This is a genomic window from Streptomyces sulphureus DSM 40104 (assembly GCF_000381025.1).
In the GTDB taxonomy this organism is placed as follows: domain Bacteria; phylum Actinomycetota; class Actinomycetes; order Streptomycetales; family Streptomycetaceae; genus Streptomyces; species Streptomyces sulphureus.
The window spans coordinates 115343-229092 of the sequence record NZ_KB905818.1 but is presented as its reverse complement, the minus strand read 5'-3'; the positions used below and the strand labels follow the sequence as shown (position 1 = coordinate 229092).

Sequence of the window (113750 nt, the reverse complement as noted above, 5' to 3'; positions counted from 1 at the left end):
TCACGCACCCCGCGCCACCCTGGAGTTGACGCCCTCGGCCGGCCCGAACCGGAAACGCCCAGGAAGCGCCGCCGAGGGAACGTTTCCCGAGTACCGGAATCGGTCACTCTATGGAGTGAGGGAACTGTCCACACGGGGCGGTTTATCCAGTGATTTCCCAAACTCCCTGGCGAACAAGGCCGATTGTGGTCACGCTGGGTGACAACCAGCGGAGGGGATGGCAGATGGACGCCCTACGGCTCATCGCCGCCACCCGGCAAGCACTGTCCCAAAGCAGCGCCGTACACGACATCGTGGCCGAGGCATGGCAGGCACAGGCCCTTGCCGAGGCGATCGGAACGCAGCTCGCACACGGCGGCCCGCCCGAACTCCGGGCCGAGGCGCAGGCGTTGAAAGAGGCCGCGACCCGCCCCACCGGTGTCACCGAGCGCCCGCAGCCGCAAGAGGCGTGCGGCCCGAGAGCCGTGGCGCTCACGCTCGTCGAGGACCCGCAGTGCGCCCTGCGCGGTCTCGGGGAGCTCCTCGGCGAGGTCGGCGCCGCGCTCGTCGCGGTCGCCGTGACCGCGGACGACGAGGCGCTCTACTGGCAGTGCATCGAGGCGATCGACACCGCCGACGAGTCGGGCGACCGCGTCGTCGGCATGCTCCGCAAGCTCGCGCTGCGCGAGCACGGCGTCCACTGACCTGCGCCCCGCCCGTCACCCCCCGTGCTCGCGGGCGACAATGGTGGCCATGGACCTCCGCGTATTCACCGAGCCCCAGCAGGGCGCCACCTACCAGGAGCTGCTCAAGGTCGCGCAGGCGGCCGAGGATCTCGACTTCGACGCCTTCTACCGCTCCGACCACTACCTCGCCATGGGGGACTCCGAAGGACTGCCGGGCCCGACGGACGCCTGGATCACCCTCGCCGGCCTCGCCAGGGAGACCAGGCGCATCCGCCTCGGCACCCTGATGACGGCGGCGACCTTCCGGCTCCCCGGACCGCTCGCCATCCAGGTCGCGCAGGTCGACGCGATGTCCGGCGGCCGCGTCGAGTTCGGCTTGGGGACGGGCTGGTACGCCGAGGAGCACACCGCCTACGGCATCCCCTTCCCCGCTCGCCGGTTCGGGCTGCTGGAGGAGCAGTTGGAGATCGTCACCGGTCTCTGGGAGACGCCGCTCGGCGAGCGTTTCGACTACGAGGGCGAGCACTACCGGCTCAAGGACTCGCCCGCTCTCCCGAAGCCGGCCCAGCGCCATGTGCCCGTCCTCATCGGCGGCAAGGGCGCCGAGCGCACACCCGCGCTCGCCGCCCGGTTCGCCGACGAGTTCAACCTCCCCTTCGGCACGCTCGCCGAGACCGAGCAGCAGTTCGCGCGCGTCCGCGAGGCGGCGGCCGAGCGGGGCAGGGCGCCTGAGGAGCTCGTCTACTCCAACGCACTCGTCGCCTGCGTGGGGGAGGACGACGCGCAGGTCGCCCGCCGAGCCGCCGCCATCGGCCGCGACGTCGACGAGCTCAGGGAGAACGGGCTCGCCGGTACTCCGGGCGAGGTGGTCGAGAAGATCGGCAGGTATGCCGAGCTCGGCGCGACCCGCATCTACCTCCAGATCCTCGACCTCAGCGACCTCGGCCACTTGGAGCTCATCTCCGGCCAGGTCCGGCGTCAGTTGACATGACGGGCTTCGCGGCGGCCCTCGACGAGGGCCCGCTCGTCCTCGACGGCGGGCTCTCCAACGAGTTGGAGGCGCTCGGCGCCGACCTCGGCGACGCACTGTGGTCGGCGCGCCTCCTCGCGGACGACCCGGCGCTGGTGCGCGCCGCGCACGCCGCCTATCTCCGGGCGGGGGCGCAGGTGTTGATCACCGCCAGCTATCAGGCGTCCTTCGAGGGCTTCGCCCGTCGCGGCGCCACCCGCGCCGAGGCGAGACGGCTGCTGCGGCGCAGCGTCGGCCTCGCGCGCGAGGCGGCCGAGGAGGCCGGTGGCGAGCGCGTCTTCGTCGCCGGCTCGGTCGGCCCGTACGGCGCGGTCCTCGCGGACGGCAGCGAGTACACCGGCCGATACGGCCTGAGCACACGGGAGTTGGCCGACTTTCACCGCCCCCGAGTCGAAGCGCTCGCGGAGGCGGGCCCCGACGTCCTCGCGCTGGAGACGGTGCCGTCGGCCGCCGAAGCGGAGGCGCTGCTCGTGGCCTCGGAGGGATGCGGCCTGCCCGTCTGGCTGAGCTTCACCGCCTCGGGCGGACGGACGCGGACGGGCGAGCCGCTCGGCGAGGCGCTGGCGCTCGCGGCAGGCGTCGAGCAGGTGGCGGCGGTCGGCGTCAACTGCTGCACCGTGCAGGAGGCGACGCGGGCACTGCCGCTCGCCGCCGAGCACGCGGGCAAGCCGGGCGTCGTCTATCCCAACAGCGGTGAGGGATGGGACGCGGACCGCCGGGCGTGGAGCGGCGAGCCGAGCTACGACCCGGCCGCGCCGGGCCTCGTCGACGGCTGGGTATCGGCGGGCGCGCGGCTCGTCGGCGGGTGCTGCCGGGTCGGCCCGGAGCGGATCGCGGCGGTGCGCCGCGCGCTGAGCTGACCAGGCCCTCCGTCCGCGGACGGTCGGGGTCCGCGTCATGAGGGTCCGGGGGCGCCGCACTCCTCCGCCAACTGCCGGACGGACGGCGGACACGAGGTCCGGCCTGGCGAGGTGCGTCCGGATCGACTCGGCGCCCCCGGAGACAGGTATTTCCTGGGCTCGCGCTCTGCCCACGCCCTGCTGAGCGCGCTCATGAGGCTGCCCGCACCCCTGCCGCGACGACCGACGGCGATCGGCGACGGCCACCGACGTACGGGTGGAAGCGCGGCCTCCCGCGATGCACGGGGTCGAGCAGCCGTGAGGCCAAACCCTGCCGCCCCGACCGGAAGTGGGGCTTCGAGCCCAGGCCGAGGGCAGCGGGCTCGCGGACCGCACTCCGCGCCTGGGCCGTTTCGTTCGGCTCACGGAGTGCGACGGCATCGAGATGCCGCGCCACCGGTCGCGGCCAGGTCACACGGTCCGGCACGTGCGTGGCTCACCGGGATGATCCAGAGGGCCGGAGCTGTCGAGAAGAGTGGCGACGACCGATGAGTTCCTCCCTGCTCCACAGTCATAGGTCATGAGCGGTGCACCGCAGTCACGAGGGCCGTCGAAGCGTGCACCGGCACCCGTTGAGATCCGCACACGAGACACCGAGGAACCGAGATGCGCACCCTGATCAGCTCGGCGTTCATATCGCTCGACGGCGTCGTGGAGGGCCCGGGCGGCGAGCCCGGGTACCGGAACTCCGGCTGGACCTTCAAAGACGTCGAGTTCCTCCCCCGGGCCTTCGAGATCAAGGGCCGGGAGCAGAAGGAAGCCACCGCGATCCTGATGGGCCGGACCAGCTACGAGGCGTTCAGCCCGGTGTGGCCCGACATGGAGGACTTCGCCGGCTACAAGGAGATGCCGAAGTACGTGGTGTCCACCACGCTCACCGAGGACGACCTGGTGTCGAACTGGGGCGGCACGACGATCCTGCGTTCGCTCGACGAGGTGGCCGCGCTGAAGGAGACCGAGGGCGGCCCGATCATCGTCCACGGCAGCGCCGCCCTGAACGGGACGCTCTCCGACGCCGGCCTCATCGACCGCTACCACCTGCTCGTCTTCCCGCTGCTGCTCGGTGCGGGCAAGCGGCTCTTCAGCGCCACCGACAAGGAGGCACAGAAGCTGAAGCTCGTCGAGCACGAGGCATACTCCAACGGGTTGCAGTTGAACGTCTTCGACGTCGTCCGCTGACAGGGCACCCGCACTCGCCCCCCGTCACGGCACTCGTCCCGGTCGGAGCCGGTCAGGTACATGACCGCGGTTTTTTCGTAGCGGGTAACAACGCCGCCATCGCTCCCGGCGATTGATGCACCGCTCGACCGTGTTGTGCTGTTCGTATGCCTCACGTCCACGGTGGGCGGCCTGCCACCGCGGCGACCTCGACGCAGACGGTGGCCCCTCTGACCCGCGGGGACAGGGAGCACCGCGCGGATACCGCGCTTACGCAGGTGCTTTCGGACGGCTCGCGATGAGTACGGCGCACGATGGTGGAGTCCACCGAGACGACCCAGAACAGCGTCGGCATCGGCCATCAGCGCGGCGAACACTCGCTCCCGGGCGCCGTCCGTAGCCCACGTCCGCCGCCGCGTCGGGCGGCCGGAGACGAGGACGCGTTCGAGCACCGGAACGTGACCGCCACCCGCGCCGGAGCCGGGCCACAAGTGCCCTGCCGCGTACGGGGCTTGCCGCCAGGAGCACCCCGCCGATTCGGCGCATCGCACCGTGGCGGCATTGACATGCGCACGACGGCACAGGAGGCTGACCCGCCGAAGCGTCGGGTCAAGGCACCCATCCGACGACATCGTCACGACCGGGCGATGTCTTCCGTCGGCATCGGGCGGAGGCAGCGCCGGCCGCCGTGTCCATGGGTGCACGCGACGGCGAGCCCCCCTCGCCCCTTACAGCCACCTGGAGGTTCGATGAGACGCCCCATCCCCTGGCGCGGCCGCGCCCTGTGGGCCGCGGTCGTAGCGCTGCTCGTCGGGATCGTGCTCGTCCCCGCGGCACAAGCGGGCACGCCGTCCGACAAGGGCGCGGGCACAGTCGACTCGACCGCGGTGAGCGGCAGTTCGGCCGCGGGTCCGACGGCCGATCAACTCCGCGCGGCGATGGAATCCTGCGGCACGCAGCTCTCCGACGGCGAGTACGCCGAGGACGAGGGCGGCACCCCCTCCATCCCCGTCTGCGGAAAGAACGACGCGGTGTTCTGGCAGGCCGACCTCGACGTGGACTGCGACGGCCAGCCCGGCGACGAGTGCAACGAGAACACGGACCCGGCCTTCCAACCGGAGACCGCCTGCGTGCAGTCCGACGGCGAACCGCTGAACTCCGCGACGTTGCCGCACGTCGTCGTCCCGCTGCCGAGCGACGTCTGGGACCACGCCGCGTCCGACGTCAACTGCGGCACCGTGGGCGCCGTTGTCTACGAGGACAAGGTCGTCTACGGCGTGATCGGGGACAAGGGCCCCGATTCGATCATCGGCGAGGCGTCGTACGCGATGGCCGACGAGCTGGGTATCGACCCCGATCCCGCCACCGGCGGCGTCTCCGGCAAGGTCGTCGGCTACGTGACGTTCCCCGGCACCGAGGTGTCGAAGAACGAGGACCACGCGGAGGCGACCGAGCTCGGCGAGGCCGCGGCCACGGAGTTCGCGGGAGACGGCGCCCGCTGAGGCTCCTGGTCGACTCCCGCGGCATGCACCGCTGTTGACCCCGAAGGCAGGTCACCGCCCGTGCCGGGCCCGCCACCGCAGGCCCGGCACGGGCGTGTGCGGGAGCGCTCGGCCTGTCTCCGGAGCGTGAGACCAGTGCCGTTGCAGCAGCCGCGTGCTCGAACCGCTCGCGGCGCCGCAGGAGCCGAGCCGCCTCGTCGACGCATCGCCCCGAGGCGCCCGCGGCGGGCCAGTCGACGCGAAACCGGAACCATATGCGCAGTTCGGCGTGGACCGATGCGACATCGGACGGCGGGGCGAAACGGCCACGCAAGGACGAGCAGCGCCGCACCGCCGCCTGGATCAGCTTCTCCAGGAGGGGCTTCGAGGACGGGGCCGGGCTTGAGGCGACCCATCGCCCGCATCGCCGCCATGGTGGAGAAGAGCGGCGGCTGCGAGTCGCCTGCCGGCCGAGGCGGTTGCCAACTCTCGTCGGTTTCGGCGGTGTTCGTCATGACTGCTGAGCGCCTGGGGCCCCCGGAGCGGCAGCCCCTCGTCAGCGCCGGATCTCCGTTGTACGCCCGGCACCGACACCGCCTCGGACCCGGCACCCGGGACGGCGCCGCGCGCCTCGTCGCACCGCGCGTCGCCGCCCGCCGAGCCCCTCGCACCGCTCACGCTCCCGCGAGCACCACCTCGGGAACCTCCGCCACGCTCGCCAGAATCCGCGTGTGCGGCTCCTTTTCGAGGACCTCGCGGGGTACACCGCCGGTGAGTACACCGATCACCTCGCCGGCACCCGCGTTGGTGCCGGCGAGGAGGTCAACGGCGGTGTCGCCCGCGACCAGCACCTTCCGCACGTCGAGGACGCCGGTGCGCTCCATCGCGCGGTGGATCATGTACGGCGCCGGCCGGCCGCGCGGCACCGCGTCCGAGGTGACGACGGCGTCGAGGCTGCCGCCCGGCTCCGCCGACCAGCCGAGCGAGGCGAGCAGCGGCTCGGCCACGTCGTCGCTGAAGCCGGTGGTGAGCGCGACCCGCACGCCGCCGGCGCGCAGCGCGGCGAGCGCCGCCGCGACGCCGGGGAGCGGGATCGGCGGCGTCTCCGCGTAGAGCGCGCGGAGTCGGGCGCTGAACACCTCGTAGGACTCCTCCACCAGTTCGGGTGTCGGGCTGCCGCCACCGAGGCGGATCAGGGCGTGCATCGCCTCCCGCTTGTCGGTGCCCATCCACGTCTGCAGGTCCTCGGCGTCGACGGGCACTCCGTGGTGCTCGACGGAGTGGCGCAGCGCGGCGTAGACCGCGCCGTGCTCCTCGATGGTGGTGCCGGCCATGTCGAAGACGGCGAGTTCAGTCATGGGTCTGCTCCTCGTTCGTGCGGTACCGCCCGACGACGGTGCGTCCCTCGGCGGTGTTCTCGACGGTGAAGGTGGCCATCGCGGGCAGGTAGCGGTCGTCGGCGCTCTCCAGCGGCTCGCCTTCGGCGGAGAACGTCTGCCGCCGCACCCGCAGCAGCGGATCGCCGCTCGCGACGCCGAGCAGCTCCGCGTCGTCGTCGCCCGCGGCGACGGCGTCGATGGTGTGCCGCGCATGGTGCAGGTCGACGCCGAAGGCGCAGAGTGCCTCGTAGATCGAGCCGGTGTCCGGGTCGAACTCGAAGAGGTGGCGGCCCACTTCGAACCGGAAGGTGGCGCGCTCGACCATCGCCGGGACGCCGTCGAGCAGCCGCAGCCGCACCAACTCCACGACGGGGTCGCCTTCTTCGATCTGCAGTCGGTCCGCCGCCTCCGCCGTGGCACGTCGCCGCGCCACCTCGACGGTGAGCTGGCCCGGCTCGCGGTCGATCGACCTCGCCCACTGGGTGAACGAGATCAGCGAGGCGAACGGCTGCGACGGCGTCGTCTTCCGGGCGATCGGCGGCTTGCCGCGCCCGCCGACGAGGTTGCCGTCTCGACGCAGCAGCGCGAGCGCCTGCCGGACCGGTCCGCGAGAGGTACCGAACTCGCGGCAGAGCTGGGCCTCGCTGGGGACCGGCTGTCCCTCGGGCCACTCGCCGGACTCGATGCGCCGCAGGAACTCCGTGCGGAGCCGTCGGTGGAGCGGCCCCTCGTCACTTGTCTTCACAAGACGACTATGGCACCAAGTCCGGCCGCTTCCAAGACCATCGGGGTTACGCGGAGACTAACGCCCGGAGTCCGCGGAGGCGTTGAGGTAAACACTCCGGAACTTGTAGCTACAACTCTTGTCAGCCTTCCGCAGCCGCCGCATCCTCGGACTCATGGATACCGCAACCCCCTCAAGAGAGCGCGGAGTTGACGACCTCGGCCGCGAGCCCCCGAACGGCAGCAGCGACGTGCTGATCGTGGGCGCCGGCATCGTCGGACTCGCGCACGCCTACGAGGCCGTGCGACGCGGCCAGTCCGTCACCGTCGTCGAGCGCGACCACGAGCCGGTCGGCGCCTCCGTCCGCAACTTCGGCCACTGCTGCGTCACCGCGCAGCACGGCGACCTGCTGGAGACCGCCTACGCCTCGCGCGCCGGCTGGCTGCACGCCGCCGAGGCGACGGGCATGTGGGCGCGCGAGGCGGGCGCCTACGTCGTCGCCCGCTCCCCCGTCGAGCTCGCCGTACTCGAGGAGCTGCGCGCCGAACGCGGCGGTGACAGCGTCCGGTTGTGCACGGCGGCGCAGCTCGCCGAGGCGCTCGGCGGTCCGGACCCGGACGGCCGGCGGCCGGCCGTGGGCGGCGCCTTCCTCCCGGACGACCTCCGGGTGAACCCGCGGACCGCGGCACCGGCGCTCGCCGAGTGGCTGTCGGGACAACCGGGCGTGCAACTCCACTGGGGCACCGCGGTCACCGGCGCGGAATCGGGCACCGTGCACACCACCCGCGGAACGTTCACCGCCGCGCGTGTCCTGCTCTGCGTCGGCCACGACCTGGACCGGCTCTTCCCCCAGGCGGCCGAGGACCACGGCGTCGAGCGCTGCCGGCTCACCATGGCGCGCGTGACGGCGCCCGAGAGCCTGCGCACCGAGGCCGCGGTGCTCACCGGCACCTCCATGCTCCGCTACGACGGTTTCACGGCGCAGCCCTCCGCGACCGCGCTGCGCACCGAAACCACCGAGCACAGCCCTGAGTTGCTCGACATCGGCGCGAACGTCATGTGCACCGCACTGCCCGACGGCACCCTCCTCGTCGGCGACTCGCACTCCTACGCACCGACGGCCAGCCCCTTCGTCGACGAGGGTGCCGCGCAGCTCCTCCTCGACGCCACCGCCGAACTCCTGGGCGTCGACACGCTCCGGGTGCGCGAGCGGTGGCAGGGCGTCTACGCGAGCAGCGCGCGCGGTCCGCTGCTCGTGCGCGACCTCGCTCCGGGCGTCCGCGCCCTCGCCGTGACCTCCGGCATCGGCATGACCCTCTCCTTCGGCCTCGCCGCGGCCACCTTCGACGGCGCTCTCCAACCCACGCACTGAGCCGCCCCGACCGCGGGGCGCTCCACGCGAGCGCCCCGCATCGGCTCCCCTCACTCCTCCTCTCCCCGCCCCCGGGGCACGCCGAGGGTCCATCCGGCCTGCCGCGGGGCGAGTTCGGCATGCCTCCATACCCGGTCACCCCGGTACCCCCTGCCCAGAAACGGATTTCGCGATGAGTGGAACCACGCAATCCGGCGCCGCCGGCTCCCCTCCCGAACCCCCACCGGCCTCGGCCGCCTCCGACGAGCCGGCGGGCACGACACCGCGCCCGCACCGTCCCACCCGCCGTTCCCTGCGCTGGAGTTGGCAGATCTTCGCGGTGACATGGCTCGCCTACGCCGGGTACTACGTCGTCCGGCAGGCGTTCTCCGTCGCCAAGCTCGGCATCCTCGACGATCCCTCGGTGAACGGCGTGTTGACCGAGCACGCGCTCGGTGTGATCGACGCCGTCTACCTCGCCGCGTACGCCGTCGGCCAGTTCCTCTGGGGTACGTGGGCGGACCGCTTCGGGCCGCGCGTCGTCGTCATCGGCGGCATGATCGGCGCCGTCGCCGCCGCGGTGCTGCTCGGTGTGAGCAGCGCGGTGCTCGTCTTCGGCGGCGCGATGGTGCTGATGGGGCTGGCGCAGTCGACGGGCTGGGCGGCGCTGTGCAAGAACGTCGTCGCCTTCTTCCCGCTCCACGAGCGTGGCCGGGTGCTCGGACTCTGGTGCTCCAGCTACGCCTTCGGCGGGCTCGTCGCACCGCCGTTCCTCGGCTGGTGCGCGTACTCGCTCTTCGACGACTGGCGGGTGGCGTTCTTCGCCTCCGCGGCGACGCTCTCCGTCGTACTGCTCCTCTTCGTCGTCTTCCAGCGCAACCGCCCGGAGGACGTCGGACTGCCGCCCCTCGCCGGGGAGTCCGAGCCCGCCGACGCGCACACCGACGGGGAGCAGGCGCCGAGGCCCAGCACCCTGACCCTCTACCGCGAAGCGCTGCGCGACCGGATGGTGCTCACCCTCGGGCTCGCGTACTTCCTGCTCAAGCCCGCGCGGTACGCGCTGCTGCTGTGGGGTCCGGTGCTCGTCAGTCGCCAACTGCCGGACGCCTCGCACCTGGAGGCGACGCTGATACCGGTCGCCTTCGGCATCGCCGGCCTGCTGGCGCCGCCCGCCGTCGGGTGGCTCTCCGACCGCGTCTTCGGCGCCCGCCGGATGCCGCCGTGCGTCCTTGCGCTCGGAGTGCTGGTGGTGATGCTCGCGCTCTTCAGCCCGCTCACCGCTACCGGCAGCGTCCCGGTGATGGTCGCCGTCCTCACCGTCATCGGTTTCGCGGCCTACGCCGCCGACGCGCTCATCGCCGGCGTCGCCGCCGTCGACTTCGGCAGCTCCTCGGGAGCCGGCACCGTGACCGGACTCGTCAACGGCTGCGGGTCGATCGGGGCGATCCTCGGCGGTCTGCTGCCGGGCTTCCTCAGCGGCGAGGCGCTCTTCCACGGCTTCGCTGCCGCGGCGCTCGTGGCCTGCCTGGTGATGCTCCCGCACTGGAACCGGATGCCCCGCTCGGAGTGAGACCCGCGCCGACTGCGGCGCGTCCCAGCGGCGGTGGGTACAGCCGCCGAGAACGTCGACCTGCACGCGAAGGCGCCCCGGGCACGGCGAACTCCGCGCCCGGGGCGCCTCCGCCGCCCGGCTTCCGGGCCGCAGCATGCACAACTGCCCCCACGGAAAGGCGAGTCGCCGACGATGTGACCCGCCCCGCCGAAGCCCCGGAGGTACGGAAGCACGCCGCGGCGGCGAGCGCGGTCGTCCGGCGCCGGGGAGAACAGCGGCGCCGTCTTCCTCCCCGATCCACCGAGTGCACCGAGATCATGTGCGACGTCGGCAGAGCGCACCCGGCCCGGCGTCCGCGAGCCCGGGTCACGCACCGGGCGAGCCGAGAAGGAGTGCGACTCTCCGGCATCCCGACGGTGAGCGCTTCCCTCTCGGTCATGTCCGGCGCGGACAGCAGCGCGCCCGACGCACCGGAGAGGACTTCGGCGATCTCCGCCATCGACAGGTGTGGCAGGCGTGGAGATCCCCGGTGACGGGTTCGAGCGCCCTCCGCTCTCCCCGCCGGTGTCGTGGACGGGAGCCGGGCCATGTGGACGTGGCGCTCCGCGAGGACGACGAACGAACCGGCCGAACCCGACGTTTCTGCCCGAGACGGCGGGCCCGGCGCTCAACATCACGGAGAGGAGAAGCCCTTCCCTACGCTTCCTCACGCACGCGGCGCCGTACTCGGCGAGGATGGGCCCATGGGATTCCACGTCGACTCCGAGACAGGCAGGCTCCGCCGCGTCATCCTCCACCGGCCGGGCCTGGAGCTGAAACGCCTCACCCCGACCAACAAGGACGACCTCCTCTTCGACGACGTCCTCTGGGTACGCCGCGCCCGCGAGGAGCACGACGCACTCGCCACGGCGCTGCGTACGCGGGGCGTCGAGGTCCACCTCTTCGGCGAACTCCTCGCCGAGACCCTGGAGATCCCCGAGGCGAGGGCCCTCGTCCTCGACCGCGTCTTCCAGGAGTCCGAGTACGGCCCGCTGGCGACGGACACACTGCGGGCAGCCTTCGACTCGCTCCCCACGTCGCAGCTCACCGAGGCGCTCATCGGCGGTATGACGAAGCGCGAGTTCCTGGAGGGCCACCTCGAGCCGGCCTCCGTCGGCTTCCACGTCCTCGACCCCGACGAGTTCCTCCTCGCACCGCTCCCCAACCACCTCTTCACGCGGGACTCTTCGGCCTGGGTCTACGACGGCGTCTGCATCAACGCGATGCGCTGGCCGGCGAGACGCCGCGAGACCGTCCACTTCGAGGCCGTCTACCGCCACCATCCGCTCTTCGCCGGCGACCTCGCCGGTGAGTACCACACGTGGTCGGAGGGGAGCAGGGGGCCGCACCCGTCGACGATCGAGGGCGGCGACGTCCTGGTGATCGGCAACGGTGCCGTGCTCGTCGGCATGAGCGAGCGGACGACGCCGCAGGCGGTCGAACTCCTCGCCGAGCGGCTCTTCGAGGCGGGCTCGGCACGCACCATCGTGGCGCTGGACATGCCGAAGCGCCGGGCCTTCATGCACCTGGACACCGTGATGACGATGGTCGACGGGGACGCCTTCACCCAGTACGCGGGCCTCGGCATGCTCCGCTCGTACACCATCGAGCCCGGGGGCTCGCCGAAGGACCTGAAGGTCACCGACCATCCGCCCGAGCACATGCACCGCGCCATCGCTTCGGCGCTCGGCCTCGACGCCATCCGGGTCCTCGCCCCGACGCAGGACGTCCGCTCTGCCGAGCGCGAGCAGTGGGACGACGGCTGCAACGTCCTCGCCGTCGAGCCGGGGGTCGTCCTCGCCTACGAACGGAACGTCACCAGCAACGCACACCTGCGGCACAAGGGGATCGAAGTGGTGGAGATCCCCGGTAGCGAGCTCGGCCGGGGGCGGGGCGGGCCGCGGTGCATGAGCTGCCCGGTCGAGCGCGACGGGGTGTGAGGGCGACCCGCGTCGCATAGGGATGCTGGTGCGCGTATAGTATTCCGACTTCCGCTACTGCCCCACGAACAGCAGCGCGCCCCGACGCCGGGACGCGCACCGAGGAGTCCGCCATGGCGATAGACCTCACCGGCCGCCACCTCCTGAAGGAGGCCGACCTCACCGCCGAGGAGTTCCGCCATCTCGTGGATCTCGCCTCGGAGTTGAAAGCCGCGAAGCGGGCGGGGACCGAGCAGCGGCGCCTCGAAGGGAAGAACATCGCGCTCGTCTTCGAGAAGGCGTCGACGCGGACCCGCTCCTCCTTCGAGGTCGCGGCGGCCGACCAGGGCGCGCACACCACCTACCTCGACCCGACCGGTTCGCACGTCGGCGTCAAGGAGTCGGCCGCCGACACCGCGCGCGTCCTCGGGCGGATCTACGACGCGATCCAGTACCGGGGCAGCGGCCAGGCGGTCGTCGAGGAGCTCGCCGCACACGCCGGTGTCCCCGTCTACAACGGGCTCACCGACGAGTGGCACCCCACCCAGATGCTCGCCGACGTGCTGACGATGTCGGAGCACGCGCCGGGGAAGCCGTGGGAGCAGCTCGCCTTCGCCTACCTCGGCGACGCGCGGAACAACATGGGCAACTCCTACCTGGTGACAGGCGCGTTGCTCGGGATGGACGTCCGTATCGCCGCGCCGTCCTCGCTGTGGCCGGAGGAACAGGTCGTCGCACGCGCCCGCGCGCTCGCAGCGGAGTCCGGCGCCCGGATCACGCTCACCGAGGACGTCACCGAGGGCGTGCGCGGGGCCGACTACGTCGCGACCGACGTCTGGGTCTCGATGGGCGAGCCCAAGGAGGTCTGGGCCGAGCGGATCGAGATGCTCAGTCCCTACGCGGTGACGATGGACGTGCTGCGCGCCAGTGGCAACCCCGCAGTGAAGTTCCTCCACTGCCTGCCGGCCTTCCACGACCTCGGGACCTCCGTCGCCCGCGAGATCCACGAGGAGTACGGGCTGGATTCGCTGGAGGTCACCGACGAGGTCTTCGAGTCGGAGCACTCCGTCGTCTTCGACGAGGCGGAGAACCGCATGCACACCATCAAGGCCGTCCTGGTGGCGACGCTCGCGGGGAGCTGAAGGGGTCAACCGCCGTCCGTCCCGCCGTCCGAGCGCCGCCTGCGCCACCAGCCGCGCAGGCCACGGCTGTGCGGACGCCCCGCGCGCACCAGGAACCAGGCGGCCTTGCCCTGCGGCGTCGCCCAGCTTCCGCACGCGTCGCTGAGCTCCCGCACCAGCAGCAGGCCACGGCCGTCCTCGGGGAGGATGTCGACCTCCGAGACCCGGGAGAGTACGTTCTCGGCGGGGGCGTCCTGGAGGAGTCCCTCGACGAGCTCGCCCCCGTGGTCGCGGACCTCGACGAGGACGCCTCCGTCGTCGGGAAGGACCGCGACGGCCAGGGCCACCGTGTCGCCCTGGCTCTCGTGCTCGACGGCGTTGCTGACCAGTTCCGTGGTGAGCAGCTCGACGAGCCGCACGTCGAGCGTGCCGGCGGCCCCCGCCTCCTCCAGCACCCGGCGCACGAACTCCCGGCCCTCTCGCGCCGCGGCTGCGGTGCGGGGCAGATCGGTCCGGTGTGCCGTGCGGGTGGCGGGGTCCATGGTGCGCGTCCTGTCGCCGGAGGCCGGTGACCGTACGTGGTCGGCGGGCGGTCCGAGTGTGCTCGCTCCGCTCCCGTGCTCGGAGTCTGTCATTCCGCTTTCTCTTCCACGGTACGCAGTGGCGACGGGGGTAGGCACGGGGTGGAGGTCCCACGGGTGCAGGACGCCGCACCCGCGCCGGGTGCGCGCGGCACGGCGCGGGGCTACCGTCGCCTCCGCACGAAGGGGGCGGGCGTCAGGTAGGTGCCAGCCGTTCCCCTGATGACGGGACGGGCGAGGACCCGCGGCTCGGCGACGTTCCGCTGCCCGACCGCTTCGGGGAGCCTTCCGCCCACTCGCCCTGCACATGGACGGATTGCGCGACTGCGCGAGCTGATGGCAGGCAGCAGCGCTTTTCACCGTCCCAGGAACCGGCACCTGTACAGCGCGGGCCTCCCCGGGCGCGCGGGCCTGCCGGCCGGGGCGCCCCGCGACTCCGTCTCGGCGCGGACGGGCGGCGACAGGGGCCGCGACGGCTGGCCGTGCCGCTGCCGCGGACGACCGGCGGGCCGTCGTTCGGGACGCCCCAACCGCCGGTTGGGGCGCGGACCGGCGCCGCCTTGGAGCTCCACCGCTCGACAGTGCGACTGCGCCGACGCTCCTCGGCAACAGCCTCTGCACCCGTTCGCTGAGGGCCAGTTGACCTCCGCCAGGGGCGCACCTGGAGTGCGTGGTGAGCCTCTCGGCCGGCGCGACGCCACCTCCGAGAGGCAACTGCCCCCTCATCAACGGTCCGTTGAGAATGCGGCCCGCGGGAAACCGCCGTCCGGTACGCACGGAACGGGGCGCTGGGCGAAGGCGCGACATGTCGCCTACCGTCGCAGTGGCCACCGTCCCCGCCCCAGGAGTGCCGCCCGTGCCGTACGCCACCGCCCCCGACGGGACCCGGATCGCCTACCGGACCACGGGCGACGGTCCGCCACTGGTGCTGCTCGCGGGGCAGGCCGCCTCGCACCGCTGGTGGGACGGCGTGCGCGCCGACTTCGAAACCGCACACACCGTCCTCACCCCGGACCACCGCGGCACCGGCGCCAGCGACAGCCCTCAAGGCCCGTACAGCACACACCAGTTCGCACAGGACGTCGTCGCCGTGCTCGACCACGCACGGCTCGACAGCGCGGACGTCTACGGCACCTCGATGGGCGGGCGCACGGCGCAGTGGCTTGCGGCGCTCCATCCGCACCGCGTCCGCCGGCTGGTCCTCGGCTGCACCTCACCCGGCGGTCCGCACGCCGCCCGTCGCGACGAGGCAGCCCGACGCGCTCTCACCGGCGGCTCGGCACAGGCGCAGCTCGAACTCCTCTACAACCCCGAGTGGTTGGCCACCCACCCGGCGCCCGAGCACACCCTCGGCGACCCGCAGATGTCCCCGTCCGCGCGACGCGCCCACTTCCGCGCGAGCGAGGAGCACGACGCCTGGGAGGTGCTCCCCCGCATCACGGCGCCCACGCTCGTCGTCCACGGCACCGAGGACCTCCTCAACCCGACGGCCAACGCCCACCACCTCGCCGCCCGCATCCCGCACGCCCGCCTGGAGTTGCTCGCGGGCGCCCGGCACGGCTACTTCGAGGAGTTCCGCGAGACGGCGTCACCGCTCGTCCTCGACTTCCTCGCCGAGGGGCGCTGAGCACGGGCGCTGCGTCACCTCCGGCGTCCGCCGCGGCGCATCCTCGGGGTGCGCTGGCGCGGCAGCCGGCCCCGAGCACAGCCGCGCGTGAACGGGCCCTCGGGCGACGGGACGACGGCTCGGCGCTCGCCCTCGGTACGGAGCTCGTGGTGCGCCTCGTGCGCGGTGACGCGGAACGCCTCGTCGTGCGCCGCGAGGGCCGCCGTGATCGCCGTACCCGCGAGCCCCCGACGCCTGACGAAGGACGCCAGCAGCGCGAGCGCGGCCAGGGTCACGGCGAGGCAGCAGGCGAAGACCAGGAACGGCAGCACCCCATCCATGGCACGAGCCTATGCCCGGCACGGCGCCACGGCCTCCCCGCGGCTTCCGCGGCTGCACGTCGTCGGCCCGGCTACTCCTCGGCGGTCACCACGAGCTTGCCCACCATCCCGTGGCCCTCGACCGCGCGGTGCGCCTCGCGCAGCACGGACGGACTCAGCGGTCCCGTGCAGCGGGAGAGGGTGGTGCGCAGGACTCCGCTGTCGAAGAGCCCCGCGGCCTGCTCCAGCACGTCGTGGTGGGCCGTCGACTCCTCGTCGTGGAGCGGGCTGGTGAACACGAACTCCCAGAGCCAGCCCTGGCTCTTCTCTTTGAGCGGCAGGAGGTCGAGCCCCTCCGGCTCGTCGATCGCCACGACGTCGCCGTGGACGCGCAGCAACTCCGCACACAGGGGGACCATGCCGGCCGAGAAGGGCGAGAAGAGGTGGTCCACGGCGTCGGGGCCGACCTCCTCGCGCAGGCGGTGGCGGTCGACCGTGCGGTGCGCGCCGAGATCGAGGCTCCACTCCGCGGACTCGGGGCGGGAGGCGGCCGCCACCACCTCCACGTCGGTGAGCCGGCGTGCGAGCTGGACCACCATGGAGCCGACGCCGCCGGCCGCGCCCATCACCAGGAGGGTGCCGGTGCTACGCGACCCGAGGCGGAAGCGTTCGAAGAGCGCCTCCCAGGCGGTGAGGAGCGTGAGCGGCACGGCTGCCGCCTCGGCGAAGTCGAGCGCGGAGGGCTTGTGGCCCACGAGGCGCTCGTCGACGAGCTGGTGGTCCGTGTTGGAACCGCTGCGGGAGAGCGACCCTGCGTAGTAGACGTCGTCGCCGACCTCGAAGAAGGAGACCCCGTCGCCGACCGCGACGACGGTGCCCGCCGCGTCGTACCCGAGCACGCGGGCGCCGTCGGAACCGTCGTAGGAGGCGCGCTGCTTGAGATCGACGGGGTTGACGGAGACGGCGCGCACCCGCACGAGCAGATCGCGCGGTCCCACCTCGCCGATCGGCCGTTCCACGCTGACGAAGGTGCCCGCGGCGTCCACGGGACCGCCGGCTGTCATCGCGACGGTGCGGGCGAGGTTCGGTGCGTTCATAAGGCGAACGTAGGCGCGCTCGCGGGCGGGCACCACCCGAGGAGGACCCGTTGCGCGGGCTGTCGGACGCGGGTGACCACAGCCCGTGTTCGCACGCCGGGGCTCCGGATGGCAGGGTGTCCCCTCGGTGGAGCTGTGCGCGCCACCGAGCACCAGGTAGAGGCAGAGAGGAGACCGCCATGTCGTCGAAGCGTCGCCGCAAGAAGAAGGCCCGCCGCAACAACGCGGCCAACCACGGCCGCCGGCCCCAGTCCTGAGGCCGACAGGCCCCGAAGCCCGACCCCCGCTCCCGCAGGCGCAGCCCCGCGGAGGCGGGGGTCGTCGCGTGTGCGAGGGCCTCGGCCGGGTCGTCATCTCCTCGTCACCGAGGGTCAGTTGCCGGTGGCGGTGTGCTTACGAGCGGTGCCCCGGGGACATCGACGGGAGGTTCTGGGGTGGGCTCCCTCATAGGAGCCAGCTCACGTTCGAAGCTGCTTCGTAGGAAGTACCGGTGTCCGGCTCCGCAGGGGGCGCCCGTGCGCACAGGCGCTCGACCGGCCCTTGTAAGCCGCTTCGTAGGTCACATCTTTGCGCCTGGGCCGAGCCTGCTCTAACAATTGCGGACATTGCACGCCATAGCGGACGAACCTCCGCGAGGCACGCACGCAACCGGAAAGGGCACTCACCCTCATGCTCAACGCCACCTTCCTGAACCGCCCCTCGAAGCTCCGCACCTACTCCGTCGCCGGTGTGACAGCCGCCGGTGCCGCAGCGGCGCTCGTGATGGCGGGCACGCCGGCCGCGGCTTCGGACGCGCCGAGCGACCAGGGGGCGCAGAAGACCGCCACCGCGCAGCCGGCCAAGACCGCCGACGTCAAGGACGGCAAGGTCCTCGACGTCCCCGGGCAGCGCGGCCACGAGGGCGACCTGACCAACGCCAAGGCCCAGGGCAGCATCCTCGACAAGGACGCGCAGGCCGGCGAGAACAAGAAGGCCAAGAGCGGCGACGAGAAGAGCGGCAAGGCCGAGAAGGCCGACGACCGCGCCAAGAGCGACGCCGCCTCGCGCTCCGCCGAGCGGAGCGAGCCGAAGAAGTACAGCAACAACCTCGACGGCTGGATCAAGGAAGCCCGCGATGTCATGAAGAAGAACGACATCCCCGGCTCCTACGACGGCATCAAGCGGAACGTCATGCGCGAGTCCGCGGGTGACCCCAACGCCGTCAACAACTGGGACGTCAACGCCCAGAAGGGCACCCCTTCCAAGGGTCTGCTCCAGGTGATCCAGCCCACCTTTGACGCCTACCACGTCAAGGGCACGGAGAAGGACCTGACCGACCCGGTCGCCAACATCGCCGCGGCGAGTAACTACGCCGCCGACAAGTACGGCTCCATGGACAACGTCGACTCCGCGTACTAAGGGAGCCGGGACCCACAGGGCCCGACCCCTCGCAGCGGGCCGGGAGCAGGGCGCACAGCCCCGCTCCCGGCCCGCTTTCGTATGTCGGGGTGGCGGGAGCTGCTCGCGGACGGCCCCCGCGTCGGCTGCGGTGCTTAGGGTCGAGCACCTGGGAGCGCGGGGCAGCGCGCCCGTCCGTCGTGGTGCTTCGCACCGCGCGCCCGGTGTTCGTCCTGGTCGCCGGGCGGCCAGCGTTCGGTCGGGTCCGATGTGCGTCCCGTACCCAACCCTTGCCGCCCCGCTCCACGCGAGCTGAGCGGGGCGCTCATCGTGTGGCGAGCGACGGGCGGCCGTCGGCTCATAGGCGGAGGGCACCTTCCCGGGTGCGCCGCTGCTGCGATGCCACGCCTTGGGCCGTGGGGCGTGGGTGTTCGTTCACCCTGCGTAAGCCGAGGATTCGCCGGCGTGGTCGTTCGCGCGGCGCCGCGGTTCGGCACCGGTCCGATGCGCCCGGAGGCGTCGTTTCTGCCCCGCCCAGCGACGCCCCCATGCGGCAAGAACGGCTGAGGGCGCCGCACGATCCCTGGGATGACTGCGGCTGCCGTAGGGGCTGCCGGCCAGGTTTCCGCTCCTGTGACACGCGCGTATACGCCCAAGCCTCGGCGGAGGGGATGCATCGGCATCCAGCGGCTCGCGCCGGTCCCCTCGCTCAACTCCCGTTCGCCGGCAGTCGGTTACGTACCGTCGCGGCCGGACCGATGCGGGGTGCGCTCGCTCATAGGGCCCACGTCACTCCCGAAGGACCGTAGTCGCGGCGGCGTCGCGCCGGCCCTTGTGCGCGACGGGCCCCGCGGGCGCAAGCGCCTTCGGCGAGCGTGCGGCAACGAAGCAGCGTCGTAGGTCACATCTTTGCCCCGGGGCTCAGCCTGCTTTAACAATTGCGGACATTGCTCGCCGATGTGGACAAGATCCTCATCGGACCCGCAAACGAAAGGGCACCCACCCGCATGCTCAACGCCACCACCTTCCTGAACCGTCCCTCCAAGCTCCGCACCTACTCCGCCGCCGGTGTGGTCACCGCAGGCACCACCGCGGCTCTCGTGATGGCGGCGGCGCCTGCCGCCTCGGCACAGGGCGCGCCGAGCGACCAGGGGCCGAAGAAGGTCGTGTCGCAGCAGGACGGCAGCGTCGCCAAGGTCGCAGACGTGGACAGCGACAAGGCCCTGGCCATACCCGGCCAGCGCGCCCACGGCGGTGACCTGGCCAACGCCGACGCGCAGGGCAGCCTCCTCACCTCCGCCGGCCAGGCCGACAGCACGAAGACCGACGACAAGGACGCCAAGGGCAAGGACGCCAGGGCCGCGCAGAAGGCAGACGACCGCGCCGAGGGCGACGCCGCCTCGCGCTCCGCCGAGCGGGGCCAGCCGAAGAAGTACAGCAACAACCTCGACGGCTGGATCAAGGAAGCCCGCGACGTCATGAAGAAGAACGACATCCCGGGCTCCTACGACGGCATCAAGCGGAACGTCATCCGCGAGTCCGCCGGTGACCCGAAGGCGATCAACGACTGGGACGTCAACGCGAAGAAGGGTGTCCCGTCGAAGGGTCTCCTCCAGGTGATCCAGCCCACCTTCGACGCCTACCACGTGAAGGGGACCGAGAAGGACCTCTACGACCCGGTCGCCAACATCGTCGCCGCCTGCAACTACGCGGCTGACAAGTACGGCTCGATGGACAACGTCGACTCCGCGTACTGATGGCGCGGGCATAGGGGCCCGCCCCCTCGAAGCGGGCCGGGAGCAGGGCGCACAGCCCCGCTCCCGGCCCGCTTTCGTGTGCCGGGAAACGTCATGGGCGACGGATGCCCGAGGCAACGTCCTGGTGCACGAACTGACCACGCAACGTGGCCCGCACCCCGGGGTCGTGCCCTGCGGACCGTCCGCCTCCCCGGAGGCCCGATGCCCGCTTGCTCGGCGACCGCCCTCGCCGAGCCGCGCGAGCAGCAGTCCTGCGAGGGTGTCGGTGGCCACATGCTCCTCCCGCGGTTCAGACGGTGGAGCGCCCCTGGCGCCACGCCTCGCCCCGCGGCCCGACCGGATCGACGAGGACGCAGTGGGTGCCCGTGTAGTTGGTCGGCATGCACTTGTTGCAGTGGATGCAGAGGGAGCGGACGCGCTCGTCCTCGGCGATCCGGTGGACGAGGTCGGGCTCCCGCAGCAACGCCCGCCCCATGGCGACGAACTCGAACCCCTCCGCCATCGCCGTGTCCATCACCTCCTTCGAGGTGACGCCGCCGAGGAGGATCATCGGCAGCTTGACGGCGGCGCGGATCTGCCGCGCGTCGTCGAGGAGGTAGGCGTCCTTGTAGGGGTAGGCGCGGAGGATGCGCTTGCCGAGGAGCTTCACGCCGAGCTTGATCGGCTGGGGCATGACGGCCGCGAAGTCGTCGAGCGGTGCGTCGCCCTTGAAGAGGTACATCGGGTTGTCGAGGGAGCTGCCCGACGTCATCTCCAGCGCGTCGACCGAACCGTCCTCCTCGAGCCACTCGGCCACCCGGATCGCCTCGTCGAGCCAGAAGCCGCCGGGGACGCCGTCGTCCATGTTGAGCTTGGCGATGATCGCGATGCGGTCGCCCACCGCGTCCCGCACCGCGCGCGCCGTCTCCCTGGCGAGTCGGGCGCGGTTCTCCAGGCTGCCGCCGTAGGCGTCGTCGCGGCGGTTGAGCTTGGGGCTGAGGAAGGAGCTGGCGAGATAGTTGTGGCCGAGGTGCACCTCGACGGCGTCGAAGCCGACCTCGACGGCCATCCTCGCCGCGTCTCCGTGCGCGCGGACGACCCGCCGGATGTCCGAGAGCGTCGCGGCCTTGGTGAGGCTCAACGTCGTCTTGTGGAAGATCCGCCCGGGGCCGAGGCTCGGCGCCTTGTTGCCCTTCGGATCGGCGACGGGGCCCGCGTGGCCCAACTGTGCGGAGATCGCGGCGCCTTCGGCGTGCACCGCGTCGGTGAGCTTGCGCAGACCCGCGGCGGCCTCGGGGCGCCAGAGGATCTGGTGGCGGTCGGTGCGGCCGTCCGGGGCGACGGCGCAGTAGGCGACCGTGGTCATGCCGACGCCGCCGGCCGCGGGACGGCGGTGGAAGTCGATGAGCTCCTCGGTGACGAGTCCGTGGCGGCTTAGCCCCTCGTAGGTCGCCGCCTTGATGGTGCGGTTGCGCAGTTCGAGGGGGCCGAGGCGGGCGGGTGCCAACGGGTCGGGCGCTGCGGCGGGTTGCGTGGGGCGCGGGTTCACGAGGGCCTCCTCGGTGGGGCGTGGTCGTCACCACGGCGACGCGTCGGCCGTCGCAGGGTGCGTGGTGCGGACGCTAGCGACGGGCAGGACCGGGCGGCTTCGACCGTCCCGCTCACCGGGAGACGGCACAGGCTGCCGCAACACGGCGTGAGACGTTCCCTCCCCGCGGACCGCCGAGAGGGGACCGCCATGCGCACAGGGAGCACGTCTGTCCGGACGAGGTGGAGTACTGCCTGGAGGAGCACCCGGGTGTCGCCGAATGCGCGGTGCTCGGCTCGCCGCACGAGGGCCAGGAGGTGGCCGCCGTCGTGGTGGTCAGGGCCGAACACGAGCCGAAGCAGGCCGAGTTGCACGCCTTCGCCCGCGAGCGCCTCGCCTGCTTCAAGGTGCCGAGCAAGTGGCGCCTCACCCGGGAGCGGCTGCCGCGCAACGCGACGGGCAAGGTGCTGCGACGCGCACCGGACTGCTGAGGGCGGGGCGGCGGAAGCCTCCCGAGCATGCCCGCGAGGCCGGAGGCGCCCGAGCACTTGAACGCCCTTGCCGCGTACCGAGTCGCGACCCGGTCGTCGGCGAGCGCAGCAGGCTTCGGCGCGCTGGCCGAGCCCTCGTTCAGCGACAAGGCCGAGGACGCCAGGTCCACGAGGCAGGCGCTCCTTCCGCAACGCCGTCGGCACGGTGAGCACGTGGTCGGGCGCACCGTCGACGGCTGCGTCGTCAACACCCCGTCCGAGGCGCTCCTCTTCGGCTCGGCAGGGCAGCCCGACTACGCGGCGGCGAAGGCCGGCATCACGGCGCTGACCCTCGCCACCTCGCAGGGCCTCGCGCGCTACGGAGTGCGGGCCAACGCCATCCGCCCACGGGCGCGCACCGCCATGACCGAAGCGACCTTCGGTGCCGACCCCTCGGACGGCGGGACCGACGTCGTGGCGCCCGAACGCGTCGCCGAGTGCGTCCGCTACCTCGCCTCGCCCGCCGCGGCCGGAATCTCGGGCCGGGTCTTCGTCGTCCACGGCGGGATGGTCGCGCTCCTCGCCCCGCCCAGCGTCGAGGAGCAGTTCACCGCGGACGAGAACGCCTTCAGCGCCGAGGAGTGCGCAGCGAAAGTGACGCCGTACTTCGCCGGACGCGACCCGCGGCGCACCTTCGCCGCTCACGCGCTGGCGGTGCTCGACACGACGGGGTCTCGGCCCGATCGGGCGGCCCGCGCCGACCGCTCAGCGCAGCCCCTCCCCGCGCAGGGCCACCTCCGCGCCCCCGTCGACGAAGAGCAACTGGCCCGTCACGTGCGTGTTCTCCGGGCTCGTGAGCCAGGCGAGGGCCGCGGCCACCGTCTCGGGCCCGGCGTAGCCGTTGAGCGGCATCGGGACCGCCTCGTCCATGGCCGCTTTCCTCGCCGGGTCGGAGAAGAGGCCGTCCGTCATCGGTGTGCGGACGACCCCGGGACCGACCGCGTTGAGCGGGATGCCCGCGTCCGCCCATCCGGGGGCGAGGCAGGTGCGCCGCACCCAGCGGGCGAGCGCGGCCTTGGAGGACGGGTAGATCTCGTACGGCGCCGCCTCGGCCGCGCAGGCGACGGCGCGCTCCTCGTCGCCGTCGAGGCATGCCGCCACGGTCGCCTCGTCGAGCGCGGAGGTCGCGGTGATCGAGGCGACGAGCGCGGCCCGCGGGTCCGTGCCGCGTGCGAGGAGCGGCCGGAGCCCGGCCAACAGGGCGGTGGTGCCGAAGTAGTTGACCGCGACGGTGGCGGGCTCCTGGGCCGCGATCCCGGCGCAGGCGACGACGGAGTCGACGCCGTCGGGGAGCGCGGCGGCGAGCGACTCCACCGCGTCCCGGCGTCCGGCAGGGGTGCCGAGGTCCGCGCGGACCTCGGCGTCACGCAGGTCGACGCCGATCACCTGCTCGCCCCTGGCCCGCAGCAGGTCGGCGGTGGCCCGCCCGATCCCGGAGGCCGAACCGGTCACGATCGTACGGCGTGCCATCGCGAAGCTCCTGACATGTGGGGGCCGACTCCCCGCAGACGATAGGCGGTTGGCCCAGCCTGCACGTGGTGTCGTCCCGCTCGCCGGGACGCCGCCTCAACCCGCCTGCGGCGTCTGCGTGTTGGAGAGCCCCGCCAGGAGCAGCCGGCAGGCGAGGCGGAGATCGGCCTCGGCGTCCGGCATGGAGACGCGGCCGTTTAGCCCCGACTGGAGGACGCCGTACCAGAGTTGGAGGAGCAGCCGGATGAGTGTGACGTCGTGCGCCGTCGGCTGCTCCAGACCGATCGCGTCGAGGAGGAGCTGCCGGAAGCCGCGGTCGATCCGGCCGACGTCCGTGACGGTCGCCGCGTTCGCCGCGTTCGACGAAGTGAGCATCGCCATCGCGAGGTTGGGTCGCCGCAGCAGCGCCCTGCTCGACTCCTGGAGTACCGTGAACGCGGCTTCGTGGGGCGGCACGCCTTTCGGCTGGCCGACGCGCCTGCCCATGCGCTCGACCTGGTCCGCCATGACGCCGACGAAGAGGTGCGTCTTGGACGGGAAGTAGCGGTAGAGAGTCCCGATGGCGACGCCGGCTCCCTTGGCCACCTCGTGCATCTGCACGCGCTCCAGGCCGAGTTCGGAGCCCAGCCGGGCGGCGACCCGGAGTATCCGCAGGTACCTGGCGCGCTGCTCGGCAGAGCTGGGTTCGGCTGCCGCACGGCCCGAGGCGACTCTGGGCAACGGAATCCTCACTCCCTCGGTTCGGCTCACCTCGACCATACCCGCCCGTAGCTTCCGCAGGATCAGAGGCGGGAAGCCACGTCAATCCCCGCGTCGCACGTCCGCTGAGTGGGACTGCGCTCGCCGCAGCGCCGAGCCCTGCGGTTTCGTCGTCGGCACCCGGAGACGGGCGGCGGACCGGACGAGGAGGCGCGGTGGGAACGACGGTTGAAGGCGGGCGGCAGGGGCTGCGCGAGTGCGACGTACTGGTGGTCGGGTCCGGCGCGGGCGCGCTCACCGGCGCCTACACCGCCGCCTCCGCCGGCCTCGACGTGCTGGTGGTCGAGCGTACGCCGCTGCTCGGCGGCACCTCGGCGTACTCGGGTGCCGCCTGCTGGCTCCCCGGGAGCGAGGTGCAGCGCAGGTCGGACGCCGGCGACTCCACCGAGTCAGCGCGCAGCTATCTCCACGCGCTCCTCGGCGACTTCGAGCAGGAGCGCAGGGAGGCGTTCCTCCGCCATGCGCCCGAGGTCGTCGCGACGCTGGAGGCGAACGAGCACGTCGCGTTCGCCTGGCGAGCGTTCCCCGACTACTTCGAGGCCCCCGGCAGCCTTCCTCTCGGCCGCTCGGTCATGCCGGCGGACCTGCCCCTCGCCGAGCTCGGCGCAGACGCCGCCCTCGTCCGCCCCGCCGTCGACAGGGACCGCGGCGCACGCGGGCACGACGGGATGCTCGACGGCGGCAGGGCGCTCATCGGACGCCTGCTCCTCGCGGTGCGCAGCACCGGCCGCGCGGAGGTGCGCACCCGCACCGCGATGACCGAACTCACCGCCGAGGAGGGCCGGGTGACAGGCGCCGTCGTCACGGCGGAGGACGGCACCCGGAGCACGGTGCGGGCCCGCCGCGGGGTGCTCCTGGCGGCCGGCGGTTTCGAGCGGAACGCGCAGCGGCGCACCGCCGAGGGCGTCCCCGGCGGCCCGGCGACGTCGATGGCACCCGCGGGCAGCAACGACGGCGGTCCGATGGACGCGGCGACCGCGCTCGGCGCCGCCACCGGACTGCTCGACGAGGCGTGGTGGTGCCCCGTCTCGCCCCAACCCGACGGTGCCCCCTCCTTCGTCCTCGGTCTCCGCGGCGGCTTTCTGATCGACGCCGAGGGTCGCCGCTTCGCCAACGAGTCGCTCCCCTACGACCGCATGGGGCGCGAACTCGCCGCGGACGCCGCCCTCCGCGACCCCGCCCACCTCGTCTTCGACTCGCGCGAGGGCGGACGGATGCCGCTCATCGCCGTCCCCGACATCGACCCGGAGGCGAGCCTGGCAGCCGGCACCTGGCACCGCGCCGACACGCTGGAGGAACTCGCCCGCAGCATCGGCGTGCCCGAGGCGCGACTCCGGGCCACCGCCGAGGAGTTCAACGCGGCGGCGGCAACGGGCGAGGACGCGTCCTTCGGGCGCGGCACGTCGGCGTACGACAGGTTCTTCGCCGACCCGGCCGCGGCCGAGGAGCACCCGAACCCGTGCCTCGTCCCGCTCACCGAGCCGCCCTACTACGCGGCCCCCGTCCGCCTCGGCGACCTCGGCACCAAGGGCGGCCTCCGCACCGACGCCGCGGCCCGCGTGCTGCGCACCGACGGCACCGTGCTCCCCGGGCTCTACGCGGCGGGCAACACGGCCGCCTCGCTCAGCGGGCGGTGCTACCCGGGGCCGGGGATACCGCTCGGGACGGCCATGACGTTCGGCTACCTCGCCGCGCGCGGGATGGCGTCGGGCGCCTGACGCCAACCGCCGTGCATGCGGGTCGCGTTACACCAGGTTGTCCTCGACGGAGAGGCCGAAGGCGCCCTGCCCGTACATCGCCAGCGCACGCTCCGGGTCGTTGGCGACGTGGACGCTGCCCGCGTGCGCGTCGCGCCAGGCGCGCTCGATCGGGTGGCCGCGGTGCAGGGACATCCCGCCGGCCGTGCGGAAGAGCTCGTCGACGGCGTACGTGGCGCGTTCGGTGGCGCGGACCTGGTCCCGCCGCGTACGCAGGCGCAGTTCGAGCGGGATCTCCCGGCCCGACGCCGCGCACTCCCCCAACTCCCGCAGGTTGCGCTCGATTTGGAGGACACCGGCATCGAACTCGCTCGCGGCCCTCGCCAACGAGACCTGCGCGTACGGGTCCTCGGCGAACCGGTCGCCGCCGAGGCTGAGCCGGGTGCGCTCGCGCATCGTCTCGACGTACCGCTCCCAGCAGCCGGAGACGATGCCGAGCAGCGGGGAGGCGATGGCGTGGGTGAAGACCGCGGCGAACGGCAGGCGGTACAGCGGTCCGGTGTTCACCTGCTGTCCCGGGCCGCAGAGTTGGGCCTGGCGGTAGTTGCTCAGCACGCGGTGCGCGGGCACCACGGCCTCGTCCACGACCAGGTCGTTGCTGGCCGTGCCCCGCAGCCCGACGACGTCCCAGACATCGACGATGCGGATCTCGGAGCGCGGCACCAGCACGGTGAGGAAGTCGACGGGATGCCCCTCCGAGCCGACGACGAGGGCGCCGAGCAACGCCCAACTCGCGTGCGCGCAGCCGGAGGAGAACCGCCAGCGCCCGGAGAGACGGTAACCGCCCCCGCCGTCGGGCGTGAGACGGCCGGTCGGCGCGTACGCGGAGCAGACGAGCGTATCGGCGTCCTCGCCCCAGACCTCGGCCTGCGCACGGTCGTCGAAGAGGCCCAACTGCCAGGGGTGGACGCCGAGTACGGAGACCACCCATCCCGTCGAGCCGCAGACGGCGGAGAGTTCGCGGACGAGCCGGAAGAACTCGACGGGGTCGCCCTCCTCCCCTCCGTAACGCCGCGGTTGCAGCGTCCTGAAGACGCCCGCCGCCGCGAGGTCCCGCACGGTTTCCGAGGCGACGGCCCGCCCGTCGTCCGTCTCCTGCGCCCGCTCGCCGATCGCCGGCAGCAGGTCGCGCACCGCCTTCCGCACGCTCTCACCCGTCACCACGAACCGCCTTTCGCGCGCCTGCGCCGGTGCACGCACGTCTCGGCTGCGCCGCCCGGCCGGGATGCACGCTAGGCGCGTTCGGACGCGGCCCCGCGCTCCGTCCCGGCCAGCGGGACTCGCCGGTGTCCGCGGGCGTGCGCCGCCCTAGCTTGAGGTCATTCACCGAAGGGAGGGACGACTGTGAGCAGCGCTGTCAGCACCACCCAGTCCCCGGACGAGGTACGCACCATCGACACCGGTGCGGTACCCACGAGGTTCGCGCGCGGCTGGCACTGCCTGGGCGTGTCCGAGTCGTTCAAGGACGGCGGGCCGCACTCGGTCCAGGCGTTCGGCCAGAAGCTGGTCGTCTTCGCCGACAGCAACGGCGCACTGCACGTACTCGACGCCTACTGCCGGCACATGGGCGGCGACCTGTCGCAGGGCACCGTCAAGGGCGACGCGGTCGCCTGCCCGTTCCACGACTGGCGGTGGGGCGGCAACGGCCGCTGCGCCGGCATCCCGTACGGGCGCCGCGTCCCGCCGCGCGCCCGCACCCGCTCGTGGCCCACGCTCGACCAGGACGGGCTCTTCTTCGTCTGGAACGACCCGGAGGGCAACCCGCCCCTGGAGGAGCAGGCGATCCCGCGGATCGAGGGCGGGCTGAGCGACGAGTGGAGCGACTGGGTCTGGTACTCGGTCGAGGTCGACACCAACTGCCGCGAAGTCGTCGACAACGTGGTGGACATGGCGCACTTCTTCTACGTGCACCACGCGTTCCCGACGAAGTTCCGGAACGTCTTCGAGGGCCACGTCGCGACGCAGTACATGGAGGGCCTCTCGCGTGAGGACGTCGCAAAGCCTGCGCTGGAGGGCGAGCCGACGATGCTCGGGAACACCTCTCTCGCCTCGTACTTCGGCCCCTCGTTCATGATCGACGAGCTGGTCTACCAGTTCGACACCGGAGACATCGAGTCGATCCTCATCAACTGCCACTACCCGGTGACGGCGAACAAGTTCGTCCTGATGTACGGGATCATCGTCAAGAAGCCCGCGGGGCTCCCCGACGAGACCGCGCTCCACCAGGCCCGCGGCATGGGCGACTTCATCAAGCTGGGCTTCGAGCAGGACATCGAGATCTGGAAGTCGAAGACCCGGATCGACAACCCGCTCCTCTGCGAGGAGGACGGCCCTGTGTACCAACTCCGGCGCTGGTACGAGCAGTTCTACGTGGACGTCGCCGACGTACGCGCGGAGATGACCGACCGGTTCGAGTTCGAGCTCGACACGAGCAGGCCCGTCGAGGCGTGGCGCAGGGAGATGGAGGAGAACCTCGCACGCCGCGCCGAGGCCGGCGCCGAGCAGGCGGGCGCTGCCGCGGGCGCCGCCGGCTGATGCGGCCGCCGAGCGACGGCGGGCGGCAGCCGGCTTGGGAGCGCGAGGAGCGCCGCAGCCTGGTGCCGCTCGCGTGCCGGGCCTGCGGGAGCCACGTGCAGGTGCAGAAGTTCAGTTGGCAGCACACGAGCGTGCAGTGGACCTCCGAAGTCCGCGCCGGCTGCCCCGAGTTGCGCGACGAGGCGCAAGCCGTCGGGGTCTGCGGTGCGCTGCGCGACACCGTGGAGCAGGCCGCGCTCGACGGCGTCGTGCCCGTCTTCGACCCCGCAGCGGATCGCACCACCCGGGAGGCACGGTGATCGACGCGGAACGGTAGCCCTTGGGCCGTGGTGGCGGGCGGCTCCGAGGGGTGGACGCGGCATTCGCGCGGCAGCTCGCGGAGGCCGGCGTCAACCTCGTGCTCCTCGCACGCCGCGAGGAGCCGCTGCGGGAGGCGGCCGCCGAGGCGGGGAAGCACGGCGTGGAGGTGCGGACGCTCGCCCTCTTCGACCCGCGACCCCGGTAGCCGTCGCCCGCGAGACGGCGGGGCTCGACGTCGGCCTGCCCGTCTTCAACGCGGGCGCCAACACGCACGGCGGGGAGTTCGTCGAGTCCCGGATGGCGTCGATGCAGCAGGTCCTCAACCTGCACATCACCGCCCAACTCGCCCTGCCGCACCACTTCGGCGCGCGGCTGAAGGCGCGCGGACGGGGCGGACTGCTGCTCAGCGGCTCGCTCGCGGGGTTCCTCGGGCACGAGGAGGTCAGCATCTACTCCGCGGCGAAGGCGTTCGGCCGGATCTTCGCCGAGGGGCTGTGGCTGGAGTTCGCCCCGCACGGCGTCGACGTGTTGGAGCTGATCCTCGGCGTCACGCGGACCCCCGCGATGGAGCGCGCGGGGCTCCACCTCGACCTGCCGGGGCTCGACGTCGCCGAGCCCGAGGACGTCGCCGGGGAGGGCCTGGAGCGGCTGCCGTACGGACCCGTCCACGTGGCCGGCGGCAACCAGCAGGCGGCCGAGGCGCAGTCTGGCTTCCCGCGGGAGCGGATCGTGCGGAGAGCGGCCGAGGCGTCGAGGGATCTGCTGCCCGACCGGTGAGCAGTCCGTGCGGCCCAACGGCGGTGGTGAGTCGACGAGTTCGGCCGGCCACCGCCGCGCCGTCCGCGGGACGCCACCGTGGCGCCCCGTGGGTGCTGCGGCCCTCACCGTCATCCTCGTCTCCACCGGCTACGCGGGGTCGGACCTCTACAACCTGAGACTCGCCCGGCGTCAGGAGCGCCTGGCGCGCGTCAACCGCCAACTCGCCGCGCTCCACGGCGCGTTCCTCGCCCTCACCGAGGCCGACAGCCGGCTCTTCGCCGCCTCCACCGAGCGGCACCCGCGCGCCGACGGCCGCTCGCCTCGGCGATGCGCGCGCGAGCGCTTCGACGCGCTCAAGCGCGGGCGGACCCGCCTCCTCTGACGGCGCCGGCGGCCCTGACCTGCGCCCGCACCCGGAGTGCGCACCGGCGCAGCCGCGCTTACGGTGAGACGCACGCCGTCCGGGCGCGCCCGGACGGACGTCGCCGAGCCGGAGGTGAGCCGTGGAGCACGACCAGTGGCCCGTGCCGAGCGAGGGCATCGTCCTCACCCACTTCCTCACCGTGCGCGACGTCCCGACCTCGCGGAAGTTCTACACCGAGGTCCTCGGCGGGGAGATCGTCCTGGAGGAGAACCCCTGCATCGTCGCCGTCGCCAACGGTTGGCTCATCATGAACCCCGGCGGCGGCCCGACCCCCGACAAGCCGGGCGTGACGCTGCGGCCTCCGCAACCCGGCGACCCGGTCTCCTCGTTCCTCAACGTGCGCGTCGCGGACGTCGCCGCCTTCTACGAGCACGCGCGCGGCAAGGGAGCCGAGTTCCTCACCGAGCCGCTCGACCGCAAGGCGGAGATCCGCTGCTACCTGCGCGACCCCGACGGCTACCTCGTCGAGGTGGGCCAGGCCACCGGCATGCTCCAGGGCCGCTTCGCCGACAAGCAGCAGTAATCCCCGAACTCCCCGTCCAGCGGCCGCCGTTCACCCCCGCGCGGCTGCCGCCTTCCCCGCGCGGCGCCCGAAGAAGGTGCCGTCGCCGAGCGAGGTGCCGGAGATGTAACCCTCGCCGTGCATCCCCGAGGCGGCGCGTCCGGCCGCGTAGAGGCCGGGGATCGGGTGCCCGTCGAGGTCGAGGACCTCGCTCTGCGTGCTGGTGTGGAGGCCGCCGAGGGTGAACCCGGACGCCCCCGTGCCCGCCTCGCTCCCGCCGTCCGAACCGAACCCGACGCGGCTGTCGATCGCCGCGTACGGCGGGCGGAGCGGACGCAGCCACTTCGGGTCCTTGTGGAAGTACGGGTCCTCTCCCCGCTCCGCGTGCGCGTTGTACGCGGCGACCGTGGACTGGAGGCTGCCGTCCGGCATACCCGTCCCGGCCTCCAGCTCGGCGAGGGTGGCGGCGACGAACTGCGGCCTGATGCCCCAGCGTTCGCGCTCCTCGAGGGACTCGTACCCCTCCTCGTCGACGATCGTCCACGCCGGCCCCGGCTGGTCGTAGACGGCCGCGACGCTGACGAGCCCGGGGTAGGTGTCCTCGTTGACGAACCGCTGACCGAGCGCGTTGACGAGCATCCCCCGCGCGATGAGCCCCGGCACCACGGAGAGCGCGGTCTCCACGCACGACATGCGGCGCGTCGCCGCGCCCAGGCGCATCGCCATCCGGATGCCGCTGCCGTCGTCGAGCCCGTCGCTCACCTTTCCGTGCGCCCGCAGTTGCGGGGCGTGGTGCTCCAGCATCTCGTCGTTGTCGGCGAATCCGCCCGTCGTGACGACGACGGCCCGCCGTGCCCGGTAGACGAGGTCCTCGCCGTACCGCCGTGCGGTGACGCCGCGGACCCGTCCCTCGGTGTCGGTGAGGAGCCCGGTGGCGCGTGTGTCGTTGTGGGTGACGGCGCCCGCCTCCGCGGCGGCTGCCGAGAGCTTCTCCATCAGCAGCCAGCCGCCGAACGAGGAGGTGCCGGGGCGGTGCCCGCGCGGCGCCGGCTTCGCCAACTCGTTGTAGGGCCAACTGTTCTCGCCGAGCCACATCAGTCCGTCCTCGGTGAGCGGCATCCACGTCGGCGCCGACCAGAGCGAGTGGTGGAAGCCGACGCCTCGGTCGACGAGCCACTCGTAGTGCTCCAGGCTCCCGTCGCAGTAGTCGCGGATCTTCGCCTCGTCCGCGTGCGGTCCGAGCGCCGCCGTGAGGAACGCCTCCATCTCGGCCGGACTGTCGTCGAAGCCGCACGCGCGCTGCACCTCGGTGCCGCCGCCGAGATAGATCTCCCCGCCGGAGAGCGCCGAGGAACCGCCGGGTCCGCCGGCCCGCTCCAGCACCAGCACCTCGGCGCCGGCCGCCGCCGCTTCGTACGCCGCCGCTGCCCCGGCGCAGCCGAAGCCGAGCACGAGGACGTCCGCCTCGTGGTCGGGCTGCGCGGCCCGCTGCTTGCGGTCCATCTCGTCTCCTTGCTGGTGGGTTGGCGGGGAACGGGAGCGGGCCGGCCCCGGTGGTTCCGGAACCGGCCCGCGGACGTGGTCAGTCGGTCGGGGTGAGGGCGGCGAGCGGCTCGGAGCCCGACCAGTCGTGGCCCCAGTAGCTGTCCGCTGTGATCTCCTCGGCCGTGTACGTCGTCTCGTCGACGAGCATCCCCTCCGTGCCGTACTCGATGTCCCAACCGCCGGGCGCGCGCACGTAGAAGGAGACCATCTTGTCGTTGGTGTGCCGGCCGAGCGTCGAGGAGATCGAGAAGCCGAGCTTCTGCACCCGGTCGAGCGCGATGCCGACCGCGTCGAGCGAGTCGACCTCCACCATGAGGTGGACGAGTCCCGGCACGTCGGTGGGCGGCGCCGGGCAGACGGCGAGGCTGTGGTGGCGCTGGTTGACGCCCATGAACCTGATCCGCGGCACCGGCTCGTCCTCCGGCGGCCCCACCTTCATCGCACCGCGCGGCAGGAAGCCGAGGACCTCGGTGTAGAAGGCGACGGTCGCGTCGGCGTGCGCCGTCGGCAGCACGACGTGGCCCAAGCCGAGACCGTCGGTGAGGAAGCGCTGCCCGAAGCCGGTCACGAGCGGCGAGTGGTCGAGCACGGGTCCGTGGAAGACCTCCACCTGCACGCCCGCCGGGTCGTGGAAGGCGACGCCCGCCTCCACGTCCCGCTGCCGGGCCTCGGTCGGCGTCAGCTCCTTCACCGCGGTGCCGGCGTCCTCCACCTGCCGGCGCACTGCGTCGAGGGCGGCGCCGTCGCGCACCTCCCAACCGACGGAGAGCACCTTGTCGACGTCGCCCGGGAGCAGCGCGAGGCGCGCCCTGCGCTCGTCGATGCGCAGGTAGAGCGCCCCCTCCTCGGGTCCGGAGCCGGGCGCCATGCCCAGCCCGTCGATGGCGAGTTCGCGCCACCTGTCGTGGTGGGCCGTCTGCACCCTGAGGTAGCCCAGTCCCCTGATGTGGGTCATTTCTCTACTCCTCGCTTCAGATCATCATGCGCATCGGGCCGGCCGGCGGGTCGACGCCGAGCTGGCTGAGGGCGGCTCCCTGGAAGACGCCGCCAGGCGTGTGGATCGCGTGCACAAGGCCGTTGTTGGCGTCGCGCCAGAAGCGCTGCATGGGGTTGTCCATGCGCAGCCCGTTGCCGCCGGAGCGGGCGAAGATCTCGTTGAAGGCGCGGACCGCGCGCCAGGCGGCCTGCACCTGCGTGCGGCGGCCCGCCGCGCGTTCGGCGAAGGTCGCCTTGCGGCCGGAGGCGGCGAGGTCGTACATGCGGCAGGCGTTGTCGAGGAGCGCCGCCCTGGACGCGGCGATCTCGGCGGCGGCCTCGCTGAGCGCGTACATCGCGTGCGGGTCGTTCTTCACCTCGTCGCCGATGACGGTGACGCGCTTCGACTGGTAGGCGGCGTGGAGCGCGAGCCCGCCCTCGCAGATGCCGATCACCGAAGCGGTGATGCCGAGCGGGAACGCGGCCGAGAACGGCATGTGGTACGTCGGGTTGGTGACCCCCGCCTCGCGCGCGGCCTCGCCCGACTCGACCTTGGAGACCGGCAGCGTCCGGTACTCGGGCACGAACGCGTCCCGGACGACGACGTCCTTGCTGCCGGTCCCGCGGAGCCCGACCACGTCCCAACTGCCGTCGACGATCTCGTAGTCGGAGCGCGGGAGGATCAGGTGGAGCGACTCGCCCGTCGGGTTGCCTTCCGCGTCGCCGAGCAGACCGCCGAGGAAGATCCAGCGGCAGTGGTCGGTACCGGAGGAGAACTGCCAGCGGCCGTTGAAGACGTACCCGCCGTCCACCGGCCGCGCCACACCCATCGGCGCATAGGGGGACGCCACCCAGGTGTCCTGGTCCTCCCCCCATATCTCGTCGCGCACCTTCGCATCGGCGAAAGCGAGCTCCCACGGGTGGACGCCGACCACGCCGGCGACCCAGCCCGTCGCCCCGTCGAGCGCGGCGATCCGCATCACGGTGTCGGCGAACTCCCGGGGGTGCACCTCGAGCCCGCCGTGCGACTTCGGCTGGAGCATCCGGATCGCCTGCGCGCTGCGCAGGGCGCTCGCCGTCTCCTCGGTGAGCTTGCCGGCGCGCTCGTTGAGCGGGCCCTGCTCGCGGAAGGTCTCGGCTGCCGCTTCGATCCTGTCGAGAACGGTATCGGCCATAGTGCGACGTCTCCTCGTCTGCGGCGTTCGCGGGAGCCGGTGCGGCGGCCCGCTCGCCGCTCGTTCACCGGTCTTGTGCGCGTTGCCCGTCGCCCGCCGCCTCTGCTGCGAGTCCGACGGCGATCTCGATGAGCTGGTCCTCCTGGCCGCCGACGAGCCGTCGGCGGCCCGCCTCGACGAGGATGTCGGCGCCGGCGACCCCGTAGCGGCGGGCCTGCCGGTCGGCGTGGGTGAGGAAGGAGGAGTAGACGCCCGCGTAGCCCATCGTCAGCGAGAGCCGGTCGAGTTGGCACTCGCGGTCCATGACGGGGCGTACGACGTCCTCGGCGGCGTCGATGATCTTCGCGGTGTCGATCCCGGTGCGGAGGCCGAGCCGTTCGGCGACGGCGGCGAACGCCTCCACCGGGGTGTTCCCCGCACCGGCGCCGAACCGCCGGGTCGAGCCGTCGATCTGGACAGCTCCGGCGCGCGCCGCGAGCACCGAGTTGGCGACGCCGAGCCCGAGGTTCTCGTGCCCGTGGAAGCCGACCTGCGCGTCCGTCCCCAACTCGGCGACGAGCGCCGCCACTCGCGCCGAGGTGTCCTCCAGCACCAGCGCGCCCGCCGAGTCGACGACGTAGACGCACTGGCACCCGGCGTCCGCCATGATCCGTGCCTGCTTGGCGAGCGCCTCGGGCGGCGAACTGTGCGCCATCATCAGGAACCCGACGGTCTCCAGGCCGAGTTCGCGCGCAAGGCCGAAGTGCTGGACGGAGATGTCGGCCTCGGTGCAGTGGGTGGCTATCCGGCAGACGGCGGCGCCGTTCCCCGCGGCCTCCCTGATGTCGTCCTGGACGCCGAGCCCGGGGAGCATCAGGAAGGCGATCCTCGCGTGCCGCGCGGTCTCCACGGCCGTCCGGACGAGCTCCTGTTCGGGGGTGTGGCTGAAGCCGTAGTTGAAGGACGAGCCGCCGAGGCCGTCGCCGTGCGCGACCTCGATCACCGGCACCCCCGCCCCGTCGAGTGCGGCGACGACGGAGCGGACGTGCTCGGCGGTGAACTGGTGCTGCTTGGCGTGCGATCCGTCCCGCAGCGAGGAGTCAGTGACCCGGACGTCCAGGTCGGCGCTGTAGGGCATGGCAGGGGTCTCCCTGGTCGGAGTGGCTGGGTGGGGTGTCGACGGGCTGCGCCGTCAGCCGCCGTTGCGGCGGGCGAAGCCCTCTCCCACCCGGGTCGCGGCGGCCGTCATGATGTCGAGGTTTCCTGAGTAGGGAGGGAGGAAGTCGCCCGCGCCCTCCACCTCGAGGAAGACGGCGACGCGTGCGAGGCCGCCGCTCACCGTCGTCGGGTCGTCGAACTGCGGCTCGGCGCGCAGCCGGTAGCCGGGGACGTACGCGGCGACCTCCGCGACGGTGCGGTGGACCGAGTCGGCGACGGCGGCGCGGTCGGCGTCGGCGGGGATCGCGCAGAAGACGGTGTCCTGCATGAGCATCGGCGGCTCCGCAGGGTTGAGGATGATGATCGCCTTGCCGCGCTCCGCGCCGCCGATCGTCTCGATGCCGCGGCTCGTGGCGTGCGTGAACTCGTCGATGTTGGCGCGCGTTCCGGGACCCGCCGAGGGCGAGGCGACGCTCGCGACGATCTCCGCGTACGCGACGGGGACCACGCGCGAGACGGCGTGCACGATCGGGATCGTCGCCTGCCCGCCGCACGTGATCAACGAGACGTTCGGCGTCTCCAGATGCTCGCCGAGGTTCACCGCGGGCACCACGGCGGGGCCGAGCGCGGCCGGGGTCAAGTCGACGGTCTGGATGCCGAGTTCGGCGTAGCGAGGAGCGTTGGCCCGGTGGACGGCCGCCGAGGTCGCCTCGAAGACGAGGTCGGGGCGGTCCTCCCGGTCGAGGAGCCGGTCGACGCCCTCGGCGCTCGCGTCGAGCCCCTCGCCCGCGGCGCGCTTGAGCCCCGGGCTCTCCGGGTCGACGCCGACCATCCACTTCGGCTCGATCGCTTCCGAGCGCAGGAGCTTGTACATCAGGTCGGTCCCGATGTTCCCGGGGCCGACGATGGCCGCGGTCGCCTGTGCCGGTGCTGCCTTGGTCATTCTCGCCTCACCTGAATCGGACGGAAACGGAGCCGAGCCCGTCGAACTCGGCGCGGACGTCGTCGCCTGGCCGCACGTCCCAGGCGCGGGTGCAGGAGCCGGGGAGCACGAGGTGCCCGGCCTCCAGCCGGACGCCGAAGCCGGCGACCTTCCGGGCGAGCCAGGCGACCGCCGTCGTCGGATCGCCCAGCACCGCACTGGTGTTGCCGCGCGCCACCTCCTCGCCGCCGCGGTGGAGCACCGCGTCGACGTCCGCGACATCGAGCGCCGAGAGCGGGGCGCGGGCCTCGCCCAGGACGACGCCGGCGGAGGAGGCGTTGTCGGCGACGGTGTCGGCGAGGCCGATCCGCCAGTCCTCGATCCGGCTGTCGATCAGCTCGATCGCGGGGACGACGTACGCGGTCGCCGCGCGCACGTCGTCCTCGGTGCAGCCCTCGCCCGGCAGCGCGGCTCCGAGGACGAAGCCGACCTCCACCTCGACGCGCGGCTGGAGGTAGCGGGAGGTGTCCACGGGCTCGCCGGCGTCGAGCACCATGTCGCTCAGCAGGTGGCCGTAGTCGGGCTCGTCGACGCCCATCATCTGCTGCATCGCGGCCGAGGAGAGCCCGACCTTGTGCCCGTGGACGCGTGCGCCCTGCGCCGTTCGGCGGCGGATGTTGGCGAGTTGGATCTCGTACGCGTCGACGACGTCGATACCGGGGTGGCTCTCGCGCAGCGGCTCGACGGGGGTCCGCTCCCGTTCGGCTGTCCACAGCGCCTCCGCGGCTGCGGTGCGCTGGGCGGGGTCCAGCATGGGGTCTCCGTGGGTCGTGGGTCGTGGGTCGTGGATCGGCCTGGCGATGCCTACTCGTCGTAGGTGACGGCGACTTCAGGGGTGCGCGCGGTGGACTGGCAGCCGAGGACGTAGCCCTCCTCCAGGTCCTCGCGCTCCAGCACCTCGTTGTGTGCCATCTCCACCTCGCCCTCCAGCACGCGGCAGGCGCATGCGCTGCACGCGCCCTCGCGGCAGGAGAACGGGGCGTCGAGCCCGGCGGCGAGGAGCACGTCGAGGAGGCGGGCGCCCGCCGGCCAGCGGACGGTGCGGGTCTCGCCGTCGAGGGTGACGTGCACCGTCGCAGCGTCCTGCCCGTCGTCCGACTCGTCCGGGTCGGGGGGCTCGGGCGCGGCGAACGGGTCGCCCGTCAGCGAGGTGTAGCGCTCGACGTGGACGCGCTCGGGCGGCACCCGCAGGCTCCGCAGCGCCGCGCCCACCGTCTCCATGAAGGGTTCGGGACCGCACACGAACGCCCGACGCGCGGCGAACTCCCCGGCGAGCGCCCGCAGTACGGGCTCCGACGGCAGCCCCTGGAGCGACTCCAGCAGGTGGACGACGTGCAACCGGTCCGGGTGGTCCCGCGCCAGCTCCCGCAGCTCGTCGCCGAAGATCACCGACCGCTCGTCCCTGTTGGCGTAGACGAGCGCCACCCGCCCCGTGCCCGCGCGGAGCGCGGACTTGAGGATCGACATCACCGGCGTGACGCCGCTGCCCGCCGCGAAGAGGACGAGGTCCTCGTCGAGCGAGGGCGGTGTGAAAGTGCCGCCGGGGCGCAGGACGTCGAGGCGGGTGCCGGGGCTCACCTCGTCGCAGATCCAGTTGGAGCCGAGGCCCCCCGCCGTGCGCTTGACCGTCACCTTCAGCGGCTCCCCGGTGTCGGGGGAGCTCGCCAGCGAGTAGCAGCGCGCCGTCCAGCCGCCGTCCGGCGTCGGGACGCGGAGCGTGAGGAACTGGCCGGGACGGTAGGCGAAGCGGTGCACGTCGGCGGGCTCCGGCTGCAGGACGAGCGAGCAGGCGTCCTCGGTCTCGGCCACCACCTCGGCGACCGTGACGCGCAACGCGTGGGCGGGCGGCGGCTGTTCGCCGGGCTGCGAAGGGGCGCGCGTCGTCACGGCGGAGGTCACGCCTCCTCCCGTGCTGCCGCGTGCCGCGCCGCGAGGTGCCCGAAGACCATGGCCGGGCCGATCGTCGCGCCGGCGCCCGCGTACTCGTGGCCCATCACCGACGCCGAGGTGTTCCCCGTCGCGTACAGGCCCGGGACGTGGGTGCCGTCGGGGCGCAGCACCCTGCTGTGCTCGTCGCAGACGAGCCCGCCCTTGGTGCCGAGGTCGCCCGCCTCGATGCGGACCGCGTAGTACGGGGGCTTCGTCAGCTCGTCGAGGTTCGGGTTGGGCAGCGTCGGGTCGCCGTAGTAGCGGTCGTAGGCGCTGTCGCCGCGGCCGAAGTCCTCGTCGCGGCCCGTGCGGGCGAAGCCGTTGAACCGGCGGACCGTCTCCGCGAGCGCCGCCGCGGGAACGCCGATCGACCCGGCGAGCGCGGTGAGCGTCTCGGCACGGTGGACCGTGCCCGCTTCGTAGTACGCCTTGGGGAAGGGCGCACCCGGGAGCACCTGCGCGAAGGGGTAGCGCGCGCGTGCCTTGGCGTCCATCACGAACCAGGCCGGCACATGGCCGCCCTCGAGCTGGTCGTGGACGAAGTTGACGTACGGCGCCGACTCGTTGGTGAACCGCCGCCCCTCCGCCGAGACGATCACCGAGGGCGGGATGCACCGCTCCGAGACGAGCGGCACGATCGCCCCCGAAGGGTGCCGGACCGACGGCATCCACCAGGCGTCGTCCATGAACTCCAGGGCCGCGCCCGCCTCCTGGCCCGCGAGGATGCCGTCGCCCGTGTTCTCGGCCGCGCCCGCGCTGACGTCGTCCCGGCCGCCGTCCGGGAGGTACTTCTCGCGGAGCTCGCGGTTGTGGTCGAAGCCGCCGGTCGCGAGGAGGACCCCGCGGCGGGCGCGGACGCGCAGCCCCGCAGCGACGACGGCGCCGCGCACCGAGCCGTCCTCGTCGCGCACGAGTTGACGCAGCGGGGACTCCAGACGAAGCGGTATCCCCGCCTCCCCGAGGGCCATCCGCAGCCGCGCGGCGAGCGCGCGGCCGCCCGTCGCCATGTGGCGGCGGCGCACCACGTTCGACGAGACCCGCCAGGCGGCAGTGAGCGAGGCGCGGCGCCCGCGCCAGGTGCGCTTGACCATCGCGAGGTCGTGGTAGTCCTTCGAGGTCACCCAGAGGCCGAGGGGGCCCTTCATGCCGTTGGGCTTCTGTGCGCCCTCTTCCGCGCCCAACTTGCGGGTGTCGAACGGCAGGGGCTCGACCGTCCGGCCGAGTGCCCGGCCGCCCTCCTCCTCGGGGTGGTAGTCGGCGTACCCCTTGACCCAGAAGAACCGCAGGTGCCGGCTGCTGCTCTCCAGCAGCTCCATGAGTGCGGGACCGTGCTCGACGTACGCGGTCAAGCGCGCGTCGGGGACGTCGCCCGCGGTGATGGCGCGCAGGTAGCGCACGACCGAGTCCGGGTCGTCGGAGGCTCGCTTGCGGCGCAGGGTCGGGTTGTTGGGTATCCAGATGCCGCCGCCGGAGAGCGCCGTCGAGCCTCCGAAAGTGGCTGCCTTCTCCACGACGAGCACCTTCAGACCCGCCCGCGCCGCCGAGAGCGCGGCGGCCATCCCACCGGCGCCGCTGCCGACGACGAGGAAGTCGACGGTCTCGTCCCACGCCGTGCCGTCCACCGCCGCCACCGTCAACGACCGCCTTCGACCGGGCGGTTGAGGAAGGAGAGCACGGCGCTCTCGAACGCCTCCTTCTGCTCGATCATCACCCAGTGCCCGCAGTCGGGGAAGACGTGGAGCTCCCCCCTGGGCAGCGTCCGCATCGGCAGCACCGCCATGTCGACGGGGCTGACGCGGTCGTCGCGCCCCCAGGTGACGAGCGTCGGCGCCTGCACCTTGTGCAGTTGCGCCCAGAGCGGTGTCGCGTCGGCCTTCGCGGCGGCCGCCGCCTGCGCGGCGAACGCCGCCCTGCCGTACATCCGCCGCGCGCTCGCCAGCGTCGCCGGTTCGGTCGCCTGCTCCCAGCGCTCCTCGACCAACTCCTCGGTGACCAGCGCCGGGTCGTAGACCATGGAGTGGAGCCAGGCGACGAGCTTCTCCCTCGTCGGGTCCTCCGTGAACTCCATGAGCAGGTTGATCCCCTCCGCGGGCGCGGGCCCGAAGAGGCTCCTGCCGACGCCGCCGATCGTCACCAGGCGCTCCACCCGCTCGGGGTGCGCGACGGCGAGCTGGGTGGCGACGATGCCGCCCATCGAGTTTCCGATCACCCGCACCCGGTCGAGCCCGAGCCCGTCGAGGAAGCGCACGGCCGCGTCCTGGGCGAGCGCCATCGGGTGGCCGCCTTCCACCGGGTCGCTCACGCCGAACCCGGGGAACTCCAGGACGAGGCAGCGGAAGTGCTCGGCGAGGACGGGCAGGTTGCCGCGGAAGTTCCGCCAGCCGGTGACGCCGGGGCCCGACCCGTGCAGCAGGAGCAGCGGCGGGCCTTCCCCTGCCTCGTGGTAACGGAGCACGCCGCGGTCGGTCTTGAGCTCGCGGAGGGTCGACTTGTGGCTCAGCTCTTTCGTCATCATCCGCCTCGTTCGGGGGAGTTCGGGAACTCGGGGAGGGTGGTGGTCGCCGGTGGTGCGTTGCGCCGGTGCGACACGGCGGGCGGGACCAAGGCTGCGTTCGCCTTCCGTCCCGTATCGATTTCGCGACGCTAACCGGGGTGTACGGGACGCCCGTCGGCTCGTCCCGTTCAGCGGGACCGCACCGCTCGGCGTGCTCCCGAACGTCCTCTCACCGGCCGGTTCCACTCACCGGGACCGCGGTGCTGCGCTGCTCGACGGCGCCCCTACCGTCGGGGCCGCGCCGCCCGCGACCGCGAGCGGCCGGGATCGGAGGTGTACCCGTATGTCGACGGAGGCGGTCACGCCGGAGTCCCCCGCAGACGCGCACGCCGAGCGTGCACGGCCCGCGTGCGGCGCCGCCGTCCCCTCTCCCGCCGAACTCCGTGCGGTACTGGGCCGATTCGCCTCCGGCGTCACCGTCGTGACGGGCGCCGACGCGGCGGGCCCCGTCGGCTTCGCCTGCCAGTCCTTCGCCTCGGTCTCCCTCGACCCTCCGCTCGTGCTCTTCTGCGCCGACCACGGCGGCCGGGCCTGGCCCCGCATCCGCACTTCGGGCACGTTCACCGTCAACGTCCTCGCCGAGGACCAGACGGAGCTGTGCACCCGCTTCGGCTCCCGCCACGGCCGCAAGTTCGAAGCCCTGGAGTGGGACCCCTCCCCCCACGGCACCCCTTCACTCCGCGGCGTCCTCGCACGCATCCACGCCACCGTGCAGACGGTCCACACCGCCGGCGACCACGACATCGCCATCGGCCTCGTCCACACCCTCGAACCGTGCCGCGAGGGGCGGCCGATGGTGTTCTACCGGGGGCGGTTCGGGGTCGAGGGGACGCCGGACACCGCGTCGGGAAGCGCGGGGTGGGGGCTGGGGTGGGATGCGCTGTGAGGGGTCGGTACGGGCGGGCCGGTCCGGCGGGGACTCGTGCCCACCGACGGCCTGAACGCTCGCCGGAGGTTCTGGCGGCCTCCTTGCTCAGCCGAGCGGTGGGCTTCTGCGGGCTGTCCCAGTCCTCGCCGTTTCAGTGAACGGCCTCCTGAGCCGCGAGAGCGGCAACTCTTCCGCGGCTTGGGAACGTTGCCCGGCACGTGATCCGGCCGGTTCCCGGATGCACGACTCCGCGCCCTCGTCACCCGACATCCACTTGTCACGTGTCCAAGCGGTACTCGTCCTCGTGCAGAGCATGGCTCTGCTCCTCATGAACAACGTGCTTGGCGCGCTCGCTGACGTCGCAGGCCCTACCGTCGTCGTTGCCGCCTGCGCCGTCATGCTGATCGGTGTCGGGCTCGCGGGTCTGACCTCCGGTCCGCTGCGAAACGACCGAACGGGACTCGGGCGAGGCTGATCGCGACCGTCCCCGGAAGCTGCTACCGCAACGCTCCCGAACGCCGGCCGCATCGGACGCCGCCGCCTGAGCAATCGGCGGGATGAGTCCCGGCGTCGAGACTGCGCACAACTTCGGGTGTACCAAAACAGGTTGATGCAGGCGTTGGCGCAGGACGACCCACGGAGTGTCGGACCGTTCCGCATCCTGCGGGTGCTCGGCGCGGGCGGGATGGGGCGGGTCTGCCTGGGCCGAGCCCCGGCGGGCGGACGGCGGCGGTGAAGGCCCCGCATCGCGAACTGGCCGACGACGGGCGCTTGCGGAAGCGCTCACCCGCGAAGTGGCCGCGGCACAGCGGGTGGGCGGCCCGTTCGTCGCTGAGTGGTCGACGTCCCTCCGACGTCGATGTGCCGTGGGAGGCGACCGAGTACGTTCCGGCCTCTCGCTGAGCAGGCGTCGACCTCGACGGAACGTGGCCGCACCGGCCCTCCCCGCACGGCGCCTCGCTGCTCGGCGTTCCCGTTCGCCGGTCGGACACTGAGCGCAGACGCGGCTCACCGCCGGCGGGTTGGTCCCTCCTCAGATCCACCCGTCCGCACGGCTCTCCGAGACGAGGCGCAGCATGGTCTCCCTCGACCAAGTCGGTTGTGTGGTCGCGCAGTTGCGGCGCGGGGCGCGAGTGGCGCCCGTCTCGGGGAAGAGCGCCCTGGAGATCTCGCGTGCCGAGTCGACGACGAGCGGGGCCACGCGCTCCAGCGGCGCGGTGCGCACCTCGCCGCAGAGGGAGAGCGCCGCGACGGGGCCTTCGGGGCCACGGAGCGCCGCGGCCACGCAGCCCGCGCCGAGGGCCGCCTCGCCGCGCTCGAAGGCGAGGCCGTGGCGGCCGCGTATACGGGTCAACTCCTGGCGGAGCGTGCCCATGTCACCGATGGTGCGGTCGGTGGCCCGCGGGAGCCGGACGGGGAGGAGTGCGTCGACCTGCTCCGGCTGGAGCCACGCGAGGATCGCCTTGCCGACACCGGTGGCGTGAGCGGGCGCGCGGCCGCCCACGCGCGACGGCAGCCCCCGCGCGAAGCGTCCGCCGACCTTGTCGAGGTAGAGCACCTCCGGCCCTTCGAGGACCGCCAGGTGCACCACCAGGTGTGTGCGCAGGTGGAGTTCGTGGAGGAGGGGGGCCGCCGCGGCGCGGATCTCGCCGTGCAGGACGTCCTGTCCGCCCGGGCCGAGGAGACGGGGGCCGAGGCCGTAGCCGTAGGCGGAGTGGTCGAGCCAGTTGCAGCGGACGAGTTGGTCGAGGATGCGGTGCGCGGTGGACCGCGGCAGCCCGGTGCGGGAGGCCACCTCCTCCAGGGTCAGTCTCGCGGGGCGGGTTCCGAAGGCGTCCATGATCAGTGTCATCCGCTCGACCATGGAGAGCGGCGGTCCGCACGGGGCGGCCTCTGCGGTTTCGGTACGGGCAGCATCGATGGCGGCCATCGCGACCTCCGGTTCATCTCCAGCTCGGCGGCTCATCCAAAACTGAAATGAATTCTCGTCAGAACGTAGCAGCCGCTTGGTTGGCGAGGAAGAGGCGCGGCCAAGCCGATCAGCGGGCTCGCTACGGAAGCACACCCCGACTTGCCGAACCCGCCCTCACCGGCGGGGAGTTGGCGCCACACGCGCCCATCGACAGCGGCGGAATCCACCCCCGGCGGACGCGGCCGCCGGGCACTCGGCGCCCCCGCGGCGCCGACCCCGCAGTCGAGTAAGTTTGACCGAGTCAAAACTACTCGCTAATCTTCCGGGCATACCCCTCGAAAGATCGACACGTGCGCGCCGACCCCGTCCCGCGCCGCGCACACCCGCGCCCAGGAGAACGACATGAAGTGCTACGACTGCGCGGCCCACGAGGCCGACACCCCCTCGGTCGCGATCTGCACCCGCTGCGGCGTCGGCGCCTGCCCCGCACACACGCACCTCACCACCGAGCCGATCCGCCGCAACACCGGAGTCGGCGCACGCACCGGCAGCACCCTCGCGCGTCGCGCACTGTGCCTCTCCTGCCACGCGGCGGAATCACCCGCCGGCTGACCCACCAGCGCCGCGACCGGCACGGCTCGCACCCGCCATCCCACCGGTACGCTCGGCGAGCGGACCCGAAGGGCGTGATCACCATGGAAACGGCAGCCGACACCGCGACCGACCTGCTGCGGAGCCGCGGCCTGCGCAGCACAGCGCAGCGCCGCGCCGTCCTCTCCGCACTCGGCGAAGCGCCCCACGCGACCGCCCCCGACCTGGAGTCGCTCCTCGGCCCCGGCACCGCACACGGCCTCTCACGCCAGGGCCTCTACAACGTCCTCGACGACCTGGCCCGCTCCGGCCTCGTCCGCTGCATCGAGCCCGCCGGCTCGCCCGCCAGGTACGAACTCCGCGTCGGCGACAACCACCACCACCTCGTCTGCCGCACCTGCGGCCGCGTCCAGGACGTCGACTGCGCCGTCGGCGCCGCTCCCTGCCTCACCCCGCCGGAGACCCACGGGTTCGCCCTCGCCGAGGCGGAGGTCACGTGGTGGGGCACGTGCGGCAGTTGCCAGGAGGCCGACGCCTGAGCACGCCGTGCGGCAGCCGGGCGGGGCGCCGGCTCCCGAGATCGCCAACGTCCCCCGCTTCAGGGATACTTGGCCCCCGCCGTGCACACACGCGGCCCGCCTCCCCGACACGCCTGGAGCCCCGATGACCACCGGAAGCCGCGACCTCGACACCGGCAGACCCCACTCTGCCCGGATGTACGACTACTACCTCGGCGGCAAGGACTGGTTCGAGGCCGACCGCCAGGCGGCCGAGTACGTCGTCGAACACCACCCCTCGGTGCGCACCATGGCGCGCGCCAACCGCGCCTTCATGCACCGCGCGACGCGCACCCTCGCCCGCGAGCACGGCGTGCGCGACTTCCTCGACCTGGGGACCGGCATCCCCACCGAGCCGAACCTCCATCAGGTCGCGCAGGCCGAGGAGCCGACGGCGAGGGTCGTGTACGTCGACAACGACCCCTTGGTCGTCGAGTACACCGACGTCCTGATGCGCGGCACCGACGAGGGACGCACCGCCTACCTGGAGGCGGACGTCCGCACTGACGAGATCCTCGAACATCCGCGGGTGCGCGCCACGTTGGAGTGGGGCGGCCCCGTCGCGCTTTCGCTCGTCGCGCTCCTCCACTTCGTTCCGGACGGCGCGTACGACCTCGTGCGGCGCCTGCTGGAGCCGCTCCCCTCCGGGAGCTTCCTCGTCCTCTCGCACAGCACGCGCGAATTCCTCACCGAGGAGGAGACGCGCATCGGGGAGGAGTTCTACCGCGGCAAGGGCACCGACGTGCGCCTGCGCTCCCGGGCCGAGATCGCCGCCTTCTTCGACGGGCTGGACCTCCTCGCCCCGGGCGTCGTCGCCGCGCACCGCTGGCGTCCCGATGCCGAACCGGCCCACGACGACGCGGAGGTGGGCCTCTTCGCAGGCGTCGCCCGCAAACCCTGAGACGGGACGCGGCACAGGGCACGCCGGCACAAACGGGCACAAGGGGCGATTAGGGCAGAATCTCCACCGCATCGCCGACGCAACGAGAGTGAGAGCCCGTGAGCACGCCAGCCCCCGCCCCGACCGTCCCGCTCCTCTTCGTCATCTTCGGCGCCACGGGAGACCTGGCGGCGAGGAAACTCTTCCCCGCGCTCTACCGGCTCTTCGCCACGGGGATGCTCCCGGGCGCCTTCCGGATCATCGGCACGGGGCGCCACTCCCCCGGCTCGGACGACGACTTCAGGGGACAACTGCGGGACGCGGTCAGGGAGCACTCCGAAGGCGGGCTCGACGGTGCGGCGTGGGAGCGCTTCGCTGAACACGTCGGCTTCGTCGCCTCCTCCGCCGAGGACGGCACCGCGCTCGCGGAGACCGCCGGGCGCCTACGCGCCGAACTCGGCGAGGACGCCCGCACGCTCCTCTACCTCTCCGTACCGCCCGGCGCTGCGGAGCCGATGATCGGCATGCTCGGCGAGACCGGCCTCGCCGACGGCGCCGCGATGATCCTGGAGAAGCCGTTCGGTTGGGACCTCGCGTCGTCGCGCTCGCTCGACGCGGCGGTCGAGCGGATCGTCCCCGAGGAGCGCGTCTTCCGCATCGACCACTTCCTCGGCAAGGAGGCGGTGCAGAACCTCCTCGTGATGAGGTTCGCCAACGGCCTCTTCGAACCCGTCTGGAACCGCGACCACATCGCGTACGTGCAGATCGACGTCCCCGAGGAGATCGGCATCGAGGGGAGGTCCTCCTTCGTGGAGTCGACGGGCACCTTCCGCGACATGGTCCCCACCCACCTCTGCCAGATCCTCGGCTTCGTCGCACTGGAACCGCCGGTGCGGATCGCGGCGCCCGAGCTCCGGGCCGAGAAGCTGAAGGTGTACCGCTCCATGCGGCAGCTCGCACCCGACGACGTCGTTCTCGGGCAGTACGAGGGCTACCGCGAGGAGGAGGGCGTCGCCGACGACTCCGAGGTGGAGACCTTCGCCGCCCTCCGGGTGTGGATCGACAACTGGCGGTGGCAGGGCGTCCCCTTCTTCCTGCGGACGGGCAAGCGCCTCGCGGCCACCCGCCGCACGGTCACGGTCGGCTTCAAGAAGCCCCCGCTCTCCCTCTTCGGCAACGCGGCCGGTCAGACCGTCCGGCCCGACGAGGCCGCCTTCGAGCTCACCGACGCGCCCTGCGTCACCCTCCGGCTCCGTGCAAAGGAGCCGGGACCCCAACTGAGCGTCGGCGACGCGGCGTTGCGCCTCACCCTCGACGACGGACCGGCCGGAACCCCGCTGGAGGCCTACGAGAAACTCCTCCTCGACGCGATCAACGGCGATCAGACGCTCTTCACCGACGCGCCCGAGATCGAACGCATCTGGGCGACCGTCGACCCCTTCCTCGCCGACCGACCCCAGCCGCTCCCGTACGCGCCGGGGTCGTGGGGTCCTGCCCCGGCGCTGGAGCTGCCGGGGAGGCGGGGCTGGGCCGTGCAGGACGGGTGAGGCGGAGGCTACTCCGGCGCGGGTTTCGGCCAAGCGGCACGACGTCCCCGGCCCTGCTCGACCGGCCCCTTGCGCTGACCGCCCACCTGACGTGTAAGAGCTGTCGGAGCGCGGTCGTGGTGCGCGCCCGTGCTCATCCGGTACCTCCCGCATCAGCCGCGTCACGGGCGCGGTTCGCCGCATACCGTCGCAGCGGAGCCGTACCGAGTGCACCCCCGGAATGCCTCGTGCTCCCCATCCCGCGCCGTCACCGCCCCGTTCCTCGCGCACCACGGCTCCGCACTCCCAACCCCGGCCGCAGCGCAACCGGCAGGCGTCCGCGCGGAGGCACCGTACGGTGACGAGCCGCGCGTCGGCCAGGTGGTCCACGACGTGCTGTGCGAGCGCGTCGGCGTCGTCATGGGACACGCGGGTTCTCAGGCGCAAGTGCACCCGCTCGCCGGGGCCGCGAAGGGGACGCCGTCCCGGAGCAGCTCCGCGCCCTGACGACGCCGGAGATACTCGGCGCGCGGCTTACGGAGGTCAACCGCCGCAGCCGTGGCGGCCGTCGAGGCGTGACCCGGCAGCGGCCCACGGCGATCGGCACGGACGACGAGGCCCCGCGGGAAACCGCGAGGGCTACTTCGCCCCCCTCCACCGCCCACCCCGCGCCGCCGCCACGAGCTCAGGCACCGTAGCCAGCTTCACCCGCGGCCGCCCGTCGCGGAGGCCGCGGGCGGCCTCGGTGCGTTCGATCGCGGCGAGGCCGCGGGCGTCGACGATCCTGCGGTTGCGGGATCTGGCGAGGCGCTGGAACGCCCTGGCGGAGGCGGAGGGTTCGGGGAGCGAGCCGGCCACCGCGTCGGCGAGGAGGGTGCTCACGGTCTCCTCCGCGCAGGTGCGGTTGGCGCCGATGCCGCCGGAGGGGCCGCGCTTGATCCAGCCGACGACGTAGGTGCCGGGACGTCCTGTGACGCGGCCCGCCTCGTGCGGGACGGTACCGGTCGTCTCGTCGAACGGCAGCCCGTCGAGCGGGAGTCCGCGGTAGCCGATGGAGCGGAGCAGCATGCCCGCGGAGATCTCCTGCTCGCCCGCGGCACCGGAGGTGCACACCGAGGAGACGCTGCGTCCCCCGAGCACCTCGCGGGGCTCGCTGTGGAAGCGGAAGACGATGCGTCGGCCGGGCCGGGGGTCGCTCTCCCACGCGACGGGCGCGCGGGGGACGCCCTGGAGGACGGCCGCCTTCTCCTTCGCGCCGGCCCCGTCGATCGCTGCGGCGATCCGCTCGTCGTGGTCGTCGACGAGGAGGTCGACGCCTGGCAGGTGCTTGAGGGCGAGCAACTCCGTTTTGGTGCAGGCCGCGTGCTCAGGGCCGCGACGGGCGAGCAGCACGACCTCGCGGACGTTGGCCGCGCGCAGCGCTTCCAGCGCATGGTCGGCTATGTCGGTGCGGGCGAGCGCCTCCGGGTCGGCGAGGAGGATGCGGGCGGCGTCGAGTGCGACGTTGCCGTTGCCGACGACCACGACGCGCTCTGCCGAGAGGTCCACCGCGTCGGGCGGGACGTCGGGGTGCGCGTTGTACCAGGCGACGAATCTCGTGGCGGAGATGCTGCCGGGCAACTCCTCGCCCGCGATGCCGAGTTGGCGGTCGGCGGAGGCGCCGACCGCGTAGACCACCGCGTCGTGGTGGGCGGCGAGCTCCTCCGCCGTGACGTCCGTGCCGATCGAGAGGCCGAGGTGCATCCGCACCCTGGGGTGGTCGTGGAAGCGTGCGAAGGTCTCGGCCGCCTTCTTGGTGTCGGGGTGGTCGGGCGCGACGCCGTACCGCATGAGGCCGCCCGCCACCGGGAGCCGGTCGACGAGGGTCACCTCGGAGTTGGTGTGGAGCAGCAGGTCCTGTGCCGCGTACATCCCGGCCGGACCCGTGCCGACGACGGCGACCCGCAGCGGGCCGAAGTCGGAGGGCAGGCTCCGCGGGAACGAAGGGGCGTTCCACGTATGGAAGTTGGGCCCCTCGGGGGCGGGCGCGGGGTTCTCCTCGTAGTACTCGGCGTTGAGCGCCGCGTACTCGCGCAGGCCCGCGGAGAGGCTCTCCACCGGGAAGATCGCGTCGACGGGGCAGGCGTCCGCACAGGCGCCGCAGTCGATGCAGGTCTTCGGGTCGATGTGGAGCATCTCCGTGCTGCCGAACTGCCGCTCCTCCGGCGTCGGATGGATGCAGTTGACGGGGCAGACCGACACGCAGGTCGCGTCGTTGCAGCAGGTCTGGGTGATGGCGTAGCTCATGTGGTCAGCTCTGTTCGGCTAGGGGGTGTCGTCGAATCCGCGTCGTCGCACCGCAGGCGGGGATTGACGACACCCCCTAGGCCCTGCGCGGTCGGTACTGGTCGCTCAGATGAGGTTGGCGCGCTTGTAGAACGCGAGGGCGGGCCTGGTGAGCAGCCGCGAGGAGGAGAGGAACTCCATCAGGCCCGAACAGCTCGAGCGCACCATCGACTTGTAGTGCTGGTTCGCCTTCGCCTCGCGCAGCGCCCGCTTCACGTCGAGCCCCGCGTTGGCGTAGACGTCCTTGTTGACCATGCTGGTGACGATGAAGTACGAGGCGACGGCGACGACGAACGCCTGGAGGTGCCGGCGCGTCGGCCCGGCCTTCCGGAGCCGCCGGCGCGTCTGCTCCCGCGCGAACTTCATGTGCCGGGACTCCTCGACCACGTGGATGTTGTTGATCGTCCGCACGAACGGGACGACCCGCTCGTCGCGCATCCAGTCGCGCTGCATGACGTCGAGGACCTCTTCGGCGACGAGGATCGCCGCGTAGGCGGCCTCACCGAAGGCGATCGTCTTGAAGGCGCGGCCGAGTTCGAGGACGGCGCGCGGCGGCTTGTACGGCGGGGCGCCGAGCTTCGCCGCACCGCGCGCGAACATGATGGAGTGGCGGCACTCGTCGGCGATCTCGGTGAGGGCGAACTGGAAGTCGCTGCTCGTCGGGTCCTTGGCGTAGATGTCGCGCAGCAGCATCTGCTGGAGGATCATCTCGAACCAGATGCCGGTCGAGGCGACGGAGGCGGCCTCCTGCCGCGTCAGCTCCTTGCGCTGCTCCTCGGTCATCTCCTTCCAGTAGCGCGTGCCGTAGAGGGAGCTCCACTCGGGGCTCGCGCCGTGGAAGTCCTTGTCGAGCGGGGTCTCCCAGTCGACCTCGGTGGCCGGGTCGTAGGCGAGCGTCGCCGCGGAGTCGAGCAGCTTCTGCGAGACGTCGTCCTCGACGGCCTCGTGGTGCGACGTCGTCGTCACGGTGGTGTTGGCCATGGTGCGGCTCCTCGGTCCAACTGAGGGATTTTCCCTGCCTGTTGCTGCTGTCTGCGAGCACTGGTGCTTACGGGCGCGGCGGGCGGCCGCCCTGTGGCCGCCCGCTGAGGTCGGAGGCCGCTGCCCTCCTTGTTAGACGGACCGTATAACAAGCCGATGCGCGGGGCCTACCCCTCAGTACGGAATTTCCGCGCACACCTTCCCGGCCGACCGCGCGCACCCGTCGGACGACAACTCCGGCCAGGAACACCCGAGTTGGAAACGGGCAGGTCCCACTGCCCACCGCAGTTTTAAGTCAGTTGTTTGACTTACGGGACGGTGCTCCGGTTGACTTCGGCAGAGCACGCGCCGCACGGCCGGAGGAGAGACCCGCTGCATGGACGCCCACGTCCGCCACCGACGGCCCGCCGCTCCCGGGTCCGCCCGGACGCAGGGACGCCGCCTCGCACGCATGCGCGCGGTGCTGGCCACGGGCCCGGGCCGCGCTCGGTCCGGCCGCGAGCACCGCGCCTGAACCGCGCGTTCCGAAACCCTCCGTAGACGCCCGGAGTCCCGGCCGCCCCGACTCCGCGAGCGCCCCGCAGGGCCCTCGCGCTCCGCCGTGCACACCGTCCACGCAGCAACGCCCACCGAGAGAAAGAGGACGTCGATGTCCGCATCCACTCCCCCCGCCGAACCCCCCGTCAGCGAGGAAGAGTTGTCGGTGCTGCGCGCCCGCTACCGCGCCGAGCGGGACCGCCGGGTCCGCCCGGAGGGAAACCAGCAGTACCAGCGCGCCGAGGGAGAGTTCGGCTACTACGCCGCCGACCCCTACGCGGACCCGGAGTTCACCCGCGAGCCGTTGGAGGACCGCGTCGAGGCCGCCATCGTCGGCGGCGGGTTCGGCGGGCTGCTCGCGGGGGCGCGGCTGCGTCAGGCCGGGGTCGAGTCGATCCGCGTGCTGGAGGAGGGCGGCGACTTCGGCGGCACCTGGTACTGGAACCGGTACCCCGGCATCCACTGCGACATCGAGTCCTACATCTACATGCCGCTCCTCGAAGAGGTCGGCTACGTCCCGCAGTGGAAGTACGCGCCGGGCGAGGAGATCAGGCAGCACGCGCAGGCGATCGGGCGCACCTTCGACCTCTACCGCGACGCCTGCTTCCAGACCCGCGTCACCGAACTCCGCTGGGACGACGCCGAGTCGGAGTGGATCGTCACCACCGACCGCGGCGACCGGATGCGCGCGCGGTACGTCGTCACGGCGAGCGGCACCCTCAGCCAGGCGAAGCTCCCCGGCATCCCCGGCATCGAGACGTTCAAGGGCCACACCTTCCACACCAGTCGCTGGGACTACGCGTACACGGGCGGCGACGCCGACGGGAACCTGCACAAGCTCGCCGACAAGCGCGTCGCGCTCATCGGCACCGGCGCGACGGCGATCCAGGTCGTCCCCCATCTCGGCGCCGACGCCGCCGAGTTGTTCGTCTTCCAGCGCACGCCCTCCACCGTGGACGTACGCGCCAACCGGCCCACCGATCCCGCGTGGGCGTCTTCGCTCGCCCCCGGCTGGCAGCGGGAGCGCAGGGAGAACTTCCTCACCCTCGTCGCCGGCGGTGCTGTCGAGGAGGACCTCGTCGCCGACAGTTGGACGAGCAGCGCCCGCCTCCACCAGAGTCTCCTGCCGAGCGACGGCTACCGGGACGTCGCCCCGGAGGAGCGCGAACGCGCCCTGGAGGTCGCCGACTTCCACAAGATGAACGAGATCCGCAGCCGCGTCGACGCACTCGTCGCGGACCCGGAGACGGCCGAGCTCCTCAAGCCCTGGTACCGCTACATGTGCAAGCGGCCGACCTTCAGCGACCACTACCTCCAGACGTTCAACCGCCCCAACGTCACCCTCGTCGACACCGCGGACACGCACGGCGTCGAGCGCCTCACTGAGACCGGCGTCGTGGTGGGCGGGAGGGAGTACGAGGTCGACTGCATCATCTTCAGCACCGGGTTCGAGGTCGGCGTCTCGGGGATCACCTCGGGCCGCCTCCCCGTCCACGGCAGGAACGGTCTGCCCCTGGGCGAGGCGTGGCGGGAGGGGCCGCGCACCCTGCACGGCTTCTACTCGCACGGCTTCCCCAACCTCTTCCAGCTCGGCCCGCTCCAGAACGCCAGCTCCGTCAACTTCGTGCACGTCCTCGACGAGCAGGCGTCCCACGTCGCCGAGGTCGTCGCGGCGGCACGGCGGAGCGGGGCACTGCGCGTGGAGCCCTCGCGCGAGGCCGAGGCGGAGTGGCTCGCGACGATCCGCGAGAAGGCCGCCGACCTGTACAAGTTCCACGCCGAGTGCACCCCCGGCTACTACAACAACGAGGGAAGGCCGAGGCAGCGCAGCGAGTCCTTCGGCGACGGTCCCGTCGCCTTCCACGCGCTGCTGCGGCAGTGGCGCACCTGGGGCGGTCTCGACGAGGTACTCGTCGAGGCGGCCGACGGGCGCGGCTGGAAGGAGAGCGCCGATGCCCAGTGAGTACGCCGCGAACGGCTCCTCCCCGCAAGGAGGTTGGGAGGCGAGCAGGCTCAATCCGCCGACCCCGCTGTGGGGTTCCAACGGCGTGGCCTTCGGCCCCGACGGCAGGCTGTACGTCGCGCAGTTCCTCTCCGGCCGGATCAGCGCACTCGACACGGGCAGCGGCGACGTCGAGGTCGTCGTGGGCCCGGGCGACCCCGTCCAGTCGCCCGACGACCTCGCCTTCGGCGCCGACGGTTCGATGTACATCGCCGACCTCGTCCCCGGACGCGTGTGGCGCCGCTCCCCGCAGGGCGCGTACACCCTCGTCTCGGACCGGGTGAAGGTGCCCAACGGCATCACCTGCGTGGGCAACCGACTCTTCGTCAACGAGATGAAGATGGACGGCCGGCTGCTGGAACTCTTCACCGACGGCCGCGAACCCGTGGTGGTCACCGAGGGGCTGGCGATGGGCAACGCGATGCAGATCGGCCCGGACGGCTGCCTCTACTACCCGCACATGATGACGGGCGAGGTCTGGCGTGTCCCGGCGGACGGCGGGCCCTCCGAGGTCGTCGCACGCGGCGTCCACGAGCCCGTCGCCGTCCGCTTCGACCAAGGCGGCGTCCTGCTCGTCCTCTCCCGGGGCGAGTCGGGCCTCGTCACCCGCATCGACCTGCACGGCACGGGCTCGCGTTCCCTCATCAGCAGCGGGCTCGTCGGCCTCGACAACGCTGCCTTCGACGCGGAGAACCGCATGTTCGTCTCCAGCTTCGCCAGCGGAGGCGTCACCGAGATGCACCCCGACGGGCGCACCCGGGAGGTGCTGCCCCGCGGCCTCAGCGGCCCCTACGGCGTCACGATCGACCTGCGGGGCACGGTGTACGCGGCGGACCACTACCGCCTCGCGGAGCCCGCCGACCGCGCGGCCCCCGGCACGACCGACGTGGTCACCCGCCGCCTGAAGCCGTTCGCGCACGGCATCGTCGCCGACGGCGAGCTGCTCCACCTCACCTCGCAGTACGGCAGCGTCGAGACGTACGACCCCAGGGACGGGACCACCCGCGTCCGCGCGAGCGGGCTGCGGCAGCCGACGGGCGTCGCCGTCGCGCCGGACGGCGCACTCGTGGTGGCCGAGAGCGGCGCGGGCCGCGTCGTCTCCCTCGGCGAGGACGACGCGGTCTCGGTCCTCGCCGAAGACCTGCGGCACCCCGTCGACGTGGCCTTCGACGCGGAAGGACGCTGCTACGTCAGCGACGACGTGCTCGGCGCCGTGCTGCGACTCGACGAGGAGGGCGCTCACCCCCTCGCCGAGGGGCTCGAAGGCCCGCAGGGGCTCACCGTCCTCGGCGCGCGCGTGTTCACCGTGGAGGCGGAGGCGCGCCGACTGCTCGGCATCTCCCTGGAGACGGGTGAACGACGCGTCGAGAGCGAGGAGTTGGCGCTCGGCACCGCGCCTGCGGAGCAGCCCGCACTCTTCGCCCACGGCATGCCCGGCATCCCCCGCCTCTTCGCGGGTCTCACCGCGGCGCCCGACGGCTCCCTGCTCCTCTCGGCGAACGGGGAAGGCACGGTGGTACGGCTCTCGCCCACGAACGGCGGCGCCACGGAGGGATGACGGCGGCCGGGGGCTGCGCGTGCGCCCCCGGTCCCCGACCGGGGGCGCCGCAGCGTCCGGCTCGTGTACCCGACGTCGACGTGGAGCACGGTCACGTACCGCGCGAGCCACAGGTTGACCTGTGCCTGCCCGGACCGGCCGGGCAGGCACAGCCGGGGCGCTTGTTCCTTTTCGTGAAGGTGCCGAGCCCACCGCCGGAATCCACCTGCGGTGGCGCTCGCACCGTGCCTGTCTCGGCTGCCGTGCCGTGCGGTTGCCGAACCTCGAGGCGAGGCCGCCGTTCCCGGCCGGGGCGCGCGTCGTCACGTCGCCGAAGGCCCCACCCGTCGGCGCCCGGCACCGTCCCGGAACCCGCGAGCGGCATCGTGCTAGACATGCACCGGCCCGTACCGCGTCCGACGGGGCCGAGAGCAGAGAGGTGAGCCGTGCCCGAGCAGGACCCGTACGCGTGGTTGGAAGACGTCGACTCCGAGGCAGCGCTCGCCTGGGTCGGCGAGCGCAACGCGGAGACCGTCGCCGCGCTCACGGCCGATCCCGCGTTCGAGGGGCTCAGGGACGCGGTGCGCGAGGTCCTCGACGACACCGCGCGCATCCCCTACGTCGTCCGCCGCGGCGGCCACCTCTACAACTTCTGGCGCGACCACGACCGTCCGCTGGGGATGTGGCGGCGCACCACCCTCGACGAGTACCGCTCACCGGCACCCCGCTGGGAGACGCTCCTCGACGTGGACGCGCTCGCCGAAGCCGAAGGCGTCCGGTGGGTGTGGGCGGGCGCCACCGTCCTGCGGAACGGGCCGCCGCGTGCCCTCGTGGAGCTCTCCCGGGACGGCGCCGACGCCACGGTCGTCCGCGAACTCGACCTCGACCGGGGCGCGTTCGTCGAGGACGGCTTCCGGCTCCCGGAAGCGAAGAACGCGGTCGACTGGATCGACGAGGACCACGTCTTCGTCGCCACCGACACCGGGCCCGGCTCCCTCACCGACTCCGGCTACCCCCGAACCGTGCGGCGCTGGCACCGCGGCACCCGGGTCGGGGACGCACCCGTCGTCTTCGCCGGTGCTGCGGACGACGTCTCCGTCGGGGCCTGGCACGATCCGGCACCCGGGTTCGAGCGGGACCTGGCCGTACGCCATCGGGACTTCTGGCACAGCGAGTTCTTCCTCCTCGCCGAGGACGGCGAACCCGTGCGCATCGAGGTGCCCGCGGACTGCGAGCCCCAACTCCACCACGAGCAACTGCTGGTGAGGCTGCGCTCGCCGTGGCTCGGGCAACCCGCGGGGTCGCTGCTCGCCTTCCCGCTCGACGCGTTCCTCGCGGGCGAGCGGACGTACGAAGTGCTCTTCACCCCCGACGAGCGCACCGTCCTCGAAGAGTTCACCACCACCCGCAGCCGCCTCGTCCTGACGACGCTCACCGACGCGTCCACGCAACTGCACCTGCTCAGCCCCGAACCGGGCGGCGGCTGGTCGCGCAGCCCCCTCGGCGAGGTGCCGCCGCTCGCCACCGCCACCGTGACCGCGACCTCGCCGTACGAGGACGACGAGACGGCGGAGGAAGTCCTCTTCGACGTCGGCGGATTCCTGCAACCCTCCGCGCTGCGCCGGGTCGTGGCCGGCCGTCCGGGGGTCGAGACCCTGCGCCGCGCTCCGGCACGGTTCAGGACCGAAGGGCTGTGCGTACGGCAGCACTTCGCACGCTCGGCCGACGGAACGCGCGTCCCGTACTTCGTCGTCGGCCCCGAGGACCGCGACGGCCCGGCGCCCACGCTGCTCTACGGCTACGGCGGCTTCGAGATCTCGCTCACTCCGGTCTACTCCGCGGTGACGGGCCGGAGTTGGCTGGAGCGCGGCGGCACGTACGCGGTGGCGAACGTCCGCGGCGGCGGCGAGTACGGACCCGCGTGGCACCGGGCCGCGCTCGGCGCCCGCCGGGAGGCGGCGTTCGACGACTTCGCGGCGGTGGCGCAGGACCTCGTCGCGCGGGGGATCACGACGCCCGGGCGCCTCGGCGCCTCCGGGGGCAGCAACGGGGGCCTGCTGACAGGGGTGATGCTCACGCGCCATCCCGAACTCTTCGGCGCCGTCGTCTCCGAGGCGCCGCTGCTGGACATGGCGCGGTACCACCGCCTCCTCGCAGGCGCCTCCTGGACGGCCGAGTACGGCGACCCCGAGGTGCCCGAGGAGCGGGCGCACCTGCTGCGCTGGTCTCCGTACCACAACCTGCGGACGGGGCACGGCTCTCCTCCCCTCCTGCTGACGACCTCCACCCGCGACGATCGCGTACACCCGGGCCATGCACGGAAGATGGCCGCTCGCATGCGCCAACTCGGGCTGCCCTTCGAGTACTTCGAGAACACCGGCGGAGGGCACTCGGGCGCCTCCGACCACGGCGACGCGGCCTTCCTCGAAGCGCTCGTCCACACCTTCCTGTGGCGGGAGTTGGGCGAGGAGCGGCGGGTACCGGAGTGACCGGGTGACCGTCGGCACCTCCCGCCGGCAAAGAAGGACTCACGCATGCCTTCGTGGACGGCGGCTGCCGACTTCCTGCCGCGGTGCTGCGATGCTGCGGCCTCCTGCTGCCCGTTCTCCTCGCCCGCCCGGTGCGGGACCGGGGCGACGCTCTGCTGACGCCGGTCGTCGGCGCGGGAGGCGTGCTCGCGTCGCTGGCCCTGCTGGAGACGGCGTTGATGCTGTGAACACGCGCCGTGCAGAGGCGAGTTGGGCCGCGCCCGGCGCGACGGGTCGGCCACCGTGCAGCACGTCCTAGCCGTCGAAGTCGAGCGCCGTCCCGTACAACCGCTGCACCCTCAACCGGACGACGACCCGGCGCTCGGCCACGAGCTGCTCGAAGAACGCCTCTTCGTCGAGAGGCTTCTCCGACTCCGGGACGATCGCCAGCAGCTCCCGCCCGATCGCGTCACCCGGCGTGACGGTCGGTTCCGAGACCTCGGCCTCGCCCTCGGCCACGGCGAACGACCAGATGTCGCCGCCCGAGACGTGCAGGGCCGCACGCGGATCACGCCGCAGGTGTGCGACCTTGACGCGGTCGGCGGTGGTGGAGAACCGCACGAGGCGCGCCTCGGCGTCCCAAAGGTAGAGCATGGTCGTGAGGTGGGGGTGGCCGCTGCGCTTGGTAGTGGCCAGAGTGCCGAACTGCTGGGCGGCGAGCACGGCGGAGAGGGCGTCGTCGGTCAGGCTGCGGGGACCTGGTTTCTGCGTCATGGTGCGGCCAACCTCCGTGCAGCGCAGGGTATTCCGCGTCGACAGGCGACCAACTGACGGACACACAAGGCAAGTTCTGCTCCACCGATCGGAAGAACGAACGAAAGAGGAGACCCCTGCCGAAGCCGACCAGCGCCCCGCAGCGGCGGACTTACCCCTCGCCTACGGGCGCCCCGCCCGCACCCGGGCCACCAACCGCTATCGCACCTCCTGGATGCGGATGTGGTCACCGGCCGGGGTCCCGGAAGGCGCAGTCCCGGGCGCCGTACGGCTGCTCCGTCGGCTCCTGCAACGGCCGCGCATACCCCCGATCGCTCCGATCCCGCACCCGCCGCAACCGCACGAGATCGCTCGGGATCGACGAGATGAGGACGTGGATGCGCACCAACACCGCCTGGTCGACTGGCTACACGCCCACACGGACCTCGGTCCGGAAGCCCGCCGCTCGGGCGGCGCGCTCGCCGGCACCATGCTGGCCTGGTCCCACCTCCACGGCACCGTCAGCCTCGAGGTCACCAACCAGTACACGGGCATGGGTCACCGGGCGGCCACCCTGCTCGACAGCCAACTCCACATGCTCGCCGACGCCTTCCGACACCCCTGAGGCCACCGGCAGACAGTCTGCGTGCAGAGTGCGCGGAGGTCGTCGCACATGGCCGAAGCCGTCCAGGCCGTGGAGGTCCCAACGTGATCGTCGACGCGGTGTGCACGCTGCGGGCCGCCCTGCGTGTCCTACGCCGCCCCTGAACTCCTCGCCCGTCACGTCTGTTGGGCAGACAAGTGCGCGGAATCCCCCGAGAGCCCCACCTCGCCCCCTGCGCCCCTGCGACAGCGGTCCGCCTTTCCGGAGAGCTCGAGCACCTCTCGGCCCGTCTAGCTAGCGGCAATGCGTGGAAGACGCATCAGTCGCGCAGAACGCCAGGGCGCTCGGTTCAGTCATCGTCATCATCGTCGTCCTCGCCCTCCGAGACGGTGATCGGACGTGGCTTGCCGTGCTCGCAGTTGACGCCGACCGTCATCTCCCTGAGCTCATCGTCCTCGGAGTCGTCGTCCGCGAGCGGTTCGAGCTCCAGTACGGCTGTGGCAGCCGGGCCTCGGTGGGCCTCGTCGACGGCGTATCCCTCGGCCGGGCTCCAGCTCAACAGTCGCACCGTGCCGTCCGGGCGGCATTCGGCCACGGCGGTGGCCACGCCGTGCGCGAAGCGGACAGTGGCGGTGTGGGGGTGGAGCCGGGGCGAGTGGGAGAGGGCTGGCGAGTCGGAAGGCGTGGGCGAAGCGGAGGGGCCTCTGTCCCGCTCGGTATGCGCCAGTTCGTGTCGAACCGCGCTGTCACCCAGCGGTTCCGGCCGTTCATAGCGCCCCTCGGGGGTCGCGTGCGTATAGGACCATGCGCCCAGCAGCGCGGCTGCCACCACCGAGCACAACCATGCGGCGCCGATGAGCCGTTGGCGAGTGGGGGTGGTGCGCGCGCCTTCGTCCATGGGGTTCAGTCTGCCGCGCCTTCCCCTAACGTCCGGTTAGCGCAGGCGTAAACCCCCGCTTCACGGTTCTAACGCCGATGACCGGCTGGGTAGCGTGTCGGTATGCCGCATCTCCTGGTCATCGAGGACGATCCCCAGTTGCGCAATGCTCTCCTCCGCACGCTGCGCGACCGGGGCCACGCCGTGGCAACCGCCTCCACCGGCATGGGCGGACTCGAGGAGGCGGTAACGCACCGCCCGGACCTCGTCGTACTCGATCTCGGCTTGCCGGATGTGGACGGCGCGCGAGTGCTGCGGATGCTGCGCGCGGTGAGCGACGTGCCGGTGATCGTGGCCACGGCGCGGGACCAGGAGCCGGAGATCGTCGCGGCGCTTGGCGACGGGGCGGATGACTACGTGGTCAAGCCGTTCGGTTCGGGCGAGTTGGACGCCCGCGTCAAGGCGGTGCTCCGGCGGCTGAAAGGCACCGCCCCGCAGGAGGCGGAACCCCCGATCCGGGTAGGCGGGCTCGTCATCGCGCCGTCCGCCCGCGAAGTGACGCTGGACGGTGCGCCGGTGGACCTGAAGCCGCGCGAGTTCGACCTGCTGTGCTACCTGGCGCAGCGGGCCGGCCAGGTCGTCTCCCGGCGCGAGCTCCTCGCCGAGGTCTGGCAGCAACCGCTCGGAGGTGCCGACAAAACGGTGGACGTGCACCTGTCGTGGCTACGCAGGGAGCTCGGCGAGACGGCGCAGCGACCGCGCTATCTGCACACCGTGCGCACGGTAGGGGTGAAGCTCAGCGCGCCCGAGGACAGACCGGCGGAAGACGAGCATGCGTAGGCAACTGCTGCTCCTCATCGGCGTCACCACGGCGGTGGTGCTGGCGGCGCTCCTCGTGCCGCTGGGTACGCTGGCCCACCGCAACGCCGAGGACGAGGCCCTCACCGACGCGACCGAGCGTGGCCAGTCGGTGGCGGCGGTGGTCGGCGGCTCCCTCAGCTCCGACAATTCCGACCACGCCGTGATTCAAGGGGTGTTGGACGGACTCAACGGAGCGGACCAGCCGCGTACGTCCGTCGTCCTTGCCGACGGGACGGTGCTGGGGCGCTCGACGGAGGAGGTGAGCGGGCCCGCGTTGCGGCTGGCCCGGAGCGGACGCGCCTTCACCTACGCGCCCGACGCGGGTGGGCGGGTCGTCATGGTTCCTGTGCTGGGCGGAGCCCGCGCGGAGAACGGCGACGCGGCCGTGGTGGAGGTCGCGGTGAGCCCGGAACAGTTGCGCACCGGCGTGCTGCCCTCATGGTTCGCCTATGCGGGGCTCGGGATCGCGCTGACGCTGCTGGGGCTGGCCATAGCGGACAGACTGGCCGGCCGCCTCATCAGGAGCACACGACGGATCGCGCGGGTGGCAGACCAACTGGCGGCCGGCGACCTGGAGGCGCGGGCGAAAACGTCCGGGCCACGCGAACTGCAGGTGTTGGCGACCCGATTGAACGAACTGGGGGAACGCATCGGCGTCCTCGTCGCAGCGGAGCGGGAACGGGCCGCCGACCTGGCGCACCGGCTACGCACGCCGGTCGCCTCGCTGCGACTCGACGCCGAGGCCCTCCGCGAGCTGCCCGGATCGCGTGACGCCGACGACCCTGTCACCCGCATCGGCACCGGGGTAATGGCCCTGGAGCGGAGCGTGGACGAGATCATCCGGGCCTCCCGCAAGGCAGCGGCGGACCCGAGCGGCTCCCGCGCCGACCTGGCGTCCGTCACGGCGGAGCAGGTCGCCTTCTGGGCCCCGTTGGCAGAGGACCAGGACCGCACGGCACAAGTGTCGGTGCCATCGCGCCCAGTCCAGGTGAAGGTCTGCCCGGACGATCTGCGCGCCGTGTTGGACACCCTCATCGGCAACGTCCTGGACCACACCCCGGAAGGAACCGACCTACGGGTGACGGTCGCCGAGGACGGCGTCCTTACGGTGGAGGACGACGGCTCCGGCTTCCCCGATACGAGCATCACCACTCGTGGCAGCAGCGGCGCCGGCTCGACGGGGCTCGGCCTCGACATCGCACGCCGAACGGCGGAGGAGTCGGGCGGCGGGATCGAACTGGGGCCGGGGCCCGGCGGCGTGGGAGCGCGGGTGCGCTGCCGCTTCGGGCCCGCGTGAGGGGGCCATTCAAAAGGGGGTCCGATCAGCTCGCGGCAGCGCCCGACTAGGCGAGCGAGCCGTACATCTGACGCAGCGCCCGTCGCCACCGGTTTCCCGGCAGGGAGGGACGCAGCGCGGCCAGGGACGCGTACTTGGTGAACTCGGCGGCGCGTATCCCGTAGCCGTGCAGCAGTCGGTCCACGTCGCTGAGGTGCCCCGTCGACTTCGTCTCGACCACCAGCAGATCGTCCGACCCATGTACTGTCGCGCCGCCGCCGTGCACATCGCCCGCCTCGTCCCTGCAGACCAGGCCGGCGTCGCAGGTGACGCGCTGCCCCGCGGCCGCGAAGGTGAGCCGAACGTAGTCGGTGACCAGGGAAGGACGGAGTGCGGAGGGCGGTGCGACGCCGTACGACACCCACAGCGTCTCGCGGAGGAACCGGTGCTGCTCCTCCCGCAACGCTCCGTTGTACGCGGCTCTTTCGGAGAGAGGCTGCCGGTGCTTGACCGTCTCGCTCCGCCGTCCCTTGAGCTTCACCTCGAACCACCGCTCGCCCGAGTCCACGTACAGCCGTTCGCGGGCCTTGTACCGCTGCCGGCGTCCCTGACGGTGGTCGTGGAAAGTACGCAGCCCCGCGGTGTCGTAGTAGACGGAGTGGTAACTGAAGCACCGGCGTCCGCCGATCTCCAGCACCCGGAAGGAATCGCGACGACGCCGGTCGGTCAGCCGGGCGACGAGATCGGTGAACACAGGGACCGGGACGAGGTAGGCGCGGTCGATGCGCACCAGCAGAGACGCGTTCGACACGACCTCGCCCAGCGACACGGGATGTCCTGCGTCTGCGGCGAACCGCAGCGCTCGAACGGCGAGGGAATCGGGCGACGGCCGGCCGGCGATCATACGGCCGACCCGTTCAGACGGCCGACCGCTTCGGTGTCGTACCGGGCCGCATCGGCGCCGGAGGGGCGGTAGCGCACGTCGACGAGAGTGAGGTCGCGCACGTAGTCGACCTCCTGCACCTTCCACGACAGCGGCTCCCCCAACCGCGCCCGGATGTAGGAGTCGATCGCCTTCGGCTCGGTCACGGCGGCATCGAAGGTGACGACGGCCCGGTAGGTACGCGCGAAGAGCCGCGGGTGATCGGCGACGTACACGGCGGCGAGCGGAAGCACGCAGAGCGTGACAGCGACGGGGAACGGCACATGCGGAAGGCCGGAGATGAGCCCGAGCACGAGCGAGGTGAAGTAGTAGCCCACCTCCTCGCTCTGGATCGACTCCGATCGCAGCCGGACGATCGACAGCACCCCGAAGAGCCCGAACCCGAGCGCCAGCCCACCCCCCTCACCGACTTGCGCGAGCGCCGCGACGACCGCGAAGAGGGAGACGTTCAGCGCGAGGTAGGCGGGCACCAGGTCCCGGCGCCGGTGCCGGGGGAAGTACAGAGCGAACGTCAGCACCGACACCGCGGTGAGATCGAGTGCGAGGCGGGCGAGGAGGTGACCGAGGAGTTCCATGAGCAGGAGTCAAGCGAATCGGGGGTTAACCCCGCTTCTCGTGGACGCTAACGAATGGTCAACCCCACCGGGGCGCTTCCGGCGGCATCCGGTGGAGCGCGCACGCGACGGGGATGTCGCCGACTGGCCGCTGTCGTGATCGTTTCTTTCGGTGCCTGGTGTTTGGCATGAGCGGAGTCGAGCGCCGTGCAGCCCGGATGTGTCCGCGATGACGATGATCACGCGGCGGTCCCGGTCCGGGTTTCGCGACCCGCTGCGTCGGCAACCGCATCACGGGTGTTCCGCTCGGCAAGGGGTGCGACCGGCCTCTCGAAGGCGCCGGTTTCACCGACCGAGTCAGGCGAGCTGGGGCTCGGGCCGCCGCTCAAGGGCGCTCGCAGCGGCCTTCCGGCCACGTCGGTCGCGAGCACGCTCGGCACGAAGCCGAACACCGCTTAGCAGACCAACACCAGAGCGGGGCCTGCCCGAACCGGTCCCGCCGAAGAAGGCGTTGGCGCGCAGCAGTCTGCCCGAGGCGCCGGGCAGGAGGAGTTGCCCGAACGTGGCGCAGCCCTCGGGCAGCCAGTGCTTGCGGATCGAGCCGTTGCCGCCTGTTCCACATCTCGTCGTGCTCCGGTTGGCCGGACTGTCGGGCAGGGCGCGTTCTCCCCACTTCACGAGGCACGCGTCGGCTGACCTGGGCCCCGCATCGTCCCGGAATCGCAGCAGGTTGGCTCGCCGACCGGCCGCAACCACCGCTACCGGCCCGCCTGTTGGTGGTTGCCGCGGCTAGGATTTACGAGGTCCGCGACGAGTAGACGGCACGCGGGTGTGTTCCTTCGCCAAGACGAACGCCCGCATCACGTGGCGGTAGAGCACGGCGTTCTGCGCGGTGAGGTGGGCGAAGACACCGAACCTGCTGGGTCCCCCTGCCTCGGCTGCGGCACTGACAGTCATCGGCAGGCATCTTCTCCTGACAACCGTCCTTCTGGCCAGGAACCGGGGGACTTGGCTGATTCACCACTGCATTCGGCGCTCTCGAGGGCCGGTTGGGCCCAAAGTGCACGACTGTCCCGGGGCCGCGCAGCAACCGTCGTTCCGGGACGCTCGCGGAGGGACACCGTCCAGGAGAAGCCGTCTCCCGGCCCGGCGGGGACGGGCCTCGCTCCATGGACTGCTTCCGGGAGCTCGCCGTAGTAGGCCCCTCCGCGGGTCGTTCGTCACCGACAGCCGCCGCCGGCCGGGCAGTTGCCCTCACACCCCGAGGAACTCCCGATACCAGGCGACGGTGTCCCGCACCGTGTCCTCGAGCCCGAAGGGCTGAAGGCCGTACGCGCCCCGGATCGCCGAAGAGTCCATCACCTGCGGCTCCAGGTGCTGGTAGAAGAGTTCCGCGTAGGAGTCCATGAACGTCTCGTCGAAGGGGCCGAACGGGCGCGGCTCCGTTGTGACGGTGAGCTTCAGGGGCTTGCCGACGTGCTCTTCGAGCAGCGTGAAGATCTCGCGCGTGGTGCGCGCGGGGGCGGTTGGCAAGTGCCAGGCGCGGCCGTCGCCCTCGGGGTGTTCGCCGAGGGTGGCGAGGCCCGCGCTGACGTCGCGGATGTCGGTGTAGCTGTGCGGCAGGTCGATGTCCCCGAGGCCGAAGACGTCGGTGCCGGTCAGCGCGCCGGGGAAGACGCCGCCGCCGAGTGTGGAGTTGAGGACCCTCGGACCGACGAAGTCCCCCGAGCGCCCCAGTACGACGCGTGCGCGCCCGTCGCGGTGCGCGGCCAGGTAGCGCTCGTCGAGGGCGGCGCGCATCCGGCCCTTGGCGGTCGTGGCACGCCAAGGGGTGTCCTCGGTCATGACCTCGCCGTGCGTCTCTCCGTACGGGTAGAGGGTGTCGAGGACGACGAGACGGGCACCCTCCGCCTCGACCGCGGCCAACACGGCGTCCTGGATGGCCGGCATCACCTCGACCTGGAGGTGGTAGGCCACGTTGACGCAGTGGTAGACGACGGCCGCCCCCTCGATCGCCGCCCTCGCCCCCTCGACCGTGGCGACGTCGCCCTTGAGGCGGCGCACGCCCTCGGGAGCCGGGCCGTTCCCCGAGCGGTCGACGAGGCGGACCTCGTGCCCGCGCCGGGCGAGCTCCTCGGCGAGCGTCGTGCCGGCAGGCCCGGAACCCAAGACGACGTGCAGATCACGGACGGTGGTCGCCGCGGAGGCGTTTGCTTCTCTATCCATGGTTAGAACTTATAACTCTTCCGAATGCCCATCGCAAGCGAGTGAGCCGATATGCTGGCCGAGGCCCGCAGGGGAGGCCCCACCACACGACGGAGGAGATCGGATGACCGCGCCCGCTGGACCGCGCGCCCGCTACCGGGAACAGGTCCGAGAGGAGATCCGGGCCGCCGCCCTGCGCCAAGTCGCGGAGAGCGGCGTCCAGGGCATCGCCCTCAACTCCATCGCGCGACGGATAGGGATGTCGGGGCCCGCCCTCTACCGCTACTTCGCCGGCCGCGACGAACTCCTCCACGACCTGGTCCGCTCCGCCTACGACGACATCGGCCGGGCGATCAACGCCGTACCGCGGCAGCAGGACCCCCGCGCCACCCTCCTCGCCCTCGGCCGGGCCTACCTCGACTGGGCCGTCGGGGAACCGCACCGCTACCTGCTCATCCAGGGGCCGCCCGCGCCGGGCTACGCGTCCCCGGCCGACACCGTCGAGCGCGCCCGCACGGCGATGGGCCCGTTCGTCGCCGTCTTCGCCGAGGGCGAGCCGACCGCCCAAGTGCAGCCCGTCGCCGACGAGATGCGGACGTGGATGCAGACCGACACCGCGGCGGTGGACTGGCTGCGCGCCCACACCGCTCTCGATCCGCAGGCTCCCCGCGCCGCCGGTGCCCTCGCCGGCACCGTACTGGCCTGGTCCCACCTCCACGGCACCGTCAGCCTTGAGGTCACGGGCCAGTACACCGGCATGGGCCACCGAGCCGCCACCCTGCTCGGCAGCCAACTGCGCATGCTCGCCGACGCTTTCCGGCTCCCCTGAACCCCCGGGCGCAGCCGGTCAGATGACGCGGAAGAGGTCGGCGGCGGCGTGGACGTCGGTGAGGTCCTCGATCGAGCGGAGGTTGTCGCACAGGGCGTCGAGGACCGAGCCGGCCTCGGCGGCGCGCGGAGCGCCGACGGCCACACCGAAGACCCGGAACCCCAGCGTGCGCTTGGCCTCGTTCCAACCGCGCATCCACGCCTCCGTGACGTCGCACTCGTCGTCCGTGAGCAGCACGATGTCCCCGCGGGCGCGCGCGGTGTCGTCGAACTCCTCGGCCAGCAGGTCGCCGGCGGCCGTCAGCGGCGTCTGGTAGCTGGTGCCGCCCCCGAGGAAGGTCTCGGCGAAGTCGAGCGTCCTGGCGAGGCCGGCGGACCCGTCGGCGGGGAAGCGGAAGACGCGGAGCTTGTCGGCGGAGGAGAACAGGATGCCGACGAACTCCCGCTTCGTACGGCGGGCTTGGTCGAGCAGCGTCAAGGCGCACGCCTTGGCCCACGCCTCCCTCGTGACCCCGCCCGGCCCCTCTACGAGCATCGAGTGCGAGGTGTCGACGCAGGCGACGACGGCGCCCCGCCCCGTGGCCTGCTCCCCCTGGCTGTCGTAGAGCATCAGCTCCCCGGCGGCGTACCGCGCGGCGAAGACCGCACGCATCTCGGGCAGGCCGAGGTTGGCCAGCTCGGAGGGGACGACGCGGGAGAGGTCGTCGCCGAGCGTGACGCCGACCAGCTCCCCCGTGGCGTTCTCCACCCTGCGGGCGCGCTCGCCGCTCGCCATCTGCCGGAAGCGGCCGAGCAGTTCGGCCCACTCCGCGAGACGGCCGGTACGCAGCCGCTCCGCGAGCCGGGCACGCTCGCCGAACGGCATCCGCTCCAGCTCGCCGGGGGCGACGCCCCAGGCCCGCATCAGTGCGGCCTCCTCCCGCACCGTCTCGGCGGCCTGCGCAGCCGCCGTGCGTGCGGTGGCGCGCACGCCGGTCCCAGCCGCCCCGAGCGCCTGCGCGGTCGCCTGCGCGGCTTGCGCTCCGGCTGCGTCTGCGGCCTCGGCCGCCGTGACCGCCCGCCGCACCGCGTCGGCGGCCCGGGGCGGGACCGCGCCGTCCGCGTCCGCCGCGTCGGCGGCCCCCTGGAGCGTTTCGCCCACCACGGCCGCCGCCTCCGCAGCCGCCTGCCGGGCCGCTCGCGCCTGCTCGGCCGGCGCCTGCGCGTCCCGGAGGCACTCCAGCATCCGGCGGAGCGCGGCGGCCTGGGCGAGGACGGCCATGGCGGCGACGTAGGGGTCTCCTGCCGTCTCCCTGCGCAGCTCGGCGAAGCCGGGCGACTCCCGCAGCGCGTCGACGACTCGGTGGTTGACGAGCCGTGCGGGGTCCATCTCGGCGGGCTCGCGCAACCGCGGGGCGGGCCGGGCGTGGGCGGCGTGGAAGACGTCGGCGAGGAGGTCGCGGGCGTGCTCGTGGTGCCGGCCCAACTCGTCCGCCAGGTCGCGCAGTCCTGCCGACTGCTCGTACGTGTCGCGCCACGTGAGCCGGTCGAAACGGTCGGCGACCACGGCCGCCGTGTGCCGCTCGTCGGCCGCGTCGGAGAGGCCCACCCACGTGCCGGCACCGCTCGCCAACTCGTCGAGCCTGCCCGCTTCCCCGGTGCTCACGGCCGACCCTGCACCATGCTCGCGTCCACACCGAGCGCCTCGGTGAGGAGGCGGGCGCGTACGGCGCGCTGCCGACCGGTGACCCGGTCGATGGCGGCGGTGGAGCGGCCGGCCCCCGCCGCCTCCTCGCGCAACTGCTCCAGCCGGTTACCCGCCCTCGCGAGCTTGCTGTGGGCCTCCCTGATCACCCACTCGCTCAGCGCCTCGCGGGACTGCCCTGCCATGGCGTCGAGTTGGGCCTCCAGCTCCTCGACGGTGTCGGCGAGGGCGAGCGCCTCCTTGGCGTCGGGGTTGACGAGCTGCAGCACCTCGCGCTCGACGGTCTGGCGCTCGGACGGGGAGTCCCACAACACGTGCGTCAGCACCGACAGGTCCGTCTCGCCGACCGCCGGGCGCCCGTCGAGGTACGCCGACGCCTGGAGCAGCCCCACCGCCTGCCGCCACCGGCGGTCGGAGGCGACGAGTTCCCTGCGGCGCAGGGCGGCCCGCAGCGTGCACACCGCGTCGACGATCGTCTCCGGGACCTCCACGGCCGGGACGGCTCGGGTGACGGCGTGCTCCAGCGCGGCCAGCTCGACCGTGGTCCGCTTCGGCGGTTCGGGACGGCTGACGGCGGAGCGCACCAGCGCGGCGAAGTTGGAGGGGTCCTCCAGGTACCCGACCTCGATCCGCACGAGCAGCCGGTCGTAGATGGCGGCCGAGTCCTCCCCGCTCGGCAGCTCGTTGCTCGCCGTGATCGCCCCTATGAGTGGGCAGCGGATCGGCTCGCCGCCGCTCTCGGGATGGTAGAGGCGCTCGTTGAGGTACCCCAGGGTCTCGTTGAGCGCCGCCGCCGAGCACTTGAAGATCTCGTCTATGAACGCGACGTGCGCGGTGGTGGCCCGGCCGTCGAAGATCTGGCGGTACTCGCCCCTGGTGAGCGCCGCGACGTCGACGGGGCCGAACATCTTCGTCGGCGCCGTGAACTTCGACAGGAGGATCTCCCAGTAGGCAGCCCCCTCGATCCTGCCCGTGAGTTCCCTGGCCATCTCGGACTTGGCCGTGCCGGGCGGGCCGAGCACGAACGAGTGCTGCCCGGCGAGCAGCGTCGCCACGAGCGTCCGCAACACGTCGGCCCGCTCGTAGAACCGGTCCGACAGCTCGTCGGTGATCGCCCGCAGCCTCCCGGCCGTCTCCTGCGCGTCCTGCGCCCCCATGCCCAACTCCTCGCCGCCGGGCCCGTCGGACCGGCGAGTGTGCGACGTTCTGCGAGGCCCCCGGGCCTGCGGGGTCCCGCCCTCGTGCCCGGCGGGTTCCGCCTCTTGCCGGACGATTGTCGCCGAGTGGCGCAACTGCCGGGCTCCCGGCCCGACTTGCCGTCGTTCCACCGGAGAGACGGCATCGTAAGCGGGAACTCGTTCGTCGCACTCCGTTGGCTCGGAGTACGGACAGGGACCTGCGCCGCGACGCACAGGACGACGCGGCACGGATCCCGCGCCTTGAATCCGAACGGCGCCCCGGCCTCGGAGACCGGGCGACCCCCGCCTGCCTCTCGCCCTCCGGCCGCCCAGCGCCGTCACGCCGTGAGGCTGGGGCGTACCGGGACGTGCCTCTACCGGGTTCCCCGTACCCGCACGCCTACCGCTCGGGCGCGGGTGAGGCCGTGAGGAAGCGACTCAGGAAGGAACGGGTGCGCGGGTGTGCGGGATTGTCCAGTACGTCCTGCGGGCTGCCGTTCTCCAGTACGCGGCCGCCGTCCATGAACACCACCCGATCGGCCACCTCCCGGGCGAAGTTGACCTCGTGCGTGACGACCAGCATCGTCAACCCGTCCCGCGCGAGATCGCGCATGGTGGCCAACACCTCGCCGACGAGTTCGGGGTCGAGCGCGCTGGTCGGCTCGTCGAAGAGCATCAGCTTGGGCCGCATGGCCAACGCCCTTGCTATCGCCACGCGTTGCTGCTGCCCGCCGGAGAGCTGGCGCGGGTAGGCGTCCGCCTTGTCGGCGAGGCCGACCCGCTCCAGCAGCTCGAGAGCCCGTGCGCGCGCCTCGTTCTTCGGCTCCCGCAGCACACCCGTTGGTGCCTCGATGACGTTGGCCAGTGCCGTCAGGTGCGGGAACAGGTTGAAGTGCTGGAACACCATGCCGATGTCGCGGCGCTGCCTCGTCACCTCACGTGGTTTCAGGTGGCGGATTCCGGCCGGTGTGCGCCGGAATCCGATCAGCTCGTCCTGTACGTGGATCGATCCGCCGTCGAGTCGTTCCAGGCGGTTTATGCAGCGCAGGAACGTCGACTTCCCGGAGCCCGAGGGGCCGAGCAGGACGACCACTTCGCCCGTCCCCACCGTCAGGTCGACGGCCTTCAGTACCTCGAGTTGTCCGAAGTGTTTGCGGACCTGGTGAGCCACCACCATCGGCGTCTGCGTACCGTCGTGGCCTGTCACTTGTCCTCCTCCGTGGTGGTCGCCGCTCCGGCGGCACCGGCGTGGGCAGGGCGCCGGCGGAAGAACGCGAAGTCCCAGAAGCTCTGCTTGGCGTTGCGGTCGGCGCCTCGCGCGTAGTGGTGCTCGATGTACGACTGGCCGATGTAAAGGACCGTGGTCATGACGAGGTACCACAGGCAGGCCACTATCAGCAGCGGAATCGTCTCGAACGTGCGGTTGTAGATCGACTGGACCGTGTAGAGCAGGTCGGAGAGGGCGATGACGCTGACCAGCGAGGTCGCTTTCAGCATGTTGATGACCTGGCTGCCGGTCGGCGGGACGATGAAGCGCATCGCCTGCGGCAGGACCACCCGGCGCAGTACACGGGCCGGACCCATGCCGAGCGCGGAGGCGGCCTCCGTCTGTCCGGGGTCGACGCCCAGCAGGCCGCCGCGGACGATCTCCGCCATGTATGCCGCCTCGTTGAGCCCGAGCCCGAGGATTGCGGCCAGGAAAGGAGTGATCAGCTCGTTGGTCTGGCCGCTGACGAGTTCGGGGCCGAAGGGTATGCCGAAGGAGACGCGGGGAAGCAGCGCCGACATGTTGTACCAGAGGACCAGTTGCACCAGGACCGGCACTCCGCGGAAGAACCATACGTAGGCACCGCACACCGCGCTCAGCACGCGGTTCTCCGACATCCGCCCGACGGCGATCAGCACGCCGCCGAATATGCCGATGGCCATGGCGACGAGGGTGAGTTCGAGCGTCGTGGCGATGCCCCGGCCGATGATCTCGGCGTTGAAGTAACTGCCGACGACGTCCCATTCGAAGTTGTCGTTGGTCGTCAGGAAGTGCACGAGCTGTGCGAAGAGCACGGCGAGAACCGCGACCGCCAGCCAGCGCAACGGGTGCCGGACGGGTGCGGCGCCTGCGACGTCCACCACGTCTGCGCCACCGCCGGGGGCCTGAGAATTCTCCGTGGCATCGTCGGCATCGTTCTTTCCCTGTGCGGGCGGGGGTTTCGCGGTGGCCATTCGGTCCACCTCCTGTGCTGACACGGGCGGGACGGGGCGGGAGTCGTGGAGTGGGAGGACGCGGTGCGAGGTCAGGAGACCGCGAGATTGACGCCGGCCTTCTCCAGCTCGTTGGCCTTGACGCCCCACTTCCGCATGATCTGTTGGTAGGTGCCGTTGTCCATGAGCTTTTGGATGGCCTCTTTCAGCACGTCACGCAGCGGCGATCCCTTGGGAACGACAGCACCTTGATAGAGCGCTTCGAAACCGTTGGACTTTCCGACCCCTGTGAGTTCGAGCTGGTCCTTGGCCTGCGCCACGAAATACGTGAGCGGGGACTGGGAAGAGAAGAACGCCTGCGCGCGGCCCGAGCGGACGGCGAGAATGGAGGCGGGCTGGTCCTTGTAGGACTGCACCTGCACGCCAGGTCTGCCCTTGTCGACGCACTTCTTCGTCTGCTCCTTGATCACGCCCTCGGCGGAGCCTCCGGCCATCACCGCGATCTTTTTCCCGCACGTGTCCGAGAGGGAGTCGATGTGATCGGGGTTTCCCTTGGGCACGGCGAACACCACGAACTCCCGTACCCAGTCGACGAAATCGTTGGACGCCTGCCGGTCCTTGAAGTCGCCGACGGGCCCGAAGGCGAAGTCGAACCTGCCCGCCTTTATACCGGTGAGCTGCGTCGGCAGTCCGTCGGCCGTGATGTGCTGTACGCGGACACCGAGTATGTGCCCGATCGCCGTGACGAGATCGGTCGAGGCGCCGGTGAGACTGTGCCCGTCGGAGCCGGCGATCTCGTACGGCGGGAAGGAACCGTTGTTGACCGAGACGAGCTTGCCCGAGGCACGGTTCTTCGCGGGCAGCCTGGCGTGCAGAGCGGGGTCCTTGGGCTGCCGGAGGTCAACGGCCTTCGCCTTCGCGGAGTTCTGCACGGTGTCCTCGGCACCGGGCGGGTTGGCACCGCAGGCGGCGACCGCCGAACCGAGCACTGCGGTGGCGAGCCCGACCGCCAGGGCGGCGGTCCGACGCGGACGCGGCGTCTTCATCAGGTCCTCCTCCCGGAGGGCAAAGGAAGGGAGAGGGGAAGCTCAGGCGCGTGCCGCGAGGTCGTGAGCCGCCCTGCGGGAGGCGTCCACGGTGGCGGGCGCGCGTACGGCGGGATCGACTGCGAACCGCCGGTTCTCGAGCACCGGCAGGGTCCGCCGCGCGGCGGAGGTGACCGAGGGGTCGGCCTCGGCCCAAGCCAGTCCCGGGGCCGATCCGAGCCGGGAGCGCGGGGTACCCAGCGGATCGACGATCAGGCTGTTGCCGATGTTGCGGGGCCCGCATTCGCCACTCGCCGCCACCCAGCAGGTGTTCTCCAACGCACGGGCGGTGATCATGACTTCCCAGTGCCGTTCCTTGGCCGGTCCGCGTACCCAGGCCGCGGGCAGCGCCAGAACGTCGGCACCGGCGTCGACGAGGAGCCGGGCGAGCTCGGGGAACCGAACGTCGTAGCAGGTCATGAGCCCCACCCGGGTGCCGCCGACCTCGATCGTGGCGGGCGGTTCGTCGGCGGGACGCACGTGCGCCGACTCCTGGTCGCCGAAGGCGTCGTAGAGGTGGAGCTTGCGGTAGGTGCCGACGAGTTCGCCGTCGCGCAGGGCCACCAGCGTGTTGAACACCCGCCCGTCGCCGGACGGTTCGTGCATGCCCACGACGACGGTGGTGCGACTCCCCGCCGTCACGGCACGCATCCCGGAGACGAACGGGCCGTCGAGCGGCTGGGCGACCTCGCGGATGCGGTGCCGGTCCTCGGTGAAGCGCGCCAACACGCCTTCGGGCAGGACGAGCAGGTCAGCCCCGCCCTCCTGCGCCTGCACCGTCAGGGAACGTGAGGCATCCAGGTTCTCCTGCCAGTCGGGCGACGCGGCGAACTGTCCGGTGGCGATACGCATGAGGCGGCTCCAGTGAGAGGAACGGAGGGGAAGTGGCGGAGGTCAGCGTCCGGAGGGAGCCCGGGTCCCCGCGTCGAGTCCGACCGAGGGCGGGGCCCCGGACGCGCGCCCGACGGCGGGCTCCAGCGGCTGCCCCGGAAAGACCACGGCGGGGTCGATGGGTTCGGGCCAGATGCCCTGCGCGTGCAGTTCCTCGCAGAAGGCCCGCACCATGGGGGCGTTGGCCGCGGTGCCGTACGGCATCCAGTCCTCGCCGAAAGTCCGTCCGGAGTCGAGGAGTTCGCCCAGCAGCCACGGCGTGGTGTCGGCGAGCAGGCGACGGCGCCGTACCCAGTGCCGTTTGGACCGCTCCAACGCGTCCAGCAGCACCTCAGGAAGCTGCAAGTGTGCTTCCACGACCTCGCGCTTGAGCGTCACGAGGTGGATGCCCGGTACGAACCCGGTGGCCGCGTAGTAGGCGCGCTCGGCGGCACGGTGGTCGTGGAGCAGTTGCCGGAAGCGGCTCTCGGCGGTGAACATCTCGTCGGGCATGAAGGGAGTGAGCACCGCGTCCAGCCGGCCTGCGGCCAACTCCCCCTGGAGTGTCTCGCCTTCCCCCAGCGCGGAGACGTTGTCGGGCACGGGGCGTGACCCCATCCGGTCCTTCCCGGCCTCACCCGCCGTCAACTCGCCCACTCGCCAGGTGATACCGGTCAGGTCCACTCCGACGCGGCGCAGCAGCGCCCGGGTCCAGGTGTTGCCGGAGTCGGGCCAGCCGGTGAGCCCGATCCGGGCGCCGCTCAACTGGTCGAGAGCGGTCAGCGGACTGTCCCTGCGGACGAGGACGCACCGGTGCCGGAAGCCGCGCATGATGAAGGCGGGCAGCCCGACCAGCCGGTCGTCGCCGGCGGCACGCGCCTGTACGTAGCGGCTGAACGACGTCTCGCCTCCGTCGAGCCCGGACTCGGACAGCACGTCGGGCGTCACCTCCCGCGCGTCCAGCGTGAGACGGAAGCCGGGGGTCGCGACGGCGCCCGAGCGCAGGGGCACCAAGTGGTCCCAGTCGCGCAGGCCCAGACGAATTTCGGGGGGTGGCACTTCGGAGATTCCTCTTCTCGCCGGGATACGGGAAATGCATGACGCGGCAGGGGGGAACAGGCCCGGGGCTCGGAGCCGGCTCCGCGGGCGCACTGCTTCACATGACGTGGGTCCCACGTGGTGTGTGATGCGGGGACTCTATTGTTCAGCCGAGAGAGCAAACAAGAGAAGATTTGTTATTGCACATAATTTCCCGCTCCGGCATCTCGCCCGGCGACGCACTCCTCGCCTGAGAGGATGGTGCGATGCGTGAGCAGACGGCGGCAGGCTTGGCAGCCCGCCTTACCGACACCACGGCGACCGGCATCGCGGCCACCATGACCGAACTGATCCGCTCGGGCGAGCTGGCTCCCGACGCTCCGTTGCCCACCGTGCGCGCCCTCGCCTCCGTGCTCGGCGTCAGCCCGGCGACCGTCGCGCAGGCGTGGAGCCATCTCCGTAAGCACCGGATGATCATCACTCGGGGACGCAGGGGCACCGTCGTGAGCGGGCCGCCCAGCGTCCCTCATCCCAGGCGGTTCGAACGTGTCGGCAGTCTCGGTGACCGGCTCACGCTCGACCTCGCCGTCGCCGCACCCGATCCCGCACTGCTGCCGCCGCTGGAGGAAGCACTGCAAGCGGGCGCCGCCGTCCCCGGTCTCAACGACTACACGCGGACGGCCATCGCGCCGGCGCTCCAAGAGGCCGTCCGTGCCGACTGGCCCGGCGAACCCGAAGCGTGGACGGCCGTCGGCGGCGGTTACGAAGGTGTGGAACTGCTCTGCAGGGCGCTGCTGTTGCCCGGCGACAGGGTCGCCGTCGAAGAGCCGACCGCCGCCCGGCTGCTGGACATCCTGGACGCCTGCGACGCGGAAGCCGTCCCGGTGCACTGCGACGACGACGGCCCACTGCCCGAGTCCCTCGCCACGGCGCTCGACACCAGCCCGGCCTTGTTCCTCTACCAACCGCGCGCCCAAACCCCTTGCGGCTGGACCATCGGCCACGACCGAGCGGACCGGTTGACCGCACTGCTCGCGGCGGCCCCGCACGTTTTCCTGCTGGAGGACGACGGGATCGGCCCGCTGGCCCAGCACCCCGGGGCCAGTCTCGCCGCACGGTTGCCCGACCGTTCCGTCGTCGTCCGCTCCTATTCCAAGTCCTACGGTCCCGACCTGCGGATCGCCGTCATCGGCGGACCGCGTGAGGTGGTCGAGAAGACGCGGGTACTGCGGACGTACGGCACGGGATGGACCAGCCGCATACTTCAGGGCGCCCTCGCCCACCTGCTCCGCGACCGGCGTACGACCGCCCTCGTCGAGGCCGCCGCCCGGCGCTACGCCCACCGCCGCGAGGCTCTCGCCGGGCGGCTGGCCGAACGGGAGGTACCCACCCGCAACCAGGACGGCCTCGCACTCTGGGTACCCGTGGCCGACGAAACCTCCGCGCTGGTGACGCTGGCAGCCCGCGGCATCACCGTTTCCCCGGGCAGCCGCTTCCGTGCGTCCCCCTCCTCACAGGCGTACGTACGCGTCGCCACCAGCAAACTCGGCGAGGACCCCGCGGCCCTCGACCAGACCGCAGACCTCCTGGCTCACGCTGCGACGACGGCGGACCGGATGTACTGAGGGTCCCGAAGAGGGAGCGCGGAGACCACGTGAGCGGCTGACGCAGTCGCGGAAAGTCCGGTCTATCGGATCTCGAACAGCCCGCCAGGGACGTGGGCGCAGTGCCTCAGAACGGGGGGGGTCAGTCGGTCGTGCCGGAAGAGACGAGGGGGAAGGAGCTCAGGACCTGGTGGAGGTTGAGCACGTCACGGGGCACGAACTCAGCGACGGTGAAGGCGACAACGTCGGCAGCCTGCTGGAGATCGGTGGCGATCCGGCGTACCTGGGTGGCGGTGAGGCCGCCGGGGATCTTCCCGAGGCCGAGGGCCATCTCGTTGCTGTCGATGGTGTCGACGTCGAAGTGGACGGCGATCTTGGTGCAGCCGGTGGCGGCGAGCCAGTCCAGTAGAGGCCGGCTGGTGGTGCGCAGGTCCTCGGGGGCGAGGGCGTGGACGCCCCACCGCTCGATGTGGGGGTAGGCGTCGTCGGTCCACTCGTGCAGGCCGGTCAGGACGATGCGGTGCGGGGCGACGGTGGCCGGCAGCAGGCCGAGGACGTCGGGGTCGCCGTGGCCGGTGAGGTGGGCGACGGGCATGGCGTGGTAACCCGGATAGTCGCCGTCCGGGGTCCCGATGTCGGGGTGGGAATCGATCCAGACGACGGCGAGGTCGTCGCCGTAGCGGTGCGCCAGGGCGGAGAAGGGAGCGAGACTGACCGAGCAATCGCCGCCGAGCGTGGTGATCCGCGCCGGGTCGTGACGACCGATGAGCTCCAGACCGGCGGCGAGCTGGCCGGTCAGGACGGCCTTGGCCTCGACGCCGTCGCGCTCCTCGAGGCCCTCGTCGTCGAGGGGAACGGGGACGGTCTCGGAGGGCCCGTCGTGCGCGGGCAACATCGCCTGCAGGACCCGGTTTCCGGCAACGTAGCCGCGGCGGGCGGTGGCGTGCGGGAACTCGGGCAGGAGCTCACCGACCATGGCCGCACCGGCGCCTTGCCACTCCGGCCAGACGAGCCGCAGATGCGGGCCGCCGGTACCGCTTCCGGTGAGGGGGGAACTCGTCATCGGGGGTTCCTTTCGTCCGAGGTCCCGAGCCGCTCGCCCGTGCGGTGGTCCGCGAGCTGATCCAACCGGCCGGCAGTGCGAAAGTCCGCACCGAGCCGGACAGTTGAGCATCGACCAACCGCGCACGGCGCTGCACAGACTCTGCCCCGCCGGTTGCGCCCACGCTCGCCGGGTTGCGCCGAACGCCGCCCTAGCCAGAGCCGCCTCGGCGGCACCATGACGACGCACGAGGCGGCGGACCCACGGCAGTCGAACCGACGCGGGCACCCGTCGTTTCCCGAGGTCGGTCCCCCAGCGGAGCACTCCGAGTACCCCTCGTCGTGGCGTGGTTCGTCGTTCCCGGCCCACCCGTCGCCCCTCCCCTCGGCAGCGGACACACAACGCAAGCGCGTCCTCACTTGTTGCTTCTTGACAGTGACTGGCGCCACCGAGGTAGATTCGCTATGACCGAACGATAGTCGCTGTAACCGAACGCACGGTGGGCGAGCGGCTCAGGAGGAGCGAAGTGAGCAGTACCGAGATCAGCTACTTCGACGTCGGCATCGTCGGCCTCTATATCGTCGCCACGCTGCTCGTCGGCGTGTACGTGGGAAAACGCAAAAAGGACACCGACGACTACTTCCTCGCAGGCCGAAGCCTGACCTGGCCGGTCGTCGGCTTCTCGCTGTACGCGACGAACCTGTCCGGAGCCTCCTTCATCGGCTTGGCGGGGGCCGGGTACTCCTCGGGGCTTGCCTTCTACAGCCACGAGTGGGTTCCCGCGCTCGTTCTGATCGTGTTCGTCGTGCTGTTCCTGCCCTTCTACATGCGCACCGGCGTGACCACGCTGCCCGAGTTCCTCGAGCGTCGTTTCGACGACCGCTCGCGCACCGTGCTCTCCGGCTTCACCATCGTCACCAACGTCTTCATCGACTGTGCGATCGCGCTGTACGCCGGTGCCCTGGTGTTCCAGGCCTTCTTCCCGGACATGCCGCTGTGGCTGCCGATCCTCGTGATGGCGGTGCTGACCGGCGTGTACACCGTCTTCGGCGGACTGAAGTCGGTCGCGGTCAACGACGTGATCCAGGCGATCGTGTTCATCGTCGGGGGCGCCATCGTGTTCTTCGCGGCGCTCGCGGCCATTCCGTCGTGGAGTGCCGTCCAAGAGGCGGCACCAGGCGGCGAGTTGGGCATCTTCCAGCCGGCGAACGACCCGGAAGTGCCGTGGCCCGGAGTGTTCACGGGGCTGGTGGTCATCGGCCTGTACTTCTGGTGCACCAACCAGGTCATCGTCCAGCGCACGCTCGGGGCGAAGAACCTAGACCACGGTCGCAACGGCGCCATCTTCGGCGGCTTCCTGAAGCTCACAGGGATCGCGCTCATGATCCTCCCCGGCTGCATGGCGCTGGTCCTCTACCCCAACCTGTCCAACCCGGACGAGGCGTTCCCGACGCTGACCCTGGACCTGTTGCCGGCCGGTCTGCGCGGCGTCGTGCTGGCTGCCGTCCTCGCCGGCATCATGTCGACCGTCGCCGGCGTCCTCAACTCGGCCTCCACTCTGCTGACCATCGACTTCGTCGCAAAGTACCGCCCGCACACCTCGCAGCGGACGCTGGTGGCCATCGGACGTGCGACGGCGGCCGGGGTCATCGCGGTGGCGACGCTCTGGGCGACGCAGATGCACCGCTTCGGCACGCTCTTCGTCTACCTGCAGTCGGTGCTCTCCTACCTCGTGCCGCCCATCGTCGCGGTGTTCCTGTTCGGCCTGCTGTGGAAGCGCACCACACGCCAGGGCGCGTTCTGGACGATGCTGTGCGGACTCGTCGTGGGCGCCGGCGGCCTGCTGGCCAACGAGGTGTACGGCCTCCTCGAGATCCAGGCGCTGTACGCAGCCGCCATCCTCTTCGCCGGATCGAGTCTGCTGCTCGTCGCGATCAGCCTCGCCACCGAGGCGCCGTCCGACGAGGAGGTCCGGACCTACGTATGGCGCCCACAGCTCTGGCGTGCGGAATCACGTGAGCTCGCCACGAAGCCGTGGTACGTCAACTACCGCCTGTACGCAGCGCTGTTGTTCGTCACCACGGCCGCCATCGTCATCACCTTCGCCTAGCGACGGGAGTGCTCTTCATGTCCACAGATGTACGGTTCGGGGTCATCGGACTGACACGCGGCCTCAGCTTCCTGCGGCTGTGCGAAGTGGTCGGCGGTGCGCGCGTCACGGCCATCCACGACACCGACGAGGTACGCGGCCGGGCGGTGGCGGCCGAGGCGCAGGCGACGTACGCGTCGACGATGGACGAGTTGCTGGACACGGACATCGACGCGGTCGTCATCGCCTCGCCCGTCCCGTACCACTGCCAGCACGCGATCCAGGCCCTCAGAGCGGGCAAACACGTACTGAGCGAGGTCATCGCGTGCACGAGTCTCGACGAGGCGCACGCGCTCGTCGACGCGGCACGGAACAGCGACGCCGTCTACATGCTGGCGGAGAACTACCGCTACCTCGACGAAGTCGAGTTGACGCAGCGCATGGTCGCCGACGGGCGCTTCGGAGAGGTCTACTACGGCGAAGCGGAGTACCTGCACGACTGCCGCGACCTCTGGTACGCCGAGGACGGCTCGCTGACGTGGCGTGCCGATGGCCGGATCGGTGTCTACTGCACCCACAGCATCGGCCCGTTGCTGTACATCACGGATGACCGGGTCGCCTCGGTGAGCGCTGCCGCCGTGCCCGGTGGCCAGTTCGACACCGAGGTCTCAGCACCCGTGATGCACCTGCTCCACCTGCACACCGACGCGGGGCGCGTGCTGCGGGTCCGGGTGGACCACACGTCTCCGCGCCCTCACCAGATGGCGTACTACGGACTGCAGGGCACGGCGGGCAGCTTCGAGTCGTGGCGCGGCAACGGTGACACCAGCAAGGTGTGGCTCGCCGACGCCCACGAGCGCTCCGGGTGCTACGAAGCCGCGCAGTGGCACGGCCTGGAGGAGTTCGCTCGGCACTACATCCCCGAACGCCTCGCCGCTCCCCCGGAAGCAGAGGTCAGCGACCACGGGACGAGCGAGTACTGGATGCTGCCGGAGTTCCTCGACGCCGTGCACGGCCGGCGGCCTGCACCCATCGACGTCTACCGCGGACTGGACTACACACTCCCCGGGATCTTCGCCGCCGAGTCCCTCGCGGCCGGGGGAGCAGCGATCGACGTCGACGATCCACGACGGTGGTGACCATGAACTCCTTCGATCTGTCCGGGAAGACGAGCCTCGTGACCGGAGCAGCCGGCGGCATCGGCAGCGTGCTCGCGCTCGGTCTCGCGGAGGCCGGTGCCGACGTCGTGTTGAGTGACCGTCCCGATGCCCGAGGACTGGCCGGTCTGGCCGAAGAGATCCGGGCGACCGGCCGCCGCGCCTGGGTGTGCGAGCAGGACCTTGCCGACCTCGACGAGCTGACCGGATTCGTCGACACGGTCTGGGAGGAAGCCGGAAGAGTCGACATCCTCGTCAACTGCGCAGGCATCGCCCGGCTGGCACGCTTCAACGAGGTCGGGCTCGACGACTGGAACGCGACCCTGGCCGCCAACCTCACCGCACCGTTCCTCCTCAGCAGGCGCACGGCCGAGCACATGGTCCACCATCGGGTACGTGGACGGATCGTCATGCTGTCCTCGAAGAACGGCCTCGTCGGGGAGCCGGGGCTCGTCGCGTACAACGCCTCCAAAGCAGGGCTGGAGCAGCTCACCCAGTCCCTCGCCCTGGAGCTCGGGGAGCACGGCATCACCGTCAACGCCATCGCACCCGGCGTGATCGCAACCGGTATCGACGCCGACTTCGAACTGCAACGCTCCGCTTTCGAGGAGTACTACCGCGAGCACATCCCACTGGAACACCGCTTCGGTACGCCCGACGAGCTGGTCGGTGCACTGCTGTTGGTGGCTTCGGACGCCGGCTCCTACATGACGGGGCAGAGCATCGTCGTGGACGGAGGCGTGCTCGCGAGCCAGCTCCCGCGCCTGCAGTTCATGAAGCCGTACGTCGACGCCCTCGACGCGGGAGGAGAGGCGCATGAGAGCTGAGCAGATCACCGCAGCCGAAGCGGACCACGGCGAAGGCCCGGTCTGGTGGGCGCCGTGGGGCGGGCTGCGCTTCGTCGACATGCTGGCGGGAGACGTGCTCACGCTGCACGACGACGGGTCCGTGTCCCGTACGCACGTCGGTACCGTGGCGGCGGCCCTGCGGCCACGCATCGGCGGGGGCGCGGTGATCGCGCTGGAGCGCTCGTTCGCGCTCGCTTCCCGTGACGACCTCTCCGACGCCACGGAGCTGGCAGAGGTGTGGACGGACCCGGCAGTGCGGTTCAACGACGGCGGCTGCGACCCCGACGGGCGCTTCTACTGCGGCTCGATGGCCTACGACGCCGCACCGGGAGCCGCGTCCCTCTACCGGCTGACACCCGGCGCGGAGAACGCGCCCCGAGCCGTCCTCGACGGGGTCACGGTCTCCAACGGCCTCGGTTTCGACCCCGGTGGGACCCACGCCTACTACAACGACACCGCGACGGGGCGCACCGACGTCTTCGACTACGACAGCGAAGCGGGCCTCCACACGCGGCGGCCGTTCGTCACGTTCGCCGAACAGAGCGGCATGCCCGACGGGTTGTGCGTGGACGCCGAGGGAGGTGTGTGGGTGGCCTTGTGGGGCGGCTCCGCCGTGCATCGCTACGGGCCCGACGGGTTCCTCGACATGGTCGTGGAGGTCGCGGCGTCCCAGGTGAGTGCCTGCACGTTCGGCGGTCGCGAGTTGGACACGCTTTACGTCACCACGTCACGCACCGGTCTGCGGACCGGCGCGGAGCCGGCCGCTGGTGCGGTGTTCGCCGTACGACCGGGCATCACGGGACTGCCGACCCTGCCGTACGCCGGCTGAACCCGCCGAAATCGGCGGGTCCAGCCGGCGTACGGCACCGTGTCAGGAGAAGCGGACGAGTACCTTGCCCGGGGGCAGCACCGCACTGTCGGCGGCGAGCTCGGCGAACTGCGCGGGCGCTTGGTCGGCCGTCACCTCACGCTCCACCAGATCCGAGAGCTGAGGCGGTACGGTGCCCACCCACTGAGCGGTCTCGGCGAACTCGCGCGAGGTGTAGGAGAACGCACCGACCAGCGCGCGTTCCCCGGTGCTGACGGAGAACGCGTCCAACTCGAGTTTCGGCATGCCCATCCCGACGAGCACGACACGACTGCCGAGGCCGGTGGAGGCGAAAGCGTCGGCCACGGTCGCGGACGCACCGACCGCATCGAGCGCGACGCTCGCAGGTCCGTCCAACAGCGAGGACACCTGTTCACCGACCGGCCCCGCACCGGGATCGACGACGTCGACACCGAGCGCACGGCACAGGCCCCGCCGCCCTTCGTGCGGCTCACTGACGACGACGCGGCCGGCCCCCAGCCGCCGGGCTGCGATCGCGGCAGCCTGTCCGATGGGACCACCACCCAGCACCAGGACCCGGTCCTCGGGACCCACCGCACCACGCCCTGCCGCGTGATAGCCGACGGACAGCGGCTCGACGAGCGCTCCGTAAGCCTCCGGCATCGCGGACGGAAGAGGGAGGACGTTCGAGGCGGGAGCCACCACGTACTCGGCGAAGCTCGCCGTACGCGTCGCATCGACACCGATGACGCGTTTGGTCGGGCAGTACTGCTCGGTGCCCGCCCGGCACGCCTCACAGGTGCCGCAGCCGACCACAGGATTGATGGTGGCCGGTCCCCCGACGGGGAGGTCGACGCAGGCGCCCACGGACTCGACCACGCCGACGGTCTCGTGCCCCATCACCTGTCCCGGCACGCGCCGCCCGTTGGCGCCCGTGAAGCCGTGCAAGTCGGAACCGCAGATGCCGGTCAGCCGTACACGCAGCCGCACCTCCCCCGCACCCGGCGTCGGCGCATCGATCTCCTCGACGGCCATCGTGCCGAACTCGCGCAGCACCAGTGCCTTCATGATCGCACCACCTCGCTCAATCGATCGAACAGTTCGTCCAGGCGGCGCCGGGTCTCGCCGTCGAGCACGAAGCCGAGCGGTTCGCGTACCCGCGTCGACGGCAGGACGCCCTGGCGTACAAGAAGATGCTTCTCGAACGCCACGTAGGAGCCGAGCGACGTCACCAGAGCCATGAGCGGGCTCAGCGCCTCGTCGAGGGCGCGCACCCGCTCGTGGTCGTCGGCCGCGAGCGCGTCCCACAGGGCACGGATCGCCCAGACGAGGTCGGGGCCGGGCATCGTCCCGACGACGCCCCGCGCATAGCTGTCCACGAGTGCCGCTCCACCGCTGCCCTCGAAGACCCGTGCCCGTCCGTCGGTCGCCTCGCGCAGCATGCTCAGTCGCGGTCCGATCGGGACCGCCTCGGGCTTGAACTGAATGCGCTCCTCGCCGTACGCGCGCAGCAGGTCGGCCTGCAGATCCAAGGAAAGGGGCTCCCCCACGTACCCGCTGGCGTCCTGGACGATCAGCGGCACCGACGTCGCGTCGGCAAGCGTGCGGAAGTACGCGCCGGTCTCCTGCGAGTCCAACGCCACTGTCAGAGGCGGGATCGCCATGAGGGCACTCGCTCCGTCGTCCTCGGCGCGACGTGCGAGCCGCAAGGCAACGTGGCTGCTCTCCGCACCCACGCTCAGGACGACGGGTCCACGGCCGGCGACGTGCGAGCAGACCATCCGACCGAGCTCTGCTTGCTCATCGGCCGCCAGTCGCAGAATCTCCGAGACCATGGCGACAACGACACCGTCGGCGCCCGCCTCGAAGACCCAGTCGATCTCCGCGCGCAGCGCGCCTTCGTCGACCGTCATGTCCTCGGCGAAAGGAGTCGCGAGGACAGGAAGAACGCCCCGGAGATCGGGAGCAGCAGGGGAAGACACCGTAACCACCGTTCTGTGACACCGAACCTTATTCGGTAAAACCGAACCACAGGAGCCGCTGCAAGGTCAAGCGGACGCCGATTGACCTCTGCGTCATCACCGAGCAAACTTTGTTCGGTGATGACGAACGGAACTGATGAGCGCTACCACGTCCGCAGCGTCAGCCGCGCGGCCCAGGTACTGGAGCACCTTGCGACGGCGACCGACGGCATGACGGTCACGGAGGTCGCACGGGTCACCGGTGGCTCCAAGAGCTCGATCTTCTCGACCCTGCAGACACTGGAATCGCACGGCTTGGTCTCCTCGGAGGGCGAAGGCCCCCAACGGCGCTACTTCCTGGGCCTAGCACTCGCTCGGTACGGCGAGATCGCCGTCAACCGTGTGTCGATCCGCGACGTCGCACTGCCCGAGCTGCGCCGACTCACCGACGAGACCCACCTGTCCTCGCGCGTGGCCAAGCCCGAACGCGGCCACGCCGTGATCGTCGGACGTGTGGACGCCCCCGCGTCCGTACGGTTCGACCTGCACATGGGCCAGCGGGAGCTGCCGCACTGCAGCGGCCTCGGCAAGGCGGTCACGGCAGAGCTCGACGACGACACCGCACGCGCACTCCTCGACTCCGCCGGCATGCCGGCGCGCACCCGAAAAACGATCACCGACCCGGACGAGTTGATCGCGCAGCTTGCCGACGTCCGCCGACGGGGGTACGCGGTGGACGACGAGGAAGACGCCGAGGGCATCTACTGCGTCGGCGCCGTCGCACGCAACCATCGCGGGGAGTGCGCGGGCGCGATCAGCGTGACCGGCCTGAAGCTGGACGTCACCGAGGACCGCCTCCACGAACTCGGCGAACTCGTACGCAAGCACGCCGACCGCATCTCGGCACGCCTTGGCTGGTCCTAGACAGCTTGGTATTGTATGGCGAAACGCTGTTCGCCATAACGGAACGGACATCATGCTCGTCGACGTTCACAGTCATCTCTTCGGCTGCCCTGACCATCTCGGGCCCGGCTTCCTCGCTCAAGCGGGCCGTGCCCGCCCGGACGAGGTCGACCTGACGGTGCGCTGGGAGCAGTACGCGGCGTCCGCTCCGGCCGACTCCCTGGCAATCGTGTTCGGCGGCAAGGCCCGTCTCTCGGACCTCTGGGTCGACGACGAGTCGGTCGCGGCCTACGTCGCCGAGCACTCGGACCGGCTCATCGGCTTCATGGCGCTCGACCCGACCCAACCGGGCTGGCAGGAGGAGATGCGGCGCGGCCACCGCGACCTCGGCCTTCGCGGGATCAAGCTGATGCCGATGTACGCCGGATTCGATCCCGGGGACGAAGAGCTCGATCCGCTGTGGACGTACGCGAGCGACCATGGTCTGCCCGTACTCATGCACACCGGCACGACCTTCATCTCGCAAGCGCCGCTGGAGTACGCGCGGCCCGTCCTCGCCGACCGAGTCGCGCGGCGTTTCCCCGAACAGCGACTCGTCCTCGCCCACCTCGGCCATCCGTACGAGGGCGAGTGCATCGCCGTGATCCGCAAGCACTCGCACGTGTACGCCGACGTCAGCGCCTTGCACTACCGCCCCTACCAGCTATGGCGGGCGCTGATGCTGGTGCAGGAGTACGGCGTCTGGGACAAGTTGCTGTTCGGCAGCGACTATCCGTTCACCACCGTCGACGACTCGGTCGCCGGCCTCCGCCGGGTCGCGCGCATCCCGAGCCCCGCCGGCCTGCACGGCGTCGACACCGGGGAGGTCGAATCCCTGATCGCCCGGGATGCCCTCTCCCTGCTGGGCCTGAGCAACGGCTGACCCTTCGGGGACGGTGCATGCGGCTGCACAGCCCGGAGGACGCTGATCGACAGCGGTCCTGCGCGGCGTGAACACCGCAACGACTCGATCCGGCCGGCCGCAGCGGACTGGCCGCCTCCGCCTGTCGCTGCGTCCTGGGCCGGCACGACCTGGTCGGTAGGCACGCTTTCAGCGTGCACGGCAAGCGAGTTGGTGTGCCCAGGCATCGAGAATCCCGGCCGCAGCCCGAGGGCGGCGGCCATGAGGTCCTGACTTCCCCGGGGCTGCGCATGCGGCTGCGCAGGGTCCAGCGAGTCACCGCCCGTAACTGCCGGCCGCCGGACGGCGCATCATCCGCACGCGTCCCTGCTGTCGCGAGCGGGCTCCGTGGCATCGGGGCCGCGGCGGCGACGGCGGCACGCCGGCCGCCTGCGACGTCCGGCTGTCGCGTGACCATGTGGGACGCGACGGGCTAGCGGTTCCTCAGTTCCCACCCGGGCACGAACATGTTCCAGAAGCCGCCGGTCGGCGGGTGCTCGGCGAAGACGTCGTCGTCGAGTTCGATACCGATCCCCGGCGCCGTTGGCAGCGGCGCACGACCGTTCCGGATCGGCAGACACCCGCGGAGGGCCTCGAATACGTACGGCTCGAGGAGGCTGTCGAAGGTTTCCAGGATCTTGAAGTTCGGTGTGGCTGCTGCCGCGTGGACGGTGGCCGTGGTGCAGAAGGGGGAGTTCGAGTTGTGCGGCGCCACCACCATCGAGTGCATCTCGGCGAGCGCGGCGATCTTCCGCATCTCCGTGTACCCGCCGACCATGCTCAGGTCGGGCTGGACGATGTTCACGGCGTTGTTCTCGAACAACGGCGCGTACTCGTAGCGGTTGTGGAAGTGCTCGCCCCCGGAGATCGGAATCGACGTCCGTGCGCGGACGTCCGGGTAGCGCGTGATGTGGGTCCATGGCAGCGGCTCTTCGAACCAGCCGATGTCGTAGGGCTCCAGCGCCTCCGCGATCTTGACGGCCTCGTGCACCACGAAGCGGGCATGACCCTCCACGAACAGCTCGACCTCCGGGCCGACCGCCTCGCGCACAGCCGCGATGAGGTCGATCGACAGCCGGCGCTCGGACCGGCTCAGCTCGCCCGAGCCGGCGCCGAACGGGTCGAGCTTGAGCGCGGAGTAGCCCCGGGCGACGGTCTCGCGAGCCAGTTCGGCGAAGCGCTCCGGGGTGCGCGCCCCGGTGTACCAACCGTTCGCGTATACCGGAACCTCGTCCCGGCACGCACCGCCGATGAGTCGGTAGACGGGAACACCGAGGTATTTGCCCTGGATGTCGTGGAGCGCCTGGTCCACTCCGCTCACCACGATGCCCCCGACATCCCCTCCGCGGAGAAAGTCGCCCTGATACATACGGAGCCAGATCTCCTCCGTATCGAAGGGATCGGCTCCGATGAGATGTCGCTCTGCCATGCCCCGCGCCAGTGCACAGGTTTCGACGCCGCGGTAGGGATGGGTGATCTCACCGACGCCCGACAACCCTTCGGAGGTCGTGATGCGGACGTAGCTGAAGTCCCGCCAGGACGTGCCGAGGCTGAGCGTCTCGACCTTGCTGATCCGGCCGGCGCCCGTCGCAGGCCGGGTGTGGTTCACGGTGAACACGTAGATCTCCATTCGGTATGGCAGAACGCCGTTCTGTTCTGTATGTTCGTGGAAGCCGTAGTGGTCGTCAAGTGCCCACATGTCGAGATGGCGGCGTCCTGGAGGACAGATGCGAGTGACACGAGTCGGCGAGGTCGGGGCCGAATTCCCGATAGCCCTGAACAGTGAGGGGCGTGCATATGACCTGCGCGAGTTGACGACGGATGTGACCGGTGACTTTCTGGCCGGCGACTGGCCCGCACGAGGACGGGCCGCTCTCGACGCCGGCGCACTACCGGAAGTCGAGCTGGGTGGACTGCGCGTCGGCTCGCCGATCGTACGGCCGGGCAAAGTCGTGTGTATCGGACTGAACTACCGCAAACATGCGATCGAGAGCGGTGCCGCCATCCCCGAGGAGCCGGTGGTGTTCATGAAGGCGAGCAACACGGTCGTCGGACCCCGCGACACCGTGCTCGTCCCACGCGGCAGCGAGAAGACGGACTACGAAGTCGAGCTCGCGATCGTGATCGGCCGGACCGCGCGCTACCTCGCCGACCCCGATTCCGCCCCCGAGCACATCGCGGGGTACACCATCGCGAACGACGTCTCCGAGCGTGCGCTGCAGCTCGAACGGGGTGGGCAGTGGGTCAAGGGCAAGTCGTGCGAAACGTTCAATCCGCTCGGCCCGTGGCTCGTCTCCCCGGACGCCGTCGGTGACCCGCAGAGTCTCGGCCTGCGGCTCTGGGTCAACGGCGAGTTGCGCCAGCAGAGCACGACAGCGGACATGATTTTCGATATTCGGTACATCGTGTGGTACCTGAGCCAGTTCATGGTTCTCGAACCCGGCGACGTCATCAACACGGGCACGCCGTCGGGCGTGGCGATGGGGTCGGCGGAGCTTCCGTACCTTGCGGCAGGTGACGTCGTCGAGCTGGAGGTCGACGGGCTGGGCAGACAGCGCCAAGAGATCGCCCAGGCTTGACGGGCTTACCGTTTGCGCGCGGGCGGGAACCTTCGCCGGACGATGCCCACGGGTACCGCCACGCCGCCGCGTACCACGCCCGCACAGCCGACCAACTGTCCCGTGGGAACGCGGAGTTCCCACGGGACACGCGTTTCCGCACTGCGTCTCGCCTCCCTTCCGACGGGCTGAAGCCACGCTCGTGCCACCGGGTCGAGGCCATGTTTCCCTCGCCAACTTCGGTTGTCGGAAGGGGAGTCGGGGCGCCGGCCGCGTCCTGACGCCGATTGAAAATCTCGGCCTCCGGGCACGGTTTCCTCAGCTCAAGCGGGCGACAAGTGGTCTAGACCCCCGGCAGAGCAGTCGAACTCTTCCCGCGGTCCGCACTGTGGTGTATGTGTGACGTGTCTACATCAATCCCCCACACCAGGAGACGCACATGCCGAACTCCCCCCGTTTCTACGCGCGTAGGATCGTCATGGCCGCCGGCGTCGTCGGCGCGACGATGACCCTGACGCTGACGAGCGCCGGTATCTCCCAGGCCTCCCCCTCGGGCGGCTACGGGCCGGGCGAGGGCCGTATGGGCATCAGCGCCGAGCAGGAGATGGTGGGCAAGCAGCCCCGCCAGATCACGCCCCAGGACACCAGCGGCGTCCAAGGGGTCGACGTGTCCCACTATCAGGGCGACATCAACTGGGGCTCGATGAAGAACGCCGGAATCGAGTTCGCCTGGATCAAGGCCACCGAAGGCACGAACATCAAGGACGCGAAGTTCAGCGCCAACTACAAGGGCACGTACGACAACGGCGTCATCCGCGGCGCCTACCACTTCGCTCGCCCCGCTTCGTCGAGCGGTTCGGCCCAGGCCGACTTCTTCGCCAAGAACGGCGGTGCCTGGTCGGCGGACAACCTCACCCTCCCAGGTGTCCTGGACATCGAGAACGGTTCCAGTTCCCAGTGCCACGGGCTCAGTCAGTCCGCGATGCGTGACTGGATCAGCGACTTCTACAACACCTACAAGGACCGCACCTCTCGCGACGTGGTCATCTACACCACGGCCAATTGGTGGAACACCTGCACCGGCGGCTGGACCGGCATGAGCGACAAGGCGCCGTTGTGGGTTGCCCACTGGACCACCGGCAGCCCCACCATCCCGTCCGGTTTCCCGGCGTGGACCGTCTGGCAGTACACGGATTCGGGCAACATCGGCGGCATCAGCCCCGTCGACCGCGACAAGTTCAACGGCTCGCGCGACAGACTGCTGGCCCTCGCGAACAACACCACGGTGGCCAGCCCCCGGGTCGACGTACCGTGATCAAATAGCCCCGCCCCGGGGTGTGTTGCCCCAACTCCCGGGTTCTCGACACCTCAACCCTTCTCGATGCGCTGAGAAGGGTTGAGGTGCGGGTGGGAGCGCGACCCGCCGGCGTCGCGCCGTGCGAGCGTCATTCCTGAGCGTCGCCCACCGCTGCGTAGAAGCCCTTGATGTGCCGTGTGACGAGTTCGGCGGCCTCCTTGCCGTCTCCCGCTTCGACCGCGCGGAGAATCGCGAGGTGCTCCTCGGTCAGGGTGGAGACCATGACGTCCCAGTCCCGCACCCGCCGGAAGGCGGCGATCATTTCGCCCTTGACCGCGTCTCGCAGGGCTTGCATGAGGTCGGTGGCGAGCGCGTTGTCCGAAGCGCGCGCGAGGGCGATGTGGAACTCGCTGTCGAGTTCGTGGAAGCGCTCGTAGTCCATGCCGGGTTCCGCCATGGCCCGGGTGAGAGCGCGCAGGCGCTCGAGGTCCCCGACGTCCGCCCCTGCGGCGGCGCGCGCAACGGCCAGGCGCTCCAGCTCGATCCGTACGTCGACGAGGTCGTTCTGGCTGAACTGCGACAAGGCCATGTGCAGGCGCAGCAGGTTGCTCAGCGCCGCGGTCGAGCGGCCCGCCACCGTGGAACCCGCGTCCCTGCCGGACCCCACCTGAGCACTCAGGATGCCCATCGACTCCAGTACGCGCAGCGCCTCGCGGACGCTGTTGCGACTGACGCCGAGCGCCTCTCCCAACTCGCGCTCGCTCGGCAGCCGATCGCCCACACGCAGCCGGCCGTCGAGGATCTTCTGCTGGATCTGGGTCAGCACCTGCTCGTGTGTGCGGACGGGCCTGACTGTCCGCCATTCCGGATCGCTCAAGCTATCCTCACTGGTTCATTTTTCCTCTGGTCCAACCACGCTAGCCCACAGGGGAGTCCAGCGGGTCAAGGAAGTACCGGTCCACCATCTCGGGTGTGACGTCGCCGAGTTCGGACGGTGACCAGTGCGGTCGGTGGTCCTTGTCGAGCACGGTGGCTCTGATGCCCTCCTGGAGATCCTGTCCTTCGAGGAAGCGGCAGCACAGCCGGTAGTCCTGAACCAGGCATTCCTCGAGTGTCGTCATGGAACGAGCCTCGCGCAGGGCACGGAGCGTCACCTTGAGGGCAGTTGGCGCGCCCCTGCCCACTGCCTCTGCGGCCGCCGTGGCAGCGGGCGTGCGGTGGGCACGGAGTCTTTCAAGGATCTCCTCCACGCTGTCGGCCGCGTAGCAGTCGTCGATCCAGGACGCGTGGTCCACCAGGTCCGCTGCGCCCTGCGGTGCTTCCTCCGCGAAGTCGTCGAGCACTCGGTCGATCGCGTCCCGGCCCTCCCGCAGCACGTCGACCATCGCCGGTAGCCGGTGCGCCGGAACGAAGTGGTCGGCCAGCCCGCAGGCGAGGGCGTCTCTGGCTCCGATGCGGGCGCCCGTGAGCGCGAGATGCGTACCCAGCTCCCCCGGCGCCCGGGAAAGGAGCAGGCAGCCTCCCACGTCCGGCGTGAGACCGAGCGCGACCTCCGGCATCGCCAGCACCGAGCGTTCGGTGGCCACGCGGATCGCGGCATGGCCGGCGAGGCCGATCCCGCCTCCCATCGTGATCCCGTCCATCAGCCCGACGACGGGGAGCGGGTACGAGGCGACGAGGGCATCGAGCGCGTACTCCGTGCGCCACAACTGCCGTGCGATCTCGGGGTCGTTGGACGCGGACGCGTGCACGACGGTGATGTCGCCCCCTGCGCAGAAGGCGCGTTCGCCGGCGCCTTCCAGCACGACCAACTCGACGCCCGGGTCGTCGAGCCATCCGGTGAGAGCGCCGTGGATGGTGCGCATCATCCCCAAGTCCAGGGCGTTGAGGGCGCGTTCCCTGTTCAGCGTGATGCGTCCGAGCCGTCCCTCACGCCGGCACAAGACATGTGTGGTCCCCATCGGCACATACTCCCGTTCCGCAAAGTCGGTGCACGCATGTTGTCCGCCAAATCAACCAGTGCTTATGGTCCAACCACAGGCTACCGGACCAACAGGAGTGGTGATGGCGCCAGTTCAGAAGGAGACCGTTGCCGAGCCGATCAGGGTGATGCTGGCCAAGATCGGGCTGGACGGCCACGACCGGGGCGTGAAGGTGGTGGCGCGCACGCTGCGCGACGCCGGCATGGAAGTGATCTACACCGGTCTGCATCGCAAGCCGGACCAGGTGATCGAGGCCGCCGTGCAGGAGGACGTCGACGTACTCGGCGTCAGCCTCCTGTCAGGGGCCCATATGCCCATCTTCACGCGGCTCTTCGAGGTCCTTGCGGACCTGCCGGAACCGCACCGCTTCGTCGTCGTCGCCGGCGGTGTCATGCCGGACGAGGACGAGCTGGAACTCAAACGGATGGGCGTGGCCGGAGTGCTCGGCCAGGACACCGCCCCCGAGACGATCGTCGAGGAGATCCGCGCCCTGGTGCACAGCCGGGCACCCCGGAGCTAGGCAGGTGACGACAGTGCGCAACGCCCCCATGGAGCAGTGGAGTTGGCCTCCCCGCTACGACGAGGACTACCGACCGCCCGGTCACCAGGAACACTGGTTCCCGCGCCGCGAGACCATGCCGGCCGAACAGCGCGACGAGTTGGTGCTCGCGCGCATCCGCGAGGTGATGGCCTACGCCTGGGAAAACGCGCCCTTCTACCGCAAGAAGTGGGACGAGGCAGGAATCCACCCTTCGTCGATCCGCACGCTCGACGATTTCGAGAAGGTCCCTGTCGTGCACAAGGACGAACTCCGCGCCGACCAGGCCGTGAACGAGCCCTTCGGCAGCTACCTGTGCGTACCCGAGGAAGAGGTCAAGCACGTCAACGGCACCTCGGGCACCACGGGGCGCCCCACCGCGTTCGGTATCAGCGAGCGGGACTGGCGCAGCGTGGCCAACGCCCACGCCCGCGTGATGTGGGCAATGGGCATCCGCCCCTCCGACACCGTGCTGGTCGCCTCGCCGCTGAGCCTCTACTGGGGTTCCTGGGGCGCCTACACCGGCGCGGAGCGGTTGGGCGCCCGCGTCTTCCCCTTCGGCGCCGGCAGCCGCGGGCAGAGCGCTCGCACGGTGCGTTGGATTCGCCAGATGGGAGTCACCGTCTTCTACGGAACCCCCTCCTACGCACTGCACTTGGCCGAGGTGGCCGCGGAGGAGGGCATCGAGCCCGTTGAACTCGGGCTGCGCGCCATGTTCTTCTCCGGCGAGCCGGGCGCCAGCGTCCCCGCCATCCGCTCCCTCCTCTCCGAGTCCTTCGGGGCCGAGGTGTACGACTCGGGGAGCATGGCCGAGGTCGCCCCCTGGATGCACCTGGGCGCGGGTAGCAACGAGCCCGGGGTGCTGTGTTGGCAGGACCTCGTCTACACGGAGGTCTGCGATCCGGCGGACCACACCAGGCTGCCGTACGGAGCCGAGGGCACCCCCGTCTACACCACGCTGGAGCGCACCAGCCAGCCGATGATCCGCCTGCTGTCGAACGACCTCACCCGCTGGGAAGCCCCTTCGGCGGAGCGGGGACGCACCTATCCGTACCTGCCGCGCGGCATCTACGGACGGCTCGACGACATGTTCACCATCCGCGGCGAGAACGTCCATCCCAGCGCCATCGACGACGTGGTGATGGCCGTGCCCGGATACGGCGGGGAGCACCGCATCGTCATCAGCCGCGAGACGGCCATGGACCACCTGATGGTTCAGGTCGAGTACGGGCCCGAGCTCACCGGGGCGACGCTCTCCACCTGGGTGGAGAACCTCTCCGACAGGCTGCGCACCGTGCTGGGCGTGGGGGCACAGGTCGTGCCGGTGCGGCAACACACCTTCGACCGTACAGAGTTCAAGGCCCGCCGGGTCGTCGACGACCGCCAGTTGCTGCTCCGCCTCCACGACGCCGGGCCCCTCCCCGGGAGCGTCCCGTGACGGCGCCCGCGTCGCTGGCGGAGCGCGTACTCGGCGGCGAACAGGGGATGATCGCGCGGGCGCTCACCCAGGTGGAGCGCCGCGCACCAGGCACCGACGCGATGCTGGCCGAACTGCACCGCCATGCCGGGCGCGCACACGTCATCGGGGTGACCGGGCCTCCCGGCAGCGGCAAGAGCACCCTGGTCACCGCGATGGCACAGGAATACCGGCGGGCGGGCCGGTCGGTCGGGATCATCGCTGTCGACCCGTCGAGTGTCTTCACCGGTGGCGCGATCCTCGGCGACCGCATCCGTATGTCCACTCTCTCCGGCGATCCCGGGGTGTTCATCCGGTCCCTCGCCACCCGTGGCGCGCTCGGCGGGTTGGCACGCGCCGCCCTGGACGCGGTCACGGTGCTGGACGCGGCCGGGTGGGACGTCGTCGTGCTGGAGACCGTCGGCGTCGGGCAGGCCGAGACCGACGTGATCAGCGGCGCCCAGTCGGTGGCGGTGGTGAGCGTGCCGGGCCTCGGCGACAGCGTCCAAGCGATCAAGGCGGGGCTGTTGGAGATCGCCGACGTACACGTCGTGAACAAGTCCGACCGCGACGGCGCCCACCGGACCGTCTCGGAGCTGCGGGACATGCTCCGGCTGGCCAAGCGGCAGCCGGGCCAGTGGAACGTCCCCGTCGAGCAGACGGTCGCCGACCGGGGCAGCGGCGTGACGGCCCTCATCGAGCGCTTCGACGAGCACCTGCGCTGGATGGAGCGCAACGGGGAGCGCGAGAGGCGGGCTCGCCGCGCCGCAGGCACCCGTATCAGGTGGGCGGCCGAAGAACTCGTGCGCGACTGGCTCCGACCGGGGACGCCCGCCTTCGACGAGGCCGTGACCCAGGTCGCGGAGAAGCACGACGATCCGGCGACGGCAGCTCGGCGACTGATCGGCTGGACATGAACACAGAGCGAGGAGCGCACATGGCTGACGAGGACGAAGCACGACGGAAGCACGCCGCACCGCTGGTCACCGACGAACTGAACACGGCCGTGGCGCAGGAGCTCGCCGACTGGGAGAGCCGCGAACTGGCCGCCTTCATCCGGCGCCGTCCCGAGTCCAGGGAGTCCTACGCCTCGGGAAGCGGCTTGCCGGTGAAGCGCGTCTACACGCCCGTCGACCTTCCCGCCGACTGGTCGGAGATCGGGCTGCCCGGCCGTTACCCCTATACCCGCGGCCCCTATCCGACGATGTACCGCGGCCGTACCTGGACGATGCGGCAGATCGCCGGCTTCGGTCAGGCGGAGGAGACCAACAAGCGCTTCCGTTACCTCATCGCGCAGGGGCAGACCGGCCTGTCCGTCGACTTCGACATGCCCACGCTCATGGGACTCGACAGCGACGACCCCATGAGCCTCGGGGAGGTGGGACGCGAGGGCGTCGCCATCGACACGCTCCCCGACATGGAGGCGCTCTTCGACGGCATCGACCTCGAAGAGATCAGCGTCTCCATGACGATCAATCCGTCGGCCTGGATTCTGTTGGCCATGTACGTGGCGGTCGCCGAGCAACGCGGATACGACCTGAACAAACTGAGCGGCACCATCCAGAACGACATCCTCAAGGAGTACGTGGCGCAGAAGGAGTGGATCTTCCCCGTACGTCCGAGCATGCGCATCGTGCGCGACACCATCGTCTACTCCTCGCAGCACATGGCGCGGTACAACCCGGTGAACATCAGCGGCTACCACATCAGCGAGGCCGGAGCCAACGCCCAGCAGGAGATCGCCTTCACCATGGCGATCACCCAGGCGTACGTGCAGGACGTGGTCGCCGCGGGGGTGGACGTCGACACCTTCGCGCGCCGGCTGTCGTTCTTCTTCGTCAGCCAGGCCGATCTCTTCGAGGAAGCCGCCAAGTTCCGTGCCGTGCGCCGCTATTACGCCCGCATGATGCGTGAGCGGTTCGGCGCGCAGGACCCGCAGTCGATGCGGCTGCGGTTCCACGCGCAGACCGCTGCGGCGACCCTCACCAAGCCCCAGCCGATGAACAACATCATCAGGACCGCGCTGCAGGCGCTCTCCGCGGTGCTCGGCGGAGCGCAGTCCCTGCACACCAACGGGCTCGACGAGGCGTACACAATCCCCAGCGAACAAGCGATGAAGATCGCGCTGCGCACGCAGCAGGTCCTCGCCGACGAGACGGGGGTGGCCAACGTCATCGATCCCCTGGGCGGTTCCTACTACGTCGAGAACCTCACCTCGGAGCTCGAACGCGGCATCGACACCTACCTGGAACGGATAGAGGAGATCGGCGGTGTGGAGGCGGCCATCGAACAGGGCTTCTTCCAACGGGAGATCTCCGACACCGCCTACGACTTCGCCCGGCGCAAGGCCACCGGGGACCGTCCGGTGGTCGGCGTGAACACGTACGTCGACGAGGAGGAGGGCGAGAAGATCGAGACGCACCAGCTCGATCCCGCCTCCGAGACCCGGCAGATCAGCCGCCTGCGGCAGATCCAGAAGGACCGCGACCCGGACCGCGCCGCCGCCGCGATGGAGGCGCTGCTCGCCGTGGCGAAGGACGACACCGCCAACCTCATGCCCGCCACCATCGAGGCGGTGAAGGCGCACGTGTCCATGGGGGAGATCACCGGCGCGCTGCGCGAGGTCTTCGGCTCCTACACCGAGACCCCCGTCTTCTGACCGGGGATCGGTGAGACCGAACAACTTCCCGTGTCACGCAGGGGAACAAGGAGGTTCCCGTGTACCAGCAAGTAATCGACCCCGTGGGCAGCAGCCTCGGGTGGTCCGCACTGGTGGCGGCGTTGCCGTTGCTCGTCCTCTTCGTTCTGCTCGGGGTGGCCCGCGTCCGCGCCTGGCTGGCAGCGCTGATCGGCCTCGCGCTCAGCCTGGTCGTAGCGGTCGGCGTGTACGGCATGCCATCGGGGCAGGCGTTGAACTCGGCGGCGGAAGGAGCCGCGTTCGGGCTCTTCCCCGCCATGTGGATCGTGGTCAACGCGCTCTGGATCTACCAGATGACGGTGGCCTCCGGACACTTCGACGTGCTCCGGCGCAGCTTCGCGAGGCTCAGCGACGACCGGCGCGTGCAGGGCGTCCTCATCGCCTTCTGCTTCGGCGCGCTGCTGGAGGCGCTGGCCGGGTTCGGTGCCCCCGTCGCCATCTGCGCGGTGATGCTCGTCGCGATCGGCCTCAAGCCCGTCAAGGCCGCGACGGTCGCGCTGGTGGCCAACACCGCACCCGTGGCCTACGGAGCCGTCGGACTCCCGGTGATCACACTGGCCCGGGTGACGGGGCTGCCGCTGGACGACCTGAGCGCCATGACGGGCCGCCAGGTACCCCTACTCGCCCTGTTCGTACCGATGGCGCTGCTCGTCCTTCTCGACGGACGACGAGGGCTGCGGGAAGCGTGGCCGGCGGCGTTGGTGTGCGGCTCGTCGTTCGCCGTCACGCAGTTCCTGATGGCCAACTACGGGCCCGTGGAACTGACCGACATCGTCGCTGCGTTGGTCTCGGCGGCTGCCGTGCTGCTGCTCCTGCGAGTGTGGCGACCTGCGCCCCACGGCGAGCAGGACACGGTGCCGCACGGGGAGACCGCGCCGGCGACCGACACCGTGGACCCGGTGGGCGGCGGGGTCGCGGTACGTACGCGGACACCGACACGGCACCGGCCGCCGGACACCCGCGTCGAAGTAGTCCGCGCCTTCGCCCCGTACGCGGTGATCGTCCTCCTCTTCTCCGTCGTCTCGATCCCTGCGGTCGCACGGGCACTTGAAACCACGACGACGTTCTTCTCCTGGCCGGGTCTGCACGTCGTCGACGCGAACGGAGAACCGCTCGGGCTGCTCCGGTTCACCTTCGACTGGCTCGCGAGCGGAGGCACCGTGCTCCTCGCCGCAGGCGTCGTGACGGCCGCCGTACTGAAGATCCCGGTGCGGGGCGCGGCCATGGCGTACGGACGGACGCTGCACCAACTGCGCACCGCCGCCGTCACGGTCACGGGCGTGCTGGCGCTCGCCTACGTCATGAACATATCGGGCCAAACCAGCACGATGGGCGCCTTCCTGGCAGGAGCAGGAGGTCTCTTTCCCCTCTTGTCCGGGCTGCTGGGCTGGTTCGGCACCGCCGTGACAGGGTCGGACACCTCCTCCAACTCGCTCTTCGGCGCGTTGCAGGCGAGCGCAGCCGAGGGTTCCGGGCATCCGCCGGTGCTGACCGCCGCAGCGAACACCGCGGGCGGCGCCCTGGGCAAGATGATCAGCCCGCAGAACCTCGCGATCGGTGCGAGCGCGGTCGGCCTCGCCGGTCAGGAGGGCGCACTCTTCCGCAAGGTCCTCGCCGCGACGGCGATATTCGTCCCCTTCCTGTGCCTGCTCGTCTACCTCCAATCGACCCCGGTACTCGCCTGGATGGTGCCTTGAAATGACTGACGTGGCCCCCGCACACCTGCGTCTGACCGCCAGCGGCGACGTCGAGGAGGCGAACGCCGCGATCGGAGCGGCGCTCTCGACCGACTCCATGGAGAGCGAGTTCGACGTCCTCCTCGACGCTGTGCAGCGCGATCTCCTCGCCCTCGCCGCCGAGTTGCTGGAGCCGAGCGCCGCCCGGGTCGATCGGGCGTGCCTGGACCGGTTGGACTCAGCACGCCGGCGTTACGCCCACCAGGACCCCCTTCCGCCGGGCAACCACGTCCTCGCCGGCCGCAGCGACGCCGCAGGACTACTGCGGCTGGCCCGCGCGGTGACGCGCCGCGCCGAAAGGTCCGTACGAGCGCTGGCGGCAGCCGAACCGCAGACCTCCTCGCAGCTCCCGGCGGCCTACCTCGACGGGTTGGCCGACCTGCTCCCGGTGCTGGCCCTGCGGGTCGAACGCGCCGCCCCGGGGTACGTCACCATGGGCGCCTGCAACGACTCCCCCGCGCGCACCGCTTGACCTCGCCCGGTGGACGTCGCAGCCCCGTCGGACGACCACGCACCCCGGCGAAGCCGCGCTCAGGCCCCGTTCCCCGCCGGCTCCAACACCGCCACGCACTCCATGTGCTGCGTCATCGGGAACAGGTCGAAGGCGCGGAGGAAGCGGACACGGTAGCCGGCGTCGGAGAAGTAGGCGAGGTCGCGGGCGAGGGCGGCCGGGTCGCAGGCGACGTAGGCGAGGCGGCGGGGGGCGAGGGAGGCGAGGTGGTCGACGAGGGCGCGGCCGGCGCCGCTGCGGGGCGGGTCGAGGACGACGAGGTCGGCCTCTGTGATGCCGGTGCGCGGGAGGGTCTGCTCCACGCGGCCCTGCTCGATGCGGACGCGGGGGAAGTCGGCGAGGTTGTGCCGGGCGTCCTCGACCGCGCGCTTGCCCGACTCGACGCCGAGGACGGCGCCGGTCTCCCCGACGCGGTCGGCGAGGGCGCCGGCGAAGAGGCCGACCCCGCAGTAGAGATCGAGCGCTGTCTCGCCCTTGCGCGGGGTGAGGCCGCGCATCACGGCGTCGACGAGGAGCTCGGCCGCTGCCGGGTGGACCTGCCAGAAGCCGCCGGCGCCGACCCTCCATGTGCGGTCGTCGGCCCGCTCCCTGACGTAGTCGCGGCCGTGCACGCGGTGCAGGCGCGGCGGGGCGCCGCGGCGGCCGCGCTGCTCCTCGGCGCGCAACACCGAGACGGGGCGGTCGAGTTCGACGAGCGGGAGCCGCTGCCCGGGACGCGGGGTGAGGACCACCTGCCGGTCCTGGGACCCGGTGGCCGCCGTGGCCTCCACCGCGGCCATACCGGGCCACTCGCGCCGCTCGATACCGAGTTCGGAGACGCCCTCGGCCGCGATGAGGCAGTGATCGATCCGCTGCACGTCGTGGGAACGGTGCTTGCGGAGGCCGACGTTGCCCTCCTCGTCCACGGCGTACTGCATCCGCGTCCGCCACTGGGGCACCTGCCCGGCCGGGAGCTTGTCGCCCGGCACCGGCTCGACGGTGCCGTCCCAGCCGACGTCCTCGGGGGCGAGGCCGGCGAGGCGCTGGAGCTGCTCGGCGAGGACGTCGGCCTTGAGGCGCCGCTGGGCGCCCGGCTTGACGTGCTGGAAGTCGCAGCCGCCGCAGCGACCGGGGCCCGAGAACGGGCAGGGTGCCTCGATGCGGTCCTTCGAAGCGACGAGCACCTGGACCGCGTCGGCCCGCAGGAACTTGGACTCCTCGTGCCCCTCGGTGATCCGCGCGACGACGCGCTCCCCCGGCAGCGTGTGGCGGACGAAGAGGACGCGTCCGGCCTCGGTGCGTGCGATGCAGTGCCCGCCGTGTGCGACGGGCCCCACCTCGACCTCGTACTCCTCGCCCACCAAGGACGGTGCGGGCTGCTCTGCGGGGGCGTCGGGCATGACGGGATGGCTCCAGGGTCTGCGGTGGCTGCGCGGTCGCGGGGCGCACGCGCCGGCTCCCGGATCCGGTCGCCGAAGCGCGGTACGAGCGCCGCTGGTCGGGCGGTGCCCGGCGCAAGTCTCCCAGTCTACGTACCGTCGGGGCGCCCGCGTTCCCGGCCGGCGCCCTCCTGCCGGCCGGTCCTGCGCGGCCCCCGCACAGCGCCCCGGCGCACGGAGCCGGGCGCCTGCCACTCCTCGCGCCGGCGGGCGCGCTTCCGCGCGGCCTCCGAGGACTCCAACTGGTAGGGGACGGAGGTGACCATCACCCCCGAGGTGAAGAGCAGCCGCCCCTTGAGCCGCAACGCGCTCTGATTGTGCAGGAGTTGCTCGTACCACCTGCCGACGACGTACTCGGGGATGTAGACGCTCACCAGGTCCCGCGGGTGCTCGGTGCGCAGCCGCTTGACGTAGTCGATCACCGGGCGGGTGACCTCGCGGTACGGGGAGTCGAGGATCGTCAGCGGGATGTCGAGGCCGCGGCGGTCCCATTCGTGGCGGAGGCGGTCGGTCTCGCCCTGCTCCACGTTGATGGTGAGCCCCTCGAGGACGTCGGGACGCATCATGCGGGCGTAGACGAGTGCGCGCAGCGTCGGCTTGTGGAGCCGGGAGACGAGGACGATCGAGTGGACGCGCGAGGGGCGCGGCGGCGCCGCGGCGGACTCCTCGGCCGCGATCTCCTCGCTGACGTGGTCGTAGTGGCGCCGGATCGCCGTCATCAGGCCGTAGAAGAGCGCCATGCCGACGACGGAGACCCACGCGCCGTGCGAGAACTTGGTGACGAGCACGACGATCAGCACGACGCCGGTGAAGAACGCACCGAAGGCGCTGATCGCCCGGGAGCGGTGCATGTGCCTGCGCCGCGCCGCGTCCTGCTCGGCGCGGAGCGCGCGGTTCCAGTGCCGGACCATGCCCGTCTGGCTGAGCGTGAAGGAGACGAAGACGCCGACGATGTAGAGCTGGACGAGCCGGGTGGAGTCGGCGTCGTAGACGGCCACGAGTATCGCGGCGGCGCCGGCGAGGAGCAGGACGCCGTTGGAGAAGGCGAGGCGGTCTCCGCGGGTGTGCAACTGCCGTGGCAGGTACCGGTCCTGGGCGAGGATCGAACCGAGGAGCGGGAAGCCGTTGTACGCGGTGTTGGCGGCGAGGAAGAGGACGAGTGCCGTCGTCACGGCGAGGTAGAAGCTGACGAGCGAGCCGCTGCCGAAGACCGCGTCGGAGACCTGTGCGATCACCGGGTGCTGCACGTACCCGGAGCCGGCGGGCTCGCCGTCTATCAGCAGGTTCCTCGCGGGGTTCTCCGCCATCTTGACGTGCGTGATCCGGGCGAGCGCGATGACGCCGCAGAACATGGTGACCGCGATCGCGCCCATCATCGTCAGCGTCGCGGCGGCGTTCCTCGCCTTCGGCTTGCGGAACGCAGGCACCCCGTTGGAGATCGCCTCGACCCCGGTGAGCGCGGCGCAGCCGGAGGAGAAGGCGCGCAACAGCAGGAAGGCGAGCGCGAACCCGGCGAGTCCGCCGGCGTGTTGGGTGTGGATCTCGTAGTCGGCGGTCGGAGCGCGCATCTCGTCCCCGAGGACGGTGGACCTCACCGCGCCCCACGCGATGAGCGCGAACACCCCCGCGACGAAGAGGTAGGTCGGGACGGCGAAGAGCACGCCCGACTCCCGGACGCCGCGCAGGTTCGCCACCGTCAGCAGCCCGATCGCGGCGACGGCGCAGAGCGTCTTGTGCTCGACGACGAAGGGGATCGCGGCGCCGAGGTTCTCCACGCCCGAGGAGATGGAGACGGCGACGGTGAGCACGTAGTCGACGAGGAGCGCGCTGGCGACGGTGAGTCCTGCGCGGCGGCCGAGGTTGGTGCCGGCGACCTCGTAGTCGCCGCCGCCGCTCGGGTAGGCGCGGACGTTCTGCCGGTAGGAGGCGACCACCGTCACCAGCAGCACCACCACGGCCGCGGCGATCCACGGGCTGAAGTGGTAGGCGCTGAGCCCGGCGGCGGAGAGCACGATCAGCACCTCGCCCGGTGCGTACGCGACCGAGGAGAGCGGGTCGGAGGCGAAGACCGGCAGGGCGACGCGTTTGGGTACCAGAGTCTCGCTCAGCCGGTCGCTGCGGAGCGCCTGTCCGAGCAGGAGACGTTTGGGTACGTCGGTCATCCTGGACACGCGGAGGATGGTATGCGTTCGGCCGTACGATGCTCGCACGGCCCGCGGTTCACGAGGAGAGGACGGGCGTGCACATTGTGATCATGGGCTGCGGGCGGGTGGGAGCCGAGCTCGCGCAGACCCTGGAGCAGGAGGGCCACACGGTCGCCGTGGTGGACCGGGACCCCAGCGCCTTCCGGCGGTTGGGCCACAGGTTCGGCGGGCGCCGGGTGACAGGCGTCGGCTTCGACCGGGACACGCTGCGGGAGGCCGGCATCGAGGAAGCCGGTGCCTTCGCCGCCGTCAGCAGCGGCGACAACTCCAACGTGATCGGGGCGCGGGTGGCTCGGGAGACCTTCGGCGTCGAGCACGTCGCGGCCCGCATCTACGACCCGCGTCGGGCCGAGGTCTACCAGCGGCTCGGCATCCCGACGGTGGCCACGGTGCGCTGGACCGCCGACCAGATGCTGCGACGCCTTCTCCCCTCCGGGGCCGAGCCGCTGTGGCGGGACCCGAGCGGGCGCGTCGAGCTCGCCGAGGTGGCGGCCGATCCGTCGTGGGTGGGTCACCGGCTCTCCAGGCTCCAGGAGCGCTCGGGGGCGCGGATCGCCTTCCTCACGCGTCTCGGTGAGGCGATGCTGCCGGGTCCCGAGACGGTGTTGCAGGACGGCGATCTGGTGCATGTGCTCATGCGTCGGGGCGACGTGGGCCGCGTCGAAGAGGTCTTCGCGGTCGGTCCAGGGGAGGAGCGGTCGTGAGGGTGGCCATCGCAGGCGCCGGCGCCGTCGGCCGGTCCGTCGCCGGCGAACTCCTGGAGAACGGGCACGAGGTGCTGCTCATCGACAAGGCGCCGACGGCGATCTCGGTGGAGCGGGTACCGCAGGCGGAGTGGCTCCTCGCCGACGCCTGCGAGATCACCTCGCTCGACGAGGCGGCGCTGGAGCGCTGCCAGGTCGTCATCGCGGCGACGGGGGACGACAAGGCGAACCTCGTCGTCTCGCTGCTGGCGAAGACGGAGTACGGGGTGCCGCGCGTCGTCTCGCGGGTCAACAACCCCCGGAACGAATGGCTCTTCAACGAGTCCTGGGGCGTCGACGTCGCGGTCTCGACGCCGCGGCTGATGTCCGCGCTCGTCGAGGAGGCGGTGAGCGTCGGCGACCTCGTGCGGCTGCTGCGCTTCTCGCAGGGGGACGCGAACCTGGTCGAGGTGACGCTGCCGCAGGAGTCGACGCTCGCCGGCGTCCGCGTCGGCGAGGTCGTCTGGCCGCAGGACACCTCGCTCGTCACCGTGATCCGCGGGACACGTGTGTTGACGCCCGACCCGGACGACGTGCTGGAGGGCGGGGACGAGCTCCTCTTCGTCGCGGCGCCCGACCGTGAGGAGCAGTTGGAGCAGCTACTCTCGGCCCGTCCGCAACGCGAGGACCGGGAGGCCGGCGAAGGGGACGTGTGAGGGGCGCGCACGCCCCTCACACGGGAGCCGGAGGGCTCAACTCCTGCGGCGGCGCGGGCTTTCGGCCTCCGGCTCCGTGGCGACCTCGGCGAGCACGCCGTCGACGGGGGCACGGCCGGGCTGCTCCGGCTCCTCCCGCTCCGCCTCCGCCTTCTCCTCGGCCTCCATCTCCGCGATGACGTTGATCGGCGGCGGGGCCTTCGCGAGGAAGATCCACGTGAGGTAGACGGCGAGGAGGAACGGCGGGATCTTCAGCGCCATCGTCACCCAGCCGAACTTCGCGACGTCGGCCCAGAAGTAGAGCGGGAAGAGGATCGCGCACTTGGCGAGGAGGATGAAACCCCAGGCGTAACTCGCCCTGACGTAGGCGCGCTTGCGGCCCGGGTTGCGGGTGCGCCAGGAGAGGTTCTCCTTGAAGAGCGGGCCGAGTACCAGCCCCAGCAGGGGAACGCCCGCCGCCGCCGTGACGATGTACGCCAGCGAGAGGCCGAAGGTGTAGAGCATGCCGGGGAGGTAGAAGTCCTTGGCGTTGCCCGTCATCATCGCGAAGAGCACGCCGAAGCCGACGCCGAAGATCCCGCTGAAGGCGTGCTTCACCGTGTCCCGCCGGACGAGCCGTACCAGCGCCATCACGACGGCGAGGCCGAGCGCGGTGAGCGCCGCCGAGTGGATGTCCTGGTTGACGGTGTAGATCCCGATGAAGAACAGCCCTGGCACGGTGGTCTCGACGAGACCCCGCACCCCGCCGAACGCCTCGAAGAGCGCCTGCTCGGTGACGGCCTGCGAGCCCTGCGGCTCGGCGGCCCCGTCGCCTCCGGCGGAGTCGCTGCCCTCGGCAGTACCTCCGCCCCCGGCGGCGGACCGCCGCTCTTCCGGCTTGTCGAAAGGGGTCACCCGCTACTCCTGTCCGAGCGGCTTCAGCTCGTATTGGGGGTTGAACAGCACGGGGCGGCCGCCGCACAGAGCGATCCGGCCCCAGACGATCAGCCGGCGGCCCGGCTCGATCCCGGCGATGGCGCGGCGTCCCAGCCAGACGACATCGAGCGAAGCCGAGCCGTCGAAGAGCTCGGCCTCCAGAGTGGGAACCCCGGCACGCGGCCGGAGGGTCACGGTGCGCAGCGTACCGGCTACGCGCACGAGTTGGCGATCGCTGCACTCGGAGATCCGGCCGCAGCCCTCGCTCTCGGACTCCTCGCGCAGCTCGGCGGAGCGCCGCTCCTCCTCCGAGGAGGAGAGCCGCTCGAAAAACCGCCGGAAGCGGCCTTCTCGCGGCTGCTGCCGGGCGCGGGTCGCACCGTTCATGGGGCCAGGGTACCCGCGCGCCGCCGGCCGATCCCCTCCGCTCGCACTCCCCTGCTGCAAGCCCTCACGGCTCGAAGCGGTAGCCCATGCCGGGCTCGGTGACGAAGTAGCGGGGGTGGGAGGGGTCGCTCTCCAACTTCCGTCGAAGCTGGGCCATGTAGACGCGGAGGTAGTTGGTCTCGGTGCCGTAGGAGGGGCCCCACACCTCGCGGAGGAGCTGCTTCTGGCTCACCAGTCGGCCCATGTCCCGTACCAGCACCTCCAGCAGGTGCCACTCGGTGGGCGTGAGCCGTACGTCGCGGCCGGCCCTGTGCACCTTCTTCGCGCTCAGGTCGACGGTGAAGTCGGCGGTCTCGATGACGCCCGGGCTCGGCTCGCTCGTCGGCGCGGGCTCCGCCCTGCGCACGGCGGCGCGCAGGCGGGCGAGCAGCTCGTCCATGCCGAAGGGCTTGGTGACGTAGTCGTCGGCGCCCGCGTCGAGCGCCTCGACCTTCTCGTCGGACGTCTGCCTCGCCGAGAGGACGAGGATCGGCACCCTCGTCCAGCCGCGGATGCCGCGGATCACCTCGACGCCGTCCATGTCGGGCAGCCCGAGGTCGAGGACGACGACGTCGGGGCGGCGTTCGGCGGTGAGCTTCAACGCGGTGGCGCCGTCGGCAGCGGAGTCGACCTCGTACTTGCGTGCCCTCAGGTTGATCACCAACGCGCGTACGAGCTGCGGCTCGTCGTCGACCACGAGCACCCGGTGCATCAGGCTTCCTCTCTCCTTGTGCTCCCGTGGGCCCGGGGCTGCCCCGGCACGGGTACGAACGGCTGCCCCTCGGCGCGTGCCGACGACTGCGCCGGCAGGGGATGCCGCAGCGAGGTGCGGCTGTGCGCTGCGGGGACGGTGAGCACCATCGTCATGCCGCCGCCCGGGGTGTCCTCCGCGTCGAGCGTCCCGCCCATGGCCTCGGCGAACCCGCGTGCAACGGCGAGGCCGAGCCCGACGCCGGCGCCGCGGGGCGCGTCCCCGTGGCGTTGGAACGGCTCGAAGATGCGGTCCTTCGCCGAGTCGGGTACGCCGGGGCCGCGGTCGGTGATGCGCAGCTCCACCCGGTCCGCGAGGGCGCTCGCCTTCACCAGGACCTTCTTCTCCGGCGGGCTGTGCTTCACGGCGTTCTCCACGAGGTTGGCGACGGCGCGCTCCAGCAGGCCGGGGTCGACGGCGACGAGCGGCAGCGCCTCCGCGATCGCCATCCGCACCGCTCCCTCGGGGACGCCGCCGAGCGCCTTGGGAACGACCTCCTCCAGGGAGATGTCCCGGATCAGCGGCGCCACGGTGCCGGTGTTGAGGCGGGACATGTCGAGCAGGTTGCCGACGAGGTTGTCGAGCCGGTCCGCGCCCTCCTCGATCGCGAGGAGCAGCTCCGCCTCGTCCTCGGGCGACCACTCGACGTCGGCCGAACGCAGCGAGGAGACCGACGCCTTGATCGCGGCGAGCGGTGTCCGCAGGTCGTGGGAGACCGCGGCGAGCAGCGCCGTCCTGATCCGGTTGCCCTCGGCGAGGTCCCGGGCGCGCTCGGCCTCGCCGAGGAGCCGCTCGCGGTCGAGGACGCGGGCCGCCTGGGCGGCGAAGGCGGCGAGCACCCTGCGGTCCTCGGCGGGGAGCACCCGCCCGGAGAGGACGAGCATCATGTGGTCGCCGACCGGCATGTCCACGTCCCCGTCCTCGGGGCGTGCGAGCTGCCGCCCCTCCCCCACGCTCGCGGCGCAGGTCCACGGGCCCCGCTCGTCCTCCCTCTCCAGCAGCGCGACGGACTCCGTGGCGAAGGTCTCGCGCACCCGCTCCAGGAGGACCTCCAGGGTGTCCTCCCCACGCAGCACGCTGCCGGCGAGGACGGAGAGGATCTCGGACTCGGCGCGCAGACGTTGCGCCTGCTCGGTGCGGCGCGCGGCGAGGTCGACGACGGAGGCGACGGCGACCGCCACCCCGAAGAAGATCGCGATCGAGACGACGCTGCGCGGACTGCTCACCGTCCAGGTGTGCGTCGGCACCGTGAAGAAGTAGTTGAGCAGCAGCGAGCACAGCGCAGCGGAGGCGAGCGCGGGGAGGAGCCCGCCGACGAGCCCGGCCGCGACCGTCACCACGAGGAAGAGGAGGACGTCGTTGGCGAACCCCAACCTCGGGTCGACGGAGCTCATCAGGACACCGAGCAGCATCGGGCCCACGACGGCCGCGAGCCACCCGGCGATCACGCGTGCCCGGCCGAGCCGGGTCGTGCCCCGCGCCACGGGCAGCCCCCGCACGTGCGCGTTCTCGCGGTGGGTGACGATGTGGACGTCGAGGTCGGGCCCGGCCTCGCTCGCCACCAGCGCCCCGACGCCAGGGCCGAAGACGTACTGCCAGGGCTTGCGCCGCGAGGAGCCGAGCACGATCTGCGTCGCGTTGACGCCGCGGGCGAAGTCCAGCAGGGCCGCGGGGATTTCGTCCCCGATCACCTGGTGGTAGGTGCCGCCCAGGTCCTCGACGAGGGTGCGCTGGACGGCGAGTTCGCGGGCGGCCGCCGGCCGCAGCCCGTCGGCGGGCACCACCGAGACGGCGAGGACCTGGCTCCCCGACCCCTTGGCGGCCATCCGCGCGGCGCGGCGGATGAGCGTACGGCCCTCGGGCCCGCCGCTGAGTCCGACGACGATGCGTTCGCGGGCCTGCCAGGGCGACTTGATCCGGTGCTCGGTGCGGTACTTCTGGAGGTACTCGTCGACGCGGTCGGCCGTCCACAGCAGCGCCAGCTCACGCAGTGCCGTGAGGTTGCCGACGCGGAAGTAGTGCGAGAGCGCCGCGTCGATCTTGTCCGAGGAGTAGACGTTGCCGTGGGCGAGGCGGCGGCGGAGCGCCTGCGGCGTCATGTCCACCAGCTCGATCTGTTCCGCCCTGCGCACCACCTCGTCGGGGACGGTCTCCTGCTGCCGTGTGCCCGTGATGGACTCCACGACACCGACGAGGGACTCCAGATGCTGGATGTTGACCGTGGAGATGACGTCGATACCGGCGGCGAGCAACGCCTCCACGTCCTGCCAGCGCTTCTCGCGCGCGGAGCCGGGTGCGTTGGTGTGCGCCAGCTCGTCGACGACGGCCACGGCGGGGGCACGCGCGAGGAGCGCCTCGGTGTCCATCTCGCCGGCGCCCCCGCCCTCGGCCGGCAGGCGCGGCACGACCTCAAGTCCACGCAGCAACTCGGCGGTGCGCGGCCGGTCATGGGGCTCGACGTACCCGACGACGATGTCGGTACCGCGCTCCCGGCGCCGCCCGGCCTCGGCCAGCATGGCGTACGTCTTCCCCACGCCGGGTGCTGCGCCGAGATAGATCCGCAGTTGACCGCGGGTCCGGGGTGCTGACGACATGCCCTCATTGTGACCGGTGCGCGCACCGCCGCCTGCGCTGCGGGCGTCGGCCGGCGTCAGGATCGCGTATGGGCTCGTGGCCCGGCGGTCTGTCGGGGTGCGGTCGTCGGGATCTCGCCCTCGTGGACGGTAAGCCGGGCGAGCATCTGCCGCAGGCGGTCGGGAGCAGGAGCAGCCACACCGCGTTCCTCCACCGGACGACTCGGGAAGGGCCACGAGCTCTCTTGCCAAGCCTTGGGCGACGGCGTTGAGTTCCGTCTGGGGCGGCAGGGGCGGCCAGCCGGAAGCGAGCGCGGGGACTTCGTCCCGGATGCGCCGCAGGCCCCGCCGTCAACGCCAACTGCCCTGCCGGCAGCGACCGTTCGTGCCCTCCACGCAGCAACCTGGCCGCGACGACGCCCGGATCGCACTCTTCTCGCGCCTTCCGCATGCAGAGGACGAAGAGCCCGAGGTTCCGTTGTTCCCTCGCACGAACGAAGCGCCGGCGGGCGCGCCATCTCCGGACACCTCTTGAGAACACCGACAGGCCCGCACCCGGGGCGAGTTGACGCAAACACCGCTGCCACGTCCGAGCGACGGAGCACCCCGGAAGGTGAAGCCGACAGGCAAGGGCCCGGAGGGATCGCCCTCCGGGCCCTTGCGTCGTGCGGAAGGTCCGCAGCGGCTCAGCGCACCTCGGTGATCTCCGGGCCGCGCTGGAGCTTGTCGAGGCCGCCCGCGAACCGGGAGCCCTCCTCGACGGTCTCCTGCTGCACGCCCTCGGGGACCATCTGCGCGTCGTCCGGCAGCTTCAGGGTGATCGGATCGCGAGGCGCCATCGGCTGGTCGCCGCGGACGACCACGGTGTCCCGGAAGATCTGCTCCAGCAGGCCCGCGGCCTCCGGCTGCACGGCGCCCTGCCCGGAGATCACACCCCGCAGGAACCAGCGCTTGCCGTCGACGCCGACGAAGCGCACGACCTGCACGCCGTTCTTGCCGTCCGGCAACTGAACCGGAACCTGGGCCCTCAACTCCCAGCCGAGCGCCCCCTCGACCTCGTCCACGACGCCGCCCTGCTTGGTGATGCCCGAGCCGATCTCCTCGCGCACCTCGTCCCAGAGGCCCTCGCGCTTCGGGGCCGCGAACGCCTGCAACTGCACGGCACTGTCCTGGAGCACGATCGTCGCCGCGACGATCGCGTCGCCCGCGACCTCGACACGGAGCTCCATGCCCTCGACACCGGGGACGTAGATGCCGCCGAGGTTGACCCGGCCCGTCTCGGGGTCCGTCACCTCGTCGAGGTCCCAGGGGCCGTCGGGGCGGGGCGCCGGCGGCAGCTTGACGCGGGCGGCCGAGGTCTCGTCGGCAGCGTCGCCCGCGGACTCGTCCTCGGCGTCCTGTTCCGTCTCGAACTCGTCCGAGGCGCCCTCAGGCTTTTCGCTCTTCTTGCGACGACGTCCGAACACGTCACTGTCCTCTCAGGTCTGTGTGCCGTTCGGCACCGACCGCAACGTAACCACTCTGCTGTGCGGTATGGCCCCCCGTGGAGCCGAATCCGCCTTCGGCGCGGGCCGACCCCGGCAACTCGGCCACCTCGTGGAAGCGCACCTTCTCCACGCGCTGGACCACGAGTTGGGCGATCCGGTCGAACCGTTCGAAGCGGACGCTCTCGTGCGGATCGAGGTTCGCCACAATCACCTTGATCTCCCCACGGTACCCGGCATCGACGGTCCCCGGAGCGTTCAGCAGCGAGACGCCGCAACGGGCGGCGAGCCCGGACCGGGGGTGCACGAAGGCGGCATACCCGTCCGGCAGCGCGATCGACACCCCTGTGGGAAGCAGTCTCCGTTCCCCGGGGGCGAGTTCGGCACGCTCCGTGGTCACGAGGTCGCATCCCGCATCACCGGGATGTGCGTACGACGGGACGGGCACCTCGGGATCGAGGCGCCGCAGCAGGATGTCGACGGGTGTGCTCACCTGTGCACCTCCGAGGCGGAGCGAACCGCGAGACCGGTGCGGGGGTTGGTTGGTTGGGCAGCACTCACGGGTGCAGACCTTACCGCCGTCCGCGGTGCGCGGGCGCGCGTGCAAAGCTGGGAACCATGGATGAACCGACGCCGACGACGTTCGACGAACGCCTCACCGCCCCGCGCTCCTGGTGGCTGATCGCCGCCGCGCTGGGTTTTGGAGCCGCCATGGCGATGCTGCCGTTGGGCACGCTCGCCGCCCTCGGCGGCTTCGTCGTCGGCGGGGCGCTCGCCGCGATCGCCGTCAGCGCGTACGGCTCGGTGCGGGTGCGGATCGTCGGCGGGGCGCTCGTCGCGGGCGAGGCGCGCATCCCCGTCTCCGCGCTCGGCGATGCGGAAGCGCTCGACGCGGAGGAGGCGCGGGCGTGGCGGACCCACCGGGCCGACACCAGGGCGCACATGCTGCTGCGCGCCTACATCCCCACGGCGGTCCGCGTGAAGGTCACCGACCCCGAGGACCCGACGCCTTACCTCTTCGTATCGACCCGTCACCCGCAGGAGTTGACCGACGCACTCGCCACCGCGCGGGACTCGGCACAGGCGGGCTGACGGCCGTCAGCGACCGCCGTCGCGCAGGTCCCCGCGAACGCGCCCGGCGAGCCGCGCCGTCTCCCTGCGGTTGAACGCGGCGCCGAGCGCCGCCCCCGCCAGCATCGGCGCCAGGTTGGGCAGGTTGCGGAGCGTGCGCCGAGCGATCTCCTTGCGCAGCCGGCTCCGCAGACCGCTGCTGAGCCCCCCGCTCGCCGCGGAGAGCGTGCCGGGTCTGAACGGGTCGATCCCGCGCTGCTCCGTCCACGCCACCAGGTAGACGCGGGCGCGCTGCGCCGGGTTGCCGAGCGCGGGGCGCCCGTAGATCTCGTGGAGCTCGGCGACGAGCTTCAACTCGACGGAGGCGACCCCCGCCAGCTCCGCGGCGAGCTCGGCCGGCATGGCGGGCGGCACGGGCAGCATCGCGGCCGCACCGACGCCGGCGCCCACTGCAGCCGAGCCCTTGACGGCACCCGAGACGAGCCGATCGGCGATCTCCTCGGTCCCGAGGCCGGGGAACTGCGCACGGAGCGTCTCGGCGTCCCTGACGGGGATGCGCGGAGCGGTATCCATGATCCGGTCCGCGACGGCCCCCGAGAACGCTGCGATTCGCCCGCGCCAGGCGGGGGTTGGGGCGCCCGCCGCGCCCTCGTGGGCGGCTGCGGAGGCGCGGCGGCGCCTGTTCGCAAGGCCGCGGCGACGCCGCGGGCCGCCCGCACATGGTGCGAGCGAGGCCGCTGCGTCGGGGCCTCGCTCGTCCTCGCTACGTGCGTCGTGCTCTTCCCCGTCGCCTCCTTGCGCCGACGGGTCCCCCCTCGACGGCATCGGATCAGGCCGCGCAGTCGCGGCAGATCGGCTGGCCGTTCTTCTCCGCGGCAAGCTGCGAGCGGTGGTGCACGAGGAAGCAGCTCATGCACGTGAACTCGTCGGCCTGGCGCGGCAGCACGCGGACGGACAGCTCCTCGTTGGAGAGGTCGGCGCCCGGCAGCTCGAGTCCTTCGGCCTGCTCGAACTCGTCCACATCCACGTTGGAGGCGGACTTGTCGTTTCGCCGGGCCTTCAGCTCCTCGAGGCTGTCCTCGTTGACGTCGTCATCGGTCTTGCGTGGAGTGTCGTAATCCGTTGCCATCTCGCTCTCCCCCTCTGGGTATCTGCGGTGTCTCAGCGCACGTAACGCATGAGAGGCCGGACTTGTGCCCGACCTGAGGCGGAGATTTTGCCTCACATCAAGGTCTGTTACTCAATCGACACCCAACCGCACCCCTGAAGAGGTGATCGCGCCGGATGCCGAGGAGGACCATAGACGGTCCCGGCTAGCGCTTCGCGCACGCCATCCCCGGTACTGCCACGTTCTCCGCCTGCGGAAACCTGGATTTTCCGGGATTTCTTCCCGCTCATCGGCCACAGTGCGTGGACTCGGGAGAAATCGTTGTGCGATCCCTCACACCACCTTCCACGCCCTCGGAAACGATCTTCCGTCGCGCCGATTCCGCGGTTGGCGAACTCCCTTACCCCGTAGGAATACCACGTGCTGTCACCCCTCCCGCACTCTCCGCGTCCGAACCCAACTACCCTGTTCCGCATTCCGGTTACGGCCACGGCCGACCGGTCAGGGAAGCCCCCGGCCGCCACGGGCCGCATCCGACCGGAAACAGACCGAAAACCGACCGGATTTCACGCCCGGCCTGGCACCGTCCGACGCCGTCGACAGACTCAGACGGGCAGCGCGACCCTCAACCTCAGCCCCCCTTCCTCCCGCGGCTCGGCGGTCACCACGCCCCCGTGCGCCCGCGCCACGGATCGCACGATCGACAGACCGAGCCCGACGCCCCTGTCACTCCCCGTCCGCTCCGAACGGAGGCGCCTGAACGGCTCGAAGAGGTTGTCGACTTCGTACGCGGGCACGGCCGGTCCTGTGTTCTCCACGACGAGCACCGCCTGCCCCGGCAGGACCTCGGTGTCCACCGAAACCCAGCCGTCCGCGGGGAGGTTGTACCGCACGGCGTTCTGCACGAGGTTCAACGCGACACGCTCCAGCAGCACTCCGTTCCCCTGCACGTACGCGGGGTGACGAACGCCACGCAGCTCGACGCCTGCCGCCTCCGCCTCACCGCGCGCCTGCTCCACGGCCTGCCCCGCGACCTCGGCGAGATCGACCGGCTTGCGGTCGACGATCTCGTTCTCGCTCCGCGCGAGCAGCAGAAGCCCCTCGACAAGTTGCTCGCTGCGCTCATTGGTGGCGAGGAGCGTCTTGCCCAACTGGTGCAGTTCGGGCGAGGACTCGGGGTCGGCGAGCTGGACCTCCAGAAGCGTGCGGTTGATCGCCAGCGGGGTGCGCAGCTCGTGCGAGGCGTTGGCGACGAACCTGCGCTGCGCCTCGAAGGCGCGGTCGAGGCGGTCGAGCATGTCGTCGAAGGTGTCGGAGAGCTCCTTCAACTCGTCGTCGGGGCCCTCCAGTTCGATCCGCTTGTGCAGGTCCGAGCCGGCGACCTGCCGCGCGGTCCGCGTGATCCGCCCGAGCGGCGAGAGAACGCGTCCCGCCATGACGTACCCGAAGGCGAACGCGGCGACGGCGAGGCCGACCAGCGCCATGAGCGAGCGCTGGAGGAGCTGGTCGAGCGCGAGGCGCCGCTGCTCGTCCGTGCACTCGGCGAGGCGCTGCATGAAGACGTCGCTCGTGAGCCGGCCGTCGGCGAGCCCGGGACAGTTGTCCGAGGTGAGCTGTGCGCTGCCGTCGAGGAGGCGGAAGGGAAGCTGACTGCCGTCCCGCAGCGCCTGCGCGGCGAGCAGGTAGATGATCGTGAGCAGCAGCATCCCGGCGATGAGGAACATGCCGCCGTAGAGCAGCGTCAGCCTTATCCGGATCGTCGGGCGCAGCCACGGCGGGGACTTGGGCGGCGAGGGCGGGTCCCAGGTGGGCTTCGGCGGCGCGGACGGCGGCGGTGCGGCGCTCACGGGATCAGATCCGGTAGCCGGCGCCGGGCACCGTGACGATCACGGGAGGCTCACCGAGCTTCCGGCGCAGGGTCATCACGGTGACGCGGACGACGTTGGTGAAGGGGTCTGTGTTCTCGTCCCACGCCTTCTCCAGGAGCTGCTCGGCCGAGACGACCGTGCCCTCGCTCCGCAGCAGGACCTCCAGGACGGCGAACTCCTTCGGCGCGAGCTGCACCGGCTCGCCGTCCCTGTGGACCTCGCGCCTGTTGGGGTCGAGCGTGATGCCGGCGCGCTCCAGGACCGGCGGGAGCGCCGCCGTCGTCCGACGGCCCAGCGCGCGTACGCGCGCGGTGAGTTCGGAGAAGGCGAAGGGCTTGGGGAGGTAGTC

Annotated in this window: 103 protein-coding genes and 3 pseudogenes (1 of these 106 cut by a window edge); 53 read left to right on the top strand and 53 right to left on the bottom strand. The window is 71.4% G+C overall.

Going from position 1 to position 113750, the window contains the following annotated elements; all coding sequences use genetic code 11:
- Positions 1-224: 224 nt before the first annotated feature.
- The 4 genes from F603_RS0118225 (at position 225) to F603_RS0118210 (ending at position 3773) form a co-directional block, all read left to right on the top strand.
- The gene (locus tag F603_RS0118225) at positions 225-683 is read left to right on the top strand and encodes a DUF6099 family protein (RefSeq protein WP_019547418.1); all 459 of its coding nucleotides are present in this window, start codon (positions 225-227) and stop codon (positions 681-683) included.
- Between the two features lie 49 nt (positions 684-732).
- Positions 733-1656: an LLM class F420-dependent oxidoreductase gene (locus F603_RS0118220; RefSeq protein WP_019547417.1), complete on the top strand. Its 924-nt coding sequence runs from the start codon at positions 733-735 to the stop codon at positions 1654-1656.
- On the top strand, positions 1653-2555 hold the full coding sequence (mmuM, locus tag F603_RS0118215; protein ID WP_019547416.1) for a homocysteine S-methyltransferase: 903 nt from the start codon (positions 1653-1655) through the stop codon (positions 2553-2555). Before F603_RS0118220 ends, mmuM begins: the two co-directional genes overlap by 4 nt.
- A 645-nt stretch (positions 2556-3200) precedes the next feature.
- Positions 3201-3773: a dihydrofolate reductase family protein gene (locus F603_RS0118210; RefSeq protein ID WP_019547415.1), complete on the top strand. Its 573-nt coding sequence runs from the start codon at positions 3201-3203 to the stop codon at positions 3771-3773.
- Between the two features lie 93 nt (positions 3774-3866).
- On the opposite strand, the pseudogene F603_RS35915 reads toward F603_RS0118210, so the two are convergent.
- Positions 3867-4060 (bottom strand): annotated as a pseudogene (locus tag F603_RS35915) (IS5/IS1182 family transposase); the annotation flags it as partial.
- 441 nt (positions 4061-4501) lie between these two features.
- On the opposite strand from F603_RS35915, the gene F603_RS0118205 reads away from it, so the two are divergent.
- Positions 4502-5254 (top strand): glycoside hydrolase family 75 protein, encoded by a 753-nt coding sequence (locus tag F603_RS0118205; RefSeq protein WP_019547414.1) that lies wholly within the window; start codon positions 4502-4504, stop codon positions 5252-5254.
- A gap of 653 nt (positions 5255-5907) precedes the next feature.
- Here F603_RS0118205 and F603_RS0118200 read toward each other — a convergent pair.
- Positions 5908-6591: a phosphonatase-like hydrolase gene (locus F603_RS0118200; RefSeq protein WP_019547413.1), complete on the bottom strand. Its 684-nt coding sequence runs from the start codon at positions 6589-6591 to the stop codon at positions 5908-5910.
- The gene (locus tag F603_RS0118195) at positions 6584-7357 is read right to left on the bottom strand and encodes a GntR family transcriptional regulator (RefSeq protein ID WP_019547412.1); all 774 of its coding nucleotides are present in this window, start codon (positions 7355-7357) and stop codon (positions 6584-6586) included. The genes F603_RS0118200 and F603_RS0118195 overlap by 8 nt, the downstream gene beginning before the upstream one ends.
- Positions 7358-7511: 154 nt before the next feature.
- Between F603_RS0118195 and F603_RS0118190 the strand changes: the two genes are divergently transcribed.
- The 4 genes from F603_RS0118190 to argF all read left to right on the top strand — a co-directional run bounded on the left by F603_RS0118190 (position 7512) and on the right by argF (position 13339).
- Complete coding sequence (locus F603_RS0118190; RefSeq protein ID WP_051096271.1) at positions 7512-8708, top strand: TIGR03364 family FAD-dependent oxidoreductase; 1197 nt, start codon at positions 7512-7514, stop codon at positions 8706-8708.
- A gap of 172 nt (positions 8709-8880) precedes the next feature.
- Complete coding sequence (locus F603_RS0118185) at positions 8881-10257, top strand: MFS transporter (protein ID WP_019547410.1); 1377 nt, start codon at positions 8881-8883, stop codon at positions 10255-10257.
- A gap of 725 nt (positions 10258-10982) precedes the next feature.
- A complete protein-coding gene (locus tag F603_RS0118180) occupies positions 10983-12218 on the top strand; it encodes an arginine deiminase (RefSeq protein ID WP_019547409.1) in 1236 nt (411 codons plus the stop codon).
- Between the two features lie 113 nt (positions 12219-12331).
- Positions 12332-13339 carry an ornithine carbamoyltransferase gene (argF, locus tag F603_RS0118175; protein ID WP_019547408.1) on the top strand — a complete coding sequence of 336 codons (1008 nt, stop codon included), beginning with the start codon at positions 12332-12334 and terminating at the stop codon, positions 13337-13339.
- A gap of 5 nt (positions 13340-13344) precedes the next feature.
- Here argF and F603_RS0118170 read toward each other — a convergent pair whose 3' ends face one another.
- Positions 13345-13860, bottom strand: a complete 516-nt coding sequence (locus F603_RS0118170) for an ATP-binding protein (RefSeq protein ID WP_245600814.1) — start codon at positions 13858-13860, stop codon at positions 13345-13347.
- A gap of 895 nt (positions 13861-14755) precedes the next feature.
- Between F603_RS0118170 and F603_RS0118165 the strand changes: the two genes are divergently transcribed.
- Complete coding sequence (locus tag F603_RS0118165; RefSeq protein WP_019547406.1) at positions 14756-15526, top strand: alpha/beta fold hydrolase; 771 nt, start codon at positions 14756-14758, stop codon at positions 15524-15526.
- A 14-nt stretch (positions 15527-15540) separates the two neighbouring features.
- Here the strand turns inward: F603_RS0118165 and F603_RS0118160 are convergent, their stop codons facing one another.
- Positions 15541-15846 carry a hypothetical protein gene (locus F603_RS0118160; RefSeq protein ID WP_019547405.1) on the bottom strand — a complete coding sequence of 102 codons (306 nt, stop codon included), beginning with the start codon at positions 15844-15846 and terminating at the stop codon, positions 15541-15543.
- Positions 15847-15917: 71 nt separating this feature from the next.
- Positions 15918-16922, bottom strand: a complete 1005-nt coding sequence (locus F603_RS0118155; protein ID WP_019547404.1) for a zinc-binding alcohol dehydrogenase family protein — start codon at positions 16920-16922, stop codon at positions 15918-15920.
- A gap of 179 nt (positions 16923-17101) precedes the next feature.
- On the opposite strand from F603_RS0118155, the gene F603_RS36650 reads away from it, so the two are divergent.
- The 3 genes from F603_RS36650 to F603_RS0118145 all read left to right on the top strand — a co-directional run bounded on the left by F603_RS36650 (position 17102) and on the right by F603_RS0118145 (position 20056).
- Positions 17102-17179, top strand: a complete 78-nt coding sequence (locus tag F603_RS36650; protein ID WP_469818005.1) for a hypothetical protein — start codon at positions 17102-17104, stop codon at positions 17177-17179.
- 412 nt (positions 17180-17591) lie between these two features.
- A complete protein-coding gene (locus tag F603_RS0118150) occupies positions 17592-18320 on the top strand; it encodes a transglycosylase SLT domain-containing protein (RefSeq protein WP_019547403.1) in 729 nt (242 codons plus the stop codon).
- A 986-nt stretch (positions 18321-19306) separates the two neighbouring features.
- Positions 19307-20056, top strand: a complete 750-nt coding sequence (locus F603_RS0118145; RefSeq protein WP_019547402.1) for a transglycosylase SLT domain-containing protein — start codon at positions 19307-19309, stop codon at positions 20054-20056.
- Positions 20057-20345: 289 nt separating this feature from the next.
- On the opposite strand, the gene F603_RS0118140 is transcribed toward F603_RS0118145, so the two are convergent.
- Positions 20346-21584: an NADH:flavin oxidoreductase gene (locus F603_RS0118140; protein WP_019547401.1), complete on the bottom strand. Its 1239-nt coding sequence runs from the start codon at positions 21582-21584 to the stop codon at positions 20346-20348.
- A gap of 221 nt (positions 21585-21805) precedes the next feature.
- On the opposite strand from F603_RS0118140, the gene F603_RS0118135 reads away from it, so the two are divergent.
- Both F603_RS0118135 and F603_RS35910 read left to right on the top strand, forming a co-directional pair.
- Positions 21806-22054, top strand: a complete 249-nt coding sequence (locus F603_RS0118135; RefSeq protein ID WP_019547400.1) for an AMP-binding enzyme — start codon at positions 21806-21808, stop codon at positions 22052-22054.
- 27 nt (positions 22055-22081) lie between these two features.
- A pseudogene (locus F603_RS35910) lies at positions 22082-22591 on the top strand (SDR family oxidoreductase); the annotation flags it as partial.
- Between the two features lie 207 nt (positions 22592-22798).
- Here the strand turns inward: F603_RS35910 and F603_RS0118125 are convergent.
- Positions 22799-23563 (bottom strand): SDR family oxidoreductase, encoded by a 765-nt coding sequence (locus F603_RS0118125; protein WP_019547398.1) that lies wholly within the window; start codon positions 23561-23563, stop codon positions 22799-22801.
- 96 nt (positions 23564-23659) lie between these two features.
- Positions 23660-24283, bottom strand: coding sequence for a TetR/AcrR family transcriptional regulator (locus F603_RS0118120; protein WP_026328521.1), 624 nt, complete (start codon positions 24281-24283; stop codon positions 23660-23662).
- Positions 24284-24477: 194 nt separating this feature from the next.
- Between F603_RS0118120 and F603_RS0118115 the strand changes: the two genes are divergently transcribed.
- On the top strand, positions 24478-26040 hold the full coding sequence (locus tag F603_RS0118115) for an FAD-dependent oxidoreductase (protein WP_019547396.1): 1563 nt from the start codon (positions 24478-24480) through the stop codon (positions 26038-26040).
- A gap of 27 nt (positions 26041-26067) precedes the next feature.
- Here F603_RS0118115 and hsaA read toward each other — a convergent pair whose 3' ends face one another.
- Positions 26068-27240: a 3-hydroxy-9,10-secoandrosta-1,3,5(10)-triene-9,17-dione monooxygenase oxygenase subunit gene (gene hsaA, locus F603_RS0118110; RefSeq protein WP_026328519.1), complete on the bottom strand. Its 1173-nt coding sequence runs from the start codon at positions 27238-27240 to the stop codon at positions 26068-26070.
- Between the two features lie 183 nt (positions 27241-27423).
- Here hsaA and F603_RS0118105 point away from each other — a divergent pair, with 183 nt between their 5' ends.
- The 6 genes from F603_RS0118105 (at position 27424) to F603_RS0118085 (ending at position 30620) form a co-directional block, all read left to right on the top strand.
- A complete protein-coding gene (locus tag F603_RS0118105) occupies positions 27424-28614 on the top strand; it encodes a 3-ketosteroid-9-alpha-monooxygenase, oxygenase component (RefSeq protein WP_019547394.1) in 1191 nt (396 codons plus the stop codon).
- Positions 28614-28913 carry a hypothetical protein gene (locus F603_RS32355; protein ID WP_019547393.1) on the top strand — a complete coding sequence of 100 codons (300 nt, stop codon included), beginning with the start codon at positions 28614-28616 and terminating at the stop codon, positions 28911-28913. The genes F603_RS0118105 and F603_RS32355 overlap by 1 nt, the downstream gene beginning before the upstream one ends.
- A gap of 50 nt (positions 28914-28963) precedes the next feature.
- Positions 28964-29119 carry a hypothetical protein gene (locus tag F603_RS35905; protein ID WP_245600827.1) on the top strand — a complete coding sequence of 52 codons (156 nt, stop codon included), beginning with the start codon at positions 28964-28966 and terminating at the stop codon, positions 29117-29119.
- 92 nt (positions 29120-29211) lie between these two features.
- Positions 29212-29691, top strand: a complete 480-nt coding sequence (locus F603_RS32350; protein WP_342665927.1) for an SDR family NAD(P)-dependent oxidoreductase — start codon at positions 29212-29214, stop codon at positions 29689-29691.
- A gap of 88 nt (positions 29692-29779) precedes the next feature.
- Entirely contained in the window at positions 29780-30055 is a 276-nt protein-coding gene (locus tag F603_RS32345) for a hypothetical protein (RefSeq protein WP_019547392.1), read from the top strand.
- A gap of 121 nt (positions 30056-30176) precedes the next feature.
- The gene (locus tag F603_RS0118085) at positions 30177-30620 is read left to right on the top strand and encodes a VOC family protein (protein WP_019547391.1); all 444 of its coding nucleotides are present in this window, start codon (positions 30177-30179) and stop codon (positions 30618-30620) included.
- A 30-nt stretch (positions 30621-30650) separates the two neighbouring features.
- Here the strand turns inward: F603_RS0118085 and F603_RS0118080 are convergent, their stop codons facing one another.
- The 9 genes from F603_RS0118080 to F603_RS0118040 form a co-directional block, all read right to left on the bottom strand.
- Positions 30651-32102, bottom strand: a complete 1452-nt coding sequence (locus F603_RS0118080; RefSeq protein ID WP_019547390.1) for an FAD-dependent oxidoreductase — start codon at positions 32100-32102, stop codon at positions 30651-30653.
- A gap of 79 nt (positions 32103-32181) precedes the next feature.
- Positions 32182-33099 carry a VOC family protein gene (locus tag F603_RS0118075; RefSeq protein ID WP_019547389.1) on the bottom strand — a complete coding sequence of 306 codons (918 nt, stop codon included), beginning with the start codon at positions 33097-33099 and terminating at the stop codon, positions 32182-32184.
- Between the two features lie 16 nt (positions 33100-33115).
- Entirely contained in the window at positions 33116-34294 is a 1179-nt protein-coding gene (locus F603_RS0118070; RefSeq protein ID WP_019547388.1) for an acyl-CoA dehydrogenase family protein, read from the bottom strand.
- A 64-nt stretch (positions 34295-34358) separates the two neighbouring features.
- On the bottom strand, positions 34359-35411 hold the full coding sequence (gene dmpG / locus F603_RS0118065) for a 4-hydroxy-2-oxovalerate aldolase (RefSeq protein WP_019547387.1): 1053 nt from the start codon (positions 35409-35411) through the stop codon (positions 34359-34361).
- Between the two features lie 54 nt (positions 35412-35465).
- Positions 35466-36374, bottom strand: a complete 909-nt coding sequence (locus F603_RS0118060) for an acetaldehyde dehydrogenase (acetylating) (protein WP_019547386.1) — start codon at positions 36372-36374, stop codon at positions 35466-35468.
- Positions 36375-36381: 7 nt separating this feature from the next.
- A complete protein-coding gene (locus F603_RS0118055; RefSeq protein WP_019547385.1) occupies positions 36382-37167 on the bottom strand; it encodes a 2-keto-4-pentenoate hydratase in 786 nt (261 codons plus the stop codon).
- A gap of 50 nt (positions 37168-37217) precedes the next feature.
- Positions 37218-38312 (bottom strand): ferredoxin--NADP reductase, encoded by a 1095-nt coding sequence (locus F603_RS0118050; RefSeq protein ID WP_019547384.1) that lies wholly within the window; start codon positions 38310-38312, stop codon positions 37218-37220.
- Positions 38309-39964 (bottom strand): FAD-binding protein, encoded by a 1656-nt coding sequence (locus F603_RS0118045; RefSeq protein WP_019547383.1) that lies wholly within the window; start codon positions 39962-39964, stop codon positions 38309-38311. The genes F603_RS0118050 and F603_RS0118045 overlap by 4 nt, the downstream gene beginning before the upstream one ends.
- Before the next feature lie 11 nt (positions 39965-39975).
- Positions 39976-40857 carry an alpha/beta fold hydrolase gene (locus tag F603_RS0118040; RefSeq protein ID WP_019547382.1) on the bottom strand — a complete coding sequence of 294 codons (882 nt, stop codon included), beginning with the start codon at positions 40855-40857 and terminating at the stop codon, positions 39976-39978.
- A 322-nt stretch (positions 40858-41179) separates the two neighbouring features.
- Here F603_RS0118040 and F603_RS0118035 point away from each other — a divergent pair, with 322 nt between their 5' ends.
- The gene (locus F603_RS0118035; protein WP_019547381.1) at positions 41180-41782 is read left to right on the top strand and encodes a flavin reductase family protein; all 603 of its coding nucleotides are present in this window, start codon (positions 41180-41182) and stop codon (positions 41780-41782) included.
- 1015 nt (positions 41783-42797) lie between these two features.
- Here the strand turns inward: F603_RS0118035 and F603_RS0118025 are convergent.
- Positions 42798-43694 carry an IclR family transcriptional regulator gene (locus F603_RS0118025; RefSeq protein ID WP_019547379.1) on the bottom strand — a complete coding sequence of 299 codons (897 nt, stop codon included), beginning with the start codon at positions 43692-43694 and terminating at the stop codon, positions 42798-42800.
- A gap of 384 nt (positions 43695-44078) precedes the next feature.
- On the opposite strand from F603_RS0118025, the gene F603_RS0118020 reads away from it, so the two are divergent.
- The 4 genes from F603_RS0118020 (at position 44079) to zwf (ending at position 47251) form a co-directional block, all read left to right on the top strand.
- The gene (locus F603_RS0118020; protein WP_019547378.1) at positions 44079-44288 is read left to right on the top strand and encodes a DUF2180 family protein; all 210 of its coding nucleotides are present in this window, start codon (positions 44079-44081) and stop codon (positions 44286-44288) included.
- A gap of 74 nt (positions 44289-44362) precedes the next feature.
- Positions 44363-44806 carry a Fur family transcriptional regulator gene (locus F603_RS0118015; RefSeq protein WP_019547377.1) on the top strand — a complete coding sequence of 148 codons (444 nt, stop codon included), beginning with the start codon at positions 44363-44365 and terminating at the stop codon, positions 44804-44806.
- A 124-nt stretch (positions 44807-44930) separates the two neighbouring features.
- On the top strand, positions 44931-45725 hold the full coding sequence (locus F603_RS0118010) for an SAM-dependent methyltransferase (RefSeq protein WP_019547376.1): 795 nt from the start codon (positions 44931-44933) through the stop codon (positions 45723-45725).
- Between the two features lie 98 nt (positions 45726-45823).
- Positions 45824-47251, top strand: a complete 1428-nt coding sequence (gene zwf, locus F603_RS0118005; protein WP_019547375.1) for a glucose-6-phosphate dehydrogenase — start codon at positions 45824-45826, stop codon at positions 47249-47251.
- A gap of 618 nt (positions 47252-47869) precedes the next feature.
- Here the strand turns inward: zwf and F603_RS0117995 are convergent.
- The gene (locus F603_RS0117995; protein WP_019547373.1) at positions 47870-49516 is read right to left on the bottom strand and encodes an FAD-dependent oxidoreductase; all 1647 of its coding nucleotides are present in this window, start codon (positions 49514-49516) and stop codon (positions 47870-47872) included.
- A gap of 105 nt (positions 49517-49621) precedes the next feature.
- Positions 49622-50536, bottom strand: coding sequence for an AurF N-oxygenase family protein (locus F603_RS0117990; protein WP_019547372.1), 915 nt, complete (start codon positions 50534-50536; stop codon positions 49622-49624).
- A 649-nt stretch (positions 50537-51185) separates the two neighbouring features.
- Between F603_RS0117990 and F603_RS0117980 the strand changes: the two genes are divergently transcribed.
- From F603_RS0117980 to F603_RS35120, 4 genes are all read left to right on the top strand, one after another.
- Entirely contained in the window at positions 51186-53036 is a 1851-nt protein-coding gene (locus tag F603_RS0117980; protein WP_026328516.1) for a flavin-containing monooxygenase, read from the top strand.
- Positions 53026-54633, top strand: a complete 1608-nt coding sequence (locus F603_RS0117975) for an NHL repeat-containing protein (protein ID WP_019547369.1) — start codon at positions 53026-53028, stop codon at positions 54631-54633. The genes F603_RS0117980 and F603_RS0117975 overlap by 11 nt, the downstream gene beginning before the upstream one ends.
- A 425-nt stretch (positions 54634-55058) precedes the next feature.
- Positions 55059-57101, top strand: coding sequence for a prolyl oligopeptidase family serine peptidase (locus F603_RS0117970; protein ID WP_019547368.1), 2043 nt, complete (start codon positions 55059-55061; stop codon positions 57099-57101).
- An 83-nt stretch (positions 57102-57184) separates the two neighbouring features.
- Positions 57185-57328: a hypothetical protein gene (locus tag F603_RS35120; RefSeq protein WP_158678654.1), complete on the top strand. Its 144-nt coding sequence runs from the start codon at positions 57185-57187 to the stop codon at positions 57326-57328.
- 67 nt (positions 57329-57395) lie between these two features.
- Here the strand turns inward: F603_RS35120 and F603_RS0117960 are convergent, their stop codons facing one another.
- Together F603_RS0117960 and F603_RS35900 are read right to left on the bottom strand one after the other, a co-directional pair.
- Positions 57396-57854 carry a pyridoxamine 5'-phosphate oxidase family protein gene (locus F603_RS0117960; protein WP_019547366.1) on the bottom strand — a complete coding sequence of 153 codons (459 nt, stop codon included), beginning with the start codon at positions 57852-57854 and terminating at the stop codon, positions 57396-57398.
- Between the two features lie 198 nt (positions 57855-58052).
- A pseudogene (locus F603_RS35900) lies at positions 58053-58155 on the bottom strand (VOC family protein); the annotation flags it as partial.
- 72 nt (positions 58156-58227) lie between these two features.
- On the opposite strand from F603_RS35900, the gene F603_RS0117955 reads away from it, so the two are divergent.
- A complete protein-coding gene (locus tag F603_RS0117955; protein WP_019547365.1) occupies positions 58228-58458 on the top strand; it encodes a WHG domain-containing protein in 231 nt (76 codons plus the stop codon).
- Positions 58459-58786: 328 nt separating this feature from the next.
- On the opposite strand, the gene F603_RS0117950 is transcribed toward F603_RS0117955, so the two are convergent.
- A complete protein-coding gene (locus tag F603_RS0117950; RefSeq protein WP_019547364.1) occupies positions 58787-59335 on the bottom strand; it encodes a hypothetical protein in 549 nt (182 codons plus the stop codon).
- 102 nt (positions 59336-59437) lie between these two features.
- Here F603_RS0117950 and F603_RS0117945 point away from each other — a divergent pair, with 102 nt between their 5' ends.
- Both F603_RS0117945 and F603_RS0117940 read left to right on the top strand, forming a co-directional pair.
- Positions 59438-60154 carry a response regulator transcription factor gene (locus F603_RS0117945; RefSeq protein WP_019547363.1) on the top strand — a complete coding sequence of 239 codons (717 nt, stop codon included), beginning with the start codon at positions 59438-59440 and terminating at the stop codon, positions 60152-60154.
- The gene (locus F603_RS0117940) at positions 60147-61472 is read left to right on the top strand and encodes a sensor histidine kinase (protein WP_019547362.1); all 1326 of its coding nucleotides are present in this window, start codon (positions 60147-60149) and stop codon (positions 61470-61472) included. The genes F603_RS0117945 and F603_RS0117940 overlap by 8 nt, the downstream gene beginning before the upstream one ends.
- A 46-nt stretch (positions 61473-61518) precedes the next feature.
- Here the strand turns inward: F603_RS0117940 and F603_RS0117935 are convergent, their stop codons facing one another.
- The 3 genes from F603_RS0117935 to F603_RS0117925 form a co-directional block, all read right to left on the bottom strand.
- The gene (locus F603_RS0117935; protein WP_019547361.1) at positions 61519-62280 is read right to left on the bottom strand and encodes a polyphosphate polymerase domain-containing protein; all 762 of its coding nucleotides are present in this window, start codon (positions 62278-62280) and stop codon (positions 61519-61521) included.
- Between the two features lie 71 nt (positions 62281-62351).
- On the bottom strand, positions 62352-62969 hold the full coding sequence (locus F603_RS0117930; protein ID WP_019547360.1) for a DUF4956 domain-containing protein: 618 nt from the start codon (positions 62967-62969) through the stop codon (positions 62352-62354).
- 1233 nt (positions 62970-64202) lie between these two features.
- A complete protein-coding gene (locus F603_RS0117925) occupies positions 64203-65174 on the bottom strand; it encodes an NAD-dependent epimerase/dehydratase family protein (protein WP_019547359.1) in 972 nt (323 codons plus the stop codon).
- A 103-nt stretch (positions 65175-65277) separates the two neighbouring features.
- Here F603_RS0117925 and F603_RS0117920 point away from each other — a divergent pair, with 103 nt between their 5' ends.
- Positions 65278-65982 (top strand): TetR/AcrR family transcriptional regulator, encoded by a 705-nt coding sequence (locus F603_RS0117920; RefSeq protein ID WP_019547358.1) that lies wholly within the window; start codon positions 65278-65280, stop codon positions 65980-65982.
- Positions 65983-66000: 18 nt separating this feature from the next.
- On the opposite strand, the gene F603_RS0117915 is transcribed toward F603_RS0117920, so the two are convergent.
- The 7 genes from F603_RS0117915 to F603_RS0117885 form a co-directional block, all read right to left on the bottom strand.
- On the bottom strand, positions 66001-67626 hold the full coding sequence (locus tag F603_RS0117915) for a VWA domain-containing protein (RefSeq protein ID WP_019547357.1): 1626 nt from the start codon (positions 67624-67626) through the stop codon (positions 66001-66003).
- On the bottom strand, positions 67623-68822 hold the full coding sequence (locus tag F603_RS0117910) for an AAA family ATPase (protein WP_019547356.1): 1200 nt from the start codon (positions 68820-68822) through the stop codon (positions 67623-67625). The genes F603_RS0117915 and F603_RS0117910 overlap by 4 nt, the downstream gene beginning before the upstream one ends.
- A gap of 421 nt (positions 68823-69243) precedes the next feature.
- Positions 69244-70020, bottom strand: coding sequence for an amino acid ABC transporter ATP-binding protein (locus F603_RS0117905; RefSeq protein WP_037956355.1), 777 nt, complete (start codon positions 70018-70020; stop codon positions 69244-69246).
- A gap of 26 nt (positions 70021-70046) precedes the next feature.
- Complete coding sequence (locus F603_RS32335; protein WP_078503686.1) at positions 70047-71063, bottom strand: amino acid ABC transporter permease; 1017 nt, start codon at positions 71061-71063, stop codon at positions 70047-70049.
- Positions 71064-71134: 71 nt separating this feature from the next.
- Positions 71135-72088, bottom strand: coding sequence for an ABC transporter substrate-binding protein (locus F603_RS0117895; protein WP_019547353.1), 954 nt, complete (start codon positions 72086-72088; stop codon positions 71135-71137).
- Positions 72089-72130: 42 nt separating this feature from the next.
- The gene (locus tag F603_RS32330; protein WP_019547352.1) at positions 72131-72979 is read right to left on the bottom strand and encodes a nitrilase-related carbon-nitrogen hydrolase; all 849 of its coding nucleotides are present in this window, start codon (positions 72977-72979) and stop codon (positions 72131-72133) included.
- 42 nt (positions 72980-73021) lie between these two features.
- Positions 73022-74056, bottom strand: coding sequence for a substrate-binding domain-containing protein (locus tag F603_RS0117885; RefSeq protein WP_019547351.1), 1035 nt, complete (start codon positions 74054-74056; stop codon positions 73022-73024).
- Positions 74057-74301: 245 nt separating this feature from the next.
- Between F603_RS0117885 and F603_RS0117880 the strand changes: the two genes are divergently transcribed.
- Positions 74302-75660, top strand: coding sequence for an aminotransferase class I/II-fold pyridoxal phosphate-dependent enzyme (locus tag F603_RS0117880; RefSeq protein ID WP_019547350.1), 1359 nt, complete (start codon positions 74302-74304; stop codon positions 75658-75660).
- A gap of 121 nt (positions 75661-75781) precedes the next feature.
- Here F603_RS0117880 and F603_RS0117875 read toward each other — a convergent pair whose 3' ends face one another.
- Positions 75782-76702, bottom strand: a complete 921-nt coding sequence (locus tag F603_RS0117875; protein ID WP_019547349.1) for an arginase family protein — start codon at positions 76700-76702, stop codon at positions 75782-75784.
- A 478-nt stretch (positions 76703-77180) separates the two neighbouring features.
- Here F603_RS0117875 and F603_RS0117870 point away from each other — a divergent pair, with 478 nt between their 5' ends.
- Genes F603_RS0117870 through F603_RS0117855 form a run of 4 tightly spaced genes read left to right on the top strand, consistent with a single transcriptional unit; the run spans position 77181 to position 81604 of the window.
- The gene (locus tag F603_RS0117870; protein WP_158678653.1) at positions 77181-78791 is read left to right on the top strand and encodes a sodium:solute symporter; all 1611 of its coding nucleotides are present in this window, start codon (positions 77181-77183) and stop codon (positions 78789-78791) included.
- Positions 78792-78808: 17 nt separating this feature from the next.
- On the top strand, positions 78809-79909 hold the full coding sequence (locus F603_RS0117865) for a Gfo/Idh/MocA family protein (RefSeq protein WP_019547347.1): 1101 nt from the start codon (positions 78809-78811) through the stop codon (positions 79907-79909).
- A gap of 2 nt (positions 79910-79911) precedes the next feature.
- Complete coding sequence (locus F603_RS0117860; protein ID WP_037956295.1) at positions 79912-80754, top strand: SDR family NAD(P)-dependent oxidoreductase; 843 nt, start codon at positions 79912-79914, stop codon at positions 80752-80754.
- Entirely contained in the window at positions 80744-81604 is an 861-nt protein-coding gene (locus F603_RS0117855; protein ID WP_019547345.1) for an SMP-30/gluconolactonase/LRE family protein, read from the top strand. The genes F603_RS0117860 and F603_RS0117855 overlap by 11 nt, the downstream gene beginning before the upstream one ends.
- Positions 81605-81646: 42 nt before the next feature.
- Here F603_RS0117855 and F603_RS0117850 read toward each other — a convergent pair whose 3' ends face one another.
- The gene (locus tag F603_RS0117850) at positions 81647-82672 is read right to left on the bottom strand and encodes a zinc-dependent alcohol dehydrogenase (protein WP_019547344.1); all 1026 of its coding nucleotides are present in this window, start codon (positions 82670-82672) and stop codon (positions 81647-81649) included.
- Positions 82669-83586, bottom strand: a complete 918-nt coding sequence (locus tag F603_RS0117845) for a dihydrodipicolinate synthase family protein (protein WP_026328513.1) — start codon at positions 83584-83586, stop codon at positions 82669-82671. Before F603_RS0117845 ends, F603_RS0117850 begins: the two co-directional genes overlap by 4 nt.
- A 120-nt stretch (positions 83587-83706) precedes the next feature.
- Here F603_RS0117845 and F603_RS0117840 point away from each other — a divergent pair, with 120 nt between their 5' ends.
- Positions 83707-84489, top strand: a complete 783-nt coding sequence (locus F603_RS0117840; RefSeq protein WP_019547342.1) for an IclR family transcriptional regulator — start codon at positions 83707-83709, stop codon at positions 84487-84489.
- Between the two features lie 52 nt (positions 84490-84541).
- Entirely contained in the window at positions 84542-85390 is an 849-nt protein-coding gene (locus F603_RS0117835; RefSeq protein WP_019547341.1) for an amidohydrolase family protein, read from the top strand.
- Positions 85391-85841: 451 nt separating this feature from the next.
- On the opposite strand, the gene F603_RS0117830 is transcribed toward F603_RS0117835, so the two are convergent.
- Positions 85842-87026 carry a mandelate racemase/muconate lactonizing enzyme family protein gene (locus tag F603_RS0117830; protein ID WP_026328512.1) on the bottom strand — a complete coding sequence of 395 codons (1185 nt, stop codon included), beginning with the start codon at positions 87024-87026 and terminating at the stop codon, positions 85842-85844.
- Between the two features lie 109 nt (positions 87027-87135).
- Here F603_RS0117830 and F603_RS0117825 point away from each other — a divergent pair, with 109 nt between their 5' ends.
- On the top strand, positions 87136-87987 hold the full coding sequence (locus tag F603_RS0117825; RefSeq protein WP_026328511.1) for a fumarylacetoacetate hydrolase family protein: 852 nt from the start codon (positions 87136-87138) through the stop codon (positions 87985-87987).
- A gap of 418 nt (positions 87988-88405) precedes the next feature.
- Positions 88406-89281: a GH25 family lysozyme gene (locus F603_RS0117820; RefSeq protein ID WP_019547338.1), complete on the top strand. Its 876-nt coding sequence runs from the start codon at positions 88406-88408 to the stop codon at positions 89279-89281.
- 130 nt (positions 89282-89411) lie between these two features.
- Here the strand turns inward: F603_RS0117820 and F603_RS0117815 are convergent, their stop codons facing one another.
- Together F603_RS0117815 and F603_RS0117810 are read right to left on the bottom strand one after the other, a co-directional pair.
- Positions 89412-90089 (bottom strand): FadR/GntR family transcriptional regulator, encoded by a 678-nt coding sequence (locus F603_RS0117815; RefSeq protein WP_019547337.1) that lies wholly within the window; start codon positions 90087-90089, stop codon positions 89412-89414.
- Positions 90090-90180: 91 nt separating this feature from the next.
- The gene (locus F603_RS0117810; protein ID WP_019547336.1) at positions 90181-91224 is read right to left on the bottom strand and encodes an enoyl-CoA hydratase/isomerase family protein; all 1044 of its coding nucleotides are present in this window, start codon (positions 91222-91224) and stop codon (positions 90181-90183) included.
- Positions 91225-91327: 103 nt separating this feature from the next.
- On the opposite strand from F603_RS0117810, the gene F603_RS0117805 reads away from it, so the two are divergent.
- The 6 genes from F603_RS0117805 to F603_RS32325 are packed head-to-tail and all read left to right on the top strand — an operon-like array spanning position 91328 to position 98145.
- Positions 91328-91765: a cobalamin B12-binding domain-containing protein gene (locus F603_RS0117805; RefSeq protein WP_019547335.1), complete on the top strand. Its 438-nt coding sequence runs from the start codon at positions 91328-91330 to the stop codon at positions 91763-91765.
- Positions 91766-91769: 4 nt separating this feature from the next.
- Entirely contained in the window at positions 91770-93221 is a 1452-nt protein-coding gene (locus F603_RS0117800) for a phenylacetate--CoA ligase family protein (protein ID WP_245600813.1), read from the top strand.
- Positions 93218-94156 carry a methylmalonyl Co-A mutase-associated GTPase MeaB gene (meaB, locus tag F603_RS0117795; RefSeq protein WP_019547333.1) on the top strand — a complete coding sequence of 313 codons (939 nt, stop codon included), beginning with the start codon at positions 93218-93220 and terminating at the stop codon, positions 94154-94156. The genes F603_RS0117800 and meaB overlap by 4 nt, the downstream gene beginning before the upstream one ends.
- Before the next feature lie 20 nt (positions 94157-94176).
- Positions 94177-95898, top strand: coding sequence for a methylmalonyl-CoA mutase family protein (locus tag F603_RS0117790; RefSeq protein ID WP_019547332.1), 1722 nt, complete (start codon positions 94177-94179; stop codon positions 95896-95898).
- Between the two features lie 59 nt (positions 95899-95957).
- Positions 95958-97634: an L-lactate permease gene (locus tag F603_RS0117785; protein WP_019547331.1), complete on the top strand. Its 1677-nt coding sequence runs from the start codon at positions 95958-95960 to the stop codon at positions 97632-97634.
- Position 97635: 1 nt separating this feature from the next.
- On the top strand, positions 97636-98145 hold the full coding sequence (locus F603_RS32325; protein WP_019547330.1) for an ATP:cob(I)alamin adenosyltransferase: 510 nt from the start codon (positions 97636-97638) through the stop codon (positions 98143-98145).
- A 59-nt stretch (positions 98146-98204) separates the two neighbouring features.
- On the opposite strand, the gene F603_RS0117775 is transcribed toward F603_RS32325, so the two are convergent.
- Positions 98205-99563 carry a class I SAM-dependent RNA methyltransferase gene (locus F603_RS0117775; RefSeq protein WP_019547329.1) on the bottom strand — a complete coding sequence of 453 codons (1359 nt, stop codon included), beginning with the start codon at positions 99561-99563 and terminating at the stop codon, positions 98205-98207.
- A gap of 128 nt (positions 99564-99691) precedes the next feature.
- Positions 99692-101764 (bottom strand): APC family permease, encoded by a 2073-nt coding sequence (locus tag F603_RS0117770; protein WP_019547328.1) that lies wholly within the window; start codon positions 101762-101764, stop codon positions 99692-99694.
- A 77-nt stretch (positions 101765-101841) separates the two neighbouring features.
- Between F603_RS0117770 and F603_RS0117765 the strand changes: the two genes are divergently transcribed.
- Both F603_RS0117765 and F603_RS0117760 read left to right on the top strand, forming a co-directional pair.
- The gene (locus tag F603_RS0117765; protein ID WP_026328508.1) at positions 101842-102510 is read left to right on the top strand and encodes a potassium channel family protein; all 669 of its coding nucleotides are present in this window, start codon (positions 101842-101844) and stop codon (positions 102508-102510) included.
- Entirely contained in the window at positions 102507-103205 is a 699-nt protein-coding gene (locus tag F603_RS0117760; protein ID WP_019547326.1) for a potassium channel family protein, read from the top strand. The genes F603_RS0117765 and F603_RS0117760 overlap by 4 nt, the downstream gene beginning before the upstream one ends.
- Positions 103206-103241: 36 nt before the next feature.
- On the opposite strand, the gene F603_RS0117755 is transcribed toward F603_RS0117760, so the two are convergent.
- The 6 genes from F603_RS0117755 to dut all read right to left on the bottom strand — a co-directional run bounded on the left by F603_RS0117755 (position 103242) and on the right by dut (position 109847).
- Positions 103242-104099, bottom strand: a complete 858-nt coding sequence (locus F603_RS0117755) for a DUF3159 domain-containing protein (RefSeq protein WP_019547325.1) — start codon at positions 104097-104099, stop codon at positions 103242-103244.
- Positions 104100-104102: 3 nt separating this feature from the next.
- Positions 104103-104507, bottom strand: a complete 405-nt coding sequence (locus tag F603_RS0117750) for an OB-fold nucleic acid binding domain-containing protein (RefSeq protein ID WP_019547324.1) — start codon at positions 104505-104507, stop codon at positions 104103-104105.
- Between the two features lie 64 nt (positions 104508-104571).
- Complete coding sequence (locus F603_RS0117745) at positions 104572-105258, bottom strand: response regulator (RefSeq protein ID WP_019547323.1); 687 nt, start codon at positions 105256-105258, stop codon at positions 104572-104574.
- Positions 105258-107891 (bottom strand): ATP-binding protein, encoded by a 2634-nt coding sequence (locus F603_RS32320; protein WP_078503685.1) that lies wholly within the window; start codon positions 107889-107891, stop codon positions 105258-105260. Before F603_RS32320 ends, F603_RS0117745 begins: the two co-directional genes overlap by 1 nt.
- Positions 107892-108556: 665 nt before the next feature.
- Entirely contained in the window at positions 108557-109336 is a 780-nt protein-coding gene (locus F603_RS0117735) for a DUF3710 domain-containing protein (protein WP_019547321.1), read from the bottom strand.
- A gap of 1 nt (position 109337) precedes the next feature.
- A complete protein-coding gene (gene dut / locus F603_RS0117730; protein WP_019547320.1) occupies positions 109338-109847 on the bottom strand; it encodes a dUTP diphosphatase in 510 nt (169 codons plus the stop codon).
- Between the two features lie 125 nt (positions 109848-109972).
- Between dut and F603_RS0117725 the strand changes: the two genes are divergently transcribed.
- Complete coding sequence (locus F603_RS0117725) at positions 109973-110446, top strand: DUF3093 domain-containing protein (RefSeq protein ID WP_019547319.1); 474 nt, start codon at positions 109973-109975, stop codon at positions 110444-110446.
- Between the two features lie 6 nt (positions 110447-110452).
- On the opposite strand, the gene F603_RS32315 is transcribed toward F603_RS0117725, so the two are convergent.
- From F603_RS32315 to F603_RS0117705, 4 genes are all read right to left on the bottom strand, one after another.
- Positions 110453-110998, bottom strand: coding sequence for a hypothetical protein (locus F603_RS32315; protein WP_019547318.1), 546 nt, complete (start codon positions 110996-110998; stop codon positions 110453-110455).
- 256 nt (positions 110999-111254) lie between these two features.
- Positions 111255-111554 carry a DUF4193 domain-containing protein gene (locus F603_RS0117715; protein ID WP_016910133.1) on the bottom strand — a complete coding sequence of 100 codons (300 nt, stop codon included), beginning with the start codon at positions 111552-111554 and terminating at the stop codon, positions 111255-111257.
- A 584-nt stretch (positions 111555-112138) separates the two neighbouring features.
- Positions 112139-113380 (bottom strand): sensor histidine kinase, encoded by a 1242-nt coding sequence (locus tag F603_RS0117710; RefSeq protein ID WP_019547317.1) that lies wholly within the window; start codon positions 113378-113380, stop codon positions 112139-112141.
- 4 nt (positions 113381-113384) lie between these two features.
- On the bottom strand, positions 113385-113750 hold the 3' portion of the coding sequence (locus F603_RS0117705) for a response regulator transcription factor (protein WP_016910131.1). Its footprint extends 288 nt past the window's final position; the window shows 366 of its 654 coding nt (coding positions 289-654); the start codon falls outside the window, past its right edge — the gene reads right to left on this strand; the stop codon is at positions 113385-113387.

Excerpts from the sequence above, each read along its gene's own strand:
- F603_RS0117725 (WP_019547319.1), top strand. The coding sequence starts at position 109,973 with ATGGATGAACCGACGCCGACGACGTTCGACGAACGCCTCACCGCCCCG.
- F603_RS32325 (WP_019547330.1), top strand. The coding sequence starts at position 97,636 with ATGACTGACGTGGCCCCCGCACACCTGCGTCTGACCGCCAGCGGCGAC.
- F603_RS0117850 (WP_019547344.1), bottom strand. The coding sequence starts at position 82,672 with ATGAAGGCACTGGTGCTGCGCGAGTTCGGCACGATGGCCGTCGAGGAG.
- F603_RS0118020 (WP_019547378.1), top strand. The coding sequence starts at position 44,079 with ATGAAGTGCTACGACTGCGCGGCCCACGAGGCCGACACCCCCTCGGTC.
- F603_RS0118190 (WP_051096271.1), top strand. The coding sequence starts at position 7,512 with ATGGATACCGCAACCCCCTCAAGAGAGCGCGGAGTTGACGACCTCGGC.
- argF (WP_019547408.1), top strand. The coding sequence starts at position 12,332 with ATGGCGATAGACCTCACCGGCCGCCACCTCCTGAAGGAGGCCGACCTC.
- F603_RS0117860 (WP_037956295.1), top strand. The coding sequence starts at position 79,912 with ATGAACTCCTTCGATCTGTCCGGGAAGACGAGCCTCGTGACCGGAGCA.
- F603_RS0117810 (WP_019547336.1), bottom strand. The coding sequence starts at position 91,224 with ATGGGGACCACACATGTCTTGTGCCGGCGTGAGGGACGGCTCGGACGC.
- F603_RS0117750 (WP_019547324.1), bottom strand. The coding sequence starts at position 104,507 with ATGAACGGTGCGACCCGCGCCCGGCAGCAGCCGCGAGAAGGCCGCTTC.
- F603_RS0117775 (WP_019547329.1), bottom strand. The coding sequence starts at position 99,563 with ATGCCCGACGCCCCCGCAGAGCAGCCCGCACCGTCCTTGGTGGGCGAG.
- F603_RS0117790 (WP_019547332.1), top strand. The coding sequence starts at position 94,177 with ATGGCTGACGAGGACGAAGCACGACGGAAGCACGCCGCACCGCTGGTC.
- F603_RS0117905 (WP_037956355.1), bottom strand. The coding sequence starts at position 70,020 with ATGGTGGTGGCTCACCAGGTCCGCAAACACTTCGGACAACTCGAGGTA.
- F603_RS0118150 (WP_019547403.1), top strand. The coding sequence starts at position 17,592 with ATGCTCAACGCCACCTTCCTGAACCGCCCCTCGAAGCTCCGCACCTAC.
- F603_RS0118220 (WP_019547417.1), top strand. The coding sequence starts at position 733 with ATGGACCTCCGCGTATTCACCGAGCCCCAGCAGGGCGCCACCTACCAG.
- F603_RS0118210 (WP_019547415.1), top strand. The coding sequence starts at position 3,201 with ATGCGCACCCTGATCAGCTCGGCGTTCATATCGCTCGACGGCGTCGTG.
- F603_RS0118080 (WP_019547390.1), bottom strand. The coding sequence starts at position 32,102 with ATGGACCGCAAGCAGCGGGCCGCGCAGCCCGACCACGAGGCGGACGTC.
- F603_RS0118185 (WP_019547410.1), top strand. The coding sequence starts at position 8,881 with ATGAGTGGAACCACGCAATCCGGCGCCGCCGGCTCCCCTCCCGAACCC.
- F603_RS0118155 (WP_019547404.1), bottom strand. The coding sequence starts at position 16,922 with ATGAACGCACCGAACCTCGCCCGCACCGTCGCGATGACAGCCGGCGGT.
- F603_RS0118200 (WP_019547413.1), bottom strand. The coding sequence starts at position 6,591 with ATGACTGAACTCGCCGTCTTCGACATGGCCGGCACCACCATCGAGGAG.
- F603_RS0117945 (WP_019547363.1), top strand. The coding sequence starts at position 59,438 with ATGCCGCATCTCCTGGTCATCGAGGACGATCCCCAGTTGCGCAATGCT.
- F603_RS0117865 (WP_019547347.1), top strand. The coding sequence starts at position 78,809 with ATGTCCACAGATGTACGGTTCGGGGTCATCGGACTGACACGCGGCCTC.
- F603_RS32320 (WP_078503685.1), bottom strand. The coding sequence starts at position 107,891 with ATGTCGTCAGCACCCCGGACCCGCGGTCAACTGCGGATCTATCTCGGC.
- F603_RS0117840 (WP_019547342.1), top strand. The coding sequence starts at position 83,707 with ATGACGAACGGAACTGATGAGCGCTACCACGTCCGCAGCGTCAGCCGC.
- F603_RS0117820 (WP_019547338.1), top strand. The coding sequence starts at position 88,406 with ATGCCGAACTCCCCCCGTTTCTACGCGCGTAGGATCGTCATGGCCGCC.
- F603_RS0118040 (WP_019547382.1), bottom strand. The coding sequence starts at position 40,857 with ATGATGACGAAAGAGCTGAGCCACAAGTCGACCCTCCGCGAGCTCAAG.
- F603_RS0117995 (WP_019547373.1), bottom strand. The coding sequence starts at position 49,516 with ATGAGCTACGCCATCACCCAGACCTGCTGCAACGACGCGACCTGCGTG.
- F603_RS0117980 (WP_026328516.1), top strand. The coding sequence starts at position 51,186 with ATGTCCGCATCCACTCCCCCCGCCGAACCCCCCGTCAGCGAGGAAGAG.
- F603_RS0117805 (WP_019547335.1), top strand. The coding sequence starts at position 91,328 with ATGGCGCCAGTTCAGAAGGAGACCGTTGCCGAGCCGATCAGGGTGATG.
- F603_RS0118125 (WP_019547398.1), bottom strand. The coding sequence starts at position 23,563 with ATGGCACGCCGTACGATCGTGACCGGTTCGGCCTCCGGGATCGGGCGG.
- F603_RS0118170 (WP_245600814.1), bottom strand. The coding sequence starts at position 13,860 with ATGGACCCCGCCACCCGCACGGCACACCGGACCGATCTGCCCCGCACC.
- F603_RS0118010 (WP_019547376.1), top strand. The coding sequence starts at position 44,931 with ATGACCACCGGAAGCCGCGACCTCGACACCGGCAGACCCCACTCTGCC.
- F603_RS0118025 (WP_019547379.1), bottom strand. The coding sequence starts at position 43,694 with ATGGCCGCCATCGATGCTGCCCGTACCGAAACCGCAGAGGCCGCCCCG.
- F603_RS0118070 (WP_019547388.1), bottom strand. The coding sequence starts at position 34,294 with ATGGCCGATACCGTTCTCGACAGGATCGAAGCGGCAGCCGAGACCTTC.
- F603_RS0118075 (WP_019547389.1), bottom strand. The coding sequence starts at position 33,099 with ATGACCCACATCAGGGGACTGGGCTACCTCAGGGTGCAGACGGCCCAC.
- F603_RS0118055 (WP_019547385.1), bottom strand. The coding sequence starts at position 37,167 with ATGCTGGACCCCGCCCAGCGCACCGCAGCCGCGGAGGCGCTGTGGACA.
- F603_RS0117925 (WP_019547359.1), bottom strand. The coding sequence starts at position 65,174 with ATGGATAGAGAAGCAAACGCCTCCGCGGCGACCACCGTCCGTGATCTG.
- F603_RS0117990 (WP_019547372.1), bottom strand. The coding sequence starts at position 50,536 with ATGGCCAACACCACCGTGACGACGACGTCGCACCACGAGGCCGTCGAG.
- F603_RS32330 (WP_019547352.1), bottom strand. The coding sequence starts at position 72,979 with ATGCGTATCGCCACCGGACAGTTCGCCGCGTCGCCCGACTGGCAGGAG.
- F603_RS0118160 (WP_019547405.1), bottom strand. The coding sequence starts at position 15,846 with ATGGATGGGGTGCTGCCGTTCCTGGTCTTCGCCTGCTGCCTCGCCGTG.
- F603_RS0118035 (WP_019547381.1), top strand. The coding sequence starts at position 41,180 with ATGTCGACGGAGGCGGTCACGCCGGAGTCCCCCGCAGACGCGCACGCC.
- F603_RS0117825 (WP_026328511.1), top strand. The coding sequence starts at position 87,136 with ATGCGAGTGACACGAGTCGGCGAGGTCGGGGCCGAATTCCCGATAGCC.
- F603_RS0117930 (WP_019547360.1), bottom strand. The coding sequence starts at position 62,969 with ATGGAACTCCTCGGTCACCTCCTCGCCCGCCTCGCACTCGATCTCACC.
- F603_RS0117940 (WP_019547362.1), top strand. The coding sequence starts at position 60,147 with ATGCGTAGGCAACTGCTGCTCCTCATCGGCGTCACCACGGCGGTGGTG.
- F603_RS0117855 (WP_019547345.1), top strand. The coding sequence starts at position 80,744 with ATGAGAGCTGAGCAGATCACCGCAGCCGAAGCGGACCACGGCGAAGGC.
- F603_RS0118205 (WP_019547414.1), top strand. The coding sequence starts at position 4,502 with ATGAGACGCCCCATCCCCTGGCGCGGCCGCGCCCTGTGGGCCGCGGTC.
- F603_RS0117895 (WP_019547353.1), bottom strand. The coding sequence starts at position 72,088 with ATGAAGACGCCGCGTCCGCGTCGGACCGCCGCCCTGGCGGTCGGGCTC.
- F603_RS36650 (WP_469818005.1), top strand. The coding sequence starts at position 17,102 with ATGTCGTCGAAGCGTCGCCGCAAGAAGAAGGCCCGCCGCAACAACGCG.
- F603_RS0117910 (WP_019547356.1), bottom strand. The coding sequence starts at position 68,822 with ATGGGGGCGCAGGACGCGCAGGAGACGGCCGGGAGGCTGCGGGCGATC.
- F603_RS0117950 (WP_019547364.1), bottom strand. The coding sequence starts at position 59,335 with ATGGACGAAGGCGCGCGCACCACCCCCACTCGCCAACGGCTCATCGGC.
- F603_RS0117880 (WP_019547350.1), top strand. The coding sequence starts at position 74,302 with ATGCGTGAGCAGACGGCGGCAGGCTTGGCAGCCCGCCTTACCGACACC.
- F603_RS0117745 (WP_019547323.1), bottom strand. The coding sequence starts at position 105,258 with ATGCACCGGGTGCTCGTGGTCGACGACGAGCCGCAGCTCGTACGCGCG.
- F603_RS0117920 (WP_019547358.1), top strand. The coding sequence starts at position 65,278 with ATGACCGCGCCCGCTGGACCGCGCGCCCGCTACCGGGAACAGGTCCGA.
- F603_RS32335 (WP_078503686.1), bottom strand. The coding sequence starts at position 71,063 with ATGGCCACCGCGAAACCCCCGCCCGCACAGGGAAAGAACGATGCCGAC.
- F603_RS32315 (WP_019547318.1), bottom strand. The coding sequence starts at position 110,998 with ATGGATACCGCTCCGCGCATCCCCGTCAGGGACGCCGAGACGCTCCGT.
- F603_RS0118225 (WP_019547418.1), top strand. The coding sequence starts at position 225 with ATGGACGCCCTACGGCTCATCGCCGCCACCCGGCAAGCACTGTCCCAA.
- F603_RS0117835 (WP_019547341.1), top strand. The coding sequence starts at position 84,542 with ATGCTCGTCGACGTTCACAGTCATCTCTTCGGCTGCCCTGACCATCTC.
- F603_RS32350 (WP_342665927.1), top strand. The coding sequence starts at position 29,212 with ATGGCGTCGATGCAGCAGGTCCTCAACCTGCACATCACCGCCCAACTC.
- F603_RS0117875 (WP_019547349.1), bottom strand. The coding sequence starts at position 76,702 with ATGACGAGTTCCCCCCTCACCGGAAGCGGTACCGGCGGCCCGCATCTG.
- F603_RS0118145 (WP_019547402.1), top strand. The coding sequence starts at position 19,307 with ATGCTCAACGCCACCACCTTCCTGAACCGTCCCTCCAAGCTCCGCACC.
- mmuM (WP_019547416.1), top strand. The coding sequence starts at position 1,653 with ATGACGGGCTTCGCGGCGGCCCTCGACGAGGGCCCGCTCGTCCTCGAC.
- F603_RS0117770 (WP_019547328.1), bottom strand. The coding sequence starts at position 101,764 with ATGACCGACGTACCCAAACGTCTCCTGCTCGGACAGGCGCTCCGCAGC.
- F603_RS0118060 (WP_019547386.1), bottom strand. The coding sequence starts at position 36,374 with ATGACCAAGGCAGCACCGGCACAGGCGACCGCGGCCATCGTCGGCCCC.
- F603_RS0118180 (WP_019547409.1), top strand. The coding sequence starts at position 10,983 with ATGGGATTCCACGTCGACTCCGAGACAGGCAGGCTCCGCCGCGTCATC.
- F603_RS0117960 (WP_019547366.1), bottom strand. The coding sequence starts at position 57,854 with ATGACGCAGAAACCAGGTCCCCGCAGCCTGACCGACGACGCCCTCTCC.
- F603_RS0117975 (WP_019547369.1), top strand. The coding sequence starts at position 53,026 with ATGCCCAGTGAGTACGCCGCGAACGGCTCCTCCCCGCAAGGAGGTTGG.
- F603_RS32355 (WP_019547393.1), top strand. The coding sequence starts at position 28,614 with ATGCGGCCGCCGAGCGACGGCGGGCGGCAGCCGGCTTGGGAGCGCGAG.
- F603_RS0117715 (WP_016910133.1), bottom strand. The coding sequence starts at position 111,554 with ATGGCAACGGATTACGACACTCCACGCAAGACCGATGACGACGTCAAC.
- dmpG (WP_019547387.1), bottom strand. The coding sequence starts at position 35,411 with ATGCCCTACAGCGCCGACCTGGACGTCCGGGTCACTGACTCCTCGCTG.